General features: G+C 60.6%; 98 protein-coding genes and 4 tRNA genes (1 of these 102 only partly in view). 52 read left to right on the forward strand and 50 right to left on the reverse strand.

The window, feature by feature from the left end; genetic code table 11:
• Positions 1-304: 304 nt before the first annotated feature.
• Positions 305-1,396 carry a DUF1615 domain-containing protein gene (locus BW33_RS04875; RefSeq protein ID WP_047597410.1) on the forward strand — a complete coding sequence of 364 codons (1,092 nt, stop codon included), beginning with the start codon at positions 305-307 and terminating at the stop codon, positions 1,394-1,396.
• Between the two features lie 7 nt (positions 1,397-1,403).
• Here BW33_RS04875 and BW33_RS04880 read toward each other — a convergent pair whose 3' ends face one another.
• From BW33_RS04880 to BW33_RS04930, 11 genes are all read right to left on the reverse strand, one after another.
• Positions 1,404-2,096: an anti-sigma factor gene (locus tag BW33_RS04880; protein WP_047597412.1), complete on the reverse strand. Its 693-nt coding sequence runs from the start codon at positions 2,094-2,096 to the stop codon at positions 1,404-1,406.
• Positions 2,093-2,629 (reverse strand): sigma-70 family RNA polymerase sigma factor, encoded by a 537-nt coding sequence (locus BW33_RS04885; protein WP_047597413.1) that lies wholly within the window; start codon positions 2,627-2,629, stop codon positions 2,093-2,095. The genes BW33_RS04880 and BW33_RS04885 overlap by 4 nt, the downstream gene beginning before the upstream one ends.
• Positions 2,630-2,791: 162 nt before the next feature.
• A complete protein-coding gene (locus BW33_RS04890; protein WP_027613866.1) occupies positions 2,792-3,313 on the reverse strand; it encodes a DUF3455 domain-containing protein in 522 nt (173 codons plus the stop codon).
• A 224-nt stretch (positions 3,314-3,537) separates the two neighbouring features.
• Positions 3,538-5,142 (reverse strand): ABC transporter ATP-binding protein, encoded by a 1,605-nt coding sequence (locus BW33_RS04895; RefSeq protein ID WP_047597415.1) that lies wholly within the window; start codon positions 5,140-5,142, stop codon positions 3,538-3,540.
• Between the two features lie 14 nt (positions 5,143-5,156).
• Complete coding sequence (locus BW33_RS04900) at positions 5,157-6,179, reverse strand: ABC transporter permease (RefSeq protein WP_047597416.1); 1,023 nt, start codon at positions 6,177-6,179, stop codon at positions 5,157-5,159.
• The gene (locus BW33_RS04905) at positions 6,179-7,243 is read right to left on the reverse strand and encodes a microcin C ABC transporter permease YejB (RefSeq protein WP_047597417.1); all 1,065 of its coding nucleotides are present in this window, start codon (positions 7,241-7,243) and stop codon (positions 6,179-6,181) included. Before BW33_RS04905 ends, BW33_RS04900 begins: the two co-directional genes overlap by 1 nt.
• Before the next feature lies 1 nt (position 7,244).
• Positions 7,245-9,110 (reverse strand): extracellular solute-binding protein, encoded by a 1,866-nt coding sequence (locus BW33_RS04910; protein ID WP_047597418.1) that lies wholly within the window; start codon positions 9,108-9,110, stop codon positions 7,245-7,247.
• Between the two features lie 199 nt (positions 9,111-9,309).
• Entirely contained in the window at positions 9,310-12,021 is a 2,712-nt protein-coding gene (locus tag BW33_RS04915) for a TonB-dependent receptor (RefSeq protein WP_047597419.1), read from the reverse strand.
• A 206-nt stretch (positions 12,022-12,227) separates the two neighbouring features.
• Complete coding sequence (locus BW33_RS04920) at positions 12,228-12,629, reverse strand: ExbD/TolR family protein (protein ID WP_003223575.1); 402 nt, start codon at positions 12,627-12,629, stop codon at positions 12,228-12,230.
• The gene (locus tag BW33_RS04925; RefSeq protein ID WP_003223576.1) at positions 12,629-13,336 is read right to left on the reverse strand and encodes a MotA/TolQ/ExbB proton channel family protein; all 708 of its coding nucleotides are present in this window, start codon (positions 13,334-13,336) and stop codon (positions 12,629-12,631) included. Before BW33_RS04925 ends, BW33_RS04920 begins: the two co-directional genes overlap by 1 nt.
• Positions 13,337-13,382: 46 nt before the next feature.
• The gene (locus tag BW33_RS04930; RefSeq protein WP_047597420.1) at positions 13,383-14,201 is read right to left on the reverse strand and encodes an energy transducer TonB; all 819 of its coding nucleotides are present in this window, start codon (positions 14,199-14,201) and stop codon (positions 13,383-13,385) included.
• Between the two features lie 1,144 nt (positions 14,202-15,345).
• On the opposite strand from BW33_RS04930, the gene BW33_RS04935 reads away from it, so the two are divergent.
• Complete coding sequence (locus tag BW33_RS04935; protein ID WP_047597421.1) at positions 15,346-15,969, forward strand: glutathione S-transferase N-terminal domain-containing protein; 624 nt, start codon at positions 15,346-15,348, stop codon at positions 15,967-15,969.
• A 155-nt stretch (positions 15,970-16,124) separates the two neighbouring features.
• Here BW33_RS04935 and BW33_RS04940 read toward each other — a convergent pair whose 3' ends face one another.
• Positions 16,125-16,565: a CBS domain-containing protein gene (locus BW33_RS04940; RefSeq protein WP_027613875.1), complete on the reverse strand. Its 441-nt coding sequence runs from the start codon at positions 16,563-16,565 to the stop codon at positions 16,125-16,127.
• Positions 16,566-16,790: 225 nt separating this feature from the next.
• Here BW33_RS04940 and BW33_RS04945 point away from each other — a divergent pair, with 225 nt between their 5' ends.
• On the forward strand, positions 16,791-21,707 hold the full coding sequence (locus BW33_RS04945; protein ID WP_047597423.1) for an NEL-type E3 ubiquitin ligase domain-containing protein: 4,917 nt from the start codon (positions 16,791-16,793) through the stop codon (positions 21,705-21,707).
• Between the two features lie 70 nt (positions 21,708-21,777).
• Here BW33_RS04945 and BW33_RS04950 read toward each other — a convergent pair whose 3' ends face one another.
• Positions 21,778-24,492 (reverse strand): RHS repeat-associated core domain-containing protein, encoded by a 2,715-nt coding sequence (locus tag BW33_RS04950; protein WP_052032683.1) that lies wholly within the window; start codon positions 24,490-24,492, stop codon positions 21,778-21,780.
• 182 nt (positions 24,493-24,674) lie between these two features.
• Here BW33_RS04950 and BW33_RS04955 point away from each other — a divergent pair, with 182 nt between their 5' ends.
• A complete protein-coding gene (locus BW33_RS04955) occupies positions 24,675-27,035 on the forward strand; it encodes a DNA polymerase II (RefSeq protein ID WP_047597424.1) in 2,361 nt (786 codons plus the stop codon).
• Here the strand turns inward: BW33_RS04955 and BW33_RS04960 are convergent.
• The 3 genes from BW33_RS04960 to BW33_RS04970 all read right to left on the reverse strand — a co-directional run bounded on the left by BW33_RS04960 (position 27,000) and on the right by BW33_RS04970 (position 29,668).
• Positions 27,000-27,470 carry a DUF1810 domain-containing protein gene (locus BW33_RS04960; RefSeq protein ID WP_047597425.1) on the reverse strand — a complete coding sequence of 157 codons (471 nt, stop codon included), beginning with the start codon at positions 27,468-27,470 and terminating at the stop codon, positions 27,000-27,002. The genes BW33_RS04955 and BW33_RS04960 overlap by 36 nt on opposite strands.
• Positions 27,471-27,498: 28 nt before the next feature.
• Positions 27,499-28,320 (reverse strand): aldo/keto reductase, encoded by an 822-nt coding sequence (locus BW33_RS04965; protein ID WP_047597427.1) that lies wholly within the window; start codon positions 28,318-28,320, stop codon positions 27,499-27,501.
• A 199-nt stretch (positions 28,321-28,519) separates the two neighbouring features.
• Positions 28,520-29,668 carry an aldose epimerase family protein gene (locus BW33_RS04970; RefSeq protein ID WP_047597428.1) on the reverse strand — a complete coding sequence of 383 codons (1,149 nt, stop codon included), beginning with the start codon at positions 29,666-29,668 and terminating at the stop codon, positions 28,520-28,522.
• Positions 29,669-30,040: 372 nt separating this feature from the next.
• Here BW33_RS04970 and BW33_RS04975 point away from each other — a divergent pair, with 372 nt between their 5' ends.
• The 3 genes from BW33_RS04975 (at position 30,041) to BW33_RS04985 (ending at position 33,184) form a co-directional block, all read left to right on the forward strand.
• Positions 30,041-30,790, forward strand: coding sequence for a hypothetical protein (locus BW33_RS04975; protein ID WP_047597429.1), 750 nt, complete (start codon positions 30,041-30,043; stop codon positions 30,788-30,790).
• Between the two features lie 179 nt (positions 30,791-30,969).
• Positions 30,970-32,187, forward strand: coding sequence for an MFS transporter (locus BW33_RS04980; RefSeq protein WP_047597430.1), 1,218 nt, complete (start codon positions 30,970-30,972; stop codon positions 32,185-32,187).
• A gap of 211 nt (positions 32,188-32,398) precedes the next feature.
• A complete protein-coding gene (locus BW33_RS04985) occupies positions 32,399-33,184 on the forward strand; it encodes a sulfite exporter TauE/SafE family protein (RefSeq protein ID WP_047597432.1) in 786 nt (261 codons plus the stop codon).
• An 85-nt stretch (positions 33,185-33,269) separates the two neighbouring features.
• On the opposite strand, the gene BW33_RS04990 is transcribed toward BW33_RS04985, so the two are convergent.
• Positions 33,270-33,743 (reverse strand): GNAT family N-acetyltransferase, encoded by a 474-nt coding sequence (locus tag BW33_RS04990; RefSeq protein ID WP_047597433.1) that lies wholly within the window; start codon positions 33,741-33,743, stop codon positions 33,270-33,272.
• Positions 33,744-33,952: 209 nt separating this feature from the next.
• On the opposite strand from BW33_RS04990, the gene BW33_RS04995 reads away from it, so the two are divergent.
• Positions 33,953-34,525, forward strand: a complete 573-nt coding sequence (locus BW33_RS04995; RefSeq protein ID WP_047597434.1) for a DUF4174 domain-containing protein — start codon at positions 33,953-33,955, stop codon at positions 34,523-34,525.
• Positions 34,526-34,616: 91 nt separating this feature from the next.
• Here the strand turns inward: BW33_RS04995 and ampC are convergent, their stop codons facing one another.
• The gene (ampC, locus tag BW33_RS05000; protein ID WP_047597435.1) at positions 34,617-35,783 is read right to left on the reverse strand and encodes a class C beta-lactamase; all 1,167 of its coding nucleotides are present in this window, start codon (positions 35,781-35,783) and stop codon (positions 34,617-34,619) included.
• Between the two features lie 160 nt (positions 35,784-35,943).
• Between ampC and BW33_RS05005 the strand changes: the two genes are divergently transcribed.
• A complete protein-coding gene (locus BW33_RS05005; RefSeq protein ID WP_047597436.1) occupies positions 35,944-36,816 on the forward strand; it encodes a LysR family transcriptional regulator in 873 nt (290 codons plus the stop codon).
• Between the two features lie 130 nt (positions 36,817-36,946).
• Here the strand turns inward: BW33_RS05005 and gudD are convergent, their stop codons facing one another.
• Together gudD and BW33_RS05015 are read right to left on the reverse strand one after the other, a co-directional pair.
• On the reverse strand, positions 36,947-38,290 hold the full coding sequence (gene gudD / locus BW33_RS05010; protein ID WP_047597437.1) for a glucarate dehydratase: 1,344 nt from the start codon (positions 38,288-38,290) through the stop codon (positions 36,947-36,949).
• A 25-nt stretch (positions 38,291-38,315) separates the two neighbouring features.
• Entirely contained in the window at positions 38,316-39,662 is a 1,347-nt protein-coding gene (locus BW33_RS05015; protein WP_047597438.1) for an MFS transporter, read from the reverse strand.
• Between the two features lie 366 nt (positions 39,663-40,028).
• Here BW33_RS05015 and BW33_RS05020 point away from each other — a divergent pair, with 366 nt between their 5' ends.
• The gene (locus BW33_RS05020) at positions 40,029-40,742 is read left to right on the forward strand and encodes a FadR/GntR family transcriptional regulator (RefSeq protein ID WP_047597439.1); all 714 of its coding nucleotides are present in this window, start codon (positions 40,029-40,031) and stop codon (positions 40,740-40,742) included.
• Positions 40,743-40,862: 120 nt separating this feature from the next.
• Here the strand turns inward: BW33_RS05020 and BW33_RS05025 are convergent, their stop codons facing one another.
• Positions 40,863-41,756 carry a DMT family transporter gene (locus BW33_RS05025; protein WP_052032684.1) on the reverse strand — a complete coding sequence of 298 codons (894 nt, stop codon included), beginning with the start codon at positions 41,754-41,756 and terminating at the stop codon, positions 40,863-40,865.
• A 101-nt stretch (positions 41,757-41,857) separates the two neighbouring features.
• Here BW33_RS05025 and BW33_RS05030 point away from each other — a divergent pair, with 101 nt between their 5' ends.
• Entirely contained in the window at positions 41,858-42,721 is an 864-nt protein-coding gene (locus BW33_RS05030; RefSeq protein WP_047597442.1) for a LysR family transcriptional regulator, read from the forward strand.
• A gap of 117 nt (positions 42,722-42,838) precedes the next feature.
• Here the strand turns inward: BW33_RS05030 and trhP are convergent, their stop codons facing one another.
• Positions 42,839-44,173, reverse strand: coding sequence for a prephenate-dependent tRNA uridine(34) hydroxylase TrhP (trhP, locus tag BW33_RS05035; RefSeq protein ID WP_047597443.1), 1,335 nt, complete (start codon positions 44,171-44,173; stop codon positions 42,839-42,841).
• A gap of 192 nt (positions 44,174-44,365) precedes the next feature.
• On the opposite strand from trhP, the gene BW33_RS05040 reads away from it, so the two are divergent.
• The gene (locus BW33_RS05040; RefSeq protein WP_047597444.1) at positions 44,366-45,052 is read left to right on the forward strand and encodes a cysteine hydrolase family protein; all 687 of its coding nucleotides are present in this window, start codon (positions 44,366-44,368) and stop codon (positions 45,050-45,052) included.
• A 117-nt stretch (positions 45,053-45,169) separates the two neighbouring features.
• Complete coding sequence (locus BW33_RS05045; RefSeq protein ID WP_047597445.1) at positions 45,170-46,231, forward strand: AI-2E family transporter; 1,062 nt, start codon at positions 45,170-45,172, stop codon at positions 46,229-46,231.
• Here BW33_RS05045 and BW33_RS05050 read toward each other — a convergent pair.
• The 3 genes from BW33_RS05050 to BW33_RS05060 form a co-directional block, all read right to left on the reverse strand.
• Positions 46,228-46,410: a hypothetical protein gene (locus BW33_RS05050; RefSeq protein WP_003223603.1), complete on the reverse strand. Its 183-nt coding sequence runs from the start codon at positions 46,408-46,410 to the stop codon at positions 46,228-46,230. The genes BW33_RS05045 and BW33_RS05050 overlap by 4 nt on opposite strands.
• A 102-nt stretch (positions 46,411-46,512) precedes the next feature.
• Positions 46,513-46,707 (reverse strand): hypothetical protein, encoded by a 195-nt coding sequence (locus tag BW33_RS05055; RefSeq protein ID WP_047597446.1) that lies wholly within the window; start codon positions 46,705-46,707, stop codon positions 46,513-46,515.
• Positions 46,708-46,936: 229 nt separating this feature from the next.
• Positions 46,937-47,287, reverse strand: a complete 351-nt coding sequence (locus BW33_RS05060; protein WP_007965394.1) for a hypothetical protein — start codon at positions 47,285-47,287, stop codon at positions 46,937-46,939.
• A gap of 256 nt (positions 47,288-47,543) precedes the next feature.
• Here BW33_RS05060 and BW33_RS05065 point away from each other — a divergent pair, with 256 nt between their 5' ends.
• Complete coding sequence (locus BW33_RS05065; protein ID WP_047597447.1) at positions 47,544-48,362, forward strand: shikimate 5-dehydrogenase; 819 nt, start codon at positions 47,544-47,546, stop codon at positions 48,360-48,362.
• 213 nt (positions 48,363-48,575) lie between these two features.
• Entirely contained in the window at positions 48,576-49,094 is a 519-nt protein-coding gene (locus tag BW33_RS05070) for a cupin domain-containing protein (protein ID WP_047597448.1), read from the forward strand.
• Between the two features lie 116 nt (positions 49,095-49,210).
• Here the strand turns inward: BW33_RS05070 and BW33_RS05075 are convergent, their stop codons facing one another.
• On the reverse strand, positions 49,211-49,855 hold the full coding sequence (locus tag BW33_RS05075; protein WP_047597449.1) for a YceH family protein: 645 nt from the start codon (positions 49,853-49,855) through the stop codon (positions 49,211-49,213).
• A 125-nt stretch (positions 49,856-49,980) separates the two neighbouring features.
• Between BW33_RS05075 and BW33_RS05080 the strand changes: the two genes are divergently transcribed.
• Complete coding sequence (locus BW33_RS05080) at positions 49,981-50,490, forward strand: DUF1993 domain-containing protein (RefSeq protein WP_007965386.1); 510 nt, start codon at positions 49,981-49,983, stop codon at positions 50,488-50,490.
• Positions 50,491-50,644: 154 nt separating this feature from the next.
• On the opposite strand, the gene sstT is transcribed toward BW33_RS05080, so the two are convergent.
• Positions 50,645-51,877, reverse strand: a complete 1,233-nt coding sequence (gene sstT / locus BW33_RS05085) for a serine/threonine transporter SstT (RefSeq protein ID WP_047597450.1) — start codon at positions 51,875-51,877, stop codon at positions 50,645-50,647.
• A gap of 336 nt (positions 51,878-52,213) precedes the next feature.
• Here sstT and BW33_RS05090 point away from each other — a divergent pair, with 336 nt between their 5' ends.
• On the forward strand, positions 52,214-53,377 hold the full coding sequence (locus BW33_RS05090) for an MFS transporter (RefSeq protein WP_047597451.1): 1,164 nt from the start codon (positions 52,214-52,216) through the stop codon (positions 53,375-53,377).
• Here BW33_RS05090 and nhaR read toward each other — a convergent pair.
• Complete coding sequence (gene nhaR, locus BW33_RS05095; RefSeq protein WP_047597452.1) at positions 53,372-54,271, reverse strand: transcriptional activator NhaR; 900 nt, start codon at positions 54,269-54,271, stop codon at positions 53,372-53,374. The two genes, BW33_RS05090 and nhaR, sit on opposite strands and share 6 nt — an antisense overlap.
• 228 nt (positions 54,272-54,499) lie before the next feature.
• Between nhaR and BW33_RS05100 the strand changes: the two genes are divergently transcribed.
• Together BW33_RS05100 and BW33_RS05105 are read left to right on the forward strand one after the other, a co-directional pair.
• Positions 54,500-54,742 (forward strand): hypothetical protein, encoded by a 243-nt coding sequence (locus BW33_RS05100; RefSeq protein WP_047597453.1) that lies wholly within the window; start codon positions 54,500-54,502, stop codon positions 54,740-54,742.
• Between the two features lie 29 nt (positions 54,743-54,771).
• Positions 54,772-55,521, forward strand: a complete 750-nt coding sequence (locus tag BW33_RS05105; RefSeq protein ID WP_047597454.1) for a TerC family protein — start codon at positions 54,772-54,774, stop codon at positions 55,519-55,521.
• A gap of 315 nt (positions 55,522-55,836) precedes the next feature.
• Here BW33_RS05105 and BW33_RS29940 read toward each other — a convergent pair whose 3' ends face one another.
• Positions 55,837-55,992 carry a hypothetical protein gene (locus BW33_RS29940; RefSeq protein WP_177327460.1) on the reverse strand — a complete coding sequence of 52 codons (156 nt, stop codon included), beginning with the start codon at positions 55,990-55,992 and terminating at the stop codon, positions 55,837-55,839.
• A 244-nt stretch (positions 55,993-56,236) separates the two neighbouring features.
• On the opposite strand from BW33_RS29940, the gene BW33_RS05110 reads away from it, so the two are divergent.
• The 3 genes from BW33_RS05110 (at position 56,237) to BW33_RS05120 (ending at position 57,415) form a co-directional block, all read left to right on the forward strand.
• Positions 56,237-56,908 (forward strand): lipoprotein, encoded by a 672-nt coding sequence (locus BW33_RS05110; protein WP_047597455.1) that lies wholly within the window; start codon positions 56,237-56,239, stop codon positions 56,906-56,908.
• Between the two features lie 90 nt (positions 56,909-56,998).
• Entirely contained in the window at positions 56,999-57,205 is a 207-nt protein-coding gene (locus BW33_RS05115) for a DUF6021 family protein (RefSeq protein WP_047597456.1), read from the forward strand.
• A gap of 12 nt (positions 57,206-57,217) precedes the next feature.
• Positions 57,218-57,415, forward strand: a complete 198-nt coding sequence (locus BW33_RS05120; RefSeq protein ID WP_047597457.1) for a hypothetical protein — start codon at positions 57,218-57,220, stop codon at positions 57,413-57,415.
• Between the two features lie 143 nt (positions 57,416-57,558).
• Here BW33_RS05120 and pbpG read toward each other — a convergent pair whose 3' ends face one another.
• The gene (gene pbpG / locus BW33_RS05125; RefSeq protein ID WP_047597458.1) at positions 57,559-58,497 is read right to left on the reverse strand and encodes a D-alanyl-D-alanine endopeptidase; all 939 of its coding nucleotides are present in this window, start codon (positions 58,495-58,497) and stop codon (positions 57,559-57,561) included.
• A 229-nt stretch (positions 58,498-58,726) separates the two neighbouring features.
• Positions 58,727-59,581, reverse strand: a complete 855-nt coding sequence (folD, locus tag BW33_RS05130; RefSeq protein ID WP_047597459.1) for a bifunctional methylenetetrahydrofolate dehydrogenase/methenyltetrahydrofolate cyclohydrolase FolD — start codon at positions 59,579-59,581, stop codon at positions 58,727-58,729.
• 275 nt (positions 59,582-59,856) lie between these two features.
• Here folD and BW33_RS05135 point away from each other — a divergent pair.
• The 10 genes from BW33_RS05135 to BW33_RS05180 all read left to right on the forward strand — a co-directional run bounded on the left by BW33_RS05135 (position 59,857) and on the right by BW33_RS05180 (position 69,255).
• Positions 59,857-59,933, forward strand: a tRNA-Arg gene (locus BW33_RS05135).
• A gap of 32 nt (positions 59,934-59,965) precedes the next feature.
• Positions 59,966-60,041: transfer RNA gene (locus tag BW33_RS05140), tRNA-His, on the forward strand.
• 57 nt (positions 60,042-60,098) lie between these two features.
• A tRNA-Leu gene (locus BW33_RS05145) sits at positions 60,099-60,183 on the forward strand.
• A gap of 76 nt (positions 60,184-60,259) precedes the next feature.
• Positions 60,260-60,335, forward strand: a tRNA-His gene (locus BW33_RS05150).
• A 397-nt stretch (positions 60,336-60,732) separates the two neighbouring features.
• Positions 60,733-62,043, forward strand: coding sequence for a trigger factor (tig, locus tag BW33_RS05155; RefSeq protein WP_025108913.1), 1,311 nt, complete (start codon positions 60,733-60,735; stop codon positions 62,041-62,043).
• A 92-nt stretch (positions 62,044-62,135) separates the two neighbouring features.
• Positions 62,136-62,771, forward strand: a complete 636-nt coding sequence (clpP, locus tag BW33_RS05160) for an ATP-dependent Clp endopeptidase proteolytic subunit ClpP (protein WP_007951559.1) — start codon at positions 62,136-62,138, stop codon at positions 62,769-62,771.
• A gap of 112 nt (positions 62,772-62,883) precedes the next feature.
• On the forward strand, positions 62,884-64,167 hold the full coding sequence (gene clpX / locus BW33_RS05165) for an ATP-dependent Clp protease ATP-binding subunit ClpX (protein WP_003223632.1): 1,284 nt from the start codon (positions 62,884-62,886) through the stop codon (positions 64,165-64,167).
• Positions 64,168-64,330: 163 nt separating this feature from the next.
• The gene (gene lon / locus BW33_RS05170) at positions 64,331-66,727 is read left to right on the forward strand and encodes an endopeptidase La (RefSeq protein WP_027614583.1); all 2,397 of its coding nucleotides are present in this window, start codon (positions 64,331-64,333) and stop codon (positions 66,725-66,727) included.
• 147 nt (positions 66,728-66,874) lie between these two features.
• Complete coding sequence (locus BW33_RS05175) at positions 66,875-67,147, forward strand: HU family DNA-binding protein (protein ID WP_002552737.1); 273 nt, start codon at positions 66,875-66,877, stop codon at positions 67,145-67,147.
• A 236-nt stretch (positions 67,148-67,383) separates the two neighbouring features.
• A complete protein-coding gene (locus BW33_RS05180; protein WP_047597476.1) occupies positions 67,384-69,255 on the forward strand; it encodes a SurA N-terminal domain-containing protein in 1,872 nt (623 codons plus the stop codon).
• Positions 69,256-69,878: 623 nt separating this feature from the next.
• On the opposite strand, the gene BW33_RS05185 is transcribed toward BW33_RS05180, so the two are convergent.
• Complete coding sequence (locus BW33_RS05185) at positions 69,879-71,075, reverse strand: MFS transporter (protein ID WP_047597478.1); 1,197 nt, start codon at positions 71,073-71,075, stop codon at positions 69,879-69,881.
• 120 nt (positions 71,076-71,195) lie between these two features.
• Here BW33_RS05185 and BW33_RS05190 point away from each other — a divergent pair, with 120 nt between their 5' ends.
• Together BW33_RS05190 and BW33_RS05195 are read left to right on the forward strand one after the other, a co-directional pair.
• Positions 71,196-72,095, forward strand: coding sequence for a LysR family transcriptional regulator (locus tag BW33_RS05190; protein WP_047597479.1), 900 nt, complete (start codon positions 71,196-71,198; stop codon positions 72,093-72,095).
• Between the two features lie 91 nt (positions 72,096-72,186).
• Positions 72,187-73,074: a DUF2242 domain-containing protein gene (locus BW33_RS05195; protein ID WP_047597481.1), complete on the forward strand. Its 888-nt coding sequence runs from the start codon at positions 72,187-72,189 to the stop codon at positions 73,072-73,074.
• 340 nt (positions 73,075-73,414) lie between these two features.
• On the opposite strand, the gene BW33_RS05200 is transcribed toward BW33_RS05195, so the two are convergent.
• Both BW33_RS05200 and BW33_RS05205 read right to left on the reverse strand, forming a co-directional pair.
• A complete protein-coding gene (locus BW33_RS05200) occupies positions 73,415-74,455 on the reverse strand; it encodes an AraC family transcriptional regulator (protein WP_047597484.1) in 1,041 nt (346 codons plus the stop codon).
• Between the two features lie 3 nt (positions 74,456-74,458).
• Complete coding sequence (locus BW33_RS05205) at positions 74,459-75,589, reverse strand: nitrilase-related carbon-nitrogen hydrolase (RefSeq protein WP_047597485.1); 1,131 nt, start codon at positions 75,587-75,589, stop codon at positions 74,459-74,461.
• A gap of 206 nt (positions 75,590-75,795) precedes the next feature.
• On the opposite strand from BW33_RS05205, the gene BW33_RS05210 reads away from it, so the two are divergent.
• Positions 75,796-77,835: an oxidoreductase gene (locus BW33_RS05210; protein WP_047597486.1), complete on the forward strand. Its 2,040-nt coding sequence runs from the start codon at positions 75,796-75,798 to the stop codon at positions 77,833-77,835.
• A 140-nt stretch (positions 77,836-77,975) separates the two neighbouring features.
• Positions 77,976-78,899, forward strand: coding sequence for a 1-aminocyclopropane-1-carboxylate deaminase/D-cysteine desulfhydrase (locus BW33_RS05215; protein ID WP_442965391.1), 924 nt, complete (start codon positions 77,976-77,978; stop codon positions 78,897-78,899).
• Between the two features lie 161 nt (positions 78,900-79,060).
• On the opposite strand, the gene BW33_RS05220 is transcribed toward BW33_RS05215, so the two are convergent.
• From BW33_RS05220 to BW33_RS05230, 3 genes are all read right to left on the reverse strand, one after another.
• Positions 79,061-79,609: a cytochrome b gene (locus BW33_RS05220; protein WP_047597487.1), complete on the reverse strand. Its 549-nt coding sequence runs from the start codon at positions 79,607-79,609 to the stop codon at positions 79,061-79,063.
• A gap of 192 nt (positions 79,610-79,801) precedes the next feature.
• Positions 79,802-80,629 (reverse strand): phosphonoacetaldehyde hydrolase, encoded by an 828-nt coding sequence (gene phnX / locus BW33_RS05225; protein ID WP_047597488.1) that lies wholly within the window; start codon positions 80,627-80,629, stop codon positions 79,802-79,804.
• Positions 80,630-80,774: 145 nt separating this feature from the next.
• Complete coding sequence (locus BW33_RS05230) at positions 80,775-81,884, reverse strand: 2-aminoethylphosphonate--pyruvate transaminase (protein ID WP_047597489.1); 1,110 nt, start codon at positions 81,882-81,884, stop codon at positions 80,775-80,777.
• A 112-nt stretch (positions 81,885-81,996) separates the two neighbouring features.
• Between BW33_RS05230 and BW33_RS05235 the strand changes: the two genes are divergently transcribed.
• Positions 81,997-82,857, forward strand: a complete 861-nt coding sequence (locus BW33_RS05235; RefSeq protein WP_047597490.1) for a LysR substrate-binding domain-containing protein — start codon at positions 81,997-81,999, stop codon at positions 82,855-82,857.
• Positions 82,858-83,014: 157 nt separating this feature from the next.
• Here the strand turns inward: BW33_RS05235 and BW33_RS05240 are convergent, their stop codons facing one another.
• Complete coding sequence (locus tag BW33_RS05240) at positions 83,015-83,887, reverse strand: LysR family transcriptional regulator (protein ID WP_047597491.1); 873 nt, start codon at positions 83,885-83,887, stop codon at positions 83,015-83,017.
• A 270-nt stretch (positions 83,888-84,157) separates the two neighbouring features.
• On the opposite strand from BW33_RS05240, the gene BW33_RS05245 reads away from it, so the two are divergent.
• Both BW33_RS05245 and BW33_RS05250 read left to right on the forward strand, forming a co-directional pair.
• Entirely contained in the window at positions 84,158-85,483 is a 1,326-nt protein-coding gene (locus BW33_RS05245; RefSeq protein ID WP_047597493.1) for an MFS transporter, read from the forward strand.
• 71 nt (positions 85,484-85,554) lie between these two features.
• On the forward strand, positions 85,555-86,946 hold the full coding sequence (locus BW33_RS05250; protein WP_047597495.1) for an FAD-dependent oxidoreductase: 1,392 nt from the start codon (positions 85,555-85,557) through the stop codon (positions 86,944-86,946).
• A gap of 593 nt (positions 86,947-87,539) precedes the next feature.
• Here BW33_RS05250 and BW33_RS05260 read toward each other — a convergent pair.
• Complete coding sequence (locus BW33_RS05260; RefSeq protein ID WP_047597500.1) at positions 87,540-88,931, reverse strand: type VI secretion system Vgr family protein; 1,392 nt, start codon at positions 88,929-88,931, stop codon at positions 87,540-87,542.
• A gap of 219 nt (positions 88,932-89,150) precedes the next feature.
• Between BW33_RS05260 and BW33_RS05265 the strand changes: the two genes are divergently transcribed.
• Positions 89,151-89,855 (forward strand): YebC/PmpR family DNA-binding transcriptional regulator, encoded by a 705-nt coding sequence (locus tag BW33_RS05265; RefSeq protein ID WP_007961154.1) that lies wholly within the window; start codon positions 89,151-89,153, stop codon positions 89,853-89,855.
• A gap of 82 nt (positions 89,856-89,937) precedes the next feature.
• Here BW33_RS05265 and BW33_RS05270 read toward each other — a convergent pair whose 3' ends face one another.
• A complete protein-coding gene (locus tag BW33_RS05270; RefSeq protein ID WP_047597504.1) occupies positions 89,938-91,251 on the reverse strand; it encodes a protein kinase in 1,314 nt (437 codons plus the stop codon).
• A 213-nt stretch (positions 91,252-91,464) separates the two neighbouring features.
• Positions 91,465-92,586, reverse strand: coding sequence for a cell division protein ZapE (gene zapE / locus BW33_RS05275; RefSeq protein WP_047597508.1), 1,122 nt, complete (start codon positions 92,584-92,586; stop codon positions 91,465-91,467).
• A 286-nt stretch (positions 92,587-92,872) separates the two neighbouring features.
• Here zapE and BW33_RS05280 point away from each other — a divergent pair, with 286 nt between their 5' ends.
• From BW33_RS05280 to BW33_RS05310, 7 genes are all read left to right on the forward strand, one after another.
• Positions 92,873-93,394 (forward strand): Csu type fimbrial protein, encoded by a 522-nt coding sequence (locus BW33_RS05280; RefSeq protein ID WP_047597509.1) that lies wholly within the window; start codon positions 92,873-92,875, stop codon positions 93,392-93,394.
• A gap of 104 nt (positions 93,395-93,498) precedes the next feature.
• On the forward strand, positions 93,499-94,032 hold the full coding sequence (locus BW33_RS05285; protein ID WP_047597511.1) for a Csu type fimbrial protein: 534 nt from the start codon (positions 93,499-93,501) through the stop codon (positions 94,030-94,032).
• Positions 94,033-94,052: 20 nt separating this feature from the next.
• Positions 94,053-94,589: a Csu type fimbrial protein gene (locus tag BW33_RS05290; RefSeq protein ID WP_047597512.1), complete on the forward strand. Its 537-nt coding sequence runs from the start codon at positions 94,053-94,055 to the stop codon at positions 94,587-94,589.
• A gap of 4 nt (positions 94,590-94,593) precedes the next feature.
• Positions 94,594-95,094, forward strand: coding sequence for a Csu type fimbrial protein (locus tag BW33_RS05295; protein WP_007961143.1), 501 nt, complete (start codon positions 94,594-94,596; stop codon positions 95,092-95,094).
• Positions 95,095-95,128: 34 nt separating this feature from the next.
• Positions 95,129-95,917, forward strand: coding sequence for a fimbrial biogenesis chaperone (locus BW33_RS05300; protein ID WP_047597515.1), 789 nt, complete (start codon positions 95,129-95,131; stop codon positions 95,915-95,917).
• A gap of 258 nt (positions 95,918-96,175) precedes the next feature.
• A complete protein-coding gene (locus BW33_RS05305) occupies positions 96,176-98,533 on the forward strand; it encodes a fimbria/pilus outer membrane usher protein (RefSeq protein ID WP_047597517.1) in 2,358 nt (785 codons plus the stop codon).
• The gene (locus tag BW33_RS05310; protein ID WP_047597519.1) at positions 98,530-99,501 is read left to right on the forward strand and encodes a Csu type fimbrial protein; all 972 of its coding nucleotides are present in this window, start codon (positions 98,530-98,532) and stop codon (positions 99,499-99,501) included. Before BW33_RS05305 ends, BW33_RS05310 begins: the two co-directional genes overlap by 4 nt.
• A 92-nt stretch (positions 99,502-99,593) precedes the next feature.
• Here BW33_RS05310 and BW33_RS05315 read toward each other — a convergent pair whose 3' ends face one another.
• Positions 99,594-100,349 carry an anti-sigma factor family protein gene (locus BW33_RS05315; protein ID WP_047597520.1) on the reverse strand — a complete coding sequence of 252 codons (756 nt, stop codon included), beginning with the start codon at positions 100,347-100,349 and terminating at the stop codon, positions 99,594-99,596.
• Positions 100,346-100,852 carry an RNA polymerase sigma factor gene (locus BW33_RS05320; protein WP_047597521.1) on the reverse strand — a complete coding sequence of 169 codons (507 nt, stop codon included), beginning with the start codon at positions 100,850-100,852 and terminating at the stop codon, positions 100,346-100,348. Before BW33_RS05320 ends, BW33_RS05315 begins: the two co-directional genes overlap by 4 nt.
• Before the next feature lie 157 nt (positions 100,853-101,009).
• Here BW33_RS05320 and BW33_RS05325 point away from each other — a divergent pair, with 157 nt between their 5' ends.
• Both BW33_RS05325 and BW33_RS05330 read left to right on the forward strand, forming a co-directional pair.
• The gene (locus BW33_RS05325; protein WP_047597522.1) at positions 101,010-102,104 is read left to right on the forward strand and encodes a catalase family peroxidase; all 1,095 of its coding nucleotides are present in this window, start codon (positions 101,010-101,012) and stop codon (positions 102,102-102,104) included.
• Positions 102,101-102,646 (forward strand): cytochrome b, encoded by a 546-nt coding sequence (locus BW33_RS05330; RefSeq protein ID WP_047597524.1) that lies wholly within the window; start codon positions 102,101-102,103, stop codon positions 102,644-102,646. Before BW33_RS05325 ends, BW33_RS05330 begins: the two co-directional genes overlap by 4 nt.
• Here BW33_RS05330 and BW33_RS05335 read toward each other — a convergent pair.
• Entirely contained in the window at positions 102,643-103,842 is a 1,200-nt protein-coding gene (locus tag BW33_RS05335; RefSeq protein WP_047597525.1) for an MFS transporter, read from the reverse strand. The two genes, BW33_RS05330 and BW33_RS05335, sit on opposite strands and share 4 nt — an antisense overlap.
• 149 nt (positions 103,843-103,991) lie before the next feature.
• Positions 103,992-105,143: a M14 family metallopeptidase gene (locus BW33_RS05340; RefSeq protein WP_047597526.1), complete on the reverse strand. Its 1,152-nt coding sequence runs from the start codon at positions 105,141-105,143 to the stop codon at positions 103,992-103,994.
• Positions 105,144-105,238: 95 nt separating this feature from the next.
• Here BW33_RS05340 and BW33_RS29845 point away from each other — a divergent pair, with 95 nt between their 5' ends.
• Positions 105,239-105,403 (forward strand): hypothetical protein, encoded by a 165-nt coding sequence (locus BW33_RS29845; protein ID WP_158556651.1) that lies wholly within the window; start codon positions 105,239-105,241, stop codon positions 105,401-105,403.
• Between the two features lie 219 nt (positions 105,404-105,622).
• Here the strand turns inward: BW33_RS29845 and BW33_RS05345 are convergent, their stop codons facing one another.
• Positions 105,623-105,961, reverse strand: coding sequence for a DUF6124 family protein (locus BW33_RS05345; RefSeq protein WP_003223691.1), 339 nt, complete (start codon positions 105,959-105,961; stop codon positions 105,623-105,625).
• A gap of 131 nt (positions 105,962-106,092) precedes the next feature.
• Between BW33_RS05345 and BW33_RS05350 the strand changes: the two genes are divergently transcribed.
• On the forward strand, positions 106,093-106,752 hold the full coding sequence (locus BW33_RS05350; protein ID WP_047597527.1) for a LexA family protein: 660 nt from the start codon (positions 106,093-106,095) through the stop codon (positions 106,750-106,752).
• Positions 106,753-106,791: 39 nt separating this feature from the next.
• Here the strand turns inward: BW33_RS05350 and BW33_RS05355 are convergent, their stop codons facing one another.
• From BW33_RS05355 to BW33_RS05370, 4 genes are all read right to left on the reverse strand, one after another.
• The gene (locus BW33_RS05355) at positions 106,792-108,741 is read right to left on the reverse strand and encodes an acetyl/propionyl/methylcrotonyl-CoA carboxylase subunit alpha (RefSeq protein WP_047597529.1); all 1,950 of its coding nucleotides are present in this window, start codon (positions 108,739-108,741) and stop codon (positions 106,792-106,794) included.
• Entirely contained in the window at positions 108,741-109,556 is an 816-nt protein-coding gene (locus BW33_RS05360; protein ID WP_047597530.1) for a gamma-carboxygeranoyl-CoA hydratase, read from the reverse strand. Before BW33_RS05360 ends, BW33_RS05355 begins: the two co-directional genes overlap by 1 nt.
• Positions 109,557-109,671: 115 nt before the next feature.
• Positions 109,672-111,279 (reverse strand): carboxyl transferase domain-containing protein, encoded by a 1,608-nt coding sequence (locus tag BW33_RS05365; protein WP_047597531.1) that lies wholly within the window; start codon positions 111,277-111,279, stop codon positions 109,672-109,674.
• 12 nt (positions 111,280-111,291) lie between these two features.
• Positions 111,292-112,455 (reverse strand): isovaleryl-CoA dehydrogenase, encoded by a 1,164-nt coding sequence (locus BW33_RS05370; protein ID WP_047597532.1) that lies wholly within the window; start codon positions 112,453-112,455, stop codon positions 111,292-111,294.
• A 358-nt stretch (positions 112,456-112,813) separates the two neighbouring features.
• On the opposite strand from BW33_RS05370, the gene BW33_RS05375 reads away from it, so the two are divergent.
• Positions 112,814-114,485, forward strand: partial view of an AMP-binding protein gene (locus BW33_RS05375; RefSeq protein ID WP_047597534.1) — the 5' portion only. Its footprint extends 26 nt past the window's final position; only the first 1,672 of its 1,698 coding nucleotides appear in the window; it begins with the start codon at positions 112,814-112,816; its stop codon lies off the right edge, out of view.

Genomic DNA, 114,485 nt, shown 5'->3' on the forward strand with positions numbered 1-114,485 from the left:
CGGCCGGTGAGAAAATTTGAACGGCGCGGGGAACTCCTTGCGCAAATACGACTCCAGGCGCAAATGATAGGAGTTCGCAGTAACGTTTTGCAATCAGTTTATCTTGGTGAATTTCCCGATCCGAATGGAAACCTGTAGTGAGGGGATTTATCCCCGATGGCGCGCGGAGCGGGCCGCTTTGATATTGGAGGGCTGCTGCGCAGTTCATCGGGGATAAATCCCCTCACCACAAGGTCACAGTCCTAGCCTGCGTGACGCCTTTGATCGTATGGTGAACCTGCCTCAATGCACGCCAAGGAGCGCCATGCACACCCCTCGATTACTCATTACCCTCGCCACGCTGCTGGCGCTCGCCGGTTGCGCGGGGCAGCACAGCGATGAGCCTATTCCCCGCGCACCCGCCGAAGTGAAGGCCGAGATCGTCCGGCTGATGCCGGCCAAGACGGCTGATCGGCAAGGCTGGGCCACCGACATCTACGCCGCGTTTGCCGCGCAGGGCATCAGCCCGACCACGCAAAACCTGTGTTCGGTGCTGGCCGTGGCCGAGCAGGAATCGACGTTTCAGGTCGACCCGACGGTGCCGGGCCTGGGCAAGATCGCCCGCGACGAAATCGACCGTCGTGCCGCCAAAGTGCATATCCCCGGTCTGTTGGTCAGTGGCGCTCTGCAAGTGCGCTCCACCAACGGCAAGACCTACAGCGAACGCTTGAACGCGGCACGCAGTGAAAAAGAACTCAGTGGCATTTTCGACGACTTCATCGGCAGGGTACCGATGGGCCGCACGTTGTTCGGCGGCTTCAACCCGGTACACACCGGCGGGCCGATGCAGGTCAGCATCGAATTCGCCGAGCAGCACGCCAAGGATTATCCGTATACGGTCGACGGCACCATCCGCCACGAAGTGTTCACCCGCCGTGGCGGCATGTACTTCGGTATCGCGCATTTGCTTGGCTATCCGGTGAGTTACCGCGAGCCGCTGTACCGCTTCGCCGACTTCAACGCCGGCTGGTACGCCAGCCGCAATGCCGCGTTCCAGAACGCCGTCAGCCGGGCCTCGGGCATCCCGCTGGCGCTGGATGGCGACTTGATCCGCTACGACTCGATCATGCCTGGCAGCACCGAACTGGCGGTGCGCACCCTCGGCAAGTCGCTGGGCATGCGCAACCCGACCATTCGCGATCAACTGGAAAAGGGCAAAACCCTGGAGTTCGAAGAGACCAGGCTCTATCAGCGGGTGTTCGAACTGGCGGAGCAAGCGGAGGGAAAAAAACTGCCGCATGCGGTGTTGCCGGGGATCGTTTTGCAGAGCCCGAAGATCACGCGCAAACTGACCACGGCGTGGTTCGCCAAGCGTGTGGATGAGCGCTACAAGCGCTGCATGGCCAAGGCCGGTTGACGCGGGTTCAAAGCACTTTGACGGCTCGGCCAATCGCCTGAATCGGCCCGGTCGGTTTACCGATCGGCGAGCCATTGGCGCCTTCCAGCGTCAGCTCGAACAGTTGATTCGGTTGCAGCGGCGGCAATTTGTCCAGCGGCACCGACAGCGTCTGCCCCGGTTTGACCAGCCCCAGCGACACCGGCCCTTGCCAGCTGTCAGCCTTGGTCCAGAACTCCAGCGCCTTGTCCGCCGGCACTTCGACCACGCCCAGCGGGATCAACTGGATTTCACGCGGATTGCTGGCCTGGATCACCCAGCCCGGCGCCTTGTCCTGCGGCGCGACCAGCACCACCAGATAATTTGGCTTCGGCGGGGTCTGGGTCAGCAGAATTGCACCCAGGACCAATGTCGCAGCCAGTCCGGCAGCGCTCAGCCCGCGCCACAGCGGCAGCAGATTCCACCACGAAGTGATGGGCGTATTATGCGTCAGTCGCTCGACGCTGCGCTCGATTCGCGGCCACAGGAGCGCCGACGGTTGCTGCGCTTCGGCATAGTCCGTCAGCTCCAGCAGCCGCCGTTCCCAGGCGTCCACCGCCGCGCGCAGATCCGGTTCATTCGGCAGGCGTTTCTGCACCTCGATCCGTTGTTGCGCAGAGAGTGTGCCGAGCACGTATTCGCCGGCCAGTTCATCACGTTCCTGCGCCGATTCAGTGGTCATCCCATGCACTCCCGCAAAGCGTTGAGGCTGCGTTTGATCCAGGCTTTGACCGTTCCCAGCGGCGTGCCCAGCCGTTGTGAAATCTGCGCGTGGCTGTAGCCGTCGACATAGGCGTGGAGGATGCAGCTTCGGCGTTGTGGGTCGAGTTGTTCCAGGCAGCGATGGATGCGCCCCGAATGCGCCTGGGCATCGAAGCCGTCATCTTCGTTCGCGGGCATTTCATGATCTTCGCTGAACGGAGTCTCCCGAGCCTGATTGCGCAGCAGATTCAGCGCCAGGTGCCGGGTCACGCTGAACATCCAGCCCCGCGCTGAACCGCGCGCCGGATCAAACTGCGCCGCACCGTTCCAGATCTTGATGAACGCCTCATGCACGATGTCTTCGGCCAGCGCCGTGTCACGTACCAGCCGCCTGGCCACGCCGAGCAGGCGCGGGCCTTCCTGCACGTACAAATCGCGCAGGGCCGACTGCTCGCCGCGGGCACAGGCAGCGAGACGGGCTTCGTAATCAAACAGCGGTTCAGGCGAAGACATGGGGTGCAATCTAGTTCACATTCCGCAAACATCCAGAGAGTGCATCAGCTTTGTGGGAGCGAGCCTGCTCGCGAAGGCGTCGTATCAGCCAACTTATCCTTCATTGAGATGCCGCCTTCGCGAGCAGGCTCGCTCCCACATTTGATTTCAGTGATCCAAAGATCAGTTCGCCGCCCAGAAAATGTAATCGGCCTGGTACTTCACCACTTCCTGCTTGCCCTTGTTCGCCGCTGTGCATTCACTGCCTGGTGCCACGCCGCCCTTGAGTGCGACACGCTGGATGTAGCTCACGCCACTCATCGCGCCTTTGCCTTCAGCCGGGTTGGCCTTGACCAGTTGATAGGGCAGGTTGCCCGGGCTCGACGGAGCGACTGCCAGTTGCGTGCCGGTGACTTTCGAACCGTCCTTGGCCTGCCAGGTGGCTGGCGGGCCGAAGTAGGTGCCGACCTGCTTGCCGCTGCGATCATTGAGCACCGCTTTCGGGCCGACGAAGGTCCATTCGGTCTGCCCGGCCGCGTTGGGCTTGTCGCGGCACTCATAGGTGATCTCGCCGACGCCGGTGGTTTCCATGGCAATCTTGTGACCTTCCGGGACTTTGATCGCATCGGGATAGCTGCTTTGGGCGAAGGTTGTCGAGGACAGGGCGAGCAAACCGGTGAGTCCAATCAGTTGAGTGATGTTCATCAGTGTTATCTCCGAAATGGGTAGACCGCGCACAGCCGAAGAGGGCTGTTACAGGGACTACCCGTAGCGGAGGCATTTGGATGCAGTGCCCGAAAAATATTTTCCAAACCCCACCAATCCCCTGTAGGAGCTGCCGCAGGCTCGGGCCGCGATCGGACGATCTTTTGCTCTTGAAAAACAACATCAAATGATCGTCCGATCGCGGCCCGAGCCTGCGGCAGCTCCTACACAAGTTCGGCGGTTTTACGGGGGACGCTCAGGCTGGAGGCTTTCAGCAGTTCCTGGGTGTAGGGATGGGTTGGTGCGGCAAAAATCTCCCGCGACGAACCCTGTTCCACCACCTTGCCGTCCTTGATCACCATCAAATCGTGGGCCAGCGCATGCACCACCGCCAGATCATGGCTGATAAACAGATACGTCAGCCCATGCTTGATCTGCAATTGCCGTAACAGATCCACCACTTGTTTCTGCACCGTGCGATCCAGCGCCGAGGTCGGTTCATCGAGCAGGATCAGCGCCGGCTCCAGCACCAGTGCGCGGGCGATGGAGATGCGCTGACGCTGGCCGCCGGAAAATTCGTGGGGGTAGCGATGACGACTCTTGGGGTCGAGGCCGACTTCTTCGAGTACGCGAATCACCGCCGCCTCGCGCTCGGCCTCGGTGCCGATGCCATGGGTCAGCAATCCTTCGGCAATGATCTGCTGCACCGACATGCGCGGGCTCAGGCTGCCGAACGGGTCCTGGAACACCACCTGAATCTGCCGTCGCAAGGGTCGCATCAAGCGCTGATTGAGCAGGCTCAGCTGCTTGTTGCCGAAGCGGATATCGCCCTCGGACTCCACCAGCCGCAGGATCGCCTGGCCCAGCGTCGATTTGCCCGAACCGGACTCGCCGACAATCCCCAGGGTCTTGCCGCGTTGCAGGCGGAAACTGACCCCGTCCACGGCTTTGATGTACTCCTGAGAACGACTGAAGAAGGCTTTGGGCAGTGGAAACCAGACCTTCAGATCATCGACTTCCAGCAGATTGTGCTGGTACGGACTCGGCACCGGCGCACCGCTGGGTTCCGCCTCGATCAGCAAGCGACTGTAAGGGTGCTGCGGGGCGCGAAACAGGGTCTCGCAGTCGGCCTGTTCGACGATTTCGCCGTGGCGCATCACACACACTCGCTGTGCGATGCGCCGCACCAGATTCAGATCGTGACTGATCAGCAGCATCGACATGCCCAGCCGCTGTTGCAGCTCGATCAGCAGCTCGAGAATTTTCTGCTGCACGGTCACGTCCAGCGCCGTGGTCGGCTCATCGGCGATCAGCAGTTCCGGTTCGTTGGCCAGTGCCATCGCAATCATCACCCGTTGCCGCTGACCGCCGGAGAGCTGATGCGGATAGGCTTTCAAGCGCTGCAACGGTTGGCGAATGCCCACCAGTTCCAGCAACTCCAACGTGCGCTCACGGGCGGCGCGACCTTTGAGACCCTTGTGAATCTCCAGCACTTCGCTGACCTGTCGTTCCACGGTGTGCAGGGGATTGAGCGAGGTCATCGGCTCCTGGAAAATCATCGCAATCCGGTTGCCGCGCAAACCGCGCATCTGCTGCTCGCTGGCGTGCAGCAAGTTCACCCCGTTGTAAGCAATCGAACCGCTGCTGCTGACGGTTTTTCCCGGCAACAGACGCAAAATCGAATGCGCTGTGACCGACTTGCCCGAGCCGGACTCACCGACCAGCGCCAGGCATTCGCCACGGCGGATATCGAGGTTCAAACCGTGCACCACTTCCTGCCCGGCGAAGGCGACACGCAGGTCGCGGATCTCGATCAAATTGTTTTGCATGTCAGCTCCTCGGATCAAGATCGTGGATCAAACGCGTCACGGCAAGCCTCACCGATGAACACCAACAACGACAGAATCAGCGCCAGGGCAAAAAACGCCGTCAGCCCTAGCCACGGCGCTTGCAGATTGCGTTTGGCCTGGCCAATCAGTTCGCCCAGCGAAGCAGTGCCTGCCGGCATACCGAAGCCAAGAAAATCCAGTGCGGTGAGGGTGGCGATGGCGCCGGTCAGAATGAACGGCAGGTAGGTCAGGGTGGAGGTCATCGCGTTGGGCAGGATATGCCGGCACATCAGTTCACTGTCAGTCAGCCCCAGCGCCCGCGCGGCTTTGACGTATTCCAGATTGCGTCCACGCAGGAACTCGGCGCGCACCACGTCTACCAATGCCAGCCAGGAAAACAGCGCCATGATCCCCAGCAGCCACCAGAAACTCGGCGAGACAAACCCGGACAAGATGATCAGCAGATACAGCACCGGCAGCCCCGACCAGATCTCCAGCACTCGTTGCCCAAGCAAATCGACCCAGCCGCCGTAATAACCCTGCAAGGCCCCGGCGACGATGCCGACCAACGCACTGATGCCGGTGAGGATCAGCGCAAACAGAATTGAAATCCGCGTGCCGAAAATCACCCGCGCCAACACGTCCCGCGCCTGATCGTCGGTGCCTAGCCAGTTGCTTGATGAGGGTGGGCTGGGTGCCGGTTCTGTCAGGTCGTAATTGACCGTGTCGTAGCTGAACGGGATCGGCGGAAACAGCATCCAGCCGCCCTGATTCTCGATCAGCCCGTGCACGTAAGCGCTCGCGTAATCCGGCTGGAACGGCAACTCGCCGCCGAAATCGGTTTCCAGGTAATCGCTGAGAATCGGGAAGTACAAGGCGCCGTGGTAGCGGATCACCAACGGTTTGTCGTTGGCGATCAGTTCGCCACCGAGGCAGATCAGGCACAGCCCGAGGAACAGCCACAACGACCAGCGCCCACGGCGATTGGCCTTGAACTGTGCGACCCGGCGCTGACCCAGAGGAGAGAGTGTGAACATCAGGCAGTCCTCGCCGAGAAGTCGATGCGCGGGTCGAGCAGGGTGTAGCTGAGGTCGCCGATCAGCTTGATCAACAGGCCGAACAGGGTGAACAGGAACAACGCGCCGAACACCACCGGGTAGTCACGCGACACTGCGGCCTCGTAGCTCATGCGCCCGAGGCCGTCGAGGTTGAAGATGGTTTCGATCAGCAAGGAGCCGGCGAAAAATACTTCGATCAACGCCGAGGGCACCCCGGCCACCACCAGCAGCATGGCGTTGCGAAACACGTGGCCGTAAAGCACGCGGCGCTCGGTCAAGCCCTTGGCCCGCGCGGTGATCACGTATTGGCGGCTGATCTCGTTGAGGAAGCTGTTTTTGGTGAGGATGGTCAGGGTGGCGAACCCGCCGATCACCAGTGCCGTGACCGGCAGCACCAGGTGCCAGAGGTAGTCGCCGACCTTGCCCAAGGTGCTGAGGCTGTCGAAGTTATCCGACACCAGCCCCTGCACCGGAAACCAGTTGACGTAGCTGCCGCCGGCGAACACCACGATCAGCAGAATCGCAAACAGAAACGCCGGCATCGCGTAGCCGATGATGATCGCGGTGCTGCTCCAGACATCGAACGCGCTGCCGTTCCTGATTGCCTTGCGGATGCCCAGCGGGATCGAAATCAGGTAGGTGATCAGCGTCGCCCACAGGCCGAGCGACAACGACACCGGCAGTTTCTGCACGATCAGATCGGTGACCTTGGCACCGCGAAAGAAACTGCTGCCCAGATCCAGCTGTGCGTAGTTTTTCAGCATCAGCCACAGGCGTTCGTGCATCGGTTTGTCGAAGCCGTAGTGATGCTTGATTTCCTCGATCAGCGCCGGATCGAGGCCACGGCTGCTGCGTCCGGCACCGCCAATCGCGGCGACTTCGCCACCGCCGCCCATGCTGTGCCCGCCGAAACCTTGCAGACGGGCAATGGCTTGCTCGACCGGGCCACCCGGCGCGGCCTGCACGATGAGGAAATTGACCACCAGAATGCACAGCAGCGTGGGAATGATCAGCAGCAAACGTCGACTCAGATAACGCAGCATGTCACTGGCCCCCCGCGAGCTGGGTGTGCATCTGTTGTGTGGTCAACGGCTTGGCCGAGACCTCCCACCAGGTGTTGAGGCCTTCGTCGTACGCCGGTTGCACCGGCGGCATGCCGAAGCGGTTCTGATACACCGTCGGCGTGCCTTTGGAGTAGTAGTTGGGAATCATGTAGTAACCCCATTGCAGCACCCGATCGAGGGCGCGGGCGTAATGCACCATGGCGTCGCGGGTGTCGGCCTTGACCAGCCCGTCGATCAGTTGATCGACCGCCGGGTTGGCCAGCACCATCGAGTTCGAACTGCCGACCTGCGTGGCACTTTGCGAGGCGTACAGGCTGTACAGCTCGCGGCCGGGGGAGACGATCGGATCGCCACTGCGCGGGAAACTGGTGACGATCATGTCGTAGTCGCGGGCATTGAGCCGATTGACGTATTGCGCCGAGTCGATCCGGCGCAAATTCAGGGTGATGCCGATCTGCGCGAGGGTGCGTTTGAACGGCAGCAGCATGCGATCAAAACCGCCCTGACCGTCGAGGAAGGTGAACTCCAGAGGCTCGCCGGCGGCGTTGACCAGTCGGCTGTGTTGCGGCGTCCAGCCGGCCTCGGCGAGCAGCTTCAGCGCTTGCAGTTGCTTGTCGCGGATGTAACCGCTGCCATCGGTTTTCGGCGCCTGATACACCGTGGTGAACACCTCGTCGGGAATCTGCCCGCGCAACGGTTCGAGGATCTTCAGTTCCTCGGCGTCGGGCAGGGCGGTGGCGGCCATTTCACTCTTCGGCCAGAAGCTGTTCTGGCGCACATAGAAGCCGCGCATCATCTGCTTGTTGGTCCATTCGAAATCCCATAGCAGGCTGATCGCCTGACGCACACGGCGATCCTGAAAGATCGGGTTTTGCAGGTTGAACACGAAGCCTTGGGCGGCGGTGGGTTTTTCCGGAGCGAGGATCGCCTGCTGCAAGCGACCGTCACGCAGTGCCGGACTGTCGTAACCCACCACATAACCGGACGAGGAAAACTCGCGGTTGTAGTCGAAGGCGCCGGCCTGCAACAGTTGCCGGGCGACGTCGGTGTCGCCGTAGAAATTCACCGTGAGCGTGTCGAAGTTGTACATCCCGCGACTGACCGGCAGGTCCTTGCCCCACCAGTCCGGGTCGCGCTGAAAACTGATGCTGCGCCCGGCATCGACCTTGCTGACCCGATACGGGCCGCTGCCCAGCGGTGGCTCGAAGCCGCCGCCGTTGGCGAAATCGCGAGTCTTCCACCAGTGTTCGGGCACCACGCGCAGCGTCGCCAGATCCAGCGCCAGGGTGCGGTTGAGGTTGTTCTTGAAAGTGAAGCGCACCTGCCGTGGGCCTTCGATCAGCACGTCCTGTACGTCGGCATATTGCTGGCGATAGCTCAGGCTGCCCTTGGTCATCAGCAGGTTGAAGGTGTAGCGCACGTCTTCGGCGGTGATCGGCGTGCCGTCGGCGAAGCGTGCCTTGGGATTCAAGGTGAAGCGCACCCAGAGGCCTTCGGGATCGCGCTCCATCTGTTGCGCGACCAGCCCATAAACGGTGTACGGCTCGTCGAGCGAACGGAACGCCAGCGGTGCATACACCCAGTCGTTGACCTGCACCACGGAAATGCCTTGATCGGCATACGGGGTGATGTAGTTGTACTGGCCGATTTCCATCGACGCGCGGCTGAGCGAACCGCCCTTGGGTGCGTCGGGATCGACGAAATCGAAATGCTCGAAACCCGCCGGATACTTCGGCGCCTCGCCGTACACCGTCAGCGCGTAGCTGCCGGTGGCCAGTGCCGGCACGGCGGCGCAGAGCAAAGCGCCGCCGAGCAGCAGGCCTGCCATGTTGCGCATGAATCTCATGAAGTTTTTCCTCTAAGCCCGAAAACTCACTGGCAATGCTGAAAACTGTGGCGAGGGAGCTTGCTCCCGCTGGGCTGCGAAGCAGCCCCAAACAATCAGATTAACCATGCAGATTTTTGTGAGTGCTGCGCACTCAAGCGGGAGCAAGCTCCCTCGCCACAAAGGTTTGCATTCACCCGGTGTTGCGGTGTTTTGTGCCTTAGAAGTGATACGTCATGCGCGCAAACAGCGTGCGGCCCAGCGGGTCGGTGTAGCGCGGGTCATAACCGCTCTGGAAGTTGTAGGCCTGGTTGGAGAACGGTGGGTTGCGGTCGAACATGTTCTTCATCCCGGCATCGACATCCAGCACCTTGTTGAAGGTGTAGCCGGCCGACAGGTCCCACACCGAATACGACGCCACGCGCGCGTGGGTATCGCGGTCGTAGTCGTTGTAACCGGTGGTGAAGCGGTTGGTCAGCGACGCACGAGCCGCGCCGAAGGTCCAGCTGCCGGTGAGGTTGTGTTTCCAGCGCGCGATTACGCCGTCCCCTTCGAAGTCGCCGACCTTGTCGGTGAACGGGCCTTTGATGGTGCTCTGGAAGTCGTACTCGTCAACGTAGGTGCCTTGCAGGCCCAGACCGAACTGGCCGTACGGCGTGTTCGGGAAGCGGTAGTCCAGCGACACATCGACACCGTTGGTCTCGACGATGCCGAGGTTGGCGTTGCCGGTGACGATGTAGTTGAGCGTACCGTCGGCGTTGCGCACGAAGCGATCCGGGTAGCTGCCGGCCTGATCAAACACAGTGGATTCGGGGAACGGCTGGATCTGGTTGGAAATGTGAATCCACCAGAAATCCAGCCCCACCGACAGGTTGCTGACCGGTTGATAGACAAAGCCCAGCGTCACGTTGCGCGCCTTCTCCGGAGCCAGATCTGTATTGCCGCCGATCTGATTGAGGAACTGCTGGCCGCAATCGCGCCCACCGTTGCCACCCGGTTGCACCACGCCACCGGTACACAGCACCGGGTCGTTGTAGTAGCCCTGGGTGTAGGTGATGCTTCGCGGCGAATACAGCTCGTAGAGCGATGGCGCACGGAACCCTTCGCTGTACGCGCCACGCACTACCAGCTCTTTCAAGGGCTGATAACGGAACGAGTATTTCGGGTTGGTGGTGCTGCCGAAGTCGCTGTATTTGTCGTGACGCACGGCGGCGGACAGTTCGAGGCTGTCGAGTACCGGCACGTTGATTTCGGCGTACGCGGCTTTCACGCTGCGGTCGCCCTCGACGCTGCCGGCCGGGTCGATACCGAGGCTCTGGATGTCGCCGGCAAACTGCTCGAAATCCTGGTGGAATTTCTCTTTGCGGTACTCGCCACCCAGCGCCAGTCCGGCAGGGCCGGCACCGAACCAGTCACCGATCTCGCGGCTGACCCGACCGTCAAAACCAGCCACGCGGCCGACGGCGGTGGAGTAGGCGCCGTGGTACATGGCCTGGTCGATGTACTGCTGACCGGCGGCCGATTGCGGGCCGAACGGGTTGAGCAGACCACTGGCCAGACCGTCGATCATTGCCTGATCGCTGACATAACCGCTGGTGACGCTGGAGACGATTTTGTTCTGGTTGTACGAGGCGCCGACGTTGTAATCCCAGCCGCCGACCAGCCCGTCGAAGCTCAGCAGAAAGCGCTGGCTGGTGTTCTGGTCTTTCGATTCACGCGGGCCGGCAGCAGTCTCGCGCCAGTTCACATCGACCGGTTGCGTCGGGTCGAGGGCGAAGTCGGTCGGGCCGGGGGTGATGCCGTTGCCAGGGTAGTAGGGTGACGAGGAGTCCAGGCTCAGACCGGTGAGTGGGGCCGGGCCGACCGCCGTGGCGTTGTTGTTGCGCGACCAGAAGTATTCAAGGTTGACGTTGTGGTCATCCGCCAGCTTGCCGGTGGTCTTGCCGAAAAACGAGGTTTTCTCGGTCTGCGGCACCAGGTCGATAAACTCGCGGGTGCTGAAGCGGCACAAGCCGTCGCGCGCCACCAGGTTGGGGCCGCTGCAATTGCTGTTGGCCAACGGGTTGGTGGCGTTGCCGTTCTGGCTGTAGTTGCCGGGGAACGCGGTACCGGAGGTCTGATCCAGACCGCGGCCGGGCACATAATCGCGGGCGAAGGAGCGGTCGTTGGCGTCGAGGTTCTGCTGCTTGTTGTAGTTGAACACGCCGAGCACGTTGAAGCGGTCTTGCTCCAGATCGCCGTAGCCCCAGCTGGCGCTCATGTCTTTGGTGGCACCGCCGCCGCTGTGGGTCGGGGTTTCGCCACCGAGGGTCAACTGGCCGTCGGTCATGGATTTTTTGGTGATGAAGTTGATCACGCCGCCGATGGCGTCGGTGCCGTACAGGGCTGATGCACCGTCGCGCAGAACCTCCACGCGCTCGATCGCGGCAAACGGGATCATGTTCAGATCCACCGCGCCGCCGGCCGAGTTGGTGCCCGACAAGGCGTTGTTGGCCAAGCGTCGGCCGTTGAGCAGCACCAGCGTCTTGTTCGCGCCGATGCCGCGCATGTCGGCAAACGAAGCGCCACCAGTGGCGGCGCCGACCGAGCCGGCGCTGTTGTTGATCGACTGGCTGCCGGTGATCCGCTGTACCAGTTCGGCGGTGGTAGTCACGCCCTGTTTGCGCAGCTCATCAGCCTTGAGAATGGTGATCGGCACCGCCGTTTCCGCATCGACCCGGCGAATCGCCGAACCGGTCACTTCCACCCGTTGCAATTGCGTGGTCGGCGCCACCACCGCTGCCGCAGCGGGCACGGTGGCGTTGTCATCCTCGGCGGCTTGCACAGTCCCGGCGCCCATCCCCATGGCCACCAGATACAACGGAACAAAACGGTGACGAGAGATCGTGGCCACCAAAGGTTTGAGCGTAAAGCGTGGAGTGTTCATCAGCATGGTTGTTTCCGACTTTATTAGACGTTATCGAAATGGCCTTGTGAGCCCTGATTGCGCAGGTCACGGGGGTGCCGCGCCGCGAAAAACCACTTTCTTCAAGCAAGCCGATCCCCTCCGAACACGCGTTGCGTTTTTCGGTCGGCTGATTGCGACGGGATTCTTCAGCGGTGTCGGGCGCGACTCTCAATGCGCGCCCGGCACCGCACTCAGTGGGTGGTCATCACCGATATCTTGCTGATGCCCGAACGTTCGATGGACGCCATGGCCTTGGCCACCTGGCCGTAGTTGACGTTGGCGTCGGCCTGCAGTTGCACGCGCACTTCGGCGTCCTTGGCCTTGACCTCCTTGAGGCTGGCTTCCAGGGATTCCGGCGCCAGTTCGGTTTTCGCCAGGTAGAACTTGCCGTCCTGATCGACGCTGACCACCACCGGGTCTTTCTTTTCGGCGGGGGCGACGGCATCGGTTTTCGGCAGGTTGACCTTGATCGCATTGGTCATCAGCGGCGCGGTGACGATGAACACCACCAACAGCACGAGCATCACGTCCACCAGCGGCGTGACGTTCATTTCGCTGAGCACTTCATCGCTGTCTTGCGTGGAAAAGGACATCAGCTGGCCTCCCGCACGGCGGCTGTGGTTTTGCTGGCGATGGCCTGACGGCTGATGGAAAACGCGCTGCGCGAGGCGAGCGCATCGAAGTCGTGCGCGAAGTCATCCATGTCTGCCGAGGCGAGTTTCAGGCGGCGCAGGAAGAAGTTGTAAATCAGCACTGCCGGGACCGCGACGGCGATCCCCACGCCAGTGGCAATCAGTGCATGACCGATCGGGCCGGCGACCGCTTCAAGGCTGGCCGAACCGGTTTCGCCGATGCTTTGCAGGGCTTCCATGATTCCCCACACGGTGCCGAACAGACCAATGAACGGCGCGGTGCTGCCGATACTGGCGAGGATCGCCTGACCGTTTTCCAGGGAGCGGCGTTCTTTCTGGATCTGTTGGCGCAGGTTGCGCTCCAGGCGATCAGAACGGTTGATGGTGTGCGCCAGTTGTTGCGTGGTGCGCGGCGATTCTTCCACCAGTAAGGCTTCGAAACCGCTGCTGGCGATGCGTGCCAGTGAGCCCGGATACTGGCTGGCGTGTTCGGCGGCGGTGAGCAGATCCGGCGCACCCCAGAAGGCCTTGCTGAACTGTTTGTTCTGGGCTTTCTGGCGCAGGTATTGCGCCGACTTGACCAGCAGGATCGCCCAGCTGACCACGGAAAACAGCACCAGGCCCCAGAGCACACCGGGGACAATCATCGAAGACAGTGAAGAGTTCATGGCTACACCTCGCTTGCATTAAGTCGGTTATGAGTTGGGTTTGCCGTTATTGCGGCAATTTGAAATCGATGGTCTGGGTGGCGAAGCCGTCAATCGGCGTATCACCGCGCTTGGCCGGAATGAACTTCCAGTTCTTCACTGCTGCGACGGCGGCGTCATCCAGTTGCGGCTTGCCGCTGGACTTGGTCACCGTTACCGAACCGGCGCGACCGTTGGCCAATACCTGAATGCGCAGCACCACGCTGCCTTCCCAATTGCGCCGCAGCGCCAGCGACGGATATTCCGGCGGCGGGTTGCCGAGGCTGGCGAGACCGGAAATTGCTGCCGATTCCTTGACCGGGCCGGGCGCGGCGGCCGGGGCCGGTGGCGCGCTCGGTGTGGTCGGCGCAGCCGGGGCAGCAGGTTGTGCCGGGGCAGGCGGGGCTTTCGGTGGCTCGACTTTCTTCACCGGTTTGGGCTTCTCGACCGGTTTCGGTTTTTCGATCGGCTTGGGCTTCTCCACCGGTTTGGGTGGTGGCTTGACCGCGTCTTCGTCTTCCACCGGTTGCTCCGGTTCGGGAGGCGGTGGCGGCGGAGGTGGCGGTTCCGGGGTGGGCGGTGCCGGTGGCGTCGGGCTGGTCAGCTCGACGGTCATTTCCGGAATCTGCGGCGGGGTCGGCAGGGGCTCTGGCCGGGTCTGCTGGAAAAACCACCAGGCGCCGCCGTGTATCAGCGCCGACACAGCCACCAGCAACAGCATCTGCTGCTTGTTCAACCCGCCGGGCTGCGAAGTGTTGGCCGTGAAGGCAGGCCTGTCCGGTGGCGGCGGGATTGGCGCTTCCCGTAACGGTCCCGGCAGGGTTCTGTGCTTTACCGCATCGTTCATTAAAGCTCCCTCGGGTTGATGAAGGGCAATAAGGTGCCGTCCGAACATAGGGGTGATGTTCGAGTGGGTGGGTGCAACTTTCTTCAAGGTGTACGCAGGCCGATAGTTGAACTATCTATTGAACAGGGCTTGCTTACAGTTACTGGCTTAGAGCCATCGACTTCGAGTGTTCATTAGCCATTCCCTGGTTGTTCTGATGCTTTATGTAGGCGCTGCCGCAGGCTGCGATCTTTTGATCTTAAAAGCAAAGATCGCAGCCTGCGCAGCTCCTGCAGATGTTGTGTTCGCAGTTCATTTTGCAACCGCTGTGCCAAATGTTGCCGAAATGTAGAACGGTTATTTCATGGCTGTTACCCATGTCGCATTTATATAAGTTTTATTGGCGAGCCGAGTTTTCTTTAGTGCGTGACTGTCCGCGGCTCCGATCTTCGGGGCTTTTTTACAGGCGAGTCAGGCCTGGTGCTGTATCAGGCGGATTCGCCAGATAGAGCCGCTGAGCTCGGGTCTGCCGGGGCACTTGCTGGTGCGCGGCGGACTGATTTGGTGCGGGTCAATGGATTAGCGGGTCACAGGCGGTATTCCTTGTTTTTGTTCAACTGAAATCAATGTTCGGATATTAGTTAGTTGTGAGCGGTGGAGCGCTTTTGGTGCAATAACGAAAAACCTGAAGTTATTGTTCGACAATCCTGCTGTTGGTCTTCGAACTGTTGCTTGCGCAATAACTTCATGGGTTGTATTTAAAAAATAAATAGTGCGCTGCCGCCGGCGCAACGAATGGCACCAAACGCAGGGCATGACTGTCGGGTTCAGGTAATAAGGTAAGGGTATTGATTGCCGGGACTGTTACGGCGAACTCGGCTTTGCGCCGATGGATACCAATAGGTTGTGATGCGGCAGAACGTTTGAAGAATCACGCGGTGAACTCCTTGATGCCAGCTCGGATACGCGAACTTTTGGTTCGGTATCGCACCTTACAAGAACGCGGATAGCGTTCGATGATTGCTCTTGGTGCGGGATGGGCACCGCCAGCGCTGTTTTGCGAGGTTTGAATCGCAAGTCGCGATTGCATGGGAAAAACGTGCCAAAGCCGATACACCCGCTATAAATAGGGCTACACCAGACCTGTCGGGATCGAGGAGGGGACATGTATCAACTTTACGGACATCTCAATTCAGGTGCTGCCGCGATCGAAGCGGCGCTGGAGTTGTGCCAGATTGCCTATCGCTTCATCGATAGCCAGGCCTCGACCGAAGCCGCCGAGGCGTTGGCGAAACTCAATCCACTGAAACAGGTGCCAACCCTGCAATTGCCCGATGGCAGTGCGATCACCGAGAGTGTGGCGATTCTGATTCATCTGGGCCTGAGCTTCCCCGAGTCCGGCCTGTTGCCGGCCAAGGCTGCTGATCGCGATCAGGCGATTCGCGGCATGGTCTACATCGCCAGCAATTGCTACGCGGCCATTGGCGTGATCGATTATCCCGAGCGCTGGCTGGTGATGCCGGACGAGGCCTCACGGCAAAACCTGATGGCCGGCGCCCGTGAGCGGTTGCACTGGAGTTGGGAGGTGTTTGCCGACCAGTTTTCCGCCGAGCTGTACCTGGACGACGAAAAACCGGGAGCACTGGACGTGCTGGCGGCAGTGGTGACGCGCTGGGCGGGGAGTCGTGAGCATCTGCGCCAGACCCGTCCGGGGTTTCATGCGTGGTTGCAGCGTATTGACCGGCATCCGGTGCTGGCGCCTGTCTTCGCCCGGCACTGGCCGTCCTGATCACCCGATAAACCAAAATGTAGGAGTCAACTCTGTGGTGAGGGGATTTATCCCCGATGGACTGCGAAGCGGTTCCGGCTTTTCTGGGGGTGCTTCGCGCCCCATCGGGGATAAATCCCCTCGCCACAGGGCTCACTCCTGTAAGTGGGAAGGGTCTATTCCCCGCGAATGTACTGCTCCAACTGCTTGATCAGCTCCGCCTGTTCGGCAATCGCCTCCTTCACCAGGTCGCCGATCGACAGCAGGCCGATCAGTTTGCCGTTCTCCACCACCGGCAAGTGGCGCAGGCGTTTGTCGGACATGATGCCCAGGCAGGTGTCGACGGTCTGGTGGGTGTCCACGGTGATGACATCCTTGACCATGATGTCGCGCACCGGAGTGCCCACTGACGAGCGCCCGTGCAGCACCAGTTTGCGTGCGTAATCACGCTCACTGATGATGCCGACCACTTTGTCATCTTCCATCACCACCAAGGCCCCGACGTTTTTCTCGGCCATTTTCATCAGCGCTTCGAGCACCATGTGACCGGGGTCGATATGGTGCACTTCCTGATTTTTCTGATCTTTGAGCTTGAGCAGTTGGGCGACGGTCTTCATGGCGGTTACTCAGGTGTTGTCGTTGTTATCCAAGCATCGTAGACGCTGGCGCGCAGGGCAAGATGGCAAAGCGGCAGATAGCACGCAAAAAACGTCATTTGGCGGCTTTTCGCCTTGCGAGGGCATTTGCGTGCGCATGCATGTCTTGCAATACAACAGCGCAAAGGCCATCCCGAGGCATGGATAGACTTGGGCGCCTTTATTTTCATGGATGAAAAGCTGTAGATGCCTGACTTGAATTTGAGTAACAAAAAACTCCTGCCCTTGCTGCCGGAGTCGCTGGCCCGCCATCCCACGTTCGGTTTCGTCGCGGAGAAGGTTCCGGACTGGCTGCTGAACACCCACACCGGGCACAGACACGCCTTGATGCTCGCCGCCGAAACCGACTTGCCCTGGTTCCATCGTGCCTCGCCCGCTCAACGCGCCGAGCTGAACAGCTCCCTGGCGGCAAACTGGACGGCGCGCCAGGCTGTGGAGCGGATTTTTGCGCGTCTGACCGAGGTCGAAGCCTTCGCCCAGGCGACACTGGGCAAGGCGCTGAAAGACCGCTTTGGTCTCGGTGTGGATGTGCGCTCGACCTGCGTGAGGCTATACCGTTCGAGCGCGATGGTGGGGGGCTTTGAAGTGCGCACCCTGTCGCTGCTTGAGGCCTGTCTGCACAATTTCGAAGCCCGGGAAACTCGCCCGGGCTACTACGACCCGGCAAGCACTTTCATTTCCCGACCCTCGACCTCGGGGCAGTTCGAAGTGCTGCCGATCAAATCCACAATGGCCATCGAAGCCTTTACCGGGTTGTGTCGGGAACTGGACGTCGGCGCTGCCTACCAGAGGTATCTCGAGCGCTTTTTCGACCTGGCCAATCCGGTTGCCGTGGCACGCTTGAAACAACTGGTCTTGGCCAGTGAACAGAGCGCGTTGCGCGTGGCCAGTGGTCAAGGCTTGATCAAGCACGACATCGACCGCGATGCGCATCATCTGATTTCGCGGTGGGTGGCGGGGGAGCGACCATTGATCTGGAATGGCAAAGCCGTCCATTGTCACACCTTGAGCATGATGGGCGTCGAGTTGAGCGCGATTGTGCTGATCTGCACCGATCTGGAGAACAGCTCGACGGTCGTCCCGCTGATTGCCTGCGTGCCCGATGATCCCGAGCACCCGGTCAAACGCTATGCGTCGTCGGCAGAATTTGTCGCCGAGCTGACAAGGCAATTGCGCTCGCCTGATTACCAGCGCTTCTTCAGCCGTTTTGTCCCGCAACGACACCGGGGCCAATTGTTTTTCCAGCTCAATAACCGCCTCTCGAAGCTGCAATGGCATGCGCGGCCGCCCTTTCAGCAATTGCCGGCCTGGGCCCCGGAGCCGGTGCTCAATCCGGACCTGCGGATCGGCTATGCACGGATCAAAGGCGATTTCTGGACTCACCAGTTTCAGCAGCGGGTGAACTCGCTGTTCGCCGACGCCCGGATCCGCGCCGTTCCCACCGACGATGAGGACGCCAAAACCCGCTGGGCGCGCTGGGACAGTTTTTTAAAGGTTGCCCTGACCGTGCTGGAAGTGGGGGCGTTCGTCGCGGCGCCGTTTGTCCCCGGTCTGGGTGAATTGATGCTGGCGTATACCGCTTACCAGCTGCTGGACGAGTCGTTCGAAGGGATCGTCGAGTGGGCTTACGACAAGCGGGTTGAAGCGCTCGAACACTTGCTCGGCGTGGTGGACAGCATGATTCAGCTGGGCGCGCTGCTGGTCGGTGGCCAACTGGTGGGGGCGCTGATGCCCGTCAAGGCGTCACCCTTGATTGCGCGCATGAACGTTGTCGAGATGGCGGACGGTCGCGCGCGGTTATGGGACTCGGACTTGCGGCGCTACACGCGCTCATTGAACCTCGACCCGTCGGCCCGGCCTGACGCGACCGGCCTTTATCGTCAGGCCGATCAGCAAATATTGCGGGTGGAGGGCGAGTTTTTTGTGGTTCGCGCGCAGCCCGGTTCGGATGCCTATCGCCTCCAGCATCCCGAGCGCAGCGATGCCTATGCGCCGCGTGTGAGCCACAACGGCGCCGGCGCGTGGCTGCATGAAACCGAGCAACCTCAGACCTGGCAGGGGATTCAACTGATGCGGCGGCTTGGGCATCAGGTCGACGGATTCTCGGACTCCTCTCTGGAGCAGATCCGGATCGTCAGCGGTGTCGAGGAGGGCGCATTGCGCAGGCTGCACGTTGAACAGGAACCGCCGCCCGCCATGCTCGTCGCTACGCTTCAGCGTTTTGCTGCCGATCAGGCGATTGAAACCTTTATCGCCCGACTGGGCAGTGACCTACTGCAGATCCAGGGGCAGGCCGATGTGCAACTGCAGTTGCAGTTGCTCACGGGCCATCCGAAATGGCCGGAAAAACTTGCGCTGCAATGGCTCGACGAGCAAGGCAAGGTGCTTTGGCAATCGTCAGCACTGGCGGGTAATGCGCCGATCAGTCTGCGGCGCGAAGGCAGCGGTTTCGATCTGGCCAGCACATTGTTGTCGCGGTTGGGCGAGGGGGACATCAAAGCGCTGCTGGATGAAGAGTTTGGTCTTGGCGTCGTTGCGTTGAACGTGCGTGCTGCCAGGCTGCGCGCGCTGATCGTGGAGGCCGCGAAGTCGCAAAGAGCGGCGTTGATCGAGGCCCGGGTCAAATTGCACGAGCTGGTGCCTGCGACCTCTGCCGAAAGCCTGTTGCTGCGCAACGAGTTTGCGCAGCTGCCGGGTGAGGTGGCCAATGAACTGCTGCTGAATGTCTTGCCGGCGGAACAACAGTTGGCCAGCGAACAGGGGCAATTGTCATTGCGCTTGAAACAGACTGCACGTGAAGCGTTGCACGAATGGCGCATCACCCGGGCGTGGGAAGGGCTGTACCTGCCGGCGAATGCCAACCTCGACAGCTATCGACTGGCCTTGCACAGCCTGGAGAAATTACCCGGCTGGTCGCCGGACGTACGCCTGGAAATACGCAATCTGGCATTCGACGGAGTGCTGATCGACAGTGTTGGAGCGCCAGCGGCGACCGTGCGCAAAGTGCTGGTGCGCACGCGGCAGGACAGATTCCTCGCCTTTGACGCGCAGGGCGATGAATTGCACGGGGCGAGTGATTTCTACCACGCGGTATTGCAGGCATTGCCGGATGCCGAGCGCAAAAGCCTTGGCCTTGGCATCGGTGAGGGGCAGCGCCTGCGCAGCCATCTGCAGCAATCTTCCATCAGCCGTGCCGAGCTGCGCGGTCTGCTGCATGACGCGTCGCTTCGAACCGCCGTCGAAAACCCCGTCAAGCCAGGTTATGTGCTGATCGAGGAACGCTTGTCCACGGCTGGCGAGGCCAGTCTGGAGGATCGCTACAAAACCCTGTATCCACAGGCGACGGCGGAGCACTTTCAGGCCTTTTCACGCGCATCCGGCTCGCCTGAAGCAGCTGTACGCCTGATCCACGAACGGGAATTGACGTTCAGCAAACTGAAAAAGACCCTTGAAGACTGGGTGCACATCGAGCGCGGCGAGTTGCTGCCGATGGATCAGCGTTATCACAAAAGGCGCCTCGCCAAGGCGCTCAAACAATGCTGGCGGGCGGGCGAAACGGCGGGGCCGGACGGTTACACACTGGATCTGGATTTCCACTGGACCAGTGATTTCCTCGAGTATCTGCCGGCGCTGGAAGTTGATTTTCCTCACGTCAGCACCTTGCAGTTTCGGCATGTGCAATTACGTACCGACATCAATGCTTTTCTCGCCTACTTCCCGAACTTGAGGGGGCTGGACCTCAGCGAAAATCTACTCGGTGCCTTGCCGTCCCTGACAGGCCATCTGCGGGCGCTGGAGACGCTGGCGCTGGGCAATAATCAACTGACGATGAATGCCGAAAATGTCGCTGAACTCAGCCGCCTGACCCGCTTGCAGACCTTGAGTCTGGGCGGCAATCCGGCGCTGGGGCTGGCGCCAGATGTCGGCGCGATGGTCGACCTGCAGGTGCTCGATCTGCATGACACCGGCATCAGCGAATGGCCGACAGGCCTGTTCGCCGTGCCGCGTCCCCGGGCCTTCGAGCTGGATCTGCAAGGCAATCCCATCGAGCAGGTTCCGTCGGCAATCCCCGGCTCCGAACAGGCCCGACTGATCGCCCGCACCCGCTTGAGTCGCGAGCGCCTGTCCGATACGGGCCGTGAGCAATTCCACGCCAGCATGCGTTCGGTGGGCTACGACCCCACGCGCAGTTATCCCCCCAAAGGTGAGCAGACCAGTGTGCATTGGCTGGAGGGAGTAAGCGAGGAACCGCGCCAGCAGCGGCAGACGCAGTGGGATGATCTGGAGCGAGAGCCCGACTCCCAGGGCTTTTTCGAGGTGTTGGAGCAACTCGCCGAGTCAGCCGATTACGTCAATGACGCCAGCCGCCCCGGGCTCACCGAACGGGTGTGGCGCATGCTCGATGCGGCGACGCAAAACACGCCATTGCGTGAAGAGTTGTTTCGCATGGCGAGCAATCCTGATTCCTGTGCCGACGCCGGGGCGCAGATTTTCAATGAGATGGGAATCAAGGTGCTGGTGCTCGAAGCCTGGCAGTCCACCAGCCCTGAGCAGATCGAAGCCATCCTGTTACGACTGGCCAAAGGCAAGTCACGCCTGGATCAGGTCAATGACATCGCGCGCGCCACCATTCAGGATCGCTTGCAGGCGGGTGAAACCTTTATCACGATGGATGAGGACGGAGAATTCAGCGGCAGCATTGATGAAGTGGAAGTCTATCTGGCGTTTCAGACCGGCCTGGCTGATCGGCTCGAGTTGCCGTGGCAGTCGCGGGGCATGCTGTTCCGTGACCTGGCCGAAGTGAGCGAGGCGCAGATCGAGGCGGCCTATCAATCGGTGCTGGCCATCGAGGCGGGTGAGGGGCTGGCAGAACGCATGATCGGCCAGCGCTTCTGGCGCAAGTACTTGAAGGGCAGGCATGCCCAGGCGTTTGCGCAAAATGCGCGGGAGTACAGCGCAAAGGTTGAGGCCCTGCTTGATCGCTATATCGCCGGCACCATTGCGCAGCAGGTTTACGAGCGCGAACTTGTCGAACTGTTTGAAGGGCGCAAGCAGTTACTGAGGACGCTGACAAGGCAGGTCATTGTTAGCGTAATTGACTGACGTCGAGCCAGTGGCACACCTGTCAACGCAGGGACCTTTCACGGCGTTGACAGGTGGAAAGTGGCTGGTTTTATCCGGGGTATTCCATGACGTCTGTTTTCCATTTTTCATGGGTCAAATCAATTCGTAAAGATGGAACCTTGACGCCGGGCCGGCCCTTGTAAGTATCGACGATTATGTTTGCACAATTGAAGCACGCGGGGAAACCAACGCCCCCCGTCTTGCTCTGCAGGTTCTGAGTAATGATCGTCAGCTTGTCCAGGTTTTCCGCCAGGTTGGGGGTCAATAGCGCGACAGTGTTCAGTACTCTCACTTCTGCATGGAAGGCTGGAAGCCCGGCTCCTTGGGGAATAAATCCTTCGGAGCTGTTGATATGGTTTCTGGTGAGTTCTCTCGTCAATGGATGCAATGGAGAGCTTTCATATTCGATCCCTTGCAGGGAAATGGCCGTTTCACTTCCCGCCCGGTAAATTTTTATCGGGTATTTTTCATCGTTGTAGGCCTTCCTGTAGGCGATTTCCAGTTCAGGGATGAATCGCTCGGCATCAATTTTAAGAATGCCCAGATGACCGGGGTTGTTGGGAAATTTAGTATTGCGAGGTTTGTAAATGGATACCGATTGATAGGCTTCGACACCTTCGTCAAGCAAGGAAATGTTGAACATATCGGTAATTGTCAGATCGTTCTCGGGAGAGCCATCCGAGTATTCTGCACCTGCATGGGCGGTCAGCCTGCTTCGCACTCTTTTTGTGAATTTTGCGTCTGGGTACTTTTGCAGGTGCTCGTCTTCTTGCTGTTTGATGGCGTCCTGTTTGCCTTGTGGCAGGGGCAAAGGGTGCAGGGAGGGGGTCGAAAACATGGACATGGTTCGGTCGCTTATTTTTTGATTCAGCCTGTCATTCAACCCAAGCTCATCGACAGAACTCACCGGGTTATTGCGCACCATCGCATACAGGTTCGATCCACCCACCGTCCCCGCCGGGTCGGCGCTGGTCCAGCGCTGCAACCACGGTGCGTAATAACGTCGGCCGTAATAATAAAGTCCAGTGTCGTCCAGTTCCTTGCCCGAATAACGAATCGTCTTGTAGCTGACTTCCAGCGCCAAACGTGCTGTCAACGAGGCGGTGCCGCCGAACGGATAGTAGTGCTCATGACTGATCAGGGCGGCGTCCTGGTCGAGCTCGATCAGGCTGGAGTTCTGACTGTCTTCCAGGCAATAGCGCAGTTGATTTTTGCTGATCTGGTCCGGGCGGCCGTTGCGCCAGTGCAGGCAGCGGACATTGCCGATAACTGCCGGCAACGTGATGACATGCAGCTCCTCACCCGTTTCGCGGGTGCGTATTTCGAGGCCCGGCAGGTAACGCACCTGATGGACATGCGTGGTCGACGCGCCTTGGGTCTCGTGGTGTTTGTACACCCGGACGCCACCGCTGTAGCGATAACGTTCCTGATCGGGCAGGGCGGATTCGCGTGTGATCAAGGTCACCGAGGCCAGTTCATCAAGGACGTTCCATTGCAGATTCTGCCCGGGCTGCAAGGCCAACTGGTTGCCATGAGCGTCGAATTGCCGGGTGAAATCCGGCGGTGCGTCGCCTTCTTTCCAGCGCACGCCACGGTTGCTGTCAGGGTCGATCAACATATGGCGGGTGTAACCGCCGACGGCCCGGGCGTGCACCAGTTTGATCAGGTTGCCACCCGTATCGTATGTGTAGGTCTGGGTGTAATTGAGGTGGTGGGCGGGATCGCCGGGCAGTGGACGTCCGGGGTTCTCGGCCGCTGGCGGGGTGTCGTGTCCGGTGGCGCGGATCAGACGATAGAGCGAGTCATGACTGAAGTCGCGTTTGCCGTCGATCAACTGATTGGCGAAGTACACCGCGTTGAAAGTGAGATCCTCAAGGCTCACGACGTTACCGACCTTGTCGTACTGATATTGCAGGTTTTGCCGCAGGGCCTGACCGGGTACACCGGCCTTGATGCCGTTGAGGCGACCGTCGGCGGCATCGTAGATCCAGTTGCAAAGCACATCGTTGCCCAGCGTCTGTTCGATCTTCTGGCCTTCGGCGTTGTAGCGGGCTTGTTTGAGGATGTCTTTTTCGCCGTCGTCGTCGTTGATTTTCAGGGTCACCTGCTGCAGTTGTCCGGCGATGTCATAGCGTGAACGTTGTTGGTGCCCGGCCGCATCCGTCTGGCTCAGCGCCGTGCCGTTGGCCCCGTAGCGCCAGTGAGTGGTATAGGCCGCGCCATCGAACAGCGTGCGGGTTTCCTCAAGGGGCAAGGCATTGAGGCTGAACGAGCGGTAGTCCAGTGCGCCGGAGGCATCCGTCTTGCGCAGTAACTGGCCGCGCTGGTTGTGTGCGGCATCCGCATCGGTCAGGCCAAAGGTGATGGTTTCCGTGTCCGGCCCGTCGTTGAGCTGGATCCCGAGCAAACGCAAGCGATTGTCGTAGCGGTGGCTCCAGCGGTTGCCCCGGCCATCCCAACGCGTTACCACTTCTGCGGCCAGACCGGGCAGACTCAAGCGCCAGCCGGAGTCCACGCTATCGAGCAGGAGCACTTGTCCGCTCAGGCCATGGATCGTCAGCAAATTGGCTTTTCGCGCGTTGCCGTACAGGCGTGGATCCCATTGCTCTACCGGTTGGCCGGCGGTGTTGTGAAATTGTCGGGTGATCAACGACTCGACCGGCGCCAAAGCCACCTCGCGCCAGTAGGCCACCTGCCGAACGGACAGGCCCCGGCCGTCGATCACGTTGACCGATGGAGTCCTGCTGTGCACGGACTGATCCATTTTCCCTGTCCTTGACGCGCGTCAGCGCTGCTAGATACCGATGACGTTAGCAGCGCCTGCCCCACCTGTAACCTGTCAACTCTGACAGGTGCCGCGCCGTGATCCGCGATCTCCTCCATCCCCACCCAATAGGCGAATGCCGCGTAGAATGCCCCTCTGATTCAATTCCTGAGGTTGCAGCGGTGGATTTACAGCAGGGCTTCGTCCTGACCCGGCATTGGCGCGATACTCCGGCCGGCACCGAAGTCGAGTTCTGGCTGGCGACCGACGCCGGGCCGCGCCGTGTGCGCCTGGCGCCGCAGACGTCGGTGGCGTTTATCCCCGCCGCACAACGCGAAGCGGCCGAACGCCTGCTGCATGACGAAAAGAACGTCGAACTGCGCCCGCTGGCCCTGCAGGATTTCGAGCATCGCCCGGTGCTGGGCCTGTATTGCCAGCAACACGGCCAGTTGATGCGCCTGGAAACCGCGCTCAGCCGCGCCGGGGTCGACGTCTTCGAAGCCGACGTGCGCCCGCCGGAACGCTACCTCATGGAGCGTTTCATTACCGCACCGGTGCTGTTCGGCGGTAGCGCCGACGCCGATGGCGTGCTGCTCAACGCCCAGCTCAAACCTGATCCGAAATACCGACCGAAATTGCGTCTGGTCTCGCTGGACATCGAAACCACTGAAACCGGCGAGCTGTATTCCATCGCCCTTGAAGGCTGCGGCCAGCGTCAGGTGTACATGCTCGGTACGCCCAACGGTGACGCGAGCATCGTCGACTTCGACCTCGAATACTGCGACTCACGCACGCTGATCCTGAAGAAACTCAACGACTGGTTCGCCCAGCACGACCCCGACGCAATCATCGGCTGGAACGTCGTCCAGTTCGATCTGCGCATCCTTCACGAACACGCGCGACGCCTCGGTGTGCCGCTGAAAATCGGCCGTGGCGGCGAAGAGATGCAGTGGCGCGAACACGGCAGTCGCAGCCATTTCTTTGCCTCGGCAGCGGGGCGGTTGATCATCGACGGCATCGAATCGTTGCGTTCGGCGACCTGGAGTTTCCCTTCGTTCAGCCTGGAGAACGTCGCGCAGACCCTGCTCGGTGAGGGCAAGGCGATCGACAACCCGTACCAGCGCATGGATGAAATCAACCGCATGTTCGCCGAGGACAAACCGGCGCTGGCCAAGTACAACCTCAAGGACTGCGAACTGGTCACGCGGATCTTCGCCAAGACCGAACTGCTGACCTTTTTGCTCGAGCGCGCCAGTGTCACTGGTTTGCCGGCGGATCGCAGCGGTGGCTCGGTGGCGGCGTTCACCCATTTGTATATGCCGTTGATGCATCGCCAGGGTTTCGTCGCGCCGAATCTGGGCACCAATCCGCCACAGGCCAGCCCCGGCGGTTTCGTCATGGATTCACAGCCGGGGCTGTACGAGTCGGTGCTGGTGCTCGATTACAAGAGCCTGTACCCGTCGATCATCCGCACTTTTCTGATCGACCCGGTGGGGCTGATCGAAGGCTTGCAGCACCCGAACGATGCCGACTCGGTGCCGGGTTTTCGCGGCGCGCGGTTTTCGCGCACCCGGCATTGTCTGCCGTCGATAGTCGCGCGGGTCGCCGAGGGCCGTGAGACTGCCAAGCGCGAGCACAACGCGCCGCTGTCACAGGCCCTGAAAATCATCATGAACGCCTTTTACGGCGTGCTCGGTTCCAGCGGTTGCCGGTTCTTCGACACGCGGCTGGCGTCGTCGATCACCCTGCGCGGCCACGAGATCATGCTGCGTACCCGTCAGCTCATCGAAGCGCAGGGCCACGCGGTGATCTACGGCGACACTGATTCGACCTTCGTCTGGCTGCGCCGGCCGCACGGTCAGGAGGAAGCGGCGCAGATCGGTCAGGCGTTGGTCAAGCACGTCAACGACTGGTGGCGCGAGCACGTGCGTGAGGAGTACGGCCTGCAAAGCGCCCTCGAACTGCAGTACGAAACCCACTACAAACGCTTTCTGATGCCGACCATTCGCGGCGCCGAAGAGGGCAGCAAGAAGCGCTACGCCGGACTGGTGAGCCGCGCCGACGGCAGCGAAGAAATGGTCTACAAGGGCCTGGAAACCGTGCGCACCGACTGGTCGCTGCTGGCCCGGCAGTTCCAGCAGGAACTCTACGAGCGGATCTTCCAGCGCAAGCCGTATCAGGATTACGTGCGCGACTACGTGCGCAAGACCCTGGCCGGCGAATTCGATGAGCGACTGGTCTATCGCAAACGCCTGCGCCGCACCCTCGATGACTACGAACGCAACGTGCCGCCGCATGTGCGTGCGGCGCGCCTGGCCGATGATTACAACGCGCAGCAGGGTCGCCCACGGCAGTACCAGAACGGCGGCTGGATCAGTTACGTGATCACCCTGGCCGGGCCGGAACCGCTGGAAGTGCGCCGCGCCGCGATCGACTACGACCACTACATCACCCGCCAGCTGCAACCGGTGGCGGATGCGATCCTGCCGTTCGTCGACGACGATTTCTCAACCCTGATCGGGGGGCAACTGGGACTGTTTTGAGTCCAGCAGTTGCAGGGTCCATTCATCGAGGATGCCGTGGAAGTAGCGCTCCAGTGCCTGAGCGAACGGGCAATCTTCGGCGCTGAACTGCGCAAACAGGGTCATCGAGGAGTGGAATTTCAGGTCATCGGGGTGGCCGAAAATCTCCGCAATTGAGCGCTGGCGGATGTTCAGCACCAACTGCGTGCAGGTACGCAGCCGCGCACCGAGCAGGTCGTGGGCCAGATAGGCCCGCGCTTCTTCGGCGGACTGAATGGCGAAACGCCGAGACATCTCGCTGCCACCCAGCCCGGCGAATTGCGGGAACACAAACCACATCCAGTGGCTGCGTTTACGCCCCTCGTCGAGTTCACGCTGGACCCGTTCGAACACCGGATCCTGGGCCTGGACGAAACGCTGCAGATTGAACGGGTCGTACTGATCAGTGCTTCTCATGACGAAGCCCTCGCCAACGGTCAGCGACTCAGACCATCGCCAGCCGCTGCTTGCGTTGTGGCGCTTTGAATACCTGGTCCAGCGCCGCCAGATCCCCGGCATCCAGTTGCAACTGCGCCGCTTGTGCATTGAGTTGCACGTGTTCCGGTCGCACAGCCTTGGGAATCGCAATCACACCATCCTGACGCAGAATCCACGCCAGCGAAACCTGTGCCGGGGTCACACCGTGACGAGCGGCAATCTGCTGCAACTCGGGCTCAGCCAGCATCGCGCCGCCCTGGCCAATCGGACAGTACGCCATCAACGGCATGCGCTGCTGTCGGCACCATGGCAGCAGATCGAATTCGACGCCGCGCTCTTCGAGGTTGTACAGCACCTGATTGGTCGCACAGGCCGGGTTGGCCAGTTCCTCGAGATCATCGACGTCGAAATTCGACACGCCCCAACGGCCGATCTTGCCGTCCTCGCGCAGGCGTTCGAAGGCTTCGACGGTTTCTTCCAGCGGAAACTGGCCGCGCCAATGCAGCAGATAGAGGTCGATGTGATCGGTGTCGAGCCGGCGCAGACTGCGCTCGCAGGCTTGCGGAATGCCTTTGCGGCTGGCGTTGTGCGGATAGACCTTGCTCACCAGAAATACCCGGTCGCGCAGACCGGTGATGGCTTCGCCGACCACGCTTTCGGCGCCGCCTTCGGCGTACATTTCCGCTGTATCGATCAGGGTCATGCCCAGTTCGATGCCTTGGCGCAGCGCGGACACTTCACGCTGATGCGCCGAGCGATCCTCGCCCATGCGCCAGGTGCCCTGGCCAATCACCGGAACCTGCACACCTGCCAGTTCAAGGGTACGCATTCAAACCTCCTGTGCTGATGGTCGATACCTTAGTGGGCAGCAGGATAGCGCAGGGGTTCCAATGGAGGTCGATGAACCTGTGGCGAGGGAGCTTGCTCCCGCTGGGGCGCGAAGCGGCCCCTGCTCTTCATTCAGTTGAAAAAGCAGGGGCCTGCTGCGCAGGCCAGCGGGAGCAAGCTCCCTCGCCACGGGCTAAGTGTTATTTCGCGGAGAACTTCAACACCACGCTGTGATTGTAAGTCTGCCCCGGATCCAGCCGCGTGCTCGGGAAGTCCGGCTGATTCGGCGCATCCGGATAGTGCTGGGTCTCCAGGGTAAACGCACCCCAGTGCGGATAGATCTTGCCACCCTTGCCCTTGACCGTGCCATCAAGGAAGTTGCTGGTATAGAACTGCACACCCGGCTCACTGGTGAACAGCTGCAGATGCCGCCCGGACTGCGGATCGCTGACCTCGGCGGCGACTTTGTTCACATCACCCTTGGTATCCAGCACCCAGTTGAAATCGAAACCACCCTGTTTCGGTTCGGCGAACTTCAGCTGGGGATGATCGGCCTTGATGTGCGTGCCAATTGCCGTGGGCTTGGTGAAGTCCATCGGTGTGCCGGCCACTGGCGCCAGTTCGCCGGTCGGGATCAGCTTGCCGGTGACTGGGGTATAGCGGCTGGCGTGCAGGGTCGCGACTTGTTTCAGCACGTCGCCATTGCCGGCGCCGGCGAGGTTGAAGTAGCTGTGGTTGGTCAGGTTGAGCACGGTCGGTTTGTCGGTGCTGGCCTGGTAGTCGATGCGCAGTTCGTTGCTGTCGGTCAGGCGATAGGTCACTTGAGTGGTGAGGTTGCCGGGGAAGCCCATTTCACCGTCCGCCGACAGATAGGTGAGGGTCACGCCGACCGAATCCTTGTCTTTGGTTTCCTGCGCTTTCCAGACTTTCTTGTCGAAGCCCTGAGTACCGCCGTGCAACGCATTGGACTTGTCGTTCTGCGGCACCTGATAGCGCTTGCCGTCGAGTTCGAACGCGCCGTCCGCGAGTCGATTGCCGAAACGGCCGATGGTCGCACCGAAATAGGCCGTGCCTTTCTGGTAGCCCTGGACATCGTCGAAACCGAGCACCACGTCAGCGGGTTTGCCGTGTTTGTCCGGTACCAGCAGCGATTGCAGGGTGGCGCCGTAGGTGATGACGGTCGCCTGCATGCCGTGGCTGTTGCGCAGGATGTATTGCTCGACGGGCGTGCCGTCGTTGGTTTTGCCGAAGGCTTTGTGTTCGGCGCTGAGGCCGGCCGCGTTGGCGGAGAGGGTGGCGATCATCAGAGACAGTCCGAGGCCGGAGAGCAAGTGACGGGATTGAAGCATGGTTGACCTTCCTTTTTGTTGTTGTTTTGAAAACACCACAATTCCCTGTAGGAGCTGCCGCAGGCTCGGGCCGCGTTCGGACGATCTTTTGACTTTCGTTTTTTAGAATCAAGATCAAAAGATCGTCCGAACGCGGCCCGAGCCTGCGGCAGCTCCTACATGGTACTAGTCAATCTATTTATGCGTGTGGAGAGGATTTATAGCTTATTAATCGTGTATTTCAACAATAAAGACTGACTAATTAGCTTAGCGCTCTCTCGCCGCCAATCGACTGGGCAAATCCGCCACTGCACTTTTTCGCAATTGCCGGCTCTATCCATGGCCAGGATGCGGCGACGCCCGCCGCACAGGAATGTGCCTGTTCGAGAATTCATGCCGAGAGTTTTTCATCAGATCGCCCGATTTGTTCACCGCCCGTGCCTGTTGCTGGCCTGTCTGTCATCGCTGTTTGTCAGCGGTTGCTCGCATCAGGACGGCAACGGCTTTATCGCTCAGATGCGTGAAGGTCAACCGCAGGAATTCCTGCAGACCAGCGTCGACCGCATGGCCACGCTGGCGATGCGCGACAACCTCAACAGTCTTTACCGATTGATGGGCAAGCTGTACCTGCGCAACCCGGAAGAACTGCGCAAGTCGGGTTTCCTCGACATCAACACCGCGGTGAAACAGGTGCGCCTGGCTGTCGAGCAGCAGCAACCATTGCCGGTGCTGGGCGGCCGTAAAGATCTGGCGGCGCTCAGCTATGCGATGAGTCCGGAGTTTCTCGGGGATCGGGTCGGCGCCTTCATCTATGCCATCGGCAGCATGCTGGTCACCGCCCATGGCAATCGCATCGAGTTCTACATGACTGATGCAATCAACCCGACCTTCGTCCACAACGCCGCGCGCAACATCGAAAAAGCCACGTGGATTCTGGCCCAGCGGCAGAACAAGGAAGGCCAGCCGTTGCTGTTCTCCAACGAAATCTCGGAGGAGGGCAGCAACCTGAGTTTCGCCACCGAGTTCGGCAAGATCGTCGCGCGGCTCGATCTGCTGACGCAGATGCTCGATGAGCGCTACCGGCGCATTGGCCTGAATTATGCTCAGAGTCTGCTGTTCCTGAATTTCCTTCCCGTGCAATAAAGCGCCCGGAGCCCTGTAGGAGCTGCCGCAGGCTGCGATCCTTTGATCTTGATCTTAAAAAACAAAATCAAAAGATCGCAGCCTGCGGCAGCTCCTACAGAGGTACGTGTTGTCACCGTTGGTGGATAAGTTGTATACAATCGTTCGCAAAATTCGATTCAAAGGGAGCTGCACCTGTCATGACCGACTCCGCAAGCACCGACTTCACTCGCACTGACCGCGCCATCCGTACAGAAAAACTGCCCTATGCCGCCTTACTGGCGTTCGCCATGACCGGCTTCATTGCCATCCTCACCGAGACCCTGCCGGCCGGGCTGCTGCCGCAGATCGGTGCCGGGCTTGGGGTCAGCGAAGTGCTCGCCGGGCAACTGGTGACGCTGTATGCACTGGGCTCGATTGTCGCGGCAATTCCGCTGACCGTCGCCACTCGCGGCTGGCCACGGCGACGCGTGTTGCTGATGACGGTTGGCGGGTTCCTGGTGTTCAACACCGTGACCACGCTCTCCAGCCATTACGGCCTGACCCTCGCGTCGCGGTTTCTCGCCGGGATGGCGGCGGGTTTGTCGTGGGGGATCATGGCCGGGTACGCCCGTGGCATCGTGCCGGTGCATCAGCAGGGACGAGCGTTGGCAATCGCCATGCTCGGCACGCCGGTGGCACTGTCGCTGGGCACCCCGGCGGGAACCTGGCTGGGCAACCTGATCGGCTGGCGCGCCTCGTTCGGAATCATGTCGGCGCTCGCCTTGGTGCTGGCGGCGTGGATTGTGCTGGCGGTGCCGGATCGTCCTGGCCAGACCAGCGCCGAACGCCTGCCGTTGCTGCAATCGCTGCGTTTGCCGGGCGTACGACCGGTGCTGTTCGTGGTGCTGACCTGGATGCTCGGGCACAACATTCTCTACACCTACATTGCGCCGTTCCTGATGCAGGCCGGGCTGGCCGAGCGGGTCGATCTGGTGCTGCTGGTGTTCGGCCTGTGTTCGCTGGTCGGGATCTGGATCATCGGCATGCTGGTGGATCGCTGGTTGCGGCGGCTGACGCTGATCAGCCTCGCGGTGTTTGCCGTGACCGCACTGGTGTTGGCGCTGATGTCCCCGTCGCCGTGGCTGATCTACGCCTGCATGGCGGTGTGGGGCCTGTCGTTCGGCGGTTCGGCGACGTTGCTGCTGACGGCTGCCGCGGATTCTGCCGGCGAGCATGTGGACGTGGTGCAGGCGATGCTCACCACCGCCTGGAACGTGGCGATTGCCGGCGGCGGCCTGTTTGGCGGGCTGCTGCTGGATCGGGCGGGGGCGATGTCGTTTCCGTGGGCATTGTTGATCCTCTCGCTGATTGCGCTGGCGACGGTGTGGATCAACAGCCATCACAGTTTCAAACCGGGCCGGCGCGTCACCGCATGACTCTGTAGGAGTGAGCCTGCTCGCGATGGCGTTTTATCAGACAGGGATGATTTGACTGGGGAGACGCTATCGCGAGCAGGCTCACTCCTACAGTAGAAATGTTGCGGATTTGAACAAAGGCATAACGATAGACCGCATCGATATATGTGGTTATATGAAAAATCGCTATGCTGCGGGCCAGATTTTTCCTGTCGTTTTTCTGGACGTCTTAATGGAATTGGCAAATTTCGGCCTGGTCATCGCCGGGCTGGTGGTGGGTTTTATTGTCGGCATGACCGGTGTCGGCGGCGGTTCGTTGATGACGCCGATCCTGCTGTGGTTCGGCATCAATCCGGCAACAGCGGTGGGCACGGACCTGCTGTACGCGGCCATTACCAAATCCAGTGGCGTGCTGGTGCACAAGAAGAACAACAACATCGACTGGGCCATCACCGGATGGCTGACGCTGGGCAGCGTACCTGCAGTCGCCCTGACACTGTGGTTCCTCAGCACCCTGCACACTGCGCCCGAGGCGATGAACGCGATCATCAAGCAAGCCTTGGGCTTCGTACTGTTCGCCACGGCGCTGGCGATTCTGTTCAAGAAGCGCCTGCTCGAATTCGCCCACAAACGCGCGGGCGGCAACTACAACCCGAGCGGCGCGCGCCTGAACGTGATGACGGTGATCACCGGGCTGATCCTCGGCACCATGGTCGCCCTGACCTCGATCGGCGCTGGCGCCCTCGGCACGGTCGCGCTGTTCATCCTTTATCCGCTGCTGCCGACCCGTCGGCTGGTCGGCACCGAAATCGCCCACGCCGTGCCGCTGACGCTGGTTGCCGGTCTGGGCCATGCGAGCATGGGCAACATGGATTGGGGCGTGCTGGGCTTCCTGCTGATGGGCTCGCTGCCGGGCATCTGGCTCGGCAGTCACCTGACCGGGCGCATTTCCGATGAATTGCTGCGCCCGTGCCTGGCGACCATGCTGCTGTTGATCGGCTACAAACTGGCGTTCTGACGCATCCCTGTCGTAACGCCACCGTCCCCTGTAGGAGCTGCCGCAGGCTGCGATCTTTTATAAAGATCGCAGCCTGCGGCAGCTCCTACACTGGGGTATGAAGGATGTTGAATTTCATGACGGTCACCGGCAAATCCTCGTACACCAGATCCTCGACCACCTCCCACCCCAGCCGCGCATACAGCGACTGCGCCGCGTCGGTGTACAGATACAACTCGGTCACGCCCAGCGCCGCCGCTTCATCGACGATCCGGTTGACCAGTTGCGAAGCAATCCCGCGTCCGCGCTCCTCGGCCTTCACGTAGACGCCTGCCAGCCACGGGGTCAGTTGCGGGCGGATCTTCATGTCGCTGTCGATCAGCAGCGCGCCACCGAGCAATCGGCCGTCTTCAATGGCCACCACTGCGCTGGGAATTGCACCTTTGCCGCAGGCGGCACGCATCCGTTCGGTGCGGGCCTCAAGAGTATCGCCGTCACGGAATTCGCCCCATTCCTTGAAGTTGAGTTCGGCCAGTTCTTCAATAAATTCGGGACGATCGCACAGGTAGTCGATGGGCATGGATTGAACTCCTTTTCATGGGCGGAACAGCCAGCCTAATGTGCTCACAAAAGGTAATCAAATCCATGTCACGATTGTGCGCAGGCGGTTGCGCAATGACGCGGCTGACCTAAGCTTCTGACAAGGCGAAACATATTTGCCGGGCACGACCCCGGAACAATCGCCGCGATGCGCAATCATTAGAGCGTGGATATCAAAAGGAGATGCGCATGCTCATCAGGTCACTGACCCTGACACTCTTGCTGGCGATTGCCGGCCCCTTGTTCGCCGCTGACAACGACTCGCCCATAGCCGGGGATAGGGGGCGGGCCCGGCCGTTGATCGTGATCGCACAAAGCACCATCGACCCAGTGTGGGTGGGGCTGAAAAAGTCGCTGGAAGATCCGGCGAACAAGAAAGGTGTGACTGACCGCAACATCAAGGTCTACACCATCCTCAATATGGCCGGACAACTCGATGGCAAGGATCTCGGTCAGCAAGACACCATGGCTTTGCTGCGGTCGCTGAAACTCGGTGCCGGCGCGTACCCGAAAGTGTTCCTGCTGGGCAAGGACGGCGAGACCAAGCTCTCGGCCTCGGGCGATGAAGCGAAGACGGTGGACCTGAAGAAAATCTTCGACACGGTTGATGCCCTGCCGGCGAGCGAGAAAGAAATCAGCGCACCGACAGTGGCCGAAACCGCCGCCGCAGCTGCCGAACCGGCAGCCAAGAAAGGCGAGAAGGGCGCCAAGGCGAGCAAGCCGGCGAAACCGAGCAAGCCACCGGAAATGCCGGATGATTGATGGCATGGCCTGAATCAAAAAGATCGCAGCCTGCGGCAGCTCCTACATAGAACCGGTGTAGGAGCTGCCGCAGGCTGCGATCTTTTGATTTTCAGTCGGTTAAAACACTGAGGATCGTGTGAGCAATCTTCACCCGCTCCGGAATCGGAAAGTTCTTGTTCGCCAGAATCACCACGCCGACATCCTTCGACGGCACAAACGCCACGTAACTGCCAAAACCACCCGTAGACCCGGTTTTGTTCAGCAGCACATTATCCGCCTGCGGCAGTGGCGAGTTGAGCCACTGCACCTTGTGCGGCTGCATGGCCATTTCCGTGCTGTTACCGGCCAGCAAACGTTCGAGGCTGATCGGGTAACGGTACATTTCCCAGCCCAGACCCTGAGTCATGTCGCCGACGCTGTAGTAACCGGTGTGGGTATTGGCAATGGCTTGTTGCAGCGGCGTTTCGAGGCTCGCCGGTTTCAGGTTGGCCTGCACGTAACGCAGCATGTCGGCGGCGCTGGTTTTCACACCGTAGGCTGGCGAGTCCATCGCGCCCGGGGTGACGCGCACCGGTTGATTGTTCTTGTCGTAGCCCTGCGCGTACAGGCTCATTTGCGCTTTTGGCACCTGCAGGTAGGTGTGTTGCAGGCCGAGTTTCGGCAACAGGGTTTCGCTCATCGCCTGATCATAGGGCTGGCCAAGGGTCTTGGCGGCCAGATAACCGAACAGGCCCAGGCTCGGGTTGGAATACAGACGCTGGCTGCCGGCCGGGAAGCTCGGTTTCCACTGTTGGTAGTAGCCGAGCATCTTGTCCGCCGAATCCCACTGGTCAGGGAATTGCAGCGGCAGGCCGCCGGCGCTGTAGGTGCCCAGTTGCAGCACGCTGATGTTGTCGAAAGCGCTGCCTTTCAGTTCCGGCCAGAGTTGGCTGGCCTTGGTCGACAGATCCAGTTTGCCGGTCGCCTGCGCATAGCCGGCCAAGGTGGCGGCGAAGGTTTTACTCACCGAGCCGATTTCGAACAGGGTGTTTTCGCTGACTTTCTGCCCGGTATCCTTGGCGGCGACGCCGTAGTTAAAGTAATGCGGTTGGCCGTTGATGGTGATGGCGACGGCGAGGCCCGGAACCTGCTGTTGCTGCATCACCGGGGTGACGGCTTTGTTCACCAGGGCTTGCAGTTGCTCGTCGCTGGGCGTGGCAGCCATGCACGCGTTAGCAGCGAAAATGACGCCGAATGCGCTGCAGGAAATGACTTTGCTCGGGTTGATGAAGGACATGAGTGAACCACTCTCCATGAGTGTTGAGGGTGATATCCCGCTACACTGCGGGCGATTTTCTTGTTGGTCGACTGATCAGCGCGGTCAATTTAGGCAGTTCGGCGGCGATCGACAAACGATGATATTTCGCATGAGCCATTAGAAAAATTTGGGACCAGGCATGATTCGACCTCAACTGCCGCTCAATGCACTGCGCGCGTTCGAAGCCTCGGCGCGGCATCTGAGCTTTACCCGTGCCGCCGTGGAGCTGTGCGTGACTCAGGCGGCGGTGAGCCATCAGGTCAAAAGCCTTGAGGCGCAGCTCAATCTCACTCTGTTCAAACGCCTGCCCCGCGGGCTGATGCTGACCAGTGAAGGGGAGACCCTGTTGCCGGTTTTGACCACTTCATTCGATCACATCGCACAGATGCTCGAGCGGCTGGCCGGCGGTCTGTATCGGGAAATGTTGACGGTGGGTGCCGTTGGAACCTTTGCGGTCGGTTGGCTGCTGCCACGGCTGGCAGACTTCCAGGCGAAACATCCGCTCATAGATTTGCGGCTGTCGACTAACAACAACCGAGTCGACGTCGCCGCAGAAGGGCTGGATTACGCGATTCGTTTTGGCGCCGGGGCGTGGCACGGCATCGAGGCAACGCGCTTGCTTGATGCTCCATTATCGGTGTTGTGCGTGCCGGAAATTGCCCGGCAGTTGCACACCCCGGGCGATCTGCTGCAACAGCGTTTGCTGCGTTCCTATCGCACCGATGAATGGCCGGAATGGTTTCATGCCGCAGGCCTGGCAACCCACGCAGCACCGCCGCAGAGCATTGTGTTCGATTCGTCGCTGGCGATGATGGAAGCCGCGCTGCAGGGCAGCGGAGTAGCGTTGGCACCGCCGTTGATGTTCGCCCGGCAACTGGCGGCGGACGTGATTCGTCAGCCGTTTGCGATTGAAATCACCACCGGCAGTTATTGGCTGACGCGCTTGCAGTCGCGCCCGGAGACGGTGGCGATGGGTGCGTTCAAAAACTGGCTGCTACAAATTTCTGCCTGACATAAATCCCCCTGTGGGAGCGAGCCTGCTCGCGAAAGCGGTGTGTCAGACGACAAAAATGTTGGCTGTTTTACCGCATTCGCGAGCAGGCTCGCTCCCACAGGGACGGCAGTGGACTGCAGATCAGAATTCAGCGCACCAGGCACGGCCGCTTGTTATCGAACGTCCACCCCGGAATCAAAAACTGCATCGCCACGCTGTCATCCCGCGCCCCGAGGCCCATGCCTTTGTACAGCTCGTGAGCTTTGGCCAGTTGATCCAGGTCCAGCTCCACCCCCAGCCCAGGTTTCTGCGGCACTTGCACGCAACCGTCGACAATTTGCAGCGGGGCCTTGGTCAGACGCTGGCCGTCCTGCCAGATCCAGTGCGTGTCGATGGCAGTGATGTTGCCCGGTGCCGCTGCCGCGACGTGGGTAAACATCGCCAAAGAAATATCGAAATGGTTGTTGGAGTGCGAGCCCCAGGTCAGGCCCCACTCGTGGCACAGTTGCGCGACACGCACCGAGCCCTGCATGGTCCAGAAGTGCGGGTCGGCCAGAGGAATGTCCACCGACTGCAGCTGAATGGCGTGGCCCATCTCGCGCCAGTCGGTGGCGATCATGTTGGTCGCGGTCTTCAGTCCGGTAGCGCGGCGAAATTCGGCCATGACTTCACGACCTGAGTAACCGTTTTCCGCACCGCACGGGTCTTCGGCGTAAGCCAGCACCTTATGTTGATCGCGGCACAGACGGATCGCTTCCTTCAGTGACCACGCGCCGTTCGGATCAAGCGTGATGCGCGCCTCGGGAAAGCGTTCGGCCAGCGCCGTCACCGCTTCGATTTCGGCATCGCCACTGAGCACGCCGCCCTTGAGTTTGAAGTCCTGGAAGCCGTATTTCGCTTGAGCCGCTTCGGCCAGGCGCACGACGGCTTCGGCGGTCATGGCCTTCTCGTGACGCACGCGGAACCAGTCGTTATCGGCCTCCGGTTCGCTGCGATAGGCGAGGCTGGTTTCGCGCTGGTCACCGACATAGAACAGATAACCGAGCATCTTCACTTGATCACGTTGCTGGCCTTCGCCGAGCAGCGCCGCGACCGGCACGTCGAGGTGTTGTCCGAGCAGGTCGAGCAGGGCGGCTTCGAGCCCGGTGACCGCGTGGATGGTGATGCGCAGGTCGAACGTCTGCAGGCCACGGCCACCGGCATCACGCTCGGCGAAGGTCTGGCGCACCTGATTGAGGATTTTCTGATAGTTGCCGATCGCGCTGCCGAGCACTAGGCTGCGGGCGTCCTCCAGCGTCTGGCGGATGCGCTCGCCGCCGGGCACTTCACCGACGCCGGTGTGCCCGGCGTTGTCCTTGAGGATGACGATGTTGCGGGTGAAAAACGGCCCGTGGGCGCCGCTCAGGTTGAGCAGCATGCCGTCGTGGCCGGCCACGGGAATCACCTGCATGTCGGTGATGATTGGCGCTTTGGCAGTGTCGTGTGCGGTCATGGTTTTTATCCTAATCAGACAGAATTCAGGCGTGTTTCGGCGCGGCTTTGGTCAGGGCGAGGTCAGCAGCCGGTTTCGGGGTGGTGCGGGCAGCGAAGACGATGATGGCGGCGATGATCGAGGTCGCGGCCAGGCCGTAGAGGCCGCCCTGGATCGAACCGGTGTGTTCTTCGAGCAGACCGAAGGTGGTCGGCGCAACGAAGCCGCCGAGGTTGCCCACCGAGTTGATCAGCGCGATCACTGCCGCGGCGATTCGCGCATCCAGATAGGCCTGCGGAATCGGCCAGAACAACGATGAGGCGGACTTGAAACCCAGCGCGGCAAAACAGATCGCGACAAAGGCGAAAATAGGCCCGCCGGTGGTGGACATGAACATCCCCGCTGCGGCGATCAACAACGCGGTGGCGACCCAGGCCTGCTGGTGCTTCCACTTGGTCGAGAAGGCAGCGAAGGCGTACATGCCAATGATTGACAGCAGCCATGGAATCGAGTTGAACAGCCCGACCTGGAAATCGCTCATCTCGCCCATTTTCTTGATGATGCTCGGCAGCCAGAACGTCGCGGCGTAGATCGTCAGCTGGATGAAAAAGTAGATCAGACAGAACAGGATGATCTGCCGGTCCTTGAGCAGTTTGCCTATTGATGGGCGGATCGGCGTCGCGGCTTCGCGGGCCTTCTGTTCATCATCGATGGCGCCGACCAGTGCGTCCTGTTCGGCGCGGGTCAGCCATTTCGCGTCATGGGGTTTGGCGTCGAGCCAGAACCAGACGAACACGCACAGCCCCACGGAAAACATCCCCTCGATGAAGTACATCCACTGCCAGCCGTGCATGCCCAGACCATTGATCTGCAAGAGCAGGCCGGACAGCGGGCCGGAGATCAGCGAGGCGACTGCCGAACCACTGAGGAAAATCGCGATGGCCTTGCCGCGTTCGGCGCCGGGTAGCCAGCGGGTGAAGTAGTAGATCACCCCGGGAAAGAACCCGGCCTCGGCCACGCCGAGCAGAAAGCGCAGGATGTAAAAGTGCGTTTCGTTCTGGATGAACGCCATGCCGGCGGCGACCAGGCCCCAGGTGAGCATGATGCGGGTCAGCCAGATACGCGCGCCGACTTTCTGCAGGAGCATGTTGGACGGCACTTCGAACAGCGCGTAACCGATGAAGAACAGACCGGCGCCGAAGCCGTAGGCAGCAGCCCCGATGCCCAGATCATGTTCCATGTGGGTGCGGACGAAACCGATGTTCACCCGGTCAATGTAGTTGACGATGAACATGATCACGAAGAGCGGCAGGACGTGGCGTTTCACTTTCGAGATGGCGCACGCGAGTGTCGAATCGACGCCCTCGTTCATCCCGGAGACGGAGGTTTTCACTTGGTTTTCTCCCACTGATTATTTTTATGCGGGGTAGGGCTGGGTATTGCGTTGTTGATAGACATCATACAACTGAGATTTTTTGTCCTACAAGTGGGGTGAAGTGATTAAATTTGTCTGATAAGCAGTTTTTTTATGTCTTTTTAGCTAATCAAGGCGGTTTTATTGGCCTTCAAGGGCGTTTGTTTCACTGTTAACGATGATGTTCAGACTTCTTGAAACGCGCTCAACTGACATATTGGGGCGAGGGTAATTCGGGTTTGTTGAGTGTTGTCATACAAGTTGATGGCGATTTCAGCACTAAAATCAATCTCGTCAGGCGCTGCGCAGTGCTACGATCTGCAAGCCTGATGACCGGAACCGATCATGCAAGAAGACCTCGACGTCCCCGCGCCCAAACGTGCGCACAACCTCGCACACGACCTGGTGGAGAAACTTACCCAGAGCATCCTGCTCGGCCAGATGTCGCCCGGCGACAAGCTGCCGTCGGAGAACGCCATCGTTCAGGAGCACGGTGTCAGTCGCACGGTGGTGCGCGAGGCGATTTCCAAATTGCAGGCGTCGGGCCTGGTGGAGACGCGGCACGGCATTGGCACGTTCGTCATCGAGCGCGTCGCGGAGCAGGGCTTGCGGCTCAATGTCGATACCGCGCTCGGGGTGCGCAGCATTCTTGAATTGCGCATGGGCCTGGAGACGCAAGCCGCGGCGTTGGCGGCGCTACGGCGCAGCGAACAGCAATTGCTGCAGATGCGTCAGGCGCTGGATGACTATCAGCGTCTGCTGGACAGCAATGACAGTTGTGTTGAGGCTGATCGACGTTTTCATCTGCTGATCGCCGAGGCCACCGGCAACGTCTGCTTCAGCGAAATCATGCAGCACCTGGGCAGCGCGATGATTCCGCGTCAGCGGCTCAATGCCGCCGAGCGTGGCGCGGCGGATCTGAGCAAGCTGGGGCAGTTGGCCCATCTGGAGCACGAAGCGATCTTGAATGCGATCAAGCGGCAGGATCCGGACGCGGCGCGCGCGGCGATGTGGCTGCACCTGACCAACAGTCGCGATCGCTTCAGTGCTCAAGGCTGATTGCCATGGGTCTGCTCGATGGCGCGGCCTGCGCGGGCACGCTTCCAAGCAGTCTGGCCCGGGTTGTCCGGACCTCCTTGGTGAGGTGTGTCATGGCTGGTAGTGAAAACCCGGCCTCGATCAGACCTCAACCGGTCGACCCTCCACCCGCCGCTCCAGATTCAACGCCAGCACACTGATCAACACCACCGCCGACCCCACCAGCACCCTCAGCGTCGGTCGCTCGCCCAATCCCAGCGAAGCAATCCCCATCGCCGTCGGTGGTATCAGGTACAGCGTCATCGTCGCCCGGCTCAAGTCCACATGCCTGAGCACAAAGCCCCAGGCCAGATAGGCCAGTGCACTGGGAAATACCCCCAGCGCCAGCACCGCCCATTGCACTCGCAGCGGCGCTTTGACTACCGCCGCACCCAGCCCCGGCAGATAAATCAGCAACAGCAGCGTCCCCGACCACACCGCATAACAGGCCAGACTGAAGCCGTCATAGCGCCGGGCGTGATGTTTTTGCAGGGCGAAGTAAATGCTCCATGACAGCGCTGCCAGCAGGATCAGCAAGCCATGCGCGTCGATCTGCCCCAGGCCCCGATCGGCGCTGACCACGATCACCACGCCAACCAGTCCCAGCAACACGCAGCCCCAACGCCAGACACTGACCTGATCCTTGAACACGTAACGCGCCAGCAGCGTACTGAATAGCGGGCTCGACTGCGCCAGTACACTGGAGGCGCCAGCACTGACGCTTTGCTGGCCGATGTTCAGCGCCACGTGATGCAGGCTGACGGCAAAAAATCCCAAGGCGAATAACAGCGGCACGTCGCGCCATTGCGGCAGGCGAATGCCCTTGAACGCCGCGATCACGGCCATGAACAACGACGCCAGCAGAAACCGCAGCAACGCCAGATGCCCCGGGTCGTAGGCTTGCAGGCCGATGTGAATGCCGGTCGGCGAATAGGCCCAACAGCCGACCACGAAGGCCATGGCCAGAATGATTTTCAAGGGAGAGGGAGACGGCATGATCGGCGCACCGCAAGGGTTGATGCGCCGAGTATCCGGGCGGCGAACAAGTCTCCACAACTGACTTATACTGCGCCAAATATTCACTTTTAGTGATGAGTATGGAGCTGGCGCAGATCCGCATGTTCAAGACCGTGGCCGACGAGGGCAGCATTGCCCGCGCCGCTGAAAAATTGTTTTGTGTGCCGTCGAACATCACCGCACGGATCAAGGCGTTGGAAGCGGAACTCGGTGTGGCACTGTTTCTGCGCGAGGGGCGCGGGCTGCGGATCAGCCCGGCGGGTCAGACGTTCCTGGCGTATGCCGAGCGGATTCTGGCGCTGACCGCCGAAGCCAGGCGCGCGGTGGATCCTGCCGCCGAACCGTCCGGGCCACTGCGTATCGGCGCCATCGAGTCCTCGGCCACCGGGCGTTTGCCGCGGCTGTTGGCCAAGTTTCACCAGCGCTATCCGCAGGTGGCGCTGGAATTGACCACTGGCACCTGGGGCCAATTACTCGACGACACCGTCAGCCATCGCCTCGACGGTGCGATCGTCGCGGTGGACGTCGAGCGCTCGCAACTCAAGCGCACGCCGATGTACCGCGAGGAGTTGCTGCTGATTGCTTCGACTTCGTTCGGCCCGGTGCGCGACATCCACGATCTGCAGGATAAAACCGTGTTCATGTGGCCGCAGGGTTGCCCGTATCGGGCGGCGCTGGAGCACTGGTTGTTGCGTCAGGGACAGGCGCTGCCGATTGTCAGCCTGGCGAGTTACGGGGCGATTGTCGGTTGCGTGAGTGCTGGCGCCGGGGTCGCGCTGGTGCCCAAAGGGGTGTTCGAGCAATACGCCAAAGGCGCTGGATGCGTGGGCTATGAGTTTCCAGAGCTGACGGCGATCGACAACCTGTTTTACTGGCACGAAAACGCCGGGGTACACCCGGCGCGTGAGGCGTTTGTGGCGATGTTGCGCGAGGAGTTCCTCTGAAGCCATCACCCCCACCGCGCACCTGTAGGAGCTGCCGCAGGCTGCGATCTTTTGATCTGGCTTTTCAATAACAAGATCAAAAGATCGCAGCCTGCGGCAGCTCCTACATGGAGGGGGTCAAGTAGTCAGGTCGCGCATCAGCAAGCCAAAACGCAAATCCACCGCATCCGGAATTGGCAGGTAAACCGTGTGCCCGTCGCCGGGGGCGACTTCAATGGTTTCACCCTTGGCACCCTGTAACTGGTGCAGGTCGAAGTGGAAATTGCCCTTGGGTGTCATCAATTCCAGATGATCGCCGAGGGCAAAACGGTTCTTCACCTTGACCTCGGCCATTCGGTCGCGGCGCTCGCCGGTCAGTTCGCCAACGAACTGCTGGCGCTCGGACACCGAGCTGCCGTTCTGATAATTCTGGTATTCGTCATGCACATGGCGGCGCAGGAAACCTTCGGTATAGCCGCGCTGGGCCAGTGATTCGAGATCGGTCATCAGGTTGCGATCGAACTCGCGTCCGGCCATCGCATCGTCGATTGCCCGGCGATAGACCTGCGTGGTGCGCGCGCAATAGAAGTGCGATTTGGTCCGGCCCTCGATCTTCAGCGAATGCACGCCCATGCGCGTCAGGCGTTCGACGTGCTGCACCGCGCGCAGATCCTTGGCGTTCATGATGTAGGTGCCGTGCTCGTCTTCAAATGCTGGCATCAACTCGTCGGGGCGATTGGCTTCCTGCAGCAGGAACACTTGATCGGTCGGCGCGCCGATGCCCAGGGTCGGCTCCGGCTGGAAAGTCTGCACGATCTCGCCGAGCTGATTTTCCGTGGCTTGCTGCGCCGAATACTTCCAGCGGCAGGCGTTGGTGCAGGTGCCCTGATTGGCGTCGCGCTTGTTCATGTAGCCCGACAGCAGGCAGCGCCCGGAGTAAGCCATGCACAGTGCACCGTGGACGAACACTTCCAGTTCCATGCCTGGCACCTGTTCACGGATTTCGCCGATTTCTTCCAGCGACAGCTCCCGCGACAGGATGATCCGGCTCAGGCCTTGTTGCTGCCAGAACTCGACGCTTGCCCAGTTCACCGTGTTGGCCTGCACCGAAAGGTGGATCGGCATCTGCGGGAAGTGCCGGCGCACCAGCATGATCAGGCCCGGGTCGGACATGATCAGCGCGTCCGGCGCCATCTCGATCACTGGCGCCAGATCCTTGAGGAAGGTCTTCAGTTTGGCGTTGTGCGGGGCGATGTTGACCACCACGTAGAAACGCTTGCCCTGGGCCTGCGCTTCGCGAATGCCAAGCGCGAGGTTGGCATGGTCGAACTCGTTGTTGCGCACCCGCAGGCTGTAGCGCGGCTGGCCGGCATAGACCGCATCGGCGCCGTAGGCGAAGGCGTAGCGCATGTTCTTCAGGGTGCCGGCGGGGGCGAGCAATTCCGGGGTGGCGAGGGGGAGGTCTGGCTTCATGGCGGCATCGGTCGCAAAAGCGCGGCAGGGTAGTGCAGCGGCAAATGCGGTTTATTGATCTGGATCTACGTTTGAGTGCGTGGTCTTCATCTGTGCAGAAAGGGCACAGATGATGTGCCGGTTCCACTGTGTTCGGTAAGACGGTGGCTGCGTAACCTTTGCGCATCCACTCAACCGTAACAGGAACTTCCCATGCAGAACTTTACTCGTCGTTTTCTCACCGCTTGTGCATTTTCCGGTGTCCTGGCCAGCAGCGCAGCGATGGCCGACAACCACCCGACCATTCGGGCAATGTCCGGCGCGACACCGGTCGATCATCTGCCAGCGGGCAAATCGGCACTGGTCGTGATCGATTTTCAGAATGAGTACTTCAGCGGCCGGATGCCGATCCCGGACGGTGCCGCTGCCCTGGCGAAAACCCGCGAGCTGATCACCTTTGCCGACAGTCACAAGATCCCGGTGTATCACGTTCAGCATGTCGCGCCGGCCGGTTCGCCGGTGTTTGCCCTCGATGGCCAGACCGTCAGATTTCACCCGGACATGCAGCCGCGCCCGCGAGATGTGGTGCTGCAAAAGAGCACCGTCAGCGTGTTCGCCAGCACCGACCTTGACCAGCAACTGAAAAAGGCCGGCATCCAGACCCTGATCATTTCCGGCCTGATGACCCACGCCTGCGTGGCGGGTGCCGCTCGGGATGCCGCGCCTTTGGGCTACAGCGTGATTGTCGCGTCCGATGCCTCGGCGACCCGCGCCATCACCCGCGCCAACGGCGTGTCTATCGACAAGGATTCGCTGCACAAGGCCGCGCTGGCGGAAGTCGAAGACACCTTCGGCGACGTGTTGAGCACTGCGCAGATCGTCAAACTGCCGGTGCACTGATTAGCCGGGCTGCATCGTCCAGGCAATCTATGCTCCATGAACAAAGATGGCACTCGCGCGCCCCCCGGCTGACTAAGGTTCGGGGCGTGCGAGACGCCTGACTGACATGGATCGGACATGAACGAAAAAACCCTGCAATTCAAATCCCTCACCGTGTTGTTGCTGTTGGTGACGGTCGCCTTCATCTGGATTCTGTTGCCGTTCTACGGCGCGGTGTTCTGGGCGGTGATTCTCGGCATTCTGTTTGCGCCGATGCAGCGCAAGTTACAGATCAAATTCGGCTGGCAGCGCAACCTGACATCTTTATGCACGTTGGGCATCTGCCTGGTCATCGCGATTCTGCCGGTGATCATCCTCAGCATCCTGTTGGTCCAGGAGGGCGCGACGCTGTACAACAACATTGAAAGCGGCCAACTCGACATCGGTGCCTATCTGGCGCAGTTCAAACACAGCCTGCCCCCGTACTTCCAGCATCTGCTCGATCGCTTTGGCATGGGCGAGCTCAACGGCCTGCGCGAGAAAATCGTCAAGGCGTCGATGCAGGGCAGTCAGGCGCTGGCGAGTCAGGCGTTCAGTTTCGGTCAGGGTACATTCGAGTTCGTGGTCAGCTTCGGCATCATGCTGTACCTGCTGTTTTTCTTTCTGCGCGATGGCGCCGAACTGGTGCGCAAGATTCGCACCGCGGTGCCGCTGGAAGAGCATCACAAACGCCGTTTGCAGTTGAAGTTCAACCGGGTGGTTCGCGCGACGGTGAAGGGCAACCTGGTGGTGGCGGTCACTCAAGGGGCATTGGGCGGGGCGATTTTCTGGTTTCTCGACATCCCCAGCGCGTTGCTCTGGGCGGTGCTGATGGGCTTTCTGTCGCTGTTGCCAGCGGTGGGCGCGGGGATTGTCTGGGCGCCGGTTGCGCTGTATTTCCTGCTCAGCGGGATGATCTGGCAGGGCGTGGTGCTGGCGCTGTTCGGGGTGTTCGTGATCGGTCTGGTGGACAACCTGCTGCGGCCGATCCTGGTGGGCAAGGACACGCGCATGCCCGATTACATGATCCTGATTTCGACCCTCGGCGGCCTCGCAGTGTTTGGCCTCAACGGTTTCGTGATCGGGCCGCTGATCGCAGCGCTGTTCATGTCGAGCTGGGCGCTGTTCATCGAGACCAAACCGAAAGTCCAGTTGCCTTAAGCGTGGAACGGCGTGCTGACGATTTTCTGCGACAGGGCCTGCGCCGCAGGCAAAGACGTGAGCGGGCCGCTGATCGGCTCGCCATCGCGCACCAGATACCAGCAGGCGAGCAATCCCGACGCTCTGAGCGATGCGGGAACAGCGCTGCCGACCACCGACATGATTTGAACCTGAGCCATGACAAGTACCTCCATCAATCTGTGGAGTTACCTTAGGGATTTGCTGCGCTCAGGGACAATCAACGCTTTCGATAGTGGTCATTGATCACAGTGAGGCCTGTTTCAATCGACAACCTGATCGAGCATGTGCACCACTTCGTGTTCATTGAGCAGACCCTTGTGCACGAGATTCTCCGCCAGCAGCGAAAGAAACTTGGCGCAACGGTGGCCTTCCAGGTGTTTGAGTTCAGTCAGCGCGCTGTACACCTTGCTCGAAGTGCACAGGCCAACGATGCGGTGCGGATTTTGTGTAGGCATGGGTCGTCCTTGTTTTTATCAACCTGTTGTTTACGGACGGATTCAGATTGCGGTTCCGTCATGTCAAATAGATGACCGTTGTGTGTTTTGCCCCCAGCGGTCAAGTCCATCATGCCGACTTTAGCCGCTGGAACTGTCCTCACAGCGACCTTTGCGAGATTTTTTCAGACTTTGCCCGACCGACGGTCATAAAAAAGCCCCGCTATAAAGCGGGGCTTGTTGTTGGCGATTACCAGCGCGGGCCACCGTAGTAGCCGTGTGGCCGTCCATAGTAGCCGCGTGGTGGGCCGTAGTAGACCGGGCCAGGCACGTAAACCGGTTGTTGCACATAGACCGGCGCCGGCTGGTAGTAGACCGGTGGCGGCGGTTGTTGCACATAAACCGGTGCCGGTTGAGCGTAAACAGGCTGTTGCACGTAGACCGGCCGGTCCTGGTTGATCAACGCGGAGCCGATGATGGCCGAGCCGACGATCGCACCAAACACTGCCGGACCCTGCCAGCCACCGCCGTGGGCTTCTGCCTGACCTGTGATAGCGAATGCACCAATCAACAAGGCCACGATGGGGAGTTTACGAATCATGATAATTCCTCGGTTCTTCGACCCGGCGTCCGGGCCTGCACCAGGCCCAAAGTTGTCGCGGGGATACTTCTATGACAGCGAAATTCGGAAAATCAGCACAGCCGCTGGGTAAATTTTGTGTAAGGTCTGTACCGGCTTCTTTACCGGTGGGTCAAAGGGGCTCGCAGCCCGTTGCAGACAGGCGCTTATGATTGTCCAGAACCCGATGGAATGGCTAACTCCGTCCATCCGAAATTCCGTTTTCAGGAGAAGTTTCATGCAGATGAATCCCAACAAAGACACCCAGCTGTGCATGTCCCTGTCGGGACGCCCGGGGAATTTCGGTCTGCGGTTTCATAACCATTTGTATGAGCAGTTGGGCCTGAATTTCTATTACAAGGCGTTCAGCAGTCAGGACTTGCCGGGGGCCGTCGGCGGCATTCGTGCGCTGGGGATTCGCGGTTGTGGCGTGTCGATGCCATTCAAGGAAGCGTGTATCGCGCTGGTCGATGAACTGGATGCGTCGGCAGCGGCGATCCAGTCGATCAACACCATCGTCAACACCAACGGCCATCTCAAGGCCTACAACACCGATTACATCGCCATTGCGCAATTGCTGGAAACCCACGCGGTACCGCAAGACACGACGTTCGCCCTGCGCGGCAGCGGCGGCATGGCCAAAGCGGTGGCCAGTGCCTTGCGCGATGGTGGTTATAAAAATGGCTTGATCGTTGCGCGTAACGAGCGCGCCGGGCGCGCACTGGCGGATTCGTTGGGCTATCGCTGGCAGGCGGTGCTGGGCGAAGAGCGGCCACAGATGCTGATCAACGTTACCCCGGTGGGCATGGACGGCGGGCCGGAGGCGGGGCAGCTGGCGTTCGAGCCTGAAGTGATCCAGGCGGCCGGGACCGTGTTCGATGTGGTGGCGATTCCGTCCGAGACGCCGCTGATCGTGCGGGGGCGGGCCGAGGGCAAGAAGGTGATTACCGGGCTGGAGGTGATTGCGATCCAGGCGCTGGAGCAGTTTGTGCTGTACACGGGCGTGCGGCCGACTGAAGAACAGTTTGCGGCGGCGGTGAATTTCGCCCGCAGCTGATTCTGTTTTTGTGTTGAATTGACTGGCCTCATCGCCAGCAGGCTGGCTCCCATATTGGATCTCCGGTGACCACCACAGGTGCAAGCCGTACCAATCACCAGTGGGAGTCAACCTGCTGGCGATGGCCACACCACTGTCTCAACCCCTTTTACCTATACTGCCGCCTCAGCAAGCCAAGACTTGCCCTTCACAAAAAAACTGATCGAGGCTCCCATGCATCCACCCATCCTCAACCTGCACCAGGTCGAACTCGAACCCCTGCCCGAAGCCCTGGCCCCGGAAGGTGAAACCGCTGGCCGCTACCAGCAAAGCATGGCGCGCATAGGCCAGCAGCTTGGGGCGCAGAAACTCGGTTATCGGCTTTATGCCCTGCCGCCGGGTATGCGCGGCAGTCCGTTTCATAGCCACCGGGTCAACGAAGAGATGTTTTTTGTGGTGAGCGGGGAAGGCGAGGTGCGGCTGGGGGCCGAGCGCTTCCCGATTCGCGCGGGCGACGTGATTGCCTGCCCGCCGGGCGGCCCGGAAACGGCGCATCAGATCATCAATACCAGCGACGCAGAGCTGCGTTATCTGGCGGTCAGCACCCAGCAGCAACCGGATATCTGTGAATACCCGGACTCCAACAAATACGCGGTGATGGACAATTTCAAGGTCGATGCCCAAGGCAATGCGTCAGGCTTTGTTGCCGTGGCGCGGCAGGCGGACGGGGTGGATTACTGGGAGGGTGAATAGCGCACAAGCGCCTTGTGGGAGCCAGCCTGCTGGCGATTGCGGCCTGTCAGTCACAAATTATTTGAATGTGCTGACGCCATCGCGAGCAGGCTCACTCCTACAAGGGATTGTGCTAATTATTCGAGGCGCGCCAGGCGCTCTTCCAGCGCGGCAATCCGTGCTTCCAGCTCTTCGATGCGCTCAATGGACACACCGCTGGTCGAGCGTTCCCCAGGATTCTGCCGCGCCGCCAGAATCGCCTCGATATCCGCTGGATCGCCCAGTGCATGGGTGTAGCGGTCTTCGCGCTGACCGGCCTGACGCGGGATCAACACGGCCAGCCCGCGCGCGATCAGGCGCTCAAGCTGATGCACCACTTGCTCGGCATCTTCGAAGTCGTGCATGCGGCCGCTGCGGGTCAGCAGCTCATTCACCGTCTGCGGGCCACGCAGGAACATCAAACCGCTGAGAATCACCTGGGCCGGCACCAGTTCCAGCGCCTTGTCGAGCTTGTGCTCCCAGCGGTCGGCGCGACTGCCCATGACCAGTTTGGCGTAACCGTGGCTTTCCAGCGCGCGCAGGCTCTGGCCGACCTGGCCTTGGGTCAGGTTCATCACCGGCTCGCGGCTGGTTTTCTGATTGCAGGCCAGCACCAGTGCATTGAGGGTCAGCGGATAGGTTTCCGGGCTGGTGGCCTGTTTTTCGATCAACGAACCCAGGATGCGGATTTCCGTGGCGTTGAGCCGTGGTTCGTCGGTGGTGGTTGCAAGTTCGGTGGTCATCGCGCGTTCCCTCTGCAGTCGAAGGCGCCTAGCCTAATCCTTGGCTAACAAAAGGCAAGCCGTGTGGTCATCAAGCATGGCTATAATCGCCTCCACGTTCCACCCAGCCACCACACGAGACTGCCATGACCATTTCCCTGTACGCCGCATCCGTCCCGGTTTTTCAACAAATGCTCAACGCCCTGAGCGATGTCCTGAAAAAGGCTGAAGCCCACGCCACCGAGAAAAACATCGATCCGAACGCCTTCCTGCAAGCGCGCCTGTACCCGGACATGTTCCCGCTGGTGCGTCAGGTGCAGATCGCGGTCGACTTCGCCAAGGGCGTTTCCTCGCGTCTGGCCGAAGTCGAAATCCCGAAATATGACGACACCGAAACCACCTTCGCCGAGCTGCAGGCGCTGATCGCCAAGGTCCTGGCCTACATCGGCGAGATCAAGCCGGAGCAGATCAATGGCAAGGAAGGCATCGAGATCGTGACTCGTCCGGGCACCCCGAAAGAGAAGCGCTTCAGCGGCCAGGCTTACCTGCTGAGCTACGGTCTGCCGCAGTTCTTCTTCCACGTCACCACCACCTATGCGCTGCTGCGCCACAACGGTGTTGAAGTGGGTAAACGCGATTACATGGGCGCGTACTAAAACACCCAGCTACAAAAAAGCCCGCCAAGGTTTGCGCCTTGGCGGGCTTTTTATTGCTTTTTGTAGGAGTGAGCCTGCTCGCGAAGGCGGTGTGTCATTCAAAGGTGAGTTTGCAGATCAGACGCTATCGCGAGCAGGCTCACTCCTACAGGGGTTATGCGGTGCGTTGGGCTTTCGCTTCTTCACCCAGGCATGCCGCAGCGGTGAACAAAACGTCAGTCGACGAATTCAGCGCCGTCTCGGCGGAATCCTGCAGCACGCCAATGATGAAACCGACCGCCACCACCTGCATGGCAATCTCGCTCGGAATACCGAACAGGCTGCACGCCAGCGGAATCAGCAGCAGCGAGCCGCCGGCCACGCCCGAGGCGCCACAGGCACAGATCGCCGCGACGACGCTGAGCAGAATCGCGGTCGGAATGTCCACGGCAATCCCCAGCGTGTGTACCGCTGCCAGGGTCAGCACGGTGATGGTGATCGCCGCGCCGGCCATGTTGATGGTTGCGCCCAACGGAATCGATACCGAGTAGGTGTCTTCATGCAAGCCCAGGCGCTTGCTCAGTTCCAGGTTGACCGGAATGTTCGCCGCCGAGCTGCGGGTGAAGAACGCGGTGATCCCGCTTTCGCGCAGGCACTTGAGGGTCAGCGGATACGGGTTGCGACGCAGTTTCCAGAACACGATCAGCGGGTTCATCACCAGCGCAACGAACAGCATGCAGCCCAGCAGCACGCCCAGCAGGTGTGCGTAACCGATCAGTGCGCCGAAGCCAGAGGTTGCGAGGGTCGAGGCCACCAGACCGAAAATGCCCAGGGGTGCGAAGCGAATCACCACACGCACGATCAGCGTTACACCGTTGGACAGATCGCCAACTACTTCGCGGGTGGTGTCGCCGGCATGGCGAATCGCGACGCCCATGCCGATCGCCCAGGCCAGAATGCCGATGAAGTTGGCGTTCATCAGGGCGCTTACCGGGTTGTCGACCACGCTCAACAGCAGGCTCTGCAGGACTTCAGTGATCCCGCCGGGTGCGGTTACCGCCACGTTTTCGGTGGACAGCACCAGATGCGAGGGAAACGCCATGCTGGCGATAACCGCGACCACCGCCGCAGCAAAGGTGCCGAGCAGATACAGAAACAGGATCGGCCGGATATGGGTTTCCTGACCGTGCTTGTGGTTGGCAATCGATGCCATCACCAGCACGAACACCAGAATCGGCGCCACGGCTTTCAGCGCCGAGACGAACACTTTGCCGATGAACGCCGAGCCTTTCGCCGCTTCCGGAGCGAACAGCGCCAAGGTGATACCGGCAATCAGACCGATCAGGATCTGCGTGACCAGGCTGAGGTTTTTCAGGCGTTGCAATAGAGAAGGGGATGAAGCGGTCATAACGGCATCTCTGATTTTTTATAGGGTGCAAGGTTGCGTGAAACCGGTGATACATCGGGGGCAGGTCACCGGCACGAACCGAAAGGGCTGACGCGCCATCAACGCTGTTAAACAGGCCGCTGAATAGGGTGTACGTTTTTCAGGGCGCGGACTTTATCACAGCGCAGGCGTTATCCTTCAGGCCTGTGACGATCTGCCACCGGACAGATCGGCAAGTCGGCAGGTTTGTGCAAGTCAGTCCGGAAACACTCTGTTAAGATTCACCATCCTCATTTTCATAGTCTGCCAGCGGGCCTTTCGGTCATCGCTGGTGTCGTCGTTTTGCTGGAGTTGCTCATGCTGTTGCCCATTCTTCTGTTGTCCGCCGCCGGATTCACGGTGCTGACCACGGAATTCGTCATCGTCGGCCTGTTGCCGGCCATTGCCCGCGACCTGGCGGTTACCATTCCGCAGGCCGGTCTGCTGGTGACTTTATTCGCTTTCACAGTGGCGATGTTCGGTCCATTCCTGACCGCGTATTTCGCCCGTTTCGAGCGGCGCAAGCTGTTCATCACCATTCTGATCATGTTCGGCCTGGCCAACACGGTGGCGGCGCTGGCGCCGAACATCTGGGTCATGGCCATCGCCCGGTTGATCCCGGCGCTCGGCCTGCCGGTATTCTGGGCCTTGGCCAGTGAGACCGCAGTGGACATCGTCGGTCCGGATTACGCCGGGCGCGCGATTGCCAAGATCGGCTTCGGCATTGTTTGCGCGACGGTGTTCGGCATTCCGGTGGGCACGTTGATTTCCGATGCGTTCGGCTGGCGCAGTGCGTTCGCGATTCTGGCGGTGATTGCTTTCGCCAAGGCCTTGCTGCTGTTTGTTTACCTGCCGAAAACCAGCCTGCACCAGCATCAGGTCAGTTTCGCCTCGCAGTTCAAGATCCTGCGCAACCCGCTGATGATCGGCCATGTGCTGTTGTCGATTCTGGTATTCAGCGGCATGTTCACTGCCTACACCTATCTGGCCGACATTCTTGAACGTCTGGCCGGGTTCAACGGTACGCTGGTTGGCTGGTGCCTGATGGGCTTTGGTGCGGTCGGGCTGATCGGCAACTCGCTGGGCGGTCGCGCGGTGGATCGTCATCCGTTGGGCGCTTCGGTGTTGTTCTGCGCGTTCATGATCGCCGGCATGGTCTCGCTGGTGCCGAACATTCACTCGACGGTGGGTCTGGCAGTGGCCATGGGCATCTGGGGTATCACCCAGGCTGCGTTGTTCCTGGTCAGCCATGTGCGGCTGATGAAAGCCGCACCGGAAGCGCCAGCCTTTGCCGCCTCGCTGAACATCGCCGGAGCCAACCTCGGGATCGGTCTGGGCGCGATGATCGGCGGTCGGGTGATCGACAGTGCCGGCCTCGGTTTTCTGGGGTTCGCCGCAGCCGGTTTCATTCTGTTGTCGGTGTTCCTTGCCATGGTGTTGATGACGCTCAAGCCGCGCGAAGAGTGCGCCCAGGCGTCATAACGCGGTAAACAGCTCGCGTCGGGCACCTTCGGTAATCGCAACGATGCCGGGGTGCTTGACCTTGCGCTCCACCGAAATGGCATAGAACGACTCGGTCACCGCGTCGGTCTGGCCAATCACGTCGACGCTGTACTGGCGTTTGACTTCATCGGCAATCACGCTTGGGCCGATGAAGATCCCGCTGCCCGATTGGCCGAAGGCCTGCATCAGTGCGCTGTCATCGAACTCCCCGACGATTCGCGGCTGGATCTGCTGCTCGGCAAACCAGCGCTGCAAACGGCTGCGCACCACGGTTTCCGCGCCGGGAATCAACAGCGGTGCACCGTTGAGGCTGCGCGGAAAATCCTGCCCGTATTGCGCCGCCAACTGCGCGGTGGCGAAGAAACTGATCCCACACTCGCCGAGCTTCTGGCTGTAGCCCTTGATGTCGAGGTGCGACGGCATCGGGCTGTCGGAAATCACCAGATCCAGGCGCTGGATCGCCAGATCCGCCAGCAGGCGTTCGAGTTTGTCTTCGCGGCAGGTGATGCGCAGCGGCTCGTGCAACTCCATGGTCGGCGCGATCAGGCGGTAGACGATGGATTTAGGCACCACGTCCGCCACGCCGACGCGGAACAGGATCTGCTGCTCGCCAGGCTGCGCGCGCAGCATCAGCTCCAGCTCGCCGCCTAACTGAAACATCTGCTCGGCGTAGGGCAGGGCCTGGCGTCCGGCTTCGGTCAGTTCCAGTTGGCGGCCGACTCGTTGAAACAACTCGATGCCGTAAGTTTGTTCGAGCAGTGATATCTGTCCGCTGATGGTTTGCGGCGTGAGGTTAAGTTGCTCGCAGGCACGCACGATGCTGCCGGTCTTGGCGACCACCCAGAAGTAATGCAGTTGTCGGTAATTCAGCACGCTACGGTTCCCCCTGTAGGAGCTGCCGCAGGCTGCGATCTTTTGATCTTGCTCCAAAAAATCAAAAGATCGCAGCCTGCGACAGCTCCTGCACTGATTGTCATAGTTCGTTAACGCCGAAGTATAGACGCTAAAAATACGAATTTTCCTGAAGTGTTTGTCTCCTTAGAATGCCCAGCCATCGACGGGCGGTCTGTGACCCTGTCTGTTCATTCGAAGGAAAGCCTCATGAAATACACAATCCCTGCACTGATGTTTACGTCTTTACTGCTTATGGCCGGTTGCGATCAGGCCGAGCAAAGCGCCCAGCAGTTGATGGGCAAGGCCGCCGAAAGCGCCAAACAGGCGATCGACGATACGCACAAGGCTGCTGAACAGGCGCTCAGCGACGCCACCGGCGGCCTGATCGAGAAAAAAGAAACACCGGAAAAAGACGCGGAAAAATCCGAATCTTCCTCCAAGACCATTTAAACCGTCTTACACAGAGTCAGGACTGACCCATGGAATATCTGTTAGAACTCGCCGCCAGCCCCGCCGCCTGGGTTGCTTTGGCCACATTGGTGGTGATGGAGATCGTGCTCGGCATCGATAACCTGATCTTTATTTCGATCCTGACCAACAAGCTGCCCGTGCAGCATCGGCAGAAGGCGCGTCGGATCGGTATCGGCATGGCGCTGATCCTGCGTCTGGCTCTGTTGAGCACCATCGCCTTCATCGTGCAGTTGACCGCCCCTGTGATCGAAATCATGGGCCAAGCGTTCTCCTGGAAGGACATGATCCTGATTGCCGGTGGTCTGTTCCTGGTGTGGAAAGCCACGACCGAGATCCATCACAGCATGGACCCGGCCCCGGAAGACCCGAAAAGCGCGACATCGACCGTGACCCTGGGCTTCGCTGCCGCGATCGGTCAGATCCTGATGCTGGACATGGTGTTTTCCATCGACAGCATCATTACCGCGGTGGGCATGACTGAGCACTTGCCGATCATGGTGATCGCGGTGGTGGTGTCGGTGATGGTGATGCTGTTTGCGGCTGAGCCGCTGGCCAAGTTCATCAACGACAACCCGACGGTGGTGATGCTGGCGCTGGGCTTCCTGATCATGATCGGCATGACGCTGATCGCCGAAGGTTTCGGCGCCCATGTGCCGAAAGGTTATGTGTACGCGGCCATGGCCTTCTCGGCAGCGATTGAAGTGCTGAACATGATGTCGCGCCGGACGAAGCAGAAGAAGTTGGCTCAGCAGGCGTAATCTGCAACAAATGAAAAGGCCGGCTGGACTCCAGGAGTCCAGCCGGCCTTTTTGCTTTATGGCTTATGGCTTATGGCTTATGGCTTATGGCTCATGCCTTATGGCCTATGCCTCATGCCTCATGGCTTATGGCCTATGCCTCATGGCTATGGCTATGGCTATGGCTCATGCCTTGTGGCTTGTGGTTTGTGGCTTATGGCTTGTGCTTATGTAGGAGCTGCCGAAGGCTGCGATCTTTTGACTTTGAAGATCAAGAGATCGCAGCCTTCGGCAGCTCCTACAGGGGGGGGGCATATCTGGCGACGTGGCAAAGGTTCAGTGCGCAGTCGCGTGGCGGGTACGGTGCTTTTCAGGCTTGTGCGCCGAGGCCGATTCAACCGGGTGGTGATGGCGACGCGAAATTCGCAGCACCCCCCACAACATGGCAGTGGCCACGGCCAGCCAGCCGGCGATCAGCATTACGATAGTCATGGTCAGGCTCATCAGTGCCTCCTCTTTGCCCTGCGTCGGGCACTCACTTTTTCAATTCGCTCTGTTTCAGTGACAGTCTAGACAATGGGGTGTTTCAGACTATTGACCAAAGGTCGGTGATGACCAATCAGTTCGCTCTATGCAATCGATCGGTCTGCGGTTTAAGGCTATACCGCAGGCGTGCGCCGCCCTATGATCGCAGGCGTTGCCGGAACACGATGACCGGCGTCTGATGAGAGTGACGATGGTGCAGGTATTTTCTCGATTGCGAGGGGCGCTGCTGGCAGCCGGTTGCGCGGCCGTGTTGGCGGGGTGTGCGGGCAGCGTGGCGCCGCAGGTCAAGCGTCTGCCAGAGCGGGTCGAACTCAGCGGCACGTTCTATCGCGGCGAAGCCAATCAGAGTGGTCCGCAAGTGCTGGCCAGCCTGTTGTCGCAGCAGGGCATCATGATCACGCCGGGCCTGCTGGAAAAACCGTTGCATCTGCCGGGGGCACAGGATCAGTTGCAGCAGAATCTGCAGAACCTGGCCCGTGATTACGGCATGGTGGTCTATCCGCTGGACAAGAACCTGCCTGCCTTGTTGACCCAGGTGGCGGCCGGTTATCCGGTGATGGTGCGCTTCAGTGAAGGCTCGGCGTTCTGGGCTGAACCGCGTTACGCGATCCTTTCCGGTTATGACCGGCTGAAACAGAAGGTGCTGTTGCGCGCCGGGATGAATCGCCGCGAACTGATGAGTTTCAGTTCCTTTGAATCAGCCTTCGAAAAATCCGGCGGCTGGGCGGTACTGATCCAGAAACCGTCGCAGATTCCTGCCGAAGTCGACCGCCAGCGCTGGCTCAAGGCCGCGGACGAGCTGGCACAGGCCGGCCAGGAACGTGAAGCGGCGCAAGCCAGAAAAGCCTTGGCCGCACATTAACCTTCCGTTCGTCATCTGCCGGGCACCCCTCACGCCCGGCATGCCTCTTAACGATAGAACCCGAATTCGCGGGTGAGTCAGGAGGCAAGCATGGCAGATTCTCCATCCCCGAAAGGCCCGCACTCAAGCGAGCATTCTTCCGGTCATGATCTGGGTTTCGATCCGGATTCGCCGGATCTCGACGATCCGCAGGTTGATCCGGTCGGCCCCGCCAAGGCGCCGCGAGACGTGCAACCCGACGACGACAGTCAGCGGCCGGCCAAGCCCTATGATCCGTTGGCCGATCTGAAACCGTGAAGTGAGGTGCGTATGAGTACCGATTCCAGCTTCGACGATAAAAAACCGGACAGCGTGCCTACCACGCCTGAGGACGACGTGGATCCTGTGCTGGATCCGGACAGCCCGCTGCGGGATCCGTTGGCACGGCCTAATGTACTGACCCCAGATCCAAGCGCTGGCGGCGACGGCATTCCGGACGACGACAAAATGCCGTTACCCAATGATTGAATAAAGGACATTTAACCACTGGCTAATGTGGCGAGGGAGCTTGCTCCCGCTGGACTGCGCAGCAGGCCTTTCTGGTTAAAAAAGAAGGTCCGCTACGCGCCCCAGCGGGAGCAAGCTCCCTCGCCACAGGTGGGTAGGTCGGGTTACTTGGAGGCTTCAACCACGCCGCTCTGGCGCGACTTGAGGTTTTTCTCGGCCTTGTATTGCTGTGCAACTGCCGGGACGCTGGCGCTACGGCCAGTTTCCATCCAGCTGCGGATACGGCTGGCATCGGCGAAGTGCGTGTACTTGCCGAACGCATCGAGAATCACTAGGGCGACCGGACGATTGCTCATCCGCGTTACCAGCACCAGGCAATGACCCGCCGGGTTGGTAAAGCCGGTTTTGGTGATCTTGATGTCCCAGTCAGCCTTGTTCACCAGGTGATCGGTGTTGCGGAAACCCAGGGTGTAATTGGGTTTGCGGAACGCTACGGTTTTTTCCTTGGTGGTGGTCAGCTCGCTGAGGATCGGATGCTTGCTCGCGGCCACCAGCAGTTTGCTCAAGTCGCGGGCGGTGGACACGTTGCGTTCAGACAGCCCGGTCGGCTCGACATAGTGAGTGTTGGTCATGCCCAGCGCTTTGGCCTTGGCGTTCATCGCGGCGATGAACGCGGCGTAACCGCCTGGATAGTGATGCGCGAGGCTGGCGGCCGCACGGTTCTCCGAGGACATCAGGGCAATCAGCAGCATCTCGCGACGCGGCAGTTCGCTCTTCAGTTTGACTCGGGAGAACACGCCTTTCATTTCCGGCGTGTGGCTGATGTCGACGTCGATCCATTCGTCCATGTTCTGGTGCGCTTCAACCACGACCAGTCCGGTCATCAATTTGCTCACCGAGGCGATCGGCACGATCACATCCGGGTTGCTCGAATAGATGACTTTATTGGTCTGCAAATCCATAAGCAGGGCGCTGCCGGAGGCGATCTTCAGTTGCGAAGCATCGCGTGGCGCGGCGGTAGTTTCAGCGGCGTTGACGGTTGGCGTGACGAATGTGCCTGAAAAAGCAAAAACCAGGCTCAGGATCGAAAGACGAATTTTCACGCGGGCGAACTCATAAAGGTTGGATATTCCGTTAGTTTGTAACGGGTTATTTCTTCAAAGCGTCGCATTCTAGAAGTATGGCTGAAGATCTGTCGATGGTTGTTTGAATGACCTGAAAATCTCGTGAAAAGGCCTGTAAAAAGAGGGGTTTCCGGCGAACGGTTAGTGTTTTTTCTCAGATACGAAAAACCCCGCACAAGGCGGGGTTCTTTTATTGCGGAAAAACGTCTCAGGCGTGCAGGGTTTCTGCCGCGTAGAGGGTGTTTTCCAGCAGGCAGGCACGGGTCATCGGGCCAACGCCGCCTGGAACCGGAGTGATCCAGCCGGCGCGGGGCAGGGCGGTTTCGTACACCACGTCACCGACCAGCTTGCCGTCGTCCTGACGGTTGATGCCGACGTCGATCACGATTGCGCCTTCCTTGATCCACTCCCCCTTGACCAGGCCCGGCTTGCCGGCGGCGACCACCACCAGATCGGCGCGGCCGACGTGGCCGGCCAGATCCTTGGTGAAGCGGTGGGTGACGGTCACGGTGCAGCCGGCCAGCAGCAGTTCCATCGCCATCGGGCGACCAACGATGTTGGACGCGCCAACCACCACCGCATCCAGACCATAAAGGTCAGCGCCAGTGCTTTCCAGCAAGGTCATGATGCCTTTTGGCGTGCACGGACGCAGCAGTGGAATGCGCTGGGCCAGACGGCCGACGTTATAAGGATGGAAGCCATCGACGTCCTTGTCCGGGCGAATGCGCTCCAGCAGTTTGGAGGCGTCCAGGTGCTCGGGCAGCGGCAGTTGCAGCAGCACGCCGTCGATGGCCGGGTCGTCGTTGAGGCGATCGATCAGATCGGTCAGCGCTTCTTGAGTGGTTTCGGAAGGCAGGTCGTAGGCTTGAGAGAGGAAGCCAACCTCTTCACAGTCTTTACGCTTGTGCGAGACATAAACCTGAGAGGCAGGATCGCTGCCGACCAGGATCACCGCGAGGCCGGGAGTGCGCAGGCCTTGCTGGCGACGCTCGGCAACTCGTTGGGCGATCTGCTGGCGCAGGCTGGCGGCGATCGATTTGCCGTCGATTAGTTGTGCAGTCATTGCGCGTGATTAACCATCGAGAGGGGAAAAAAAGAGAACGCATTCTCGCATGTCAGGCGGTGAGGGCAAAGGCGCTTGGTCAGCAAATTCCCCTAACTCCTTTAATTAAATGAATTTTTTTCAAAAAAGATTTGACGACCTTAAGGTCGCTCTATACTATTCGTCGCACTTGTCGGGCACAGCCTAGCACTGGTTAAGAAGGTCGAGCGGGATTACGGTTCTGCGAGGCTGGAAAGCACTTAGTTTGTAGTCCTCCAAGGGTACAGATTAACAAGGCGCCCGTAGCTCAGCTGGATAGAGCATCCGCCTTCTAAGCGGATGGTCGCAGGTTCGAGTCCTGCCGGGTGCGCCATTAGGCAGCTTTGGCACAAGTAACGCGATATGGTGGGCGTAGCTCAGTTGGTAGAGCACGGGATTGTGACTCCCGTTGTCGTGGGTTCGATCCCCATCGTCCACCCCATATTTCGAAAGGCGCCAGATGTAACAGTCTGGCGCCTTTGCTTTAAAAGCTTCATCCGCGGATGTGGTGGAATTGGTAGACACACTGGATTTAGGTTCCAGCGCCGCGAGGCGTAAGAGTTCGAGTCTCTTCATCCGCACCAATTAAAGCTTCATTCATGCCGTAGGCCGGATGAGGTTCAGCAAAGAAGTTGAATGGCTTTTTTGCGACGCAATATGGTGGGCGTAGCTCAGTTGGTAGAGCACGGGATTGTGACTCCCGTTGTCGTGGGTTCGATCCCCATCGTCCACCCCATATTTCGAAAGGCGCCAGATTTAACAGTCTGGCGCCTTTTTTGTTTTACGGCTTGTGGTTTGTTGTGCTGGATTTCAGGTCGAAGGGCAGGGCGTTTCGTCGTGTTCATGGGCCTGCAGCCTGCGTGTCGACCGCCGGCCATGTTCGCAGGATCGGCCGTCAGGGAGATGATTCGCCGTCTCTTCTATATATAGAAGCGGTTGAACAGAGCTCTGGCGTGATGGTCTTTATTCGTCTTCGGGGTGGAGTGCATTGCTGCATTCACACCTATAAATGGCCTGCTGTTTTTTTACCCGTTTTCAGTAGGGTGACTTCTTGAGTTTGACCCACTAGAATGCATGCCCTTGATTCTGGGGTCGGAAACGGCCGGCTAACGTCTGTGCAACGAGGAATATCCATGCAAGTTTCTGTTGAAAATACTACTGCTCTTGAGCGCCGCATGAGCGTCACCGTGCCGGCTGAGCGCATTGAGAGCCAGGTCAACAAGCGTCTGCAGCAGACTGCCCAAAAGGCCAAGATTGCTGGCTTCCGTCCAGGCAAAGTGCCAATGAGCGAAATCAAGCGCCGTTTCGGTGCTGACGCTCGTCAGGAAGCTGTTGGTGATGTCATCCAGTCCTCCTTCTACGAAGCTGTGGTTGAGCAGAAGCTGAACCCTGCCGGTTCGCCTTCGATCGAGCCAAAGTCGCTGGAAGCTGGCAAGGACCTGGAATACGTTGCCGTATTCGAAGTGTTCCCTGAGTTCACCGTTGCCGGTTTCGACGGCATCACTGTCGAGCGCCTGAGCGCTGACGTGGCTGACGCTGATCTGGACAAGATGCTGGACATCCTGCGCAAGCAGAACACCCGTTTTGAAGTGGCCGATCGCGCCGCTCAGAACGAAGACCAGCTGAACATCGATTTCGTTGGCAAGGTTGACGGCGAAGCGTTCGCTGGCGGCTCGGCCAAAGGCACTCAGCTGGTGCTGGGTTCCGGTCGCATGATCCCGGGCTTCGAAGAAGGCCTGGTGGGTGCTAAAGCGGGCGAAGAGCGCGTTCTGAACCTGACTTTCCCAGAGGACTATCAGAACCTGGACCTGGCCGGCAAAACCGCCGAATTCACCGTGACGGTCAACACCGTTTCCGAGCCTAAGCTGCCAGAGCTGAACGAAGAGTTCTTCGCTCAATTCGGCATCAAGGAAAGCGGCATCGACGGTTTCCGCACCGAAGTTCGCAAGAACATGGAGCGTGAACTGCGTCAGGCCATCAAGTCCAAGGTAAAAAATCAGGTCATGGACGGTCTGCTGGCCACCAACCCGATCGAAGTGCCAAAGGCTCTGCTGTCCAACGAAGTTGACCGTCTGCGCGTGCAGGCTGTTCAGCAGTTCGGTGGCAACATCAAGCCTGACCAACTGCCGGCCGAGCTGTTCGAAGAGCAAGCCAAGCGCCGTGTAGTGCTGGGTCTGATCGTGGCTGAAGTGGTCAAGCAATTCGACCTGAAGCCTGACGAAGCCCGCGTTCGCGAAATGATCCAGGAAATGGCTTCGGCTTACCAGGAACCTGAGCAGGTCGTGTCCTGGTACTACAAGAACGAGCAGCAACTGAACGAAGTTCGTTCGGTTGTGCTGGAAGAACAAGTTGTGGATACTGTTCTGCAGAAAGCTAGCGTGACCGACAAATCGGTCTCTTACGAAGAAGCGGTCAAGCCGGTAGAAGCTCCAAAAGCCGACTGATTGTTTTTGCGTTAAGAAGTACACACATAAGCCAGCCTTCGAGCTGGCTTATGCGTATTCAAGACATAACTATTTGGGAGTGACTGCAGAGCATGTTCCGTAATTCGTATATTCAGCAGAACTCTGATATCCAGGCCGCCGGCGGCCTGGTCCCGATGGTTGTCGAGCAATCTGCTCGTGGCGAGCGCGCCTATGACATCTACTCGCGCCTTCTGAAGGAGCGTGTAATCTTTCTGGTGGGTCCTGTAGAGGACTACATGGCCAACCTGATCTGTGCGCAACTGCTGTTCCTTGAAGCGGAAAACCCGGACAAGGACATCCATCTCTATATCAACTCCCCGGGCGGTTCGGTGACTGCGGGCATGTCGATCTACGACACCATGCAGTTCATCAAGCCAAACGTATCGACGACCTGCATTGGTCAGGCGTGCAGCATGGGTGCATTCCTGCTGACGGCCGGTGCTCCAGGCAAGCGTTTCTGCCTGCCGAACTCGCGTGTGATGATTCACCAGCCACTGGGCGGTTTCCAGGGCCAGGCTTCGGATATCGAAATCCATGCCAAGGAAATCCTCTTCATCCGCGAACGTCTGAACACGCTGATGGCCAAGCACAGCGGTCGTACGCTTGAAGAAATCGAGCGCGACACCAACCGCGACAACTTCATGAGTGCAGAAGCTGCGAAGGAATACGGTCTGATCGACGAAGTCATCAACCAGCGTCCTGCGTAAAATAAGCAGCTCAAAATAAGGTGGGTCGGCAGGTCCGACCACCAGCGGGCTTGAAAAAGCCCGCAATAGCCTTCATCTTGTGTTGCAAGCCTATCGGATTTGGATCGAACGAATGACTGACACCCGCAACGGCGAGGACAACGGCAAGCTGCTCTATTGCTCCTTCTGTGGCAAAAGCCAGCATGAAGTGCGCAAATTGATTGCCGGCCCCTCGGTCTTTATCTGCGACGAGTGCGTCGACCTGTGCAATGACATCATCCGCGAGGAGGTGCAGGAGGCACAGGCCGAAAGCAGCGCGCATAAATTGCCTTCGCCTAAAGAAATCAGCGGCATCCTTGACCAGTATGTAATCGGTCAGGAGCGTGCGAAAAAGGTTCTGGCCGTAGCGGTGTACAACCACTACAAGCGTCTGAACCAGCGTGACAAGAAGGCTGACGACGTCGAACTCGGCAAGAGCAACATCCTGCTGATCGGCCCGACAGGCTCCGGTAAAACCCTGCTGGCCGAAACACTGGCCCGTCTGCTGAACGTTCCGTTCACCATCGCTGACGCAACCACCCTCACCGAGGCTGGCTACGTAGGTGAGGATGTCGAGAACATCATTCAGAAACTGCTGCAAAAGTGCGATTACGACGTGGAAAAGGCCCAGATGGGCATTGTCTACATCGACGAAATCGACAAGATTTCCCGCAAGTCCGACAACCCGTCGATCACCCGCGATGTTTCCGGTGAAGGCGTGCAGCAGGCCTTGCTCAAGTTGATCGAAGGCACGGTCGCTTCCGTTCCGCCGCAAGGTGGCCGCAAGCACCCGCAGCAGGAATTCCTGCAGGTCGACACCCGTAACATCCTGTTCATCTGCGGTGGTGCGTTCTCCGGTCTGGAAAAGGTTATTCAAAACCGTTCCACCAAGGGCGGCATCGGTTTCAATGCAGAAGTGCGCAGCAAGGAAGAAGGCAAGAAAGTCGGTGAATCGCTGCGTGAAGTCGAGCCTGACGATCTGGTCAAGTTCGGTCTGATCCCGGAATTCGTCGGTCGTCTGCCGGTTCTTGCGACACTGGACGAGCTCGACGAGGCTGCGCTGATGCAGATCCTCACCGAGCCGAAAAATGCTCTGACCAAACAGTATGCCAAGCTGTTCGAGATGGAAGGCGTGGATCTGGAGTTCCGGACCGACGCACTGAAATCGGTCGCCAAGCGTGCCCTGGAACGTAAAACCGGTGCCCGTGGCCTGCGTTCGATTCTCGAAGGTGTACTGCTCGACACGATGTACGAAATTCCCTCGCAGTCCGAGGTGAGCAAAGTCGTCATCGATGAAAGCGTGATTGAAGGCAAGTCCAAGCCACTGTATATCTACGAAAACAGTGAGCCGACGGCCAAGGCAGCGCCGGACGCGTAAGCGTCCACACTGCCGGAACAAAGAAGGGGCCTTCGGGCCTCTTTTTTTTTATGTCGTTTTTTACATCCGCTTTGCGCTTGTTTTTTTTCAAGGCAGCCCCCATCTTGGCTTCAAGCTTAATTCCATCTGATTACGGCCATATGGCCGCCGTAGAGGCGAAATCATGAAGACAACCATCGAATTGCCTCTCCTGCCATTGCGTGATGTCGTGGTTTATCCGCACATGGTTATCCCGCTGTTCGTGGGGCGCGAGAAATCCATCGAAGCCCTCGAGGCAGCGATGACGGGCGACAAGCAGATCCTGCTGCTGGCCCAGAGAAACCCGGCTGACGATGATCCCGGGGAAGAAGCTCTCTATCGCGTAGGTACGATTGCGACTGTGCTGCAGCTGCTGAAGCTGCCGGACGGCACCGTCAAGGTTCTGGTCGAAGGCGAGCAGCGTGGCGCTGTAGAGCGCTTCAGCGAAGTCGACGGGCATTGTCGCGCCGAGGTCTCGCTGATCGATGAAGTCGACGCCGCCGAGCGCGAATCCGAAGTGTTCGTGCGCAGCCTGCTATCGCAGTTCGAACAATATGTGCAGCTGGGCAAGAAAGTCCCGGCCGAGGTCCTGTCGTCGCTCAACAGCATCGATGAGCCGGGTCGTCTGGTCGACACCATGGCCGCGCACATGGCGCTGAAGATCGAGCAGAAGCAGGAAATCCTCGAAATCATCGATCTGTCGGCCCGGGTCGAGCACGTGCTCGCCTTGCTGGATGCCGAAATCGATCTGCTGCAAGTTGAAAAACGCATTCGCGGCCGCGTCAAAAAGCAAATGGAGCGCAGCCAGCGCGAGTACTACCTGAATGAGCAGATGAAGGCCATTCAGAAAGAACTGGGCGACGGTGATGAAGGTCACAACGAAATCGAAGAGCTGAAAAAGCGCATCGATGCTGCCGGTCTGCCGAAAGATGCCTTGGCCAAAGCCACCGCCGAGCTGAACAAGCTCAAGCAAATGTCGCCGATGTCCGCTGAAGCCACCGTGGTGCGCTCCTACATCGACTGGCTGGTGCAGGTGCCGTGGAAGGCACAAAGCAAGGTACGCCTCGACCTGGCGCGTGCTGAAGACATTCTCGATGCCGATCACTACGGCCTCGAAGAGGTCAAGGAACGTATCCTTGAATACCTCGCCGTGCAGAAGCGCGTGAAAAAGATTCGCGGCCCGGTGTTGTGCCTGGTTGGTCCGCCTGGCGTGGGTAAAACCTCGCTGGCGGAGTCGATTGCCCATGCGACCAACCGCAAATTCGTGCGTATGGCCCTCGGTGGCGTGCGTGACGAGGCGGAAATTCGTGGTCACCGTCGGACTTACATCGGTTCGATGCCAGGAAGATTGATTCAAAAGATGACAAAAGTGGGCGTACGCAACCCGCTGTTCCTGCTCGATGAAATCGACAAAATGGGCAGCGACATGCGTGGCGACCCGGCGTCGGCATTGCTGGAAGTGCTCGATCCGGAGCAGAACCATAACTTCAACGATCACTATCTGGAAGTCGATTACGACCTCTCGGATGTAATGTTCCTGTGCACCTCGAACTCGATGAACATCCCGCCGGCACTGCTGGACCGGATGGAAGTCATTCGCCTGCCGGGCTACACCGAAGATGAAAAGATCAACATCGCCGTCAAGTACCTGTCGCCAAAGCAGATCGCCGCCAACGGTCTGAAGAAAGGCGAGCTGGAATTCGATGAAGAAGCGATCCGCGACATCATCCGTTACTACACCCGCGAAGCCGGTGTGCGTGGCCTCGAACGTCAGATCGCCAAAGTCTGCCGCAAGGCGGTCAAAGAGCACGCTCTGGAAAAACGTTTCTCGGTGAAAGTGACAGCTGACCTGCTGGAACACTTCCTCGGCGTGCGCAAATTCCGCTACGGTCTGGCAGAACAACAGGATCAGATCGGTCAGGTGACTGGCCTGGCCTGGACGCAGGTGGGCGGTGAATTGCTGACCATCGAAGCGGCTGTGGTGCCGGGTAAAGGTCAGTTGATCAAGACCGGTTCGCTGGGCGATGTAATGGTCGAATCGATCACTGCCGCGCTGACGGTTGTACGCAGCCGTGCCAAGAGTCTGGGTATTCCCCTGGACTTCCACGAGAAGCGTGATACCCACATTCACATGCCGGAAGGGGCGACCCCGAAGGACGGTCCCAGCGCTGGTGTGGGCATGTGCACGGCTCTGGTGTCGGCCTTGACCGGGATCCCGGTGCGCGCCGATGTCGCCATGACCGGCGAAATCACGCTGCGTGGCCAAGTGCTGGCGATTGGGGGGCTGAAGGAAAAACTGCTCGCGGCTCATCGCGGCGGAATCAAGATTGTGATTATTCCGGAAGAAAACGTGCGCGATCTGAAGGAGATTCCTGACAATATCAAGCAGGATCTGCAGATTAAACCGGTTAAATGGATTGACGAGGTCCTGCAAATTGCGCTGCAATACGCGCCGGAGCCCTTGCCGGATGTGGCTCCGGAGATAGTTTCCAAGGACGAAAAACGTGAGTCTGATTCAAAGGAAAGAATTAGCACGCATTAATACGTTTTTGCCTGGAGGGCTTCCTTGACAGCTTTTTAGAGCCCTTGTTATAAAGCGGCTCTTAAGTGTCTGTAGGCCATTCAGCACTGTTTTTGCTTTCACCAAAAAACTTAGAATCATCTCAAAATAGATATAAGGGGACTTAGAGTGAACAAGTCGGAACTGATTGATGCTATCGCTGCATCCGCTGATATCCCGAAAGCTGCTGCTGGCCGTGCGCTGGACGCTGTAATCGAATCCGTCACTGGCGCTCTCAAGGCTGGCGACTCCGTTGTTCTGGTAGGTTTCGGCACTTTCTCCGTGACTGATCGTCCAGCTCGTATCGGTCGTAACCCACAGACTGGCAAGACGCTGGAAATCGCTGCTGCTAAAAAGCCAGGTTTCAAAGCCGGTAAAGCACTGAAAGAAGCTGTCAACTAAGCAAGTTTGTTTCAGGTTTTTACCCATCCGGGTCGGGGTCATGCCTGACTTGGCAGCGGAGCGGTAGAGCAGGTCGCTGGAACAGCCGCCTGTAACGCCGGGATCGAGGGTTCGAGCCCTGTCCGCTCCGCCAGTTACGAGAAGGCGCATCCTCGGATGCGCCTTTCTTCTATCCGGATTCTACCCACGCTCCACGGTTGCCAAATTTTTGAAGTTCAACCGTTTCTGGGGGACGCATGCTGCAGAATATCAGGGACAATTCACAAGGCTGGATTGCCAAGACCATTATCGGGGTCATCGTTGCACTGATGGCTCTGACCGGTTTCGACGCCATTTTCCAGGCCACGACGCATACCAACGATGCGGCCAAGGTCAATGGCGAAGAAATCAGCCAGAACGAGCTGAGCCAGGCCGTTGACATGCAACGCCGTCAGCTGATGCAACAGCTGGGCAAGGACTTCGATGCTTCCTTGCTTGACGAAAAAATGCTCCGCGAATCGGCCCTCAAGGGTCTGATCGATCGCAAGCTGCTGCTGCAAGGCGCAGAACAATCGAAATTCGCTTTCTCCGAAGGCGCACTGGACCAGGTGATCCTGCAGACCCCTGAATTCCAGGTGGACGGCAAGTTCAGCTCCGAGCGCTTCGACCAGGTGATCCGTCAGCTGGGCTACACCCGCATGCAATTCCGCCAGATGCTGGCTCAGGAAATGCTGATCGGCCAGTTGCGTGCCGGTGTTGCCGGTAGCGGCTTCGTCACCGACGCCGAAGTGCTGGCATTCGCCCGTCTGGAAAAGCAGACCCGCGACTTCGCTTCGCTGAACGTCAAGGCCGACCCGGCCGCGGTCAAGCTGACTGACGATGAGGTCAAGGCTTACTACGACGAGCACGCCAAGGAGTTCATGACCCCTGAGCAGGTGGTTGTCGATTACGTCGAGCTGAAGAAGTCCTCGTTCTTTGACCAGGTTGCGGTCAAGGATGAAGACCTGCAGGCGGCGTATCAGAAAGAGATCGCCAACCTGTCGGAACAGCGCCGCGCTGCGCATATCCTGATCGAAGTCAACGACAAGACCACCGACGCTCAGGCCAAGGCGAAGATCGAAGAAGTCCAGGCGCGTCTGGCCAAGGGCGAGAAATTCGAAGCGCTGGCCAAGGAGTTCTCGCAGGATCCGGGTTCGGCCAACAATGGCGGTGATCTCGGTTTTGCAGGTCCTGGCGTCTATGACCCTGCCTTCGAAAAAGCCCTGTACTCGTTGAACAAGGACCAGGTGTCCGAGCCGGTGCGTACCGATTTCGGTTACCACCTGATCAAGCTGCTGGGTGTTGAAGCGCCAGAAGTACCGACCCTGGCCAGCCTGAAAGACAAGCTGACCCGTGAGCTGAAGACTCAACAGGTCGAGCAGCGTTTTGTCGAGGCCACCAAGCAATTGGAAGACTCGGCGTTTGAAGCGTCTGACCTGGCCCAGCCTGCGGCAGATCTGAAACTGACTGTGCACACCTCCAAGCCATTCGGCCGTGAAGGTGGCGAAGGCATCGCGGCCAACCGTGCGGTGGTGACGGCTGCATTCAGTCAGGAAGTGCTGGAAGAAAACGCCAACAGCACCGGCATCGAGCTGGATCCGGAAACCGTGGTCGTGCTGCGTGCCAAGGAGCATCTGAAGCCTGAGCAACTGCCGCTGGAAGCGGTCAACACCTCGATCCGTGCCCAGTTGACCAAAGAGCATGCCAGCGCTGCGGCCAAGACCAAGGCTGACCAGTTGATCGCCAGTCTGCGTGATGGCAAGACTCCGCTGGACAAGGCAGTTGATGGCCAGAGCTGGAAGGTTGTGACGGCGGCGACTCGTGCTCAGGAAGGGGTTGATCCGACTGTGCTGCAGGCGTTGTTCCGTATGCCGAAACCGGCGGCCAAGGGCAAGCCGACGTTCAGCAGCGTGACCTTGCAGGACGGTAGTCTGATGATTGTACGTCTGGACGGTGTGAATGAAGCCGTAGCGCCGACTGATGAAGAGAAGGCGCAGTACCGTCGTTTCCTGGCTTCGCGTGAGGGGCAGCAGGATTTTGCGGCGTTCCGCAAGCAGTTGGAGAGTCAGGCGGACATCAAGCGGTATTGATGTTTGACTGAGTGGTAACAGGAAAGCCCCGGCCTTATGGTCGGGGCTTTTTTTTGGGGCTTGGTTTTTTGGGCTTGGCGGCCTTTGGGCCGACCATGCTCTTGTGGGTTGGGTGAATATCCGTTGCTTCGGGTGCTGCGGCTGGCGGTTTCGCCCTTACGGCGACTCCCTTTGGCAAACGCCCCAAAGGAAGCAAAGGTCTGGGCCCCGGCGTTCGGCCCTCGCCGTGGCTCGGGTTCCTTCGTTACGGGATTCATCCGGGGGTATCGCCTACGGTTTGCTTCGCTGCACCTCCTCTCGATGTGTTTGGCTTCGCCAAACGGTCGCTGCGCTCCCACCCCCGGATAAACCCCTTCACTCAGCCTGCCGATGGGGCCGGCACGGCAAGATCAAGAACTCTCGGCGAGCTGACACTCGACCTGTGTAGGAGCTGCCGAAGGCTGCGATCTCTTGATCTTGATCTTGATCTTGATCTTGTGGGAGCTGGCCTGCCGGCGATGGCGGCCTACGAGCCGACCTGTCTCTAACTGACTGCCCGCAAATCAATTGTGGGAGCTGGCCTGCCGGCGAAGACGGCCGACTAGCCACCCAGCCCCTTACAGACAAACATCCCATTCTTCCAATCACACAAACCCATAGCCCCGCGCCCTGAGTACCGCACTCAAGGTCAAAACCAGCAACCCCACAACAATCCACGGAAAACCCCCAACCCCCAGACTCCCCAGCAGCAAACCACCCGCCAGGCCACCCCCGGCAATCCCGACATTCCACAGTGTCACCAGCATGGACTGCGCCGTATCGGCAGCCTCTCCAGCGGTTTTCGCCGAGGCAGTCTGCAGCAGAGAGGGCATCGCACCAAACGCCAGGCCCCACACGGCGACGGCGATGTAGACCACGGTCGCCGATTCTCGCCACAGGCCCAAGGCGATGGCGGAGAGCATGAACAGCAGCGTGCTGATCAGCATCAGCTCGCGCAGCCAGTGATCGATCAGGCTGCCGACGATCCACAGGCTCAGCACTGAGGCGAGGCCGAACACCAGCAGCACTCGGTCGATATCGCTGGCCAGTCCCGACGGTTGCAGGAACGGTGCGATGTAGGTGTACAGCAGGTTGTGGGCGATCACGTAGGTCAAGGTCACGAACAGCACCGAGCGTACGCCAGGCAGGGTGAAGACCTGACGCAGAGGCAGGCGTTTTCCTGCGCGTTCTCCGGCAAAGTCCGGCACTTGCCAGCGCACCCAGATTACCAGCAGCAGCGTCAGACCGGTCATGATGGCGAAGCTCAGGCGCCAGCCGACCAGTGTGCCGAGCAGTGTTCCCGCCGGAATGCCCAGCGACAGTGCCAGCGGTGCGCCGAGCATGGCTACGGTGATCGCGCGGCCTTGCAGGTGTGGGGCAACCATGCGGCTGGCGTAGCCTGCCAGCAACGCCCACAGCAGCCCGGCAAATATCCCGGCGAGCAAACGTGCGATCAGGGTCAGCCAGTACCACTCCGACACGGCGGTGATGCTATTGGCGATGGCGAAGCCGCCGATGGCTGACAGCAGCAATGGCCGACGACGCCAGCTGCGGGTGACGATGGTCAGCGGAATGGCGGCGAGCATCGAGCCAATCGCGTACAGGGTAACCAGTTGCCCGATCAGTGCCTGGGAGACATTCAGCCCCGCGCTCATTTGTGGCAGCAGGCCGGCGGGCATGGCTTCGGTCAACACCGTGATGAAACCGGCGGTGGCCAGGGCCAGCAAGGCGCCGAGGGGTAATCGGTCGCGGGTGTCGACTGGCTGGGTGAGGGCTGAGGAGGTCAGTTGTGCGTCGTTCATGAGTCAGCGTCCATGTGCCGAAGTGGGTGAAGGCCATAGGCTAGGGCGCTGCGCATTGGAGAAAAATGGGGTACGGTTCCGAACATATCGGACATGGATGTCGTGAATCGGAGGGGTGGAATGGACAGTCTGGGCAGTATTTCGGTGTTTGTGCAGGTCGCCGAGACCCGCAGTTTTACCGAGGCGGGGCGGCTGCAGGGCGTTTCGGCTTCAGCGGTGGGCAAAAGTATCGCCCGGCTGGAGGCGCGATTGGGTGTGCGGCTGTTTCATCGCACCACCCGCAGCATCACCCTCACCAGCGAGGGCGCGCTGTTTCTCGCACGCTGTCGCAAGATTCTCGCCGAGGTGGAAGCCGCCGAGTTCGAACTCTGCGATTCCGCATCGCAACCCCATGGCAAACTGCGCATCAGCCTGCCGCAGGTGCATGGCCTGGTGATGCCGGTGATGAATGAGTTCATGGCGCTGTACCCGCAGATCGAGCTGGATCTGGACCTGACCGACCGCATGGTCGACGTGGTCGAGGAGGGCTTCGATGCGGTGATTCGTACCGGTCAACCACGAGATTCACGGCTGATGGCGCGGCCCTTGGGCGAGTTTCACATGGTGCTGGTGGCGAGCCCGTTGTATCTGCAGCAGCGCGGCGTACCGCAAACTCCCGCCGATCTGGCGGAGCACGCCTGCTTGCGGCACACCTTTCATGCCACCGGCAAGCTGGAACCGTGGCCATTGATTGGCGAGGAGGGCGCGCCGGAGCCGAGCTTGCCGACGCGGCTGGTCACCACCTCCATCGAAGCCGTCAATCATGCGACCCTGGCAGGGATGGGTATCGCCTGCCTGCCGGATTTCATGACCCATGAGGACATAGCGCAGGGGCGCTTGCAGCGAGTGCTGGATGCACATATGAAACACACCGGTCAGTTCTGGGTGCTATGGCCCTCCAGCCGGCATGCCACCGCCAAATTGCGCGTCTTCATCGATCATTTGTCGCTGCGACTTTTTCCGGCAAACAAGGGTCAGTAGGGTTGTAACGGCTTTAAGACACAATCCATGCGCCGCAGGGCCAAGTTCTGTTGCACAATACGCCCCGGACTGTTTTCCCTCAGGATGTTCAATGTTGATTTCAACTCCCATGCGTGTCTTTGGGTTGGCGCTGTTGTTGACCGCTGTTGCTGGCTGTTCGAAGGACAAGCCGATCTATGAGCATGAGAACTTCGATGATTCCGGCACGTTCTCGCGCAATTATCCGGTGGCTGACACCGCGAGTTGCGAGGCGGCCCGTCGTGCGTTGCTCAGCCAGGGCTACATCATCACCAGCAGTGACCCGAAACTGATCAGTGGCCACAAAAGCTTCCAGCAAACCGGTGAAACCCACATGGAGATCAGCTTCAATGTGGTGTGTACCGAAGACGGCAGCTCCAAGCACCATGCCACGGTGTTCGCCAATGCCTTGCAGGATCGCTATGCGCTGAAGAAGACCAACAACTCCGCCAGCCTCGGGGTTGGTGTGTTGGGTTCGGTGTCGATGCCGATCGGCTCCTCCGATGATTCGATGGTCAAGGTGGCCAGTGAGACCGTGACCTCGCAGAAGTTCTACGAGCGTTTCTTCACCCTGGTTGAGTTGTTCCTGCCAGCCGATGCGAAGAAAGCCGCGCACATCGAAGAAAAACCCAAGACCGATCTGGGTGTGCCGGAGCCCAAGCCTGCCGCTGTAGCGCCGGCAACACCTGCCCCGGCGGTAGAGGCAACGCCTGCGCCGCCGCCAGCCGGGATTGTCGAACCAGCCCAGACCACGACGCCGGCAGCCCCGGCAGCGACCCCGGCGCCGGCTCCGGTTGCACCGACGCCAACGGGTTCCGAACCCGTGGTGCCGCCTGCGGAGTCTGCGCCGATCACCCCGGCACCGAGTGCTGAACCAGCACCCGCCAGCGAAACGATCACGCCGCCGGCCAACCCGACCAATATTCCGCCACCGTCCGAGCCGATTCCGGCAATGCAGTAAGCCCGGTGCGAAACCCTGTGGGAGCAAGTCTGCTCCCACTGTTGTTTCTGCGATGCGTGAAATCTCGTTACATTCCCCTGACAAAATTCCCGCGATAAATTCCTGACCACCTGCTACGTTTTATTCATGAAGGCTGGATGTCACTTTTCCTTCATACGGGCACGATAGGCTCGAGGCACTGGTCATTTGACCGGGCTATTTTTCAAGCGGGCAGTAGGGGGATGACACGATGGATGACTATCAAGAAGAACTGCTCGAATACCAGGCGTATGAACTGGATCAGCCAGAGCCTGCCGAAGACGCCACCGAGCTATAAGCGCTTGCTTGCAGCTTGTAGCTTTTATGCCGTTTTGCGGTGACTGCGGCGAAACTCGCCGGGGGTCTGACCGCTCCAGCGCTTGAAGGCGCGCTGAAACGCCTCGGCTGAAGCAAAACCCAGCAGATAGGCGATTTCGCCGAACGCCAGTTCGGTGTCGCGGATGTAGGTCATCGCCAGATCACGGCGCGTGTCGTTGAGGATCGCGCGAAACTGCGTGCCTTCCTCGGCCAGTTTGCGGCGCAAGGTCCAGGTCGGCAGCTTCAGGCGCGCCGCCACTTCTTCCAGGTCGGGTTCCCGGCCACCATTGAGCAACGGCCCCAGCAGCTGAGTGATGCGTTCTCGCAGGCTGCGGGTGCGGGTCAATTGCTCCAGTTCCCGTTCACACAACGCGAGCAAGTGTTTCCAGGTACTCGGACAATGTTCCGGGTTGCGTCGGGCGAGGCTGGTGAGGCTTAAGCGCAGTTGATTGCGTTCGGCGCCGAACTGGATCGGGCAGTCGCCCAGTACGCTGTAGGCGTCGCGATAGTCCGGCGCGTCAAATTCGATTTCGATGCGCTCGGCCCGCAGGGGCTCGCGACCGACGCTGGACAGCTGATGCAGCCAGCCGGCGATGATCGAATCCACCACAAAACGGTTATAGGCGTTGTACGGGCTGATCGAATAGAAGCGCAGCCAGGCGCCATGGGTATCCTCGTGAAAGCTCGATTGCCCGCGATAGTTGGAGCCGTACAGCGGCTCGAAGCGAATCAGGCAGCGGGCGGCCTCGCGCACGGTCGGTGCTTGTGCGGCGGTGACCCCGGCGAGCCCCGCCTGACTCAAGCGGCTGAGCTGGCCCATGCGCAGGCCCAGCGCCGGATCGCCGGTCAACTGAATCGCGCTGTGCCCCAGACGCATGTAGCGCGGAATCGACAGCCGCGCGCCGGCCTCGGCCAGTCGCGCGGCATCCAGGCCGTATTGTTCAAGCAACGCTTGCGGATCGGCGCCATGGCTGAGCACCGCATCGGCCAGGCTGTGAACGAAACCTACCGACAGATCCCCCAGGCGCATCGGCAGCGGCTTCATGGCTTACAACCAGATGTTCAGCAGACGCGCGCCACGGGCTTCGCCATTGGCGAATTGCTGGCCGTTGCTGCTGAGAAAGCTTTGCCCCGAGCCGGGCTTGTCCCAGAACTGCCCGCGCAGGAACACGCTCATTCCGGCGATCGCACGGCTGCTCGGTGGCTGTGCGGTGAGCGTCAGGCGATGCCAGGCCTGACCTTCACTGATTTCTCCGGGCTTGAGGCTGACCGACCCCGGTGTACTCGAACCCTTGTAACCGGCCCACGGCTGATCCCACGCACCGTGGCCGACGACGAAGGCCGGCACCGCCACCAGTTGCGCGCCTTGCTCGTCGAGTCGGCGATAGTTGTCCGGGTACCAGCTGTCGCTGCCGATCAGCACACCCAGACGCCCGGCCGGGGTCTCGACCACGTTGATCGCGTGCTCGTCCTCGCTTTCGATCACGTCACGTTGTTCGAAGATCGGGTGCATCTGCCGCTGAGGCTGGCCCAGCGGCACGCCATCACGACCGAATACCACGCTGCTGTTGAACAGCGCGCCGTTGCCAGGTTTGAGTTGGCCATCACGAATGCTCGGTTCGGGCAGGACGATGGAACCGGCTACCAGTGTCACGTGGAATTCCTTGGCCAGACCACCGAATAGCGCCTGGTAATCCTTGGCCATGGCTTTGGACTTCATCCGCAGGTGCGCGTCGTCGAGGCGATTTTCGCCCTTGGCAGTGAGCCAGGCGCGGGCGAACAGCAACGGATTGCTCGCCGCCAGCCAATTCATCGCTTCGACCAGGGTCGGCGCCTGGTAGAGCTCGTCTTTCTCGCCACTGATCATCAGCCAGGTACCGACATGCTCGGGCAGCACCACTACGGTTTTTTCGTTCAGCAGCCCCTGATCCTGTGCCTGCTGCAGATAGGCCGCGAGTTTGCGGTGCAGGCGCTCCGGGCTTTGGTAGTCGGTCGGAAACAGTTCCGGCTGGATGCCCAGCAGATTGCCACGGTCGGCGGGCGTGCCCTGATCGACCGCCAGTTTGATGCGCAGGTCCGACAGGTAATGCCCCGCCGGCCGGTCCGCCGCCCACATGGCGTAGGTGGTCAGGGCGGCAACGATGGCCATGGAGAAAAACAGATACAAAAGTTTGCGCATGAAAACCAACAACAACCGGGTACAGGGTGTGGGGACTAGGGTAGGGCGCATGCCCGCGCTTGCCAAGGGGCGCTGCACATTTGGATCAATAAGTTGTCAGTTTCGGTCATTGAGTGACAGCAGTGCGACTCTTAGTCTGTCGAACATGACTGACGGGGGACGCAGAGCTCCCGCAATTTCCGTGATCGCACGTTGTGGAGTTACCGATGACCGCCGCTCATTACCCGCACCTGTTGGCCCCGCTGGACCTGGGATTCACCACGCTGCGCAACCGCACCCTGATGGGCTCGATGCACACTGGCCTTGAAGAGAAGCCGGGCGGCTTCGAACGCATGGCGGCGTACTTTGCCGAGCGTGCCCGTGGCGGCGTCGGCCTGATGGTCACCGGCGGTATCGGCCCGAACGACGAGGGCGGCGTGTACTCCGGCGCAGCCAAGCTGACCACCGAGGAAGAAGCCCTCAAGCACCGCATCGTCACTCGCGCAGTGCACGAGGCGGGCGGCAAGATCTGCATGCAGATCCTCCACGCCGGGCGTTATGCCTACAGCCCGAAACAGGTGGCGCCAAGCGCGATTCAGGCGCCGATCAACCCGTTCAAGCCCAAAGAGCTGGACGAGGAAGGCATCGAGAAACAGATCAGCGATTTCGTCACCTGCTCGGTACTGGCGCAGAGCGCCGAGTACGACGGCGTGGAAATCATGGGCTCGGAAGGTTATTTCATTAACCAGTTCCTCGCCGCGCACACCAATCACCGTACTGACCGCTGGGGCGGCAGTTACGAAAACCGCATGCGCCTGCCGGTGGAAATCGTTCGCCGCGTACGCGAAGCAGTCGGCCCGAACTTCATCATCATTTTCCGTCTGTCGATGCTCGATCTGGTCGAGGGCGGCAGCAGTTGGGAAGAGATTGTGACCCTGGCCAAAGCCATCGAGCAGGCCGGCGCGACGATCATCAACACCGGTATCGGCTGGCACGAAGCACGGATTCCGACCATCGCCACCAAGGTGCCGCGTGCGGCGTTCAGCAAGGTCACCGCCAAGCTGCGTGGTTCGGTGAACATCCCGCTGATCACCACCAACCGCATCAACACCCCGGAAATCGCCGAGCAGATTCTCGCCGAAGGCGATGCCGACATGGTCTCGATGGCGCGGCCGTTCCTCGCCGATCCGGAGTTCGTCAACAAGGCCGCTGAAGGCCGCGCCGACGAAATCAACACCTGTATCGGTTGCAACCAGGCGTGCCTCGATCACACCTTCGGCGGCAAGCTCACCAGTTGCCTGGTCAACCCGCGTGCCTGCCATGAAACCGAGCTCAACTATTTGCCGGTGCAGCAGATCAAGAAAATCGCTGTGGTCGGTGCCGGTCCTGCCGGTCTGTCCGCCGCGACCGTGGCCGCCGAGCGCGGTCATCAGGTGACCCTGTTCGATTCGGCCAGCGAAATCGGTGGCCAGTTCAACATCGCCAAGCGTGTGCCGGGCAAGGAAGAATTCTTCGAAACCCTGCGCTACTTCAAGCGCAAGCTGCAGACCACGAATGTCGAGGTGTGCCTGAACACCCGCGTCGACGTGGCGAAACTGGTCGAAGGCGGTTACGACGAAATCATCCTCGCCACCGGTATCGCGCCGCGCGTGCCGGCGATTCCGGGTGTGGAAAATGCCAAGGTGTTGAGCTACCTGGACGTGATCCTCGAGCGCAAACCCGTAGGTAAGCGTGTCGCGGTGATTGGCGCGGGCGGTATCGGTTTCGACGTCTCCGAGTTCCTCGTGCACCAAGGCGTGGCCACCAGTCTGGATCGCACCGCGTTCTGGAAAGAGTGGGGCATCGACACGAACCTGGAAGCCCGTGGGGGTGTGGCCGGGATCAAAGCCGCGCCGCACGCACCGGCTCGCGAAGTGTTCCTGTTGCAGCGCAAGAAAACCAAGGTCGGTGATGGCCTGGGCAAGACCACTGGCTGGATTCACCGCACCGGTCTGAAGAACAAGCAGGTACAGATGCTCAACAGCGTTGAATACCTGAAAATCGACGACGAAGGCCTGCACATCCGCATCGGCGAAACCGGCGAGCCGCAAGTGCTGGCGGTGGACAACATCGTGATCTGCGCCGGGCAGGATCCGCTGCGTGAGCTGCAGGACGGTCTGGTCGCGGCGGGGCAGAACGTACACCTGATCGGTGGCGCCGATGTCGCGGCTGAGCTGGATGCCAAGCGCGCGATCAATCAGGGATCGCGTCTGGCGGCTGAACTGTAAGCCCTGTGCAGGAGCTGCCGCAGGCCGCGATCTTTTGACTTTGCCTTTAAAGACCAAGATCAAAAGATCGCAGCCTGCGGCAGCTCCTACAGGTTTTTTGGGTGCTGTTAGTATTGGTTTTTTCTGATGCTGCGACGCTGATGCTTTTTCCCTCTGACTGGCTGCCCCAGGCCCCCCTCGAATTGCTTCAACTCGACTGGCTCACCCGCGCCGGAATCGAGGTCGCGATCCTGCGTCTGGATCAGATTGATCCGCTGATCAGCGGCAACAAATGGTTCAAACTCACCGAACACCTCAAGGCCGCCGACCGCGCCGGCGCGCAGGGCGTCATCAGCCTCGGTGGCGCGCATTCCAATCATTTGCATGCACTCGCGGCGGCGGGCAAGCGTCTGGGCTTCGAAACCGTTGGGCTGTTGCGTGGCCATCCACAGCAAACGCCCACGGTTACCGATCTGCAGGCGTTCGGCATGCAACTGCACTGGCTCGGTTACGGCGGCTATCGGGCGCGGCATGAGCCCGGGTTCTGGGAGCCTTGGCGGGCACAGTACCCGAATCTGCACGCAGTGCCGGAGGGCGGTGGCGGATTGGCCGGTGCGCTAGGCTGCAAAGCGCTCAAGCAACAGGTGAGTTCACAACTGAGCACGCTGGGCTGGAGCGATTACCACGGCTGGTGGCTGGCGTGCGGCACCGGGACGACCCTGGCAGGGCTGGTGCTTGCCGAAGCGGGAGAGCGTCCGGTGTACGGCGCGCTGGCGGTGCCCGAGGATCATGGCGTGGCACCGCAGGTGGAGGCGATTGTTCGGGAGTCGGGTCTTGCTGTGGCGGACTACGCGTTGTTCGACGCGTGCCGGGGTGGTTTCGCCAAGGTTGATCCGGTGTTGCTTGAGTTCATCGAGAGCACTGAGCGCGGTAGCGGCGTTCCGTTGGAGCCGCTGTATACCGGCAAGGCGTTGTTGGCGCTCAAGGAGCAGGTTGAAGCGGGCGGATTTGAATCAGGACCCCGGCTGATCTTTGTGCATACCGGCGGTTTGCAGGGGCGCCGCGGATTCATCTCCTACAGTTGAACTTCCGTGGCGAGGGAGCATGCTCCCGCTCGGCGGCGCAGCCGTCGTTGATCCAGCAAATATGGCCTGCCTGACAGACCACATTCTCTGCATTCAGGACTGCTGCGCAGCCCAGCGGGAGCAAGCTCCCTCGTCACAGGGGAATATCACCGAGGCGAAGTTCAACCGCGCTTGGGCATCATCCGCAACAAGGTGTTATCGCCCACCACATAATGGTGATAAAGCCCCGCCAGCGCATGCACGCCGATCAGCCAGTAGCCGATGTTGCCGATCAACACGTGCCAGTGCTCCACCTGCTTGGCGAATGCCTTGTCTTCATGAACCAGTAACGGCAGATCGAAACCGTAGAACATCACCTGATGCCCCTCGGCACTGGTGATCAGCCAGCCGAGGATCGGCATGCTGATCATGAACAGATACAACAGCCAGTGCATCACCCGCGCCAGCAGGGTTTGCCATTGCGGGGAGGCCGGGAAGATTTTCGGTGCCGGGCCAATGCTGCGTGCTACCAGGCGAAACCACACCAGCACGAACACGGTCAGGCCCAGCATGTAATGCACTTCGCGAATCAGCGAGCGGCCGCCACTGCCCTTGGGAAAAATCCCGCGCAACTCCATGCTGGCATACACCAGGATCAACAGCACCAGCATCAGCCAGTGCAGCAGCACGGACACGGTGCTGTAGCGTGATTCGGAACTTGTCCACGGCATACGGTGTTTCCTCACAGATCAGGGTCGCCACGTGCCGTTCTTGTGCGACGGCATGCTTTAACTGTAATCCGCTTTGGCGGATTTGCCTGAGGCTGATCGGAGTTTCACTGCGTTGAGTCAGGGCTTTAACCAAAAAAAACGCCAGCGTCGCGAAGACCCTGGCGTTTTTGTCTTTCTGACGAATAGCCGCGATCAGCTCGATTGCGGCATCTCACCGTTGGCCAGACGCTTGTTGATGTCGGCAATCACTTCCGGCAGGTCGCTGATGGTGTCGATCATGTAGTGCGGGCGCGAATCGGCGAACAGCGCGTGGATGCGTTTGCGTTCACTGGCCAGTTCGTCGCTGCCCAGCGCCCGGTAACCGGCGTAGTCCAGGCCCAGCGCGTTGCCCGAGCAGATCAGCGCCACGGTCCACATCCCGGCGCGACGGCCTTCTAGGATGCCCGGCACGGTGTCGTCGATCTTCACGCAGGCGCCGACGTCGTCGATGCCCAGGGCGATCACGTTGGCCAGGGCCTGAGCCGGCCATGGCCGACCGTTCGGCACTTCGTCGGTGGCAACCACGTGGTCGGCAACGTAGCCGTTGCTGGCGGCCAGCGCCACGACCTTGTCCATCACCTGTTTCGGGTAGCCGGAGCAGGAACCGATCTTGATTCCTTGCTGGCGCAGATTGGCGATGGTTTCCAGTGCGCCGGGAATCAGCGCCGAGTGCTCGGCGATCTTCTCGATCTGCAGCGGCATGAAGCGGTTGTAGATCGCGGTCACGTCATCGTCGGTCGGGGTGCGGCCGAACGCTTTGCGATAACGCTCGGCGACCTGCGGCTGATCGCACAGCGTGCGGATGTGATCCCACTTGCCCATGCCCATCGGGCCACGGGCTTCTTCGATGGACACCTGAACGTCGAATTCGGCGAACGCTTCAACGAAGATCTGCGTTGGCGCGAACGAGCCGAAATCGACCACGGTGCCGGCCCAGTCGAGGATCGCGGCTTGCAGTTTGCTTGGGTTTACGTAGTTCATGTTGGTCAGAATCCTGTATTGGAATGCGATTCAAACTGTAGGAGTGAGCCTGCTCGCGATAGCGGTGTATCAGTCGCCATCGTCGGTGAATCCTGAAACGCAATCGCGAGCAGGCTCACTCCTACAAAAGGATTTTTGGTGTGGGTCAGATCTCTAAGACTTCCATCTCCCGCAGCACTTCTCCCACTGCCGCCACGGCCTGGCGCATTTGGTCCGGGCTGACGTGGCCGATGCAGCCGACGCGGAAGGTTTCGACCTGGGTCAGTTTGCCGGGGTAGAGGATGTAGCCCTTGGCCTTGACCCGTTCATAGAAGTCCTTGAACTGGTAGCGCGGGTCTTGCGGGGCGTGGAAGGTGGCGATGATCGGGGCCTGGATCGCCGCCGGCAGAAAGCTGCGCAGGCCGAGTTTGCCCATCTCTTCCATCAGCGCCTGACAGTTGGCGGCGTAGCGAGCGTGCCGCGCCGGCAGACCCCCTTCTTCGTTGTACTGCAGCAACGCTTCGTGCAGCGCCGCGACCACGTGAGTTGGCGGGGTGAAGCGCCACTGGCCGGTCTTCTGCATGTAGGTGTACTGGTCGTAAAGGTCCATCGCCAGCGAGTGCGAGTTGCCGGCGGCTGCAGCCAGCGATTCCTTGCGAGCGAAGACGAAACCCATCCCCGGCACGCCTTCCAGGCACTTGCCCGAGGCAGCGATCAACGCATCGAACGGCACCTTTTGCGCGTCCACCGGCAATGCGCCAAACGAGCTCATGGCGTCGATGATCAGGCGCTTGCCGTGTTGCGCAACAACATCGGCAATCTCTGGCAACGGGTTGAGGATGCCGGTGCTGGTTTCGCAGTGGATCAGCGCGACATGGGTGATGTCACCATCGGCGCGCAGCAGGCGGTCGACGTCGGCAGCGGTGGTTGGCTCGTCTTCGGCGGTTTCGAAGGTGCTGAACGAGCGGCCGAGCACTTCACAGATCTTCGCCAGACGCTTGCCATAGGCACCGTTGATCAGCACGAGGATTTTGCCGTCGCGTGGCACCAAGGTGCCGATGGCGGCTTCGACAGCGAAAGTGCCGCTGCCCTGCAACGGCACGCAGTGGTGAGTGGCGGCGCCATTGAGGATCGCCAGCAATTGCTCGCAAAGGCTGGCGGTCAGTTGGTTGAAGCGGTCATCCCATGACCCCCAGTCGATCATCATCGCCTGGCGGGTGCGGGCTGAAGTGGTCAACGGGCCGGGAGTGAGCAGGATGGGTTCGGCGATACTCATTCGTGTGTCCTCGGGAAGCGCTGGGGGATGAAGCTACGGGGCATACGTTGCAATTCGCCGTTGCATCAATCAAATTGTTTGTTGTTATGCCAACCATCAGCGAGGGTTATCCATGAATCTGTTCCAGCTGCGCGCCTTCGATGCCGTGGCCCGTGAAGGCAGCTTCACCCGCGCCGCCGCACGCCTGTTCATCAGCCAGCCGGCGGTCACCGGACACATCAAGGCGCTGGAGGAGCATTACCAGATCACCTTGCTGCGGCGTACCGCGCGACGGGTGGAACTGACCGAGGAGGGCACCAAACTGGCGGCGATTACCCGTGCCATGTTCGGTCTGGCCGAAGAGGCGCAGACCCTGCTCGAGGCCAACCGTCAGCTGCTGACCGGACGTCTGGAAGTGGCGGCGGACGGCCCGCACATGGTCATGCCGATGCTCGCCAGCCTGCGCGCGCGCTATCCCGGGATCACGGTGAACCTGCGTCTGGGCAATGCGCAGGAAACCCTGGCGGCGCTGTTGTCCGAGCATGCGGACGTGGCAGTGCTGACCGAAGTCGAACCGCGCAAGGGCTTGCATCTGCAAGCTTTGAGCGAATCGCGGATCTGCGCGCTGGTGCCGGCCGGGCATGCGTGGGCGCAGCGTGCCGGCGAAGTGAAGCTCAAGGAGCTGGATCAGGTGATCATGGTGTTGCGCGAGCCGAGTTCGATCACCCGCCGTACCTTTGATCAGGCGTGTGCGCAGGCGGCAGTCAATCCGCGAGTGTTGCTGGAACTGGACAGCCGCGAGGCGGTGACCGAAGCGGTGGCAGCGGAGCTGGGGGTGGGCGTGGTGTCGTCGGTGGAGGTCAGCCATGACCCGCGAGTGGTGGCGATTCCGATTGCCGGGGACGGGCTGGTCAATCGGCACATGATCGGCTGTATGGAGCGGCGGCGGGAGTTGCGCCTGATTCAGGCGTTCTTCGCTCAGGCGCCGGCCTGATACACCGAGTTATGGCCCTTCGCGAGCAGGCTCGCTCCCACAGGTATTGCGCCATGCCCATATCCCCCTGTAGGAGCTGCCGCAGGCTGCGATCTTTTGATCTTGTTTAAAAGCAAAATCAAAAGATCGCAGTCTGCGGCAGCTCCTACAGGGGTGGTCAGGTCAGGCTCTCGCGCACCATGTCGAGGAAAGTCGCCACCACCCGCCGCGAACTCTGCTCACGCAAGCACACCAGCGTCTCGGTCAAGCGCCGGGTGCAATCGGTAATCGGCAACGCACACACCCGCGAATCCGCACCAAACTCCGCCGCCGATACCACCCCCACACCAATCCCCACCACCACTGCCTCACGCGCCGCTTCCCGGCCCTCGACCTGAATCGCCGGACGAATGCGGAAGCCGGCGCGGGCCATTTCTTCTTCCAGGGTCTGCCGGGTCACCGAGCCGTGTTCGCGCAGCACCAGCGGCGTGTCATCCAGATCGGCCAGGCAGATAGACTCGCGCTCTGCCCACGGATGATTGCGCGAAACGAACGCCACCATCGGGTCGTTACGCAGCGGCACACACAGCAGGCGTTCATCGCTGACATCGCGCCCGAGCAGCGCCAGATCGGCCTGATAGTTGAACAGCCGAAACAGCGATTCATCGGTGTTGCCGGTTTCGATCTTCACGCTGATCCCCGGATACCGTTCGCAGAACCGCGCGATCTGCGGCAGCACGTGCACCGGCGCATCCACTGCCAGAATCAGGCTGCCGGTCTGCAATGCCTGGGATTCCTGCAGCAGCTCCTGTGCTTCAGCTTCAATCACAAACAGCCGTTGGGTGATCGCCAGCAGGCGCTCACCGAGATCGGTCAGGCGCACCGAACGCTTGTTGCGATGAAACAGCAAGACGCCGAAGCGTTCCTCGAGCTTGCGCACCTGGTCGGAAATCGCCGGTTGCGTGAGAAAAAGCCGTTCGGCGGCTTTGGTAAAGCTTCCATGGACGGCCACGGCGTGGAAGGCTTTGAGTTGGGCGTGAGACACCGACATGCAGCCTCCAGTAACAAGCTGAGCTTATGTGTGAAATACGATAAATCGATTTTATTTATTAAACAGTAATTGCTTTGATCCGCTCACGCCAGCGTTGACTGTCCGCTCGGACAGCAGCGTTGGCGATGAGCCTGTGCGTGCAACAACAGGACTCATCTGACCGCTATCGCCATCAGGGATGGGGCGCTGGCGCAGTGCTCAACAATAAAAAACACAGGCGTTTACTTAACGATTCTGCCGGCACACTCACACCCTGAGGTCAGAACCACAATGAACAAGCACATCGGCACCATTGCGCGTTGGCGCATGCAGATTTTCGCTGTCACCTGGCTCGCGTACGCCGCTTTCTATTTCACCCGCAAAGCGTTTTCGGTGGCCAAACTGGGCATCGCCGAAGACCCGACCTTCATGCTCGACAAGATGGCCATGGCCAACCTCGATGCGATCTATCTGGCGGCCTACGCCATCGGCCAATTCACCTGGGGCATGCTTGCCGACCGTTTCGGCCCAAGGGTCGTGGTGCTTGGCGGGCTGCTGATTTCCGCTGGCGCGGCATTGGTGATGGGCAGTTTTGCCACCTTGCCGATCTTCGCCACTTGCATGCTGATCCAGGGGCTGGCGCAGTCCACCGGCTGGTCGGGATTGTGCAAGAACCTCGGCAGTTTCTTCCCCGCCGAACAGCGTGGGCGCGTGCTCGGTCTGTGGAGCTCCTGCTATGCGTTTGGCGGTCTGGTGGCCTCGCCGTTCGCCGGCTGGTGGGCGTATACGCTGATGGGCACCTGGCACGCGGCGTTCATTTCCAGCGCGGCAGTGGTCGCGGTGGTGGCGGTATTGTTCTTCATTTTTCAGCGCAACAAACCCGAAGACGTCGGCCTGCCAGCGGTGGAGCCGGAGCCGGAGCTGAGCGCTGAAGAAACCGAAGCCAACAGCAAACTCAGCGTCTGGGAGCCGTTGAAGGAAATCCTGCGCAACCGCACGGTGCTGGTGCTGGGCCTGGCGTACTTCATGTTGAAACCGGCGCGTTACGCGATTCTGTTGTGGGGCCCGGTGATCGTCTTCGAGCAGATGCCAAGTGTCGGCAAGGTTGGCGCGGCGATCATTCCCACCTCGTTCGAACTGGCCGGTCTGCTCGGGCCGATCATGATCGGCATGGCCTCGGACAAACTGTTCGGCGCCCGGCGCATGCCGGCCTGCGTCCTCAGTCTGCTGGCGCTGACCGTGACCCTGGCGCTGTTCATGGGCGCGTTGCACACCGGCAGCGTGATGCTGGTGGTGGCGCTGCTGTTTGTCATGGGCCTGACCCTGTACGGGCCGGACTCGATGATCAGCGGCGCGGCGGCGATCGACTTCGGCAAGGCCAAGGCCGGTGCCACGGCGGCCGGTTTCGTCAACGGCTGCGGCTCGGTCGGCGCGGTGCTCGGCGGATTGCTGCCGGGTTACTTCGATTCGGTGACGGTGTTCATCGTCTTCGCCGGCTGCGCATTGTTCTCGGCGCTGGTGCTGATTCCGCACTGGAACAGCCGCCCGGTCGGGGTCATGGAACCGCGCGCGTCCATTCCCAATTGCCCGCTGACCATCAAACCCCTGCGTAACTGAAAACCCTTGCCCCGTGGCCTGCTGCGGCGTTCGCGGCAGGCTGTGTCGTGGCCATCTGACTGGAGAATTCCATGCGACCGTTTTGGCTCGAGCAGGCCTTGCAGGCCGACCCATCCCCGATGTGCGCGCCGCTGCAAGGCGAAGTACGCACCGACGTGTGCATCGTCGGCGGCGGCTACACCGGATTGTGGACGGCGATCATGCTCAAGCAGCAGAACCCGGAACTCGATGTGCTGCTGATCGAAGCCGACATCTGCGGCGCCGGCGCCAGTGGGCGCAACGGTGGTTGCGCGTTGTCGTGGTCAGCCAAGTATTTCACCCTCGAGCGGCTGTTCGGCGTCGAGGAGGCGGTGCGTCTGGTCAAGGAATCCGAGCGCAGCATTCACGCCATCGGCGCGTTCTGCGAACAGTACGGCGTCGATGCCGATTACCGCCTCGACGGCACGTTGTACACCGCCACCAACAAGGCGCAGGTCGGTTCGACCGACGCCGTGATCGCTGCACTGGAGCGCAACGGCATCAACTCCTTCAGCCAGCGTCCGGTGGCCGATGTGCAACGCATGGCCGGTTCCAGCAAGCATCTGGAGGGCTGGTTTTCGCCGGCAGCGGCCAGTGTGCAACCGGGCAAACTGGTACGCGGCTTGCGTCGGGTGGCGTTGCAACTGGGCGTGAAGATCCACGAGAACACTGCGATGACCGGCCTGGAGGAGGGCCGTCCGGCGCGCATTCACACCGCTGGCGGCTGCGTGATTGCCGACCGCGTGGTACTGGCGATGAACGCGTGGATGGCCCGCGCTTTTCCGCAGTTCGAACGCAGCGTGGCGATTGTCTCCAGCGACATGCTGATCACCGAACCACGCCCGGATCTGCTGCAGGAGATCGGTTTGACCAGCGGCGTTACGGTGCTTGATTCGCGGATTTTCGTGCACTACTACCACAACACGCCGGACGGCCGGATCATGCTTGGCAAGGGTGGCAACACGTTTGCGTTTGGTGGGCGGATGTTGCCGGTGTTCGATCAGCCATCGCCCTATGCTGATTTGCTCAAGCGCAGCCTTGGGGAGTTTTTTCCGGCGTTTGCCGAGGTCAAGGTGGATGCGACCTGGAATGGGCCGTCGGATCGCTCGGTCACCGGGTTGCCGTTTTTTGGGCAGATGAGTGCCAGTGGCAATGTGTTTTATGGTTTTGGTTATTCCGGCAGTGGCGTCGGGCCGTGTCACATGGGCGGGCAGATTCTTGCCTCGTTGGTGCAAGGGCTCGATAACCCCTGGACCCGTTCGCCATTGGTGAACGGGCCGCTGGGGTATTTTCCGCCGGAGCCGATTCGGTATCTGGGGTCGTTGATGGTGCGTAATGCGATTCGGCGCAAGGAGCGGGCTGAGGATCATGGGCGGCGGCCGCGGCATCTGGATGTGCGGTTGGCGAAGTTTGCGGCGGCGGCGGGGAAGGCTGACAAGGGGTGATGGGGGGCTTTGATTGATGGGGACATATCCGTTGCTGCGGTAACGGCTGCTTTGGGTTCCGCCCTTACGGCGGGTCACTTTTGACAAACGCCTCAAAAGTAACCAAAAAGGCTTGCCCCGGCGTTCGGCTCTCGCCTTGGCTCGGGTTCCTTCGTTACGGGGTTCATCCGGGGGCATCGCCTCCGGTTGGCTTCGCTGCACCTCCTCTCGATGTGTTTGGCTGCGCCAAACGTCGCTGCGCTCCTCCCCCCGGATAAACCCCTCCACTCAGCCTGCCGATGGGGCCGGCACGGCAAGATCAAGAGCTCTCGGCGAGCTGACACTCGACCTGTGTAGGAGCTGCCGAAGGCTGCGATCTTTTGATCTTGATCTTGATCTTGATCTTGATCTTGATCTTGATCTTGATCTTGATCTTGATCTTGATCTTGATCTTGATCTTGTGGGAGCTGGCCTGCCAGCGATGGCGCCCTCCCAGCCGACCAACCCCCAACTGCCCGCACCCAATCCAACTGTAGGAGTGAGCCTGCTCGCGATAGCGCCCTCCCAGCCAACCAGTGTCCGGCAGCTGTACTCAATTCCAATGTCTGCGGTGTTTACGGATCGACCCCGTGGAGCAGCCAATCGAGCAACAGGCTGCTGTCGCGCGGTGGTGGCGTTGCGTTCGGTGGCGCGGGACGCGGGTTGGCGAGACAGAGGATCGGTCGATCCGGGTCGCTGTCGAGGAAGCTCACCCACACCTCACTGCCGGCGCGGGGCAACTGGTGGGCGGCGAGCCGGCCGGCGCTGGTCAGCGCGATCGGTAGCCACAGGCACGCAGACTCGGCTGTCTGCGTCGGCCAGAGACTGACGGCGATGCGCCCGCGATCATCGAGTGGCGCGGGCTGGCCGGGCGATCCCAGCACTCGTGCCAGGTGATAGCCGCCGATGTTCGGGCGCGGCTGCGCCAGGGGCGGGCGAAAGTCGCTCGACCAGGGCAGGGCGCTGAAGTCGTTTCGATAGCGATGCACGTCGGTTGTCGGATCGAGGATCGAGGGGTGCTGGCCTTGATGGTGCAGCTCGGTGATCAGCCATTGCTCGTTGAAGGCATTGATCGGGTGTTCGCTGATCTGCAACAGATGCCCGCTGCGCAACGCGCTGCAGTCGCCGGATCCCCGGATCGTGCGCGACTGGCAGCGCTGACGCTGCAGATGGCGCCGGCTGCGTTGTTCGGTGTGGCGCTGGTCGCTCGACAGGTTCAGTGGCGTGAGCGCGGGCACGGGGTGGTTGGCCGCGTCTGCGATGATGACCGCCTGGCCTCGGTTGCGAATGCCGGGCGCGGCCATGACCGGTGTCGCGTCATGGCGCTGCAGCAGCGTGCTGATGCGAGGTGATCGCGTGTCGTCGGTTACGGCAAACGGCACTGGCAGCGGTTCCTGCGGCAGGCTGAGGTTGTCATCGGCAAACACCAGCACATGCCCGTTCGGGTGATGTTCGAAGTGGTAGTGAATGCCTTCCTCCTCACACAGCCGTTGCACGAAGGCCAGGTCGCTTTCCTCGTATTGCAGGCAAAATTCCCGTGGCGGGTATTGGCCGACGCTCATCTCGATCCGGTAACTGTCCGCCGGCAGCTGATGTTCTTCGAGCAGTTGCGCAAGGATCGCCGGCACGCTTGCTTGCACGAAGACCCGGCGCCGCGGCGACTGCTCCAGATTCAGCAGCATCGGGACCAGAATCAGCCGGTAGCCGATGCGGTGGCTGGCGCGATGCTCGCAACTGACGCTGTGGATCAGGCCGTGAATCCCGTGATCGGTACCCAGGTGCAGGAACGCTGGTTGGCGCAGCAGGCTGCCGGGGGGCAACGCCGGCGCCAGACCGATCACTTCAATCTCGAAGCGAAACGGCTGATTGAGTGCTTCCCTGCCGCTGAAACGCAAGACCGGCAGGCACAGCGGGCCGTCGGTCAGGGTCAGGGTCAGGGTGAACGGGCTATCCTTGTCATTGAGCATTCGTACGGGCTCTGTGGGCAATACGGACGGCAGAGGGTACGAAAACGCGAGCACGAATGGTCATGGCTGGTGGGCTTTTCAGAATCGCCCTACAAGTCGTGGTGAAGATGTCGATCCAACAATGATTTTTTTGGTCGATTGCCGACTTTAGGCCGTATAAACTTGGCGCCACGCGTCGGCCAATAGATGTCTCGGCGCCACAGATCAAGAGAGTGAGTAATGGGCGCACAGTGGAAGGTTAAACACAAAGAAGCGGCAGCCAACGCCAAGGGCAAGATCTTCGGCAAACTGGTGAAAGAAATCACCATCGCTGCCCGCAACGGTGCCGATACCGCCACCAACGCACACCTGCGTCTGGTGGTCGAACAGGCCAAGAAAGCCTCGATGCCCAAGGAAACCCTGGACCGCGCCATCAAGAAAGGCGCCGGCCTGCTGGGCGAAACCGTGCAATACCACCGTGTGACGTACGAAGGTTTCGCACCGCATCAGGTTCCGTTGATCGTCGAGTGCGTCACCGACAACATCAACCGTACCGTTGCGGAAATCCGCGTGGCGTTCCGCAAGGGCCAACTGGGTGCTTCCGGTTCGGTGGCCTGGGACTTCAACCACGTCGGCATGATCGAAGCGTCGCCGGACACCCCGGACGCCGATCCGGAAATGGCCGCGATCGAGGCCGGTGCTCAGGACTTCGAACCGGGCGAAGAGGGCGCGACCCTGTTCCTGACCGATCCGACCGACCTCGACGCCGTGCAGAAAGCGTTGCCTGAGCAAGGTTTCACTGTGCTGTCGGCCAAACTCGGCTACCAGCCGAAGAACCCGGTCAGCGGCCTGAGCGACGAGCAGATGGCTGAAGTTGAAGCGTTCCTGGAAGGCCTCGACAACCACGACGACGTGCAGGACATGTTTGTCGGTCTGGCGGGCTAAGATCAAAAGATCGCAGCCTGCGGCAGCTCCTACAGGGTTATGTGTACACCTGTAGGAGCTGCCGCAGGCTGCGATCTTTTTGTCATTGTGTGTGCAATACCTGAATCACTTCGCTGAACCCCGGCCGCGCCAGCACATCCGCCTGACAGCAACGCTGTTCCAGCGCTTGCAGCCGCTCGCGTCGTTCATCGCTCAACCCTGAGTCGATGCGCGCCAGCAATTCCCCGAGCAGAACCCCGAACGCCCGCACTTCGATGCGTTGCAGTGCCCGGGTTTCCAGGTTGTCGGTGGTGGCATGGAATGACGCCGCGCCGAAATCTCCCAGCAAGCAATCGCCCTGATCGTTCAACAGAATGTTGTGGCCGTAGAGGTCGCCGTGAGTGATGCCCTGTTGATGCAGATGTTCGGCTGCCGAAGCGATGCCTTGGGCGATGTTCAATGCCACTTCGGCACTGAAGCGGCAATCTTCGGCATACACATCCCGCGAGCAGCTCGCCAGGCTCGGCAATGCCGCCAGGTTACCAAAGCTTGGGTCGATCAGTTGCATCACCAGCCCCTGTTGGCCATCAGGATGCCCGTGAATACGGCCTTCCACGCGGATCAGGTTCGGGTGCAGGCCGGCGGTGATGCAGGCGTTCATCTCGTGCAGCGGCGAACCGTCGCTGGTCATTTCACCTTTATAGAGCTTCACCGCGACCGGCAATTGCGAGCCGTCGGCGCGCTGCCACTGCGCCCGGGAAATCACCCCCGACGCGCCTTCGCCCAGGCGTTGTTCCAGACGCAGCGCCGACCAGTCGATCAGCGGCGTGGCTTCCAGCGCGGCGGCATCGGCCTCGTTTTCCAGCGGATTACCGGCGTACGCCAGCCAGGTCAGGCTCGGCAGGGTCAGCAGCCACTGCGGCAGTTCAGGCAGGCGATTGGCGGCGATGCGGATCAGCTCCAGGCGATGGCACTGGCTCATGGAGGCTGGCAGCGCTTGCAGGCGATTGCCGGCCAGCAGCAGTTTTTGCAGATAAGGCCGCTCACCCAGCTCCGTCGGCAGAGTTTCGATGCAGTTGTCGGTCAGGATCAACCAGCGCAGCAGCGGCGGCAGTGCTGCGCCCGGCACGTGGCTGATGCGATTGGCCTTGAAGCCGATCATCGTCAGCGCCGCGCATTTTCCGACACATTCCGGCACCTCGGTGAAGCGGTTGTCCGAGCAGAACAGTATGCGCATCCTGGTCAGGCGATGCAGATCATCGGGCAGACTGCTCAAGGCGTTGCCGCTGAGGTTGAGCACCTCCAGCGTATCGGCCAGCTCGAAAATCTCCCGGGGGAACTCGGTCAGTCCGCAAGACAGATCCAGCCGGGTAATGCCCGACAACTCGCCGGCGCGCAATTGAGCAAGGGTGTGCATGTGGATGTTCACTATCAAAGGAAAGAAGCGCCGGGCGCTCGGAATGGGCGACATGATAACGGCAACGCCGGGATTTGCATTGACTTGAACTGGAGGCCCCTCTAATTCCCGTGGGAGCGAGCCTGCTCGCGAAGGCGAAGTGTCAATTGGCGAAATATTGGCTGACAGGACGCTTTCGCGAGCAGGCTCGCTCCCACAAGGGACTTGAGTTGGTCAGTGGGTTTCCTGTAACTGCCCCAGACGACTGCGGGTTCGGGCCAGGTCGATGGCATTGCCGCCAAGCGCCTCGCGCAGTGGCAAGCGGCTGAGCAGGGTCAGGTGTTTGTCCTGGTCGTAGAGCACGTCGATCAGGTTGATGAAGCGCTGTTGCGCAGCGATCGAGCACTCACCCAGTTCCGGCAGGTCATCGATGATCCAGTGGTCGAAATGTCGACACAGCTCCAGATAATCCATCACTGCCGTTGGTTGCTCACACACGTCGTTGAAGGTGAAACCGACGGTGCGGCCTTCGCACAGCCGTGCCTGAAAGTGCCGGATGCCCACCGGCAGGGCAATCGTCGGCGCGTCCTGCGGCGGCAGGTTCAAGGCCTGGCGCTGGGTCGCGGTGGCCGGCCACACATAGTGGCCCTGGGTGAACAACTGATGCGCATGATTGCTCGCCTGACCGCGGTAATCATGAGGACCGCCCACTTCCATGATCTGCATGCGGGCGTTGATCAAGTCGATCACCGGTTTGAAACGCGCGTGATAGAGCGGGTTGGGCAGCAAGCCTTCCGGTGGATAGTTGGAGGTCACCAGCAGCAGGATGCCGCGCTGGAACAAGGCCTTGAACAGGCGGGTGATGAGCATCGCATCGCCGATGTCATGCACATGGAATTCGTCGAAACACAGTACCCGGCAGTCGTGTAGCAGCTCATCGAGGGTGACATCGAGGGCATCGTCCTGTTCGCGATGCTCGAACATGCCCTGATGCAGACGGGCGAAAAATGCATGGAAATGCACGCGCTGCTTCTGCGCGGTGGGCAGAGCCTGGAAAAATCCGTCGAGCAGCCAGCTCTTGCCGCGTCCGACCGCACCATGCAGGTACAGGCTCGGCGGCGTTTGCGGCTTGGCGCCGAACAACAGGCTGGCCTGCTGCGCCATGCAATCGATCACGCGCTGCTGGCTGTGGCTGAGGGTGTAACCCTGGCCATGGGCCTTGTGTCGGAAATATTCGCGGATCGACTGGGCATTCGCGTCATGCCCTGCATGCGCTGGCCGGCCCTGGGCGAACCAGCGGCGCAACGCCGACCAGCGTTGGGTCAGTGGCGATCGTTTGGGCGCTCGAGAGGGCACTGGGCAGTCACTCCGTGTTCATCAGACCGGCGCCCGGGAGCGCGGCACCGTAGTGTAACCAGAGGCGGCGCCCGGCTTCCATCGCGGCGCGTCGACTGTGGGCGATCACTGAACAAATTTATGCGGGACGTACAGCTATTTTCAGCGATGTAATTCGCCGTGTTGCCAAACTTTCGAAACATATTCCGGCAGATCCATGGATCCAATCGACTGGCGGATTCGTTGACCGTTGCTAATCTGAAACACAGTAACGTCATCCGGGTGTTCCCTCACAAGGAATGGGGCAGTGATTACACGTGTGGTGGTGGGCCTGCTCGGCTTGCTTGGGGCCTCGGTGCATGCGGCGGATCTTCAGGTCGAAGTCCGCGTTGACGTGCAGCGTGGCTGCCAACTGATCGGCCAGCAGCGCGAGGCGGGTATCGAACAGCTGGGTGTGCTGGATTTCGGCAGTACTGCGCGTCTCGATGATCCGGCCGGGCCACTGGGTGCGGCGCTGACCAATCAGCGTCTGCCGCGCCTGGAGTGCAACCCCGACACGCCGTATCAACTGCGGGTCGACGGTGGCCTGCATGGCGGGGTTGGAGAGGTTCGCTACATGGCGGGGGCGGCGGGGAGCAAGCCGATTCCTTACCGGCTGTATCAGGACGCGGCGCGCCGGGTGCCGCTGGTGGTGGACGTACCGGTCAGCGGCCGGGTGCCGGACACCGGCACGGTGGAGCTGCCGCTGTATGCACGGATCGAGCGCCTGGCGCAGGTGCCGCAGGTCAGCCGCTATTCGGATCTGGTCAAGGTCACCGTGACCTGGTGAGTGCAGCATTTCAGGCAATTCGCTGGAGGCGGATTGCGCAGGGAAGGGGCGTTCAATGCAGAACGCAAGGTACGCAGGCATCCTGAAGGAGTAGGACGGACGCAATGACAGGCAAGCACTGGATGGTCATCGCCACGGGTACGTTGCTGTTGCTCGCTGACGACGCACAGGCGGCAATCAGCGGGCAGATCAATGCGCGGCTGATCCTGATCGCCGGGTGCGAAGTCACCAACAGCGCCACCCCGGCGATCCCGGTGAGCAATCTGGGTACCCTCGATTTCGGTCAGCAGGGGCCGACCTGGAACGCGCCAATCAAGGCCAGTCTCGACGGTGACAGCAGCAGCAAGCTGAATGTCGCCTGCAACCCCTCGGTCACCGGATTCACCGTCACCATCGATGGCGGCAGCCACGGTGACGGCACCACGCGCCGTCTGAGCAACGGGCGTCAGACCCTGCCTTACCAACTCTTTCTGGATGCCTCCGGCAGCCAGCGCTACAGCATCGGTCAACAACACAATTTCGCTGTCACCAGCGGTGCGCAAATACCGATTCCGGTGTTTGGCACGGTGGTGGCGAATACCCGCGCGGTACCGGCAGGTGTCTATACCGACACGCTGACGGTGACGCTCGACTGGTAACCCCGTAGAGGACGGACACCATGCGCAAGTTTGCATCAAGGATAGGTTTGTCGTTGCTCGGCCTGACGCTGGTTTCCAGTGCCAACGCCGCTACCACGGTCACCGGCCAGATCACCGCCAGCCTGACTCTGATCAGCAGCTGTCAGGTCAACGGTACCGGCGGTGATACCGGGCTGAACTTCGGTGCGCTGAACTTCGGCACCGCCAACAGCCTGTTCACCACCGCCAGCGGGCAAGTGTTGGGCGGTGGCGGCGGGGCGTTGTCGATTCTCTGCTCCAGTGGCACGACTCCGGTGGTCAAGGTGCGCGCCGGTGCTCACGACGGGCAGTCGCCGGGCGGCGCTCGTGCGCTGTACGACGGTGTCGCCAACTACGTGCCGTACGATTTCTACACCGATGCCGGACATTCGCAGCTGCTGCCGATCGACGGCACGATCAACCTGGCGACCAGCACTGGCGTGGCGCAGACGGTGAATATCTACGGTCAGGCGGTGGGCAAGGCTGGACTGCCGGCCGGGACTTACACCGACACCGTCGCTGTCGAACTGACGTTCTGATGCCATGCGCCGCCAGGGCTGTGCCGCGCTGCTCCTGCTCTGTGCGGGCAGTGTGCCGCTGCCGCTGGGGGCGGCGACCAGTCAGAGCTTTCAGGTCAGCGCGACCATCACGCCGGGGTGTCTGGTGGTCGGCGGAGTGTCGAATTACGGCGGGCTGAATTTCGGTTCGCGTTCGGCCCTCGCGACCGGCACGGTGCAAGTGGCATTGACCGGCGGCGTGCAGTTGCAATGCACGCCCGGGGTGACCTTGAACATGAGCGTCGATGGCGGCCAGTACAACAGCAGCGGTCGGCATATGCAGATCAACAGCGGCAGTGCGCGAGTGGCGTATGCGCTGTTTCGCGATGCGGCGTACAGCCAGAGCCTGGGCATCGGCCAGAGCGTGGCGGTGGCCTATAGCGATGCGAACAACATCAGCCTGCCGATTTACGGTCAGGTGCAATTACCGGGCAATCAGCCTGGGGGGACGTACAGCGACGTGTTGCAGGTGCAGCTGTCGTGGTAGAGCGAAGTTTGAATGGCCGACAAGGAGCAGATTCATGGGGGCAGTTATGTCTGGGCATTCGTTGTTACAGGGCGCGTTGCTGGCGCTGGTCATGCTCGGGGCCGGCCATGCACAGGCCGCCAGTTCTGTGCTGATCTGGCCAATCGATCCGGTGCTTGAGGCCGATCAACAGGCCAGTGCGTTGTGGCTGGAAAATCGCGGCACGGAAACTGCCAACCTGCAGATCCGCGTGTTCGGCTGGAGCCAGAGTGGCTTTGCAGAGCAATACCAGAACCAGCGCGATGTGATCGGCAGCCCGCCGGTGGCGAAGATCGAGCCGGGGCAAAAGCAACTGGTGCGCCTGACCCGAACCAGGGAGGTGCCACCGGGGCAGGAACTGGCCTACCGGATCATCATCGACGAAATCCCTTCCGCCCAGCCACCGGCTGCCGAGGGCGGCAAAACCGCGGCCGCGATCCGCTTTCAGATGCGCTATTCGGTGCCTTTGTTTGCCTACGGCGCGGGGCTGTGGAGCAAGGAAGACAGCACCCGTGCGCGTGATCCCAAAGGTATCGGTGTGCCGCAGCTGAGCTGGCGCACGGTGGCGGTGGACGGTCGGCCGTATGTCGAAGTGCGCAATCAGGGCGCCGTGCATGCGCGGCTGACCGATGTGGTGATCAAACAGGGTGGGCAGAGCAAACCATTGGCTGAAGGCTTGCTCGGTTATGTGCTGCCGGGGGCGGTGATGCGCTGGCCGGCACCGGGGCCATTGGCGAGTGCGTCGGCGTTGCAAGTGCGAGTCAATGGCGGAGCGCAGGTGCAGAACATTGCGCCGGGACGCTGAACCAAGACCCTGTGTCGAGATGATTACTGTGTCGAGGGAGCTTGCTCCCGCTGGGTTGCGAAGCAGCCCCAATTCAGGCGAGCACGCAGTGTCAGGTAGCCCGCTTAAACAGATCTAACGACGGCTGCGCCGCCGAGCGGGAGCAAGCTCCCTCGCCACAATGATTGCGTCGGGTCGGCAAAAACCCAGAGAAAGATAACTGGCTTTGGCAAGAGTGGCATCAGGAGGATCAAGTCCATTGACGGACGTAAAGCGTGTATGAGTCCGGGATGGGCTCGTCGTATTCGGCGTCCGTTGTGGCTCATGACTGGCGCGTGTTGCCTGATGTTCGTTGATCCATCGGGGGCCGGCGAACTGCCGCCACCGCCCAGCGGCATGGAGGCCGTGAGTGATGCACAGTTGTTTCTGGAACTGGTGGTCAATCAGATGAACACCGGGCGGGTGGTGGCAGTGCAGCAGCGCGACGGGCATCTGTTTCTGCCGGCCAGCGTATTGCGCGAAAACGGGATGAAATTGCCCGAGGGCAGCGCTGACGAAATCGATCTCGACGGCCTGCCGGGACTGCACAGCGAATACGACAGTGTCGGTCAGCGCCTGCTGCTGGTGGTGCCACCGCAGTGGTTGCCGGACCAGTTCATCGGCAATCGCGAGAACTATCCGCGCACCCCGGCGCTGAGCAGTTTCGGCGCGTTGTTCAACTACGACTTGTACCTCAATGACACCGATGATGCCGGCACTTATCTGGCGGCCTGGAACGAGCTGCGGCTGTTCGACAGCTGGGGCACGCTGTCCAACACCGGGCAGTACCGGCGCACCTTGTCCGGGGATTCGGTCAGCACGCTCGACAACGGTTATCTGCGCTACGACACCACCTGGCGTTACTCCGATGACGAGCGAATGCTCACCTACGAGGGCGGGGACGTGATCAGCGGCGCCTTGCCGTGGAGCAATTCGGTGCGTCTGGGCGGCGTGCAGTTCTCACGGGATTTTGCCGTGCGCCCGGATCTGGTGACTTATCCGTTGCCGCAGTTCGCCGGAGAGGCCGCGGTGCCGTCGTCGGTGGATCTGTTCATCAATGGCTACAAGTCGAGCAGCACCGACCTGCAACCGGGGCCGTATACCCTGACCAACATTCCTTTCATCAACGGCGCCGGGGAGGCGGTGGTGGTGACCACCGATGCGCTGGGGCGGCAGGTGTCGACCACGGTGCCGTTCTATGTCACCAGCAGTCTGCTGCAAAAAGGCCTGAGTGATTTCTCGGTGGCGGCCGGTACGTTGCGCCGCGATTACGGTTTGAAGGACTTCAGCTATGGCCCTGGCGTGACTTCCGGTAGCCTGCGCTACGGTGTGAGCGACAGCTTCACCCTGGAAAGCCACGCCGAAGCGGCTGACTCGCTGACCCTCGGCGGGATCGGCGGCAATTTGCGTTTGGGCAATTTCGGCGTACTCAACAGCGCCATCAGTCAGAGCCGGTTCGAAGGCGACGCTGGCGAGCAGTTGAGCCTCGGTTATCAGTACAGCAGCCAGCGCTACAGTTTTTCCTGGCAGCGCCTGCAACGCCGGGATCAGTACGCCGACCTGAGCGTGATCGACAGCCCTTACGTCAGCCTCAGCCGGCGCAGCGAGCAGGCGACCCTGAGCGTCAACCTCGAACGCTGGGGCAGCCTCGGTGCCGGTTATTTCGATGTGCGCGCGGCGGACGATTCGCGCACGCGTCTGCTCAACCTGAGCTGGAGCAAACCGCTGTGGCGCAACAGCAGTTTTTATCTGTCGGCCAACCGCGAGATCGGCGACAGCAACTGGGCGGTGCAGGCGCAACTGGTGATCCCGTTCGATCTGCGCGGCAGCCTGGCAATCAGCAGCGAGCGCAGCAAAACCGGGCAGAGTCAGCAGCGGGTCAATTACAGCCGCTCGGTGCCGACCCAAGGCGGGGTCGGTTTCAATCTGGGGTACGCCAAGGGCGATGGTCCCGATTATCGCCAGGCCGACGTGACCTGGCGCCTGCAATCGGTGCAGTTGCAGGCCGGTGTCTACGGCACTTCGGAGGCTGAAACCCGTTGGGCCGATGCCAGTGGCTCGCTGGTGTGGATGGACCGCCAGGTGTTCGCCGCCAATCGCATCGACGACGCGTTTGTGGTGGTCAGCACTGATGGCTTTGCCGATATTCCAGTGCGCTACGAAAACCAGCAGGTCGGGCAGACCGACAAGAACGGCCATCTGCTGGTGCCGTGGAGCAGCGCGTATTACCGCGGCAAATACGAAATCGATCCGCTGAATCTGCCGGCCAACGTGCGCAGCCCGAACGTCGAACAGCGCATTGCCGTACGCCGTGGCAGCGGCTATTTGCTGGAGTTTCCACTGACCCGGGTGATCGCCGCGAGCATCGTGCTGGTGGATGCGCAGCAACGTGAGCTGCCATTGGGCGCGGGCGTGCTGCACGAGCAGAGTGGTACACAGACGGTGGTCGGCTGGGACGGGCTGGTCTATCTGGAAAACCTGCAGGCGCAGAACTCGTTGTTGGTGACGCTGGCCGACGGCAAGACCTGCACGACGCAATTCGATGTGGACATGCAGCAAAGCCAGGTGCCGCTGATCGGCCCGTTGGTGTGCCAATGAGCGCGGCGCGGATCTGCCTGTGTCTGGCGTTGCTGCTGCCGGGGGCGGCGCAGGCCTTGTGTTCGGTGGTCAGCACCACGCCGGCAGCGTTCGGCTCGATCAGCTCGATTGCCGTGCGCACCACGACGCAGCCCAGTTCCACCCTAAACGCCGGGTTGAGTTGCACCGGTTCATTGCTGTCATTGCTGACCAGTAACGACCACTTCTACGCCACCATCACCTCGACCCAGAGCGGCTTGCGCGGGCCGACCGGCGACGTCATCGGCTACACAATTTACGCCGACAACAGCACCAGCTACCCGGTGACTCGCGGCACCGCCTATGACTTCGCCCGCAACGGCATCATTGACGCCTTGGGACTGCTCAACGGCACCACCCCGAAAACCGTGCCGCTGTATCTGGGCACGACCATTGGCAGCAACGTTGCCGCCGGGGTCTATACGGAAACCCTGAGCATTTTCTGGAACTGGAATTACTGCTCGGGCATAGGCATTGGCGCCATTTGCGTCGGCCGCGATATTGCCAGCGGCACTACCACGCTGACCGTGAACCTGACCGTGTCCAACGACTGCACGATTACCGCGCCGAACATCGCCTTCGGCAGCGCGCCGGTGATCAGCGCCTTTACCCCGGTGACCGGGCAGACGATCAATCTGGCCTGCACCAAGGGCAGCGCCTACACCGTCGGTTTGAGCGACGGGCAGAACCCGGCCAGTGTCGGTGGTCGGCGGCGGATGATTTTCGGGAGTAATTATCTGGCCTACGACATCTTCAAAAGCGCCGGCACCACTCGGTGGGGCAGCGTCGGCAGCGCGCGCCGGTCGAGCACCGATGCCGAGGTCAATCCGGGGAATGGCTTGGGCACGGGGAGCCAGATCTTCAACTACAACGCGAAGATCTACACCGACCAGACCACGCCGCCAGCGGGGACTTATTTGGACAATGTGGTGCTCGACGTAGGTTTCTGACCCAACACAACCCCCTGTAGGAGCTGCGGCACGCTGCGATCCTTTGATTTTCAACATCAAGATCAAAAGATCGCAGCGTGCCGCAGGAAGTTTCAGAACTGTATTGATTGCTTCAGCTGCTTCGCCGCCGGCGAGTCCGTCGGGCTGACCATCGCATAGTTGTACCCGTCACCGGACCAGTAATCGGCCTGCAGATCGCCGTCGCTGCGGCTGCCGCGTGGCAGGAAGGTGTTCTTCGGCCCTGGTGGCCGCACGTAGAAACTGACCTTGTGGCCGCTGCGATCCTCATACATGACCATCGCCGCCGGGCCTTCGTCGGTGCTGAGCAGGCGGCCACTGACCGGTTCGAAACCGGCGGATTTCAGATCTGGCAGGCGACTGGCCTGGGTGAAATAGCGGTCGAGCCAACGCTGCATATCGCCGTCAGTGTCGACCTTGTAGTCCGCCGGCAGCATTCCCTGCTGGGCAATCAATCGATAGGCTTGCAGGGCATCGGTCATCGGCAGTGTGGATGAGCGCACGAGGGTCATTTCCCGCGCCTGCCAGCCACTGAAACCGCCGATGCCGACCGCGATCAGCAACACCGCCGCGCTGGCCAGGTGGCGCCGCGACTGACGCTTGAGGCGCTGGCGGATCAGCGCCGGATCGAGTTCCGGATTGGCCGGTTGCTGCAAGGCACCGCTCAGTGCTGCGCGCAACAACTGGGCGTCGTGCTGCCAGGCGCGCACCTGCGCGGCGGATTCCGGGTGAGTGGTCAGCCAGGTGTCGACCAGGCGCCGGTCGGCTTCGTTGAGTTGGTGATCGACGTACGCGTGCAGGTCGCGCTCGCTGGGGGGCATGCTGATCATTTGAGTATCCGCAAAGAAGGGCTGCTGATTTCGCCATCGCTGAGCTGGCGCAAGGCCTGGCGGGCGCGGGACAGGCGCGACATCACGGTGCCGGTGGGGACGTCGAGGATATCTGCGACTTCCTTGTAGCTCAGGCCCTCGACCGAGACCATCAGCAACAGCGCGCGTTGCTCGGTGGGCAGGCGATCAAAGGCTTGCAGAGTCGATTGGGCGATTACGGTGCGCTCGACCGAGGGCTCGGCGTCGTCGCGACCGGTGAAAAATTCGAGCATCCGCGCATATCGGCGCGAGCGTCGGTGGGCGTCGAGAAATTGCCGATAGAGAATCGCGAACAGCCACGCGCGCACGTCACCCTCGGCGCGTTTCGCGCCCCAGCCGGACAGGGCCCGCTCAAGGCTCGCCTGCACCAGATCGTCAGCGCTGCTGCTGTTGCGGGTCAGTGACACGGCAAAGCGGCGCAATCTGGGAATGATTTCTCTCAACTGTTCGTCGAATTCGCTCATGAATTTCTGCTAGTCACTACGCTGTGGACTAGGGAGACGTCTGCCGTTCGAGGTTATTCCACGTTCGGAAAAATAAATACCGGGCCATGGAATAAATCCCGATGGGGTGCGTCTTGCTGATTCTTCCTACTTGTGGCCGATGGCCCTGGAGTTATTCATGGTTGATCGCACTTCACCGCCGGGCAGGCCGCCGCGCCCGCCCTTGAGTGCCGCGAGCACAGTGTTGCGCCTGACGGCGATTGCCGTGGTTGTCGCCGCTGTCGCCGGGGCGTTTGCCTACGTGCACGGCAATCTTGACCCACAACGTCTGACGCCCAAGGCGCTGGTCGATGTGCTGGAGAAAAACAACGGCGTGCATCCCGGGTTTCGGCGCAATCACGCCAAGGGCGTGTGCGTGATCGGGCATTTCGAGAGCAGTGGCGAGGCACGGGCGTTTTCTACCGCTCAGGTGTTCAACGAGGCGCAGACGCCGGTGGTCGGGCGTTTCGCATTGCCGGCGGGGAATCCCTACGCCCCGGACAGCAGTGTGCCGATCCGCAGCCTGGCGCTGCGTTTCACCCAGGCCAACGGTCAGCAATGGCGTACCGGGATGAACAGCATGCCGGTGTTCCCGGTCGGCACTCCCGAGGCGTTCTATCAGTTGCAGCAGGCCCAGTCGCCGGATCCGGCCACGGGTAAACCGGATCCGTCGAAAGTACCGGCTTTCTTTGCCGCGCACCCGGAAGCCGTGCCTTTCCTGACCTGGGTGAAGACCGCCAAACCGTCGGCCAGCTATGCCACTGAAACCTACAACAGCGTCAATGCGTTCTATCTGGTCAACGCCAGCGGGCAGAAGCAGGCGGTGCGCTGGAGTGTCGCGCCGCTGGCGCGTGATGCCGCCGGTGCCTCGGCGCCGGAGGGCGCGGATTTTCTCGAGAAAGATCTGGTGCAGCGTCTGGCCGAAGGGCCGTTGCGCTGGCAGTTGAACATCACCCTGGCCAACCCCGGTGATCCGGTGAACGACGCCAGCAAAACCTGGCCCGAGGGTCGCAAGGTGATCAACGCCGGCACGCTGGTGCTGGAGAAGACCCAGCCGCAGCTCAGCGGCGAATGCCGCGACATCAACTACGATCCGCTGGTGCTGCCGGCCGGTATCGAAGGTTCCGACGACCCGCTGCTCGCCGCGCGTTCCGCCGGTTACGCCGACTCCTATCTGCGTCGCACCAGTGAAGTCAGCCAATTGCCCGCCGCCAAACAGGAGGCTCGCCCATGAGCACGCAACCGACTCATTTCGTGCTCTTGGCGCGGCTGCTGCACTGGCTGATGGCGCTGATGATCATCGCCATGTTGTTCATTGGCGCCGGCATGGTCACTTCGGTTTCACAGCGGCATGAATGGCTGATTCATCTGCACAAGCCGCTGGGGATTGCGATTCTGCTGCTGGTGGTCGTGCGCCTGTTGGTGCGGTTTTCTACCCGACAGCCGCCGCTGCCGGCCGATCTGCCGGGCTGGCAGGTCATGGCAGCCAAGGCTTCGCATGTGTTGTTGTACGCCTTGATGCTGGTGTTGCCGGTGCTCGGTTGGGCGATGATCAGTGCGTCGGGGGAGCCGGTGATGCTCAGCAATACTCTGCAACTGCCGTCGATCCTGCCGGCCGATGCGCAAGTGTTTGCCCTGTTGCGCAAGGCGCATGGCTATCTGGCGTATCTGTTGTTCCTCACCGTGTTGTTGCACCTGGCGGCGGCGCTGTTCCATGGTTGGGTGCGCCGCGACGAGGTGCTCGACAGCATGTTGCGCGGTCGCGATCGCGATTAACCCGTCTGTGTGGCGCACCGCTGGGGTGCGCCACTTCTCAGGGTCAGCCACCAATAGCCCAGCGCCACTGCATTGATAGCGGCGCCAAGCAGACACACGCCGGTCCAGCCAGCCCAGGCGTACATCGCCGTCGACGTAATCGAACCCAATGCACTGCCGATCGAATAGAACAGCATGTAACCGGCTGTGAGGCGGCTTTGGGCTTCGGGACGCATGCTGTAGATCATGCTTTGGCTGGTGACGTGTATGGCCTGCAAGCCCAGGTCGAGGGTGATCACCCCCAGCAACAGTGCCCACAACGAGGACTGGGTAAGGGCGATCGGCAGCCACGAGGCGAGCATCAGCAGCAACGACAGGCCACTGACCCATTGGCCCAATCCGCGATCGGCCAGATGTCCGGCGCGTGCGGCGGCAAGTGCACCGGCGGCACCGGCCAGGCCGAACAAGCCGATTTCACTGTGCGACAGCGACAGTGGCGGGGCGGCCAGCGGCAGCACCATCGGCGTCCATAGAACCATGGCGCTGGCAAAGGTCAGCAGCGCGAGAATCGCCCGTTGCCGCAGCACAGGCTCTTGTTTGAACAGGCTGAACACCGAGGCGATCAGTGCGCCGTAACGGCTCGCCGGCTGTGCGGCTTCATCCTTGGGCAATGCGCGCAACAGCAGCAGCGCCATCAGCAGCGTCAGCCCCGCCGACAGCAGATAGATCGCCCGCCAACCGGCCAGATCAGCCATGGCCCCGGCAATGGTGCGCGCGAGCAGAATGCCGACGACGATGCCGCTGGTGACGACGCCGACCACCCGACCGCGTTGCGCCGGGACGGCCAATGTCGCGGCGTACGCCACCAGCACTTGCGTCACCACCGCGAGCAAACCGGTCAGCGTCATGCCGAGCAGCAACCACAGACTGTTGGCCGCCAGTGCGATCATCAACAGCGCGGCGGCCGAGAGCAGGGTCTGGGTGACGATCAGCCGCCGTCGGTTGAGCAGGTCGCCAAGTGGCACCAGCAACACCAGACCGATGCCATAACCGATCTGCGTCAGGGTGATGACGATGCCGATGGTTGCGGGCGACATAGTGAACGCCTCGGCCATGGCGTCCAGCAACGGCTGCGCGTAATACACATTGCCCACGGCCAGTCCGCAGGCGACGGCAAACAGCAGCACCACGCTGCTTTTGAGGGGTTGAGGTTGCATGCCCTGATTCCTTTTTGGGTTTCAAATTAAAACCACAATCACGGTAAGTATTCTGGTTTTAATTTGCAACCTCGTTGGTCGCGGCATTTGATTGCGCAAAAAAAAGATCGCAGGCACAGCTGCGATCTTTGGGTGGAGCGGGGGAGGGATCAGCGCAGGGTGTCGACCATGTCGGCGATCGTGGTCAACACGTCCTTGCCCAACTGTTTCGAGCGCTTGCCCGACCAGCCCGTTTCTTTGTTTGGATGGTCGTCGTGATCCTTGAACGGCATTTCCAGAGTCAGCGACAGGCAGTCGTATTTCTGCCCGACCGCGTTGCAGGCCAGGGTCATGTTGGCCTGGCCCGGTTCGTCGCGGGTGTAGCCATATTGGGTCTGGAAGTCTTTGGTGGTGTGCTTGAGATGCGTGCGGAAATGCTCTTCGAGCTTCTCGATGCGCGGCGTGTAACCCGGGTTGCCTTCGCAACCGGCAGTGAACACGTGGGGAATTTCTTCATCACCGTGTACGTCGAGGAATAGATCGACGCCGTACTTTTCCATCTGCTGTTGTACGAAAAGTACCTCTGGGCTGATTTCCTGACTGGCGCTCTGCCAGGCGCGGTTCAGGTCCTGGCCCATGGCGTTGGTACGCAGATGGCCGTGGAAGGCGCCGTCCGGGTTCATGTTCGGCACCAGATACAGATCCGCGCTGGCGAGCAGCGTGTTCAACACCGGGTCGTCGTGGCGTTCCAGGCGTTCGATCACACCCTCCATGAACCATTCGGCCATGTGCTCGCCCGGGTGCTGTTGCGCGATGATCCAGATTTTGCGCTGGCCTTCTGCGCCGCTGCCCTTGCGCAGCAGTTGAATGTCCCGACCCTCGACGCTTTTGCCGGTGGCCAGCAGTTCAGTGCCGGCCTTGCTCAGCGCCTGCTCGATCAGCCAGTCGTGACGCCCGCGGCTGTAGGGTTCGAAGTAGGCGAACCAGGCGTGGGTTTGCTCGGCTTCGAGGCAAAAGCGCAGGCTGTCGCCTTCAAAACTGGTGGGAATGCGGAACCAGTTGACGTGATCGTAGGAAGCGACGGCCTGATAGCCGGTCCAGGCTTTGTTGTAGGAGGATTGGCTGGCGTTGACCAGACGAAACCAGTGTTCCTGATGAATATGCAGGCCGCTGGCCTTGAAGTGGAACCACTGAAAATGCGCGCTACGGGTATCCGGGCGAATGGCCAGAACCGGGTTGAGCGGATTGGAGATGTCGATGACTTGGATGTTGCCGCTGTCGAAGTTGGCGCTGATGTCGAACGAAGATTTGGCCACGGTCATATCGGTTCCTGAATATGATTTTTATGGCGGCTACTTTACACGCAAGACAGGGGTGAAACCGAGTGAAATTGCGGGTTGCGTGGGGGGCGTCTTCCATGACGCGCAAGCAGCTTAGAGAGTGTGCGATTGATTCTCAAGTGCTAATTGTCATTAGTTTGCCCCAATCGGGCCGGGCTCTGCTTGCCAAGCGATATTCTTTTGATATTATCCGCGCCATCGAATTTGCAGCACCCAAAGACTTCATTAGCCTGAAGCCATAAGCCCGAAAAACGGGCAAAAAAAGACCCGGCAAAAAGCCGGGTCAAAAACCGTGATTAGCCTGATGAGGAGATAGTCCAGAAGACCGACCTAAGGTCTCTGGTCCATCGACTGATCTCGCGATCAGCTGCTTGCAATAATAATCATTATCATTTGCAAGTCAAATGTTTTTATCTGCGCGATTGGAAAATTCTTTCCTGTCCGTCCGCTTCCCGTGTCCGTCAGAGCTGCTCGCCATCAATTGAATGGTCGACCATCGCTCGCGCCATATCCACCATATGCACCACCGAAAACGCCAGGTCGCGGCTCGCGCCCTGCAGGTTTTCGGCTGCCTTGAAGGCAGTGGCGGCTGCGCAGCGCAACAGATCCGACGCGTGCACGAGGGCTTCTTCACCACTGAGATGGCGTTTCACATCAAAAAAACGTTCATCTACCTCGGGTTCTGACACAGCTGGTTTCAAGTAATAGTCCAGTGCTCGCTGCGCTGCTGCGTTGCCTTGAGGGGAGGTGAACGTGGTGTCCATTTGCAGATCGGGCAAGTCTTTGCTGCTGATATTCATGGTGAAGGGTCACTCCTTGTTCGATTGAAAGTCCGTGCTTCCAGCATAGTACGATGCGTAGTTGTGACCAGAATTTAAATACTACAATATGTGTTTTGCCGGCCGAAGGCGGGGAAAGTAAGGTGCCGCATATGGATAAATGGATTGAGTTGGTCAAGGCCAAAATGAGTGAACTCAAAATCACTCAAACAGAGCTCGGAGAGCGCGTCGGCATGTCCCAGGGCGGGATCGGCCATTGGCTGAACAAACGTCGCGAGCCGGGTATTACGGAAATGAACCGCGTATTGCAGGCGCTGGGAATGGACTTCCTGGAAGTGGTGCTGGTGATTCGCGAACCGCAGGAGAGCGACGATGACGAGATGCCCCTGGCGCAGAAGTACAACCCGTACTTCCGCTATCCGGTCAGCGATTGGCACACGCCGTGCGAATCGCGCGAGAGTGCAACCGCCGCTTACGCCCCGACACATGACAAGCAGCGCTTCGAACTGACGGATTATCACGCCCGTGGCGCAGCGTTCTGGCTGACAGTGACGGGAAATTCGATGACCGCACCTTCAGGCCAGAGCATCGCCGAAGGCATGCTGATCCTGGTGGATCCGGAGGCGGAAGCGCTGCCCGGCAAACTGGTGATCGCCCAGTGGCAGGGCTGCGATGAAGCGATCTTTCGCAAGCTCGACGAAGAGGGCGGCCAGCGTTACCTGGTACCGCTCAATCCGACCTGGCCCAAAGCCCTGTTCACCGATGAGTGTCGAATCATCGGCGTGGTGGTTCAGGCTACGGCGCGTTTCTAGTCAGATCGATCCTCGCTCGGCGTAGGATCGATCTCCCGTTTACACGGCTTCCAATTCAACCAAAGCGCTGCCTTCGCCGACCATTTCGCCTTCCTGGCAATACAGCGCTTTGATCACTCCCGCATGGGGCGCGCGAATGCTGTGCTCCATCTTCATCGCCTCCAGCACCACCAGTTGCGCACCGGCCTCGACCGATTGCCCGGCCTTCACCAATACCCGCACGATGCTGCCGTTCATGGGCGCAGTCAGACCGCCCTGATGGCTGTGGCTGGCGTCGACGGCGCTGATTGGGTCGAACATCTGAATACGCCGCAACTCGCCGTCCCATTGCAGGTACAGCGAATCGCCCTGACGAATGGCGCGCAAGGCACGCCGTACGCCATCGTGCTCGACGACCAATGTTTCATCCGACAGTTTGGCGTTGCCGGTGCTGCCCAAGGTCAACGCCCGATCCTGACCTTCGCAGCTCAAGTGCAAGGTGACTTCCGCCGGCAACCCCGCGCGCAAACCATTGTTCAATGCCCATGGCGAGCCCAGGTCGTCCGCTCGCACCGCGCCCGGCAGACTCTGCGCGAAAGCCTGCGCTGCGGTCTGCCAGAACTCTTCGCTCAACTCACCCGGAGCGGGCAGCAGCGTTTCCTGATAACGCGGAATAAACCCGGTATCCAGCTCCGCAGCGGCAAACGCCGGATGCGCGATGATCCGCCGCAGGAAGTTGATGTTGGTCTTCAAGCCGCCGATCGCGAACTCATCGAGCATGCTCAAAAGCCGTAGGCGCGCCTGCTCGCGATCTTCGCCCCAGGCGATCAGCTTGCCGAGCATCGGGTCGTAGAATGGCGAAATTTCATCGCCTTCTTCTACGCCGCTATCGACCCGACGCCCAGGTCCTTCAGCCGATTCACGGTACAAATCCAGGCGACCGGTAGCCGGCAGGAAATCATTCGACGGATCTTCGGCATACAGGCGCACTTCAATCGCATGGCCATTGAGCGGCACCTGATCCTGCGTGATCGGCAACGCTTCACCGCGCGCCACACGAATCTGCCATGCCACCAGATCGAGGCCGGTGATCGCTTCGGTGACCGGATGCTCGACCTGCAGGCGCGTATTCATCTCCATGAAGAAGAATTCGCCGCGCGCATCGAGCAGAAACTCCACGGTGCCGGCACCGACGTAACCGATTGCCTGCGCCGAACGCACGGCCGCTTCGCCCATGGCGCGACGCAGTTCCGCGGTCAGGCCCGGCGCCGGTGCTTCTTCGACGACTTTCTGGTGCCGACGCTGGATCGAGCAATCACGCTCGTTGAGGTAAAGGCAGTTGCCGTGCTGGTCGGCGAACACCTGGATTTCCACGTGACGCGGTTTGAGCAGGTATTTCTCCACCAGCATCCGCGAATCGCCGAACGACGACTGCGCTTCACGTTGCGCCGAAGCCAGCGCTTCGGCCAGTTGGCTGACGTCCTCGACGACTTTCATGCCTTTGCCGCCGCCACCGGCCGTGGCCTTGAGCAGCACGGGATAGCCAATGCGTGCGCAGGCATCGCGGAAGGTTTCGAGATCCTGCGCCTCGCCGTGATAGCCCGGCACTAGTGGCACACCGGCGGCTTCCATCAAGGCCTTGGCCGCCGACTTGCTGCCCATCGCGTCGATGGCCGAGGCGGGCGGGCCGAGGAAAATCAGCCCGGCCTGTTCAATGGCACGGGCGAAACCGGCGTTCTCCGACAGGAAGCCGTAACCCGGGTGAATCGCCTGTGCGCCGCTGGCCTTGGCCGCCGCGATCAGCTTGTCGATTTGCAGATAACTGTCGGCGGCTTTGCTGCCCCCGAGATCAACGCGGATATCCGCTTCGCGGCTGTGCCGCGCTTCGCGGTCGGTGGCGCTGTGCACGGCGACGGTGGTCAAGCCCAAGGCCTTTGCGGTACGCATGACCCGGCAAGCGATTTCGCCACGGTTGGCCACCAGCAGGGTAGTGAGAACAGGTGCGCTCATCAACGCGGCTCCTTGGTGGTGATTGCGGCTTGCCAGCTCGGTGCACGTTTTTGCAGAAAGGCGCGCAAGCCTTCCTGGCCTTCAGGGCTGACGCGGATTCGGGCGATGGCGTTTTCGGTGTAGCGGCGCAGGGCCGGGGTCAGGGCGCCGTTGCCGACTTCGCGTAGCAGATCCTTGCTGGCGCGCATCGCGGCGGGACTGTTGAGCAGCAGGTTGTCGATCCATTGCCCGACGGCTTGATCAAGCTCGGCGGCCGGGTAGCTCTCGGACAACAAACCGATTTCCCGCGCACGCTGCCCGCCGAAGCGCTCGGCGGTCAGCGCATACCGACGCGCCGCACGTTCGCCGATGGCTTGCACCACGAACGGACTGATCACCGCCGGCGCAAGGCCGATGCGCACTTCCGACAGACAGAATTGCGCGTCATCGGCGCCAATCGCCATGTCGCAGCAACTGATCAGCCCCAGCGCGCCGCCGAACGCCGCGCCTTGCACCACAGCCACGGTCGGGATTTTCAGCTTGGCGAGGTTGTACATCAGCTCCGCCAGCTCGCGGGCGTCGTCCAGGTTGGTGTGGTAATCGAGCTCGGCCGACTGCTGCATCCACGCCAGATCGGCACCGGCGCTGAAATGCTTGCCACGCCCGCGCACCAACAGGAAACGCAGGCTGGCGTCGCTGGCAACCTTGTCCAGTGCGAGAATCAGTTCGCGGATCATTTCGGCGTTGAACGCGTTGTTCTTTTCCGCACGGTTGAGCCACAGGGTGGCGAAACCCCGTGGGTCGTTGTGCAGTTCGAGGGTGTTGAAGTCGCTCATATTCATCCGTCTCCACGGTTCTTGTGGGAGCTGCCTGTGGGCCTGGATTACGATTGCTGCGCAATCGAACGGGAGCAAGCTCCCTCGCCACACAGGCTCGTTCCCACAAAAAGCATCACATCCGGAACACGCCGAAGCGGCTCGGTTCGATAGGCGCGTTCAACGACGCGGACAAGGCCAGGCCCAGCACATCGCGGGTCTGCGCCGGGTCGATGACACCGTCGTCCCACAGTCGTGCGCTGGAGTAGTAGGGATGACCCTGCTCTTCGTACTGATCGAGGATCGGTTGCTTGATCTCGGCTTCCTGCGCGGCGCTGAAGTCCTGGCCGCTGCGTTCGGCCTGCTCGCGCTTGACCTGCACCAGCACGCCCGCGGCCTGCTCGGCGCCCATCACGCCGATGCGCGCATTCGGCCACATCCACAGGAAGCGCGGATCGTAAGCGCGCCCGCACATCCCGTAGTTACCGGCGCCGAAGCTGCCACCGATGATCACGGTGAATTTCGGCACCTTGGCGCAGGCCACGGCGGTCACCAGTTTCGCGCCGTGCTTGGCGATGCCGCCGGCCTCGTATTTCTGGCCGACCATGAACCCGGTGATGTTCTGCAGGAACAGCAGCGGAATGCCGCGCTGGCAGGCCAGTTCGATGAAGTGCGCGCCTTTTTGCGCGGCTTCGGCGAAGAGGATGCCGTTGTTGGCGAGGATCGCGATCGGGTAGCCGTGCAGGTGCGCAAAACCGCAGACCAGCGTGGTGCCGAACAGCGCCTTGAATTCATCGAACACCGAACCGTCGACCAGCCGCGCAATCACTTCGCGCACGTCGAACGGCTGTTTGGCGTCGGCTGAAACCACGCCATACAACTCGTCGCTGGCGTACAGCGGCGCAATCGGCGTGCGCTGCTGCACTTCACCGAGCTTGCGCCAGTTGAGGTTGGCGACGCTTCGGCGGGCGAGGGCGAGGGCGTGTTCGTCGCTCTCGGCGTAATGGTCAGCCACGCCGGAAATCTTGCAGTGCACATCCGCACCGCCGAGGTCTTCCGCGCTGACCACTTCTCCGGTCGCGGCTTTTACCAACGGTGGGCCGGCGAGGAAAATCGTTGCCTGATTGCGCACCATGATCGCTTCGTCCGCCATCGCCGGCACATAGGCGCCACCCGCGGTGCACGAACCCATGACCACGGCGATCTGCGGAATGCCCATCGCGCTCATGTTGGCCTGGTTGAAGAAGATCCGGCCGAAGTGCTCGCGATCCGGGAACACTTCGTCCTGACGCGGCAGGTTGGCGCCGCCCGAGTCCACCAGATAGATGCACGGCAGGCGGTTCTGCTGGGCGATGGTCTGCGCGCGCAGGTGTTTTTTCACTGTCAGCGGGTAGTACGAGCCACCTTTCACCGTCGCGTCGTTGGCGACGATCATGCATTCGACGCCTTCGACCCGGCCGATCCCGGCAATCACCCCGGCGGCGGGAACGTCTTCGCCATACACCGCGTGCGCGGCGAGCTGGCTGATTTCGAGAAACGGCGAGCCCGGATCGAGCAGGCGATTGATCCGCTCACGCGGCAACAATTTACCGCGCGAGGTGTGCCGTTCCTGGGCTTTCGCGCCGCCACCCTGCGCCACTTGGGCGAGCAGGGTGTGGAGGGCGTCGACCTGTTCGAGCATCGCCGCGCTGTTGGCGGCGAACTCCGCTGAACGGGGATTGAGCTGGGTATGCAGGATAGCCATGTGCAGCTCCGTTTAGCGGGTTTCGTTGAACAGTTCGCGGCCGATCAGCATGCGGCGGATCTCACTGGTGCCGGCGCCGATTTCGTAGAGCTTGGCGTCACGCAGCAGGCGCCCGGCCGGGAATTCGTTGATGTAGCCGTTGCCGCCGAGAATCTGGATCGCGTCGAGGGCCATTTGCGTGGCGCGTTCGGCGGTGTAGAGGATCACCCCGGCGGCGTCCTTGCGCGTGGTTTCGCCACGCTCGCAGGCTTGCGCCACCGCGTACAGATAGGCGCGGCTGGCGTTGAGCTGGGTGTACATGTCGGCGACTTTGCCCTGGATCAGCTGGAATTCGCCGATGCTCTGACCGAATTGCTTGCGGTCGTGGATATACGGCACGATCAGGTCCATGCACGACTGCATGATCCCGGTCGGGCCGCCGGACAGTACGACGCGTTCGTAATCGAGACCGCTCATCAGCACTTTCACGCCGCCGTTGAGCGCGCCGAGGATGTTTTCTTCCGGTACTTCGACGTCATCGAAGAACAGTTCACAGGTGTTGGAGCCGCGCATGCCGAGCTTGTCGAACTTGTTGCTGCGGCTGAAGCCTTTCCAGTCGCGCTCGACGATGAACGCGGTGATGCCGTGCGGGCCTTTTTCCAGGTCGGTCTTGGCGTAGATCACGTAGGTGTTGGCGTCGGGGCCGTTGGTGATCCAGGTCTTGCTGCCATTGAGGACGAAGCGGTCGCCGCGTTTGTCGGCGCGCAATTTCATCGAAACCACGTCGGAACCGGCGTTTGGTTCGCTCATGGCGAGTGCGCCGACGTGTTCGCCGCTGATCAGCTTCGGCAGGTATTGGCTTTTCTGTTGGTGGTTACCGTTGCGGTTGATCTGATTGACGCAGAGGTTGGAATGCGCACCGTAGGAAAGCGCCACCGACGCCGAGCCGCGGCTGATTTCTTCCATCGCCACCACGTGCGCCAGGTAACCCAGGCCCGCACCGCCGTACTCTTCCGGCACGGTGATACCCAGCAGGCCCATGTCACCGAATTTGCGCCACATGTCGGCCGGGAACAGGTTGTCGCGGTCGATCTGCGCGGCGCGTGGCGCGATCTGATCGGCGACGAAGGACTGAACCTGATCGCGCAGCATGTCGATGGTTTCACCGAGGGCGAAGTTCAGGGATGGGTAGCTCATGGGTCACCTTTTGGCTTTTTTGTAGGGTGGGGAGGGCGATCAAACGGCTCTCACCTTTACGTTAACGTAAGCCTGTGACGAATGGCTGTCAATGACCCTTTACGTTAACGTCAACATAGGCGAGAGTAGGACCAGTTCAGGATTGAAGCGGAGTGCTTTTGGTAGGGGCGGGCTTGTGTGGCGAGGGGATTTATCCCCGATGGTTGGCGAAGCCGACCCAAAACCTGTGAAAGCGGTTCAACAGGAAAAACTGAGGGTGCGCTTCGCACACCATCGGGGATAAATCCCCTCGCCACAGTTGGCTCCCACCTAGAGCAAAATCCCGATAAACCCACTAATAAAGACAATAGGGGTCGTCATGGATCAACCCAGTGCAAACCCGCAGCGCAGCTACACCCGAGGCTCCCAGGACAAAGCCTTGCTGGCGATGACCATCGGGCAGAAGTTCGATCAGACGGTGGCGCAATACCCGGACGGTGAAGCGCTGGTCGTGAGGCATCAGCAGTTGCGTTACACCTGGCGGCAACTGGCCGATAGCGTCGATCTGCACGCCAGAGCCTTGCTGGCGCTGGGTTTGCAGGCAGGGGATCGGCTCGGTATCTGGGCACCGAACTGTGCGCAGTGGTGCATCACGCAAATCGCCACGGCGAAGCTCGGCGTGATCCTGGTCAACATCAACCCGGCCTACCGCAGTTCCGAACTGGAATACGTGCTCAAGCAGTCCGGTTGCCAGTGGCTGGTCTGCGCCGGGGCGTTCAAATCCTCCAACTACCACGCCATGCTGCAAGGGCTGGTGCCGGAGCTCTCCGAGCAATCCATCGGCCCGTTGCGCAGCGAACGTCTGCCGGATTTGCGGGGGGTGATCAGCCTCGACGCACAGCCGCCGTCGGGTTTCCTGCCGTGGTCGCAACTGGCCGATCTGGCGAGCAGTGTTTCGCCCGAACAATTGTGTGAACGCAGCGAAAGCCTGCACTTCGATCAACCGGTGAACATCCAGTACACCTCCGGCACCACCGGTTTCCCCAAAGGCGCGACCCTCAGTCACTACAACATCCTCAACAACGGTTACATGGTCGGCGAAAGCATCGGCCTGACCCCGAGCGACCGCCTGGTGATCCCGGTGCCGCTGTACCACTGCTTCGGCATGGTCATGGGTAACCTCGGCTGCATCACCCACGCCAGCACGATGATTTATCCCAACGACGCGTTCGATCCGTTACTGACCCTGCAAACCGTCGCCGAAGAACAAGCCACCGGCCTGTACGGCGTGCCGACCATGTTCATCGCCATGCTCGATCAACCGCGGCGGGGCGAATTCGATCTGTCGAGCCTGCGCACCGGGATCATGGCCGGCGCCACGTGCCCGATCGAGGTGATGCGCCGGGTCATCAGTGAGATGCACATGAGCGAAGTGCAAATAGCCTATGGCATGACCGAAACCAGTCCGGTGTCGTTGCAAACCGGGCCAAACGATGAGCTGGAACTGCGCGTGACCACCGTCGGTCGCACCCAGCCGCAACTGGAAAGCAAGATCATCGACGAGGCGGGCAACCTGGTGCCGCGCGGCACCATCGGTGAACTGTGCACCCGTGGTTACAGCGTGATGCTCGGTTACTGGAGCAACCCGCAAGCCACGGCCGAAGCCATCGACGAGGCGGGCTGGATGCACACCGGCGATCTGGCGAGCATGAACGATGAGGGTTACGTGAACATCGCCGGACGTAACAAGGACATGATCATCCGCGGCGGCGAGAACATTTACCCGCGTGAGCTGGAAGAGTTTTTCTTCACCCACCCGGCGGTGGCGGACGTGCAGGTGATCGGCATTCCGTGTTCGCGTTACGGCGAAGAAATCGTCGCCTGGATCAAATTCCATCCCGGTCACAGTGTCACCGAACAAGCGCTGCAAGCGTGGTGCAAGGAGCGCATTGCCCACTTCAAGACGCCGCGTCATTTCAAGTTCGTCGAAGAATTTCCGATGACGGTGACGGGCAAGATCCAGAAATTCCGGATGCGTGAAATCAGTATCG

Origin of the sequence: Pseudomonas sp. RIT288 (assembly GCF_000631985.1) — a bacterium.
Lineage (GTDB): Bacteria > Pseudomonadota > Gammaproteobacteria > Pseudomonadales > Pseudomonadaceae > Aquipseudomonas.

Excerpts from the sequence above, each read along its gene's own strand:
- BW33_RS04875 (WP_047597410.1), top strand. The coding sequence starts at position 305 with ATGCACACCCCTCGATTACTCATTACCCTCGCCACGCTGCTGGCGCTC.
- BW33_RS04880 (WP_047597412.1), bottom strand. The coding sequence starts at position 2,096 with ATGACCACTGAATCGGCGCAGGAACGTGATGAACTGGCCGGCGAATAC.
- BW33_RS05025 (WP_052032684.1), bottom strand. The coding sequence starts at position 41,756 with ATGCCGTCTCCCTCTCCCTTGAAAATCATTCTGGCCATGGCCTTCGTG.
- BW33_RS04930 (WP_047597420.1), bottom strand. The coding sequence starts at position 14,201 with ATGAACGATGCGGTAAAGCACAGAACCCTGCCGGGACCGTTACGGGAA.
- BW33_RS05205 (WP_047597485.1), bottom strand. The coding sequence starts at position 75,589 with ATGCGCAAACTTTTGTATCTGTTTTTCTCCATGGCCATCGTTGCCGCC.
- BW33_RS05040 (WP_047597444.1), top strand. The coding sequence starts at position 44,366 with ATGCAGAACTTTACTCGTCGTTTTCTCACCGCTTGTGCATTTTCCGGT.
- BW33_RS05050 (WP_003223603.1), bottom strand. The coding sequence starts at position 46,410 with ATGGCTCAGGTTCAAATCATGTCGGTGGTCGGCAGCGCTGTTCCCGCA.
- sstT (WP_047597450.1), bottom strand. The coding sequence starts at position 51,877 with ATGACCGCTTCATCCCCTTCTCTATTGCAACGCCTGAAAAACCTCAGC.
- BW33_RS04905 (WP_047597417.1), bottom strand. The coding sequence starts at position 7,243 with ATGCTGCGTTATCTGAGTCGACGTTTGCTGCTGATCATTCCCACGCTG.
- BW33_RS04920 (WP_003223575.1), bottom strand. The coding sequence starts at position 12,629 with ATGTCCTTTTCCACGCAAGACAGCGATGAAGTGCTCAGCGAAATGAAC.
- BW33_RS05020 (WP_047597439.1), top strand. The coding sequence starts at position 40,029 with ATGCAAGAAGACCTCGACGTCCCCGCGCCCAAACGTGCGCACAACCTC.
- BW33_RS05065 (WP_047597447.1), top strand. The coding sequence starts at position 47,544 with ATGCAGATGAATCCCAACAAAGACACCCAGCTGTGCATGTCCCTGTCG.
- BW33_RS05190 (WP_047597479.1), top strand. The coding sequence starts at position 71,196 with ATGGACAGTCTGGGCAGTATTTCGGTGTTTGTGCAGGTCGCCGAGACC.
- BW33_RS05210 (WP_047597486.1), top strand. The coding sequence starts at position 75,796 with ATGACCGCCGCTCATTACCCGCACCTGTTGGCCCCGCTGGACCTGGGA.
- BW33_RS04990 (WP_047597433.1), bottom strand. The coding sequence starts at position 33,743 with ATGCCCATCGACTACCTGTGCGATCGTCCCGAATTTATTGAAGAACTG.
- BW33_RS05230 (WP_047597489.1), bottom strand. The coding sequence starts at position 81,884 with ATGAGTATCGCCGAACCCATCCTGCTCACTCCCGGCCCGTTGACCACT.
- BW33_RS05330 (WP_047597524.1), top strand. The coding sequence starts at position 102,101 with ATGAGCACGCAACCGACTCATTTCGTGCTCTTGGCGCGGCTGCTGCAC.
- clpX (WP_003223632.1), top strand. The coding sequence starts at position 62,884 with ATGACTGACACCCGCAACGGCGAGGACAACGGCAAGCTGCTCTATTGC.
- trhP (WP_047597443.1), bottom strand. The coding sequence starts at position 44,173 with ATGAAGCCAGACCTCCCCCTCGCCACCCCGGAATTGCTCGCCCCCGCC.
- BW33_RS04915 (WP_047597419.1), bottom strand. The coding sequence starts at position 12,021 with ATGCTGATGAACACTCCACGCTTTACGCTCAAACCTTTGGTGGCCACG.
- BW33_RS04945 (WP_047597423.1), top strand. The coding sequence starts at position 16,791 with ATGCCTGACTTGAATTTGAGTAACAAAAAACTCCTGCCCTTGCTGCCG.
- BW33_RS05115 (WP_047597456.1), top strand. The coding sequence starts at position 56,999 with ATGGCAGATTCTCCATCCCCGAAAGGCCCGCACTCAAGCGAGCATTCT.
- tig (WP_025108913.1), top strand. The coding sequence starts at position 60,733 with ATGCAAGTTTCTGTTGAAAATACTACTGCTCTTGAGCGCCGCATGAGC.
- BW33_RS05325 (WP_047597522.1), top strand. The coding sequence starts at position 101,010 with ATGGTTGATCGCACTTCACCGCCGGGCAGGCCGCCGCGCCCGCCCTTG.
- BW33_RS04965 (WP_047597427.1), bottom strand. The coding sequence starts at position 28,320 with ATGCGTACCCTTGAACTGGCAGGTGTGCAGGTTCCGGTGATTGGCCAG.
- BW33_RS05045 (WP_047597445.1), top strand. The coding sequence starts at position 45,170 with ATGAACGAAAAAACCCTGCAATTCAAATCCCTCACCGTGTTGTTGCTG.
- gudD (WP_047597437.1), bottom strand. The coding sequence starts at position 38,290 with ATGACCGCACACGACACTGCCAAAGCGCCAATCATCACCGACATGCAG.
- BW33_RS05060 (WP_007965394.1), bottom strand. The coding sequence starts at position 47,287 with ATGATTCGTAAACTCCCCATCGTGGCCTTGTTGATTGGTGCATTCGCT.
- BW33_RS04970 (WP_047597428.1), bottom strand. The coding sequence starts at position 29,668 with ATGCTTCAATCCCGTCACTTGCTCTCCGGCCTCGGACTGTCTCTGATG.
- BW33_RS05320 (WP_047597521.1), bottom strand. The coding sequence starts at position 100,852 with ATGAGCGAATTCGACGAACAGTTGAGAGAAATCATTCCCAGATTGCGC.
- BW33_RS05315 (WP_047597520.1), bottom strand. The coding sequence starts at position 100,349 with ATGATCAGCATGCCCCCCAGCGAGCGCGACCTGCACGCGTACGTCGAT.
- BW33_RS05360 (WP_047597530.1), bottom strand. The coding sequence starts at position 109,556 with ATGAGCGACTTCAACACCCTCGAACTGCACAACGACCCACGGGGTTTC.
- BW33_RS04995 (WP_047597434.1), top strand. The coding sequence starts at position 33,953 with ATGCTCATCAGGTCACTGACCCTGACACTCTTGCTGGCGATTGCCGGC.
- BW33_RS05005 (WP_047597436.1), top strand. The coding sequence starts at position 35,944 with ATGATTCGACCTCAACTGCCGCTCAATGCACTGCGCGCGTTCGAAGCC.
- BW33_RS05345 (WP_003223691.1), bottom strand. The coding sequence starts at position 105,961 with ATGAATATCAGCAGCAAAGACTTGCCCGATCTGCAAATGGACACCACG.
- BW33_RS04900 (WP_047597416.1), bottom strand. The coding sequence starts at position 6,179 with ATGTTCACACTCTCTCCTCTGGGTCAGCGCCGGGTCGCACAGTTCAAG.
- BW33_RS05030 (WP_047597442.1), top strand. The coding sequence starts at position 41,858 with ATGGAGCTGGCGCAGATCCGCATGTTCAAGACCGTGGCCGACGAGGGC.
- BW33_RS04885 (WP_047597413.1), bottom strand. The coding sequence starts at position 2,629 with ATGTCTTCGCCTGAACCGCTGTTTGATTACGAAGCCCGTCTCGCTGCC.
- clpP (WP_007951559.1), top strand. The coding sequence starts at position 62,136 with ATGTTCCGTAATTCGTATATTCAGCAGAACTCTGATATCCAGGCCGCC.
- BW33_RS05220 (WP_047597487.1), bottom strand. The coding sequence starts at position 79,609 with ATGCCGTGGACAAGTTCCGAATCACGCTACAGCACCGTGTCCGTGCTG.
- lon (WP_027614583.1), top strand. The coding sequence starts at position 64,331 with ATGAAGACAACCATCGAATTGCCTCTCCTGCCATTGCGTGATGTCGTG.
- BW33_RS05070 (WP_047597448.1), top strand. The coding sequence starts at position 48,576 with ATGCATCCACCCATCCTCAACCTGCACCAGGTCGAACTCGAACCCCTG.
- BW33_RS04935 (WP_047597421.1), top strand. The coding sequence starts at position 15,346 with ATGTATCAACTTTACGGACATCTCAATTCAGGTGCTGCCGCGATCGAA.
- BW33_RS04910 (WP_047597418.1), bottom strand. The coding sequence starts at position 9,110 with ATGAGATTCATGCGCAACATGGCAGGCCTGCTGCTCGGCGGCGCTTTG.
- BW33_RS04980 (WP_047597430.1), top strand. The coding sequence starts at position 30,970 with ATGACCGACTCCGCAAGCACCGACTTCACTCGCACTGACCGCGCCATC.
- BW33_RS05285 (WP_047597511.1), top strand. The coding sequence starts at position 93,499 with ATGACAGGCAAGCACTGGATGGTCATCGCCACGGGTACGTTGCTGTTG.
- BW33_RS05260 (WP_047597500.1), bottom strand. The coding sequence starts at position 88,931 with ATGCTCAATGACAAGGATAGCCCGTTCACCCTGACCCTGACCCTGACC.
- BW33_RS04895 (WP_047597415.1), bottom strand. The coding sequence starts at position 5,142 with ATGCAAAACAATTTGATCGAGATCCGCGACCTGCGTGTCGCCTTCGCC.
- BW33_RS04890 (WP_027613866.1), bottom strand. The coding sequence starts at position 3,313 with ATGAACATCACTCAACTGATTGGACTCACCGGTTTGCTCGCCCTGTCC.
- BW33_RS05235 (WP_047597490.1), top strand. The coding sequence starts at position 81,997 with ATGAATCTGTTCCAGCTGCGCGCCTTCGATGCCGTGGCCCGTGAAGGC.
- BW33_RS05100 (WP_047597453.1), top strand. The coding sequence starts at position 54,500 with ATGAAATACACAATCCCTGCACTGATGTTTACGTCTTTACTGCTTATG.
- BW33_RS05110 (WP_047597455.1), top strand. The coding sequence starts at position 56,237 with ATGGTGCAGGTATTTTCTCGATTGCGAGGGGCGCTGCTGGCAGCCGGT.
- BW33_RS05305 (WP_047597517.1), top strand. The coding sequence starts at position 96,176 with ATGAGTCCGGGATGGGCTCGTCGTATTCGGCGTCCGTTGTGGCTCATG.
- BW33_RS05290 (WP_047597512.1), top strand. The coding sequence starts at position 94,053 with ATGCGCAAGTTTGCATCAAGGATAGGTTTGTCGTTGCTCGGCCTGACG.
- BW33_RS05080 (WP_007965386.1), top strand. The coding sequence starts at position 49,981 with ATGACCATTTCCCTGTACGCCGCATCCGTCCCGGTTTTTCAACAAATG.
- BW33_RS04940 (WP_027613875.1), bottom strand. The coding sequence starts at position 16,565 with ATGAAGACCGTCGCCCAACTGCTCAAGCTCAAAGATCAGAAAAATCAG.
- BW33_RS04925 (WP_003223576.1), bottom strand. The coding sequence starts at position 13,336 with ATGAACTCTTCACTGTCTTCGATGATTGTCCCCGGTGTGCTCTGGGGC.
- BW33_RS04975 (WP_047597429.1), top strand. The coding sequence starts at position 30,041 with ATGCCGAGAGTTTTTCATCAGATCGCCCGATTTGTTCACCGCCCGTGC.
- BW33_RS05335 (WP_047597525.1), bottom strand. The coding sequence starts at position 103,842 with ATGCAACCTCAACCCCTCAAAAGCAGCGTGGTGCTGCTGTTTGCCGTC.
- BW33_RS05245 (WP_047597493.1), top strand. The coding sequence starts at position 84,158 with ATGAACAAGCACATCGGCACCATTGCGCGTTGGCGCATGCAGATTTTC.
- ampC (WP_047597435.1), bottom strand. The coding sequence starts at position 35,783 with ATGTCCTTCATCAACCCGAGCAAAGTCATTTCCTGCAGCGCATTCGGC.
- BW33_RS05270 (WP_047597504.1), bottom strand. The coding sequence starts at position 91,251 with ATGCACACCCTTGCTCAATTGCGCGCCGGCGAGTTGTCGGGCATTACC.
- BW33_RS05310 (WP_047597519.1), top strand. The coding sequence starts at position 98,530 with ATGAGCGCGGCGCGGATCTGCCTGTGTCTGGCGTTGCTGCTGCCGGGG.
- BW33_RS05365 (WP_047597531.1), bottom strand. The coding sequence starts at position 111,279 with ATGGCTATCCTGCATACCCAGCTCAATCCCCGTTCAGCGGAGTTCGCC.
- BW33_RS05300 (WP_047597515.1), top strand. The coding sequence starts at position 95,129 with ATGGGGGCAGTTATGTCTGGGCATTCGTTGTTACAGGGCGCGTTGCTG.
- BW33_RS05055 (WP_047597446.1), bottom strand. The coding sequence starts at position 46,707 with ATGCCTACACAAAATCCGCACCGCATCGTTGGCCTGTGCACTTCGAGC.
- BW33_RS05370 (WP_047597532.1), bottom strand. The coding sequence starts at position 112,455 with ATGAGCTACCCATCCCTGAACTTCGCCCTCGGTGAAACCATCGACATG.
- BW33_RS04960 (WP_047597425.1), bottom strand. The coding sequence starts at position 27,470 with ATGAGAAGCACTGATCAGTACGACCCGTTCAATCTGCAGCGTTTCGTC.
- phnX (WP_047597488.1), bottom strand. The coding sequence starts at position 80,629 with ATGAACTACGTAAACCCAAGCAAACTGCAAGCCGCGATCCTCGACTGG.
- BW33_RS05215 (WP_442965391.1), top strand. The coding sequence starts at position 77,976 with ATGCTTTTTCCCTCTGACTGGCTGCCCCAGGCCCCCCTCGAATTGCTT.
- BW33_RS05075 (WP_047597449.1), bottom strand. The coding sequence starts at position 49,855 with ATGACCACCGAACTTGCAACCACCACCGACGAACCACGGCTCAACGCC.
- BW33_RS04950 (WP_052032683.1), bottom strand. The coding sequence starts at position 24,492 with ATGGATCAGTCCGTGCACAGCAGGACTCCATCGGTCAACGTGATCGAC.
- BW33_RS05265 (WP_007961154.1), top strand. The coding sequence starts at position 89,151 with ATGGGCGCACAGTGGAAGGTTAAACACAAAGAAGCGGCAGCCAACGCC.
- BW33_RS05250 (WP_047597495.1), top strand. The coding sequence starts at position 85,555 with ATGCGACCGTTTTGGCTCGAGCAGGCCTTGCAGGCCGACCCATCCCCG.
- BW33_RS29940 (WP_177327460.1), bottom strand. The coding sequence starts at position 55,992 with ATGACTATCGTAATGCTGATCGCCGGCTGGCTGGCCGTGGCCACTGCC.
- BW33_RS05105 (WP_047597454.1), top strand. The coding sequence starts at position 54,772 with ATGGAATATCTGTTAGAACTCGCCGCCAGCCCCGCCGCCTGGGTTGCT.
- BW33_RS05120 (WP_047597457.1), top strand. The coding sequence starts at position 57,218 with ATGAGTACCGATTCCAGCTTCGACGATAAAAAACCGGACAGCGTGCCT.
- BW33_RS05355 (WP_047597529.1), bottom strand. The coding sequence starts at position 108,741 with ATGAGCGCACCTGTTCTCACTACCCTGCTGGTGGCCAACCGTGGCGAA.
- BW33_RS05200 (WP_047597484.1), bottom strand. The coding sequence starts at position 74,455 with ATGAAGCCGCTGCCGATGCGCCTGGGGGATCTGTCGGTAGGTTTCGTT.
- BW33_RS05195 (WP_047597481.1), top strand. The coding sequence starts at position 72,187 with ATGTTGATTTCAACTCCCATGCGTGTCTTTGGGTTGGCGCTGTTGTTG.
- BW33_RS05350 (WP_047597527.1), top strand. The coding sequence starts at position 106,093 with ATGGATAAATGGATTGAGTTGGTCAAGGCCAAAATGAGTGAACTCAAA.
- BW33_RS05295 (WP_007961143.1), top strand. The coding sequence starts at position 94,594 with ATGCGCCGCCAGGGCTGTGCCGCGCTGCTCCTGCTCTGTGCGGGCAGT.
- BW33_RS05340 (WP_047597526.1), bottom strand. The coding sequence starts at position 105,143 with ATGACCGTGGCCAAATCTTCGTTCGACATCAGCGCCAACTTCGACAGC.
- folD (WP_047597459.1), bottom strand. The coding sequence starts at position 59,581 with ATGACTGCACAACTAATCGACGGCAAATCGATCGCCGCCAGCCTGCGC.
- BW33_RS05180 (WP_047597476.1), top strand. The coding sequence starts at position 67,384 with ATGCTGCAGAATATCAGGGACAATTCACAAGGCTGGATTGCCAAGACC.
- BW33_RS05240 (WP_047597491.1), bottom strand. The coding sequence starts at position 83,887 with ATGTCGGTGTCTCACGCCCAACTCAAAGCCTTCCACGCCGTGGCCGTC.
- BW33_RS29845 (WP_158556651.1), top strand. The coding sequence starts at position 105,239 with ATGACGCGCAAGCAGCTTAGAGAGTGTGCGATTGATTCTCAAGTGCTA.
- BW33_RS04985 (WP_047597432.1), top strand. The coding sequence starts at position 32,399 with ATGGAATTGGCAAATTTCGGCCTGGTCATCGCCGGGCTGGTGGTGGGT.
- BW33_RS05090 (WP_047597451.1), top strand. The coding sequence starts at position 52,214 with ATGCTGTTGCCCATTCTTCTGTTGTCCGCCGCCGGATTCACGGTGCTG.
- BW33_RS05185 (WP_047597478.1), bottom strand. The coding sequence starts at position 71,075 with ATGAACGACGCACAACTGACCTCCTCAGCCCTCACCCAGCCAGTCGAC.